Raw genomic sequence first — 115343 nt, 5'->3', positions numbered from 1 at the left:
CGGACAGCTTCATCTCCCGGTACGTCTTCCCCGACGGGGAGCTGCTGGGGCTGGGCGAGACGGTCGGGCTGCTGGAGTCCGCCGACCTCGAGGTGCTCGACGTGGAGGCGCTGCGCCAGCACTACGCGCTCACCCTGCGCGCCTGGGTGCAGCTGCTGGAGCAGAACTGGCACGCCGCCGTCGCGGCCTCCAGCGAGGGCCGGGCACGGGTGTGGCGGCTGTACATGGCCGCCTGCGCGCTCGCCTTCGAGGCCGGCGACATGGGCGTCAACCAGGTGCTGCTGCAGAAGGCCGGTGGCGAGCAGCCCCCGCTCCGCCGCACCGCCTGGACCTGACCGGGGCGGATCGCACGCTCTCCGTGCGCTCTGCACGTGCTGCAACGCGTGCGAAGGACCCGGAGAGCGTGCAACACGGCCCACACCGCCGTCCGGAAGGGGACGTCGTCCTGCGGCGTTACCGTGGACAGTCCGGCGCGCCCGTCTGCGCCGGAGCCCCGAACAGAGGATGCGTACGCGTGAGTGACGGCCCCCTGATCGTCCAGTCGGACAAGACCCTGCTGCTCGAGGTCGACCACCCGTCGTCCAAGGAGTGCCGGGCGGCGATCGCCCCGTTCGCCGAGCTGGAGCGTTCACCCGAGCACGTGCACACCTACCGGGTCACCCCGCTCGCCCTGTGGAACGCCCGCGCCGCCGGCCACGACGCCGAGCAGGTCGTCGACGCGCTCGTCCGGTACTCGCGCTACCCGGTGCCGCACGCCCTGCTCGTCGACATCGCCGACACGATGGACCGCTACGGCCGACTCACCCTGGCCAACCACCCGGTGCACGGGCTGACCCTCACCAGCACCGACCGGGCCGTGCTGGAGGAGGTCGTCCGCAGCAAGCGGGTGGCCCCGATGCTCGGTGCCCGCATCGACGCCGACTCGGTCGTCGTGCACCCCTCCGAGCGCGGCCGGCTCAAGCAGGCGCTGCTGAAGATCGGCTGGCCGGCCGAGGACCTCGCCGGCTACGTCGACGGCCAGGCCCACCCGATCGAGCTCGACCAGTCCGACTGGCACCTGCGCGACTACCAGCAGCAGGCCGTGGACGGCTTCTGGGCCGGCGGCTCGGGCGTCGTCGTGCTGCCCTGTGGTGCCGGGAAGACGCTGGTCGGCGCCGCGGCGATGGCCGAGGCGAAGGCGACCACGCTGATCCTGGTCACCAACACCGTCTCCGGGCGGCAGTGGAAGCGCGAGCTGATCGCCCGCACCACGCTGACCGAGGAGGAGATCGGCGAGTACTCCGGGGAGCGCAAGGAGATCCGGCCGGTCACCATCGCGACCTACCAGGTGATCACCACCCGCCGGAAGGGCGAGTACCGGCACCTGGACCTCTTCGACGCCCAGGACTGGGGCCTGATCGTCTACGACGAGGTCCACCTGCTCCCGGCGCCGATCTTCCGGCTCACCGCCGACCTGCAGTCCCGCCGCCGGCTGGGGCTCACCGCGACGCTGGTGCGCGAGGACGGGCGGGAGGACGACGTCTTCTCCCTGATCGGGCCGAAGCGCTACGACGCCCCGTGGCGGGACATCGAGGCGCAGGGGCACATCGCGCCGGCCGAGTGCGTCGAGGTGCGGGTCAGCCTGGACGACGAGGAGCGGATGACCTACGCCGTCGCCGAGCCGGAGGAGCGCTACCGGATCGCGGCGACCGCGCAGTCGAAGCTGCCGGTGATCCGCCGGGTGCTGGAGCGGCACCCCAACGAGCCGTCCCTGGTGATCGGCGCCTACCTGGACCAGCTCGAGGAGCTGGGCGCCGCCCTCGACGCCCCGGTGATCCAGGGGTCGACGACGAACAAGGAGCGGGAGCGGCTGTTCCAGGCGTTCCGCACCGGCGAGATCCGCACCCTCGTCGTCTCCAAGGTCGCGAACTTCTCCATCGACCTGCCCGAGGCCGCCGTCGCGGTGCAGGTGTCGGGCACGTTCGGCTCCCGGCAGGAGGAGGCCCAGCGGCTCGGCCGGGTGCTGCGCCCCAAGGCCGACGGCCGCCAGGCGCACTTCTACACCGTGGTCAGCCGGGACACCCTGGACAGCGAGTACGCCGCCCACCGGCAGCGCTTCCTGGCCGAGCAGGGCTACGCGTACACGATCGTGGACGCCGCCGACCTGGCCGGCCCCGGCGAGGTCAACGGCCCCGACTGGGTCGACGAGCCCGCCGACTGAGGAAGGCCCCCCTCGCCCCCCGGCGAGGGGGCGCATAGAGGAACGCCCCGTTGCCGGGACCCCGTCCGGGACCCCAGGCGACGGGGCGTTCCTCGTTCGCCGTGAGGCTTCAGCAACCGCGCAGGACGCCGCCGAGCCGGGTCATGCCCTCGGCGATCCGCTCGGGAGCGTGCGTGGTGAACGACAGCCGCAGCGTGGCCCGGTCGGGGACCCCCGCGTAGAACGCCGCTCCCGGCACGAACGCGACGTCGGCGGCGAGAGCCCGCGGCAGCAGCGCGGCGGTGTCCACGCCGCGGGGCAGCCGGACCCAGACGAACATGCCGCCGTCCGGCTCGGTCCAGCTGCTGCCCGCCGGCAGGGCCGCCGGCAGCGCGTCGACCATCGCGTCCCGGCGCCGCCGGTAGGCCGTCCGCAGCCGGGCGAGGTGGGTCTCGACGTCGGCCGTGCCGAACCACGCCGCCGCGGCCGCCTGGCCGATCGTCGAGGTGTGCAGGTCGGCCGCCTGCTTGGCGACGGTCAGCGCCGGCAGCAGCCGGGACGGTGCACGCAGCCAGCCCAGCCGCAGCCCGGGAGCGGCGATCTTGGAGAAGCTGCCGACGTGGACGACGTGCCCGTCCGCGCCCGGTTGGGCCGCCAGCGGTGCGACGTCGGCACCCCGGTAGCGCAGCTCCCCGTAGGGATCGTCCTCGACCAGCCAGACCCCGTGCCGCTCGGTGAGCGCGACGACCTCGGCGCGGCGGTCGGCGGGCATGGTCCGGCCGGTCGGGTTGGCGAACGTCGGGACCAGGTAGACCAGCGCCGGCCGCTCCCGCCGGATCGCCTCCTCCAGCGCGTCCGGGTCCATGCCGTCCCCGTCGGTGGCCACCGGGACGACGCGGGCGCCGGCCAGCTGGAAGCACTGCAGCGCGGCCAGGTACGTCGGGTCCTCGACCAGCACGACCGCGCCCGGGTCGACCAGCGCGGTCGCCAGCAGCGTGAGGGCCTGCTGCGAGCCCGAGGTGACCAGCAGGTCGTCGACGGAGCTGAACATCCCGCGTGCGGTCAGCCGGCCGGCGACCCGGGCCCGGAGCTGGCGGTCGCCCTCGGTCGGTGCGTACTGCAGGGCGCGGCGGGCGTGCGGGCTCCAGAGCACGGCGTCGTAGGCGGCGCGGACGCCGTCCAGGTCGAACAGCTCGGGGGCAGGCAGCCCACCGGCGAAGGAGATGACCTGCGGCCGGTCGAGCAGGGCCAGCAGCTCGCGGACCGGGGAACTGGCGACCCCGGCCAACCGCTGGGCGAGCGCAGGGACGGGCGGGGCGAGGACGGCAGCAGACACGAGGGCTCCAGGAGGCACGGCGCAGTGAGGGGAAGGCGGCGCTGGGGGGCGGGGGGTGTCCCGCCCGGATCCGCGCCGAGGGGCCTCCTGGTCAAGGGGCCGCCTCCACCTTACGACTCGCCGCGGACTGTCGTCACTGCCGGAGCTCCGGAGCCCCTCCGGGGCGGCTGGGAGGGACGGGGCCGGCGGGGCGTGACGGGCCGGTCCGACCCGAGCATGACGAGGCCCACAGTGAGCGCGACCGGACGGCGAACGTGCAGCTCAGCGGCGTGACGATCCGGCCCCATACGCCCTGCCGGAAGGGGCGCGCCGGAGGCACCCGGTTGGGCGTGTTGCTCCCCCGCCGACCAGAATGGGCCCCGACATGGCGACTGCGACAGAGGCGGCGGCCCGGGCCCCGCAGACGAACAGCCGACCGCTCCGGGCCTGGCAGCAGGCGGCCCTCGGCAAGTACGAGGAGGAGTCCCCGAAGGACTTCCTGGTCACCGCGACCCCGGGCGCCGGGAAGACCACGTTCGCGCTGACCCTGGCTGCCCGGCTGCTGTCCCGGCGCGAGATCGCCCGGGTGATCGTGGTCTGCCCGACCGACCACCTGCGCATGCAGTGGGCCGACGCCGCCGATGCGATGGGCATCGTGCTGGACCCGAACCTGACCAACGCCGTCGGCCCGGTGCGCGCCGGCACGCAGGGCTACGTGACCACCTACGCCCAGGTGGCCGGCAAGCCGATGCTGCACGCAGCGCGGGCCACCACGGTCAAGACGCTGGTGATCCTGGACGAGGTGCACCACGCCGGTGACGGCCTGTCCTGGGGCGAGGCGGTCGAGGAGGCCTACGGCCGGGCGGCGCGACGGCTGTGCCTGACCGGGACGCCGTTCCGCACCAAGGCCGATGAGCGCATCCCGTTCGTGAAGTACGTGGAGGACGGGTTCGAGGGCCAGGGCGGCCTGATGTCGACGGCCGACTTCACCTACGGCTACAAGGAGGCGCTGGCCGACAGCGTCGTCCGCCCCGTCGTCTTCGCGGCCTACACGGGCACGTCCCGCTGGCGGAACTCCGCCGGCGAGGTCGTCGCCGCCTCGCTGAGCGAGGCCGGCACCCGCTCGGTGGAGATGCAGGCGTGGCGCACCGCGCTGGACCCCAAGGGCCAGTGGGTGCCGCACGTGATCGCTGCGATGGACGACCGGATCACCCACCTCCGCGAGGAGGGCGGCATGCCCGACGCCGCCGGGCTGGTACTGGCCAGTGACCAGGACGACGCCCGCGAGTACGCGAAGATCGTCCGCCGGGTGACCGGCAAGGCACCGGAGCTGATCCTCTCCGACGACCCCAAGGCGTCGAAGAAGATCGAGAAGTTCAACAAGGGCGGCGCCCGGATCGCGGTCTGCGTGCGGATGGTCTCCGAGGGCGTGGACGTCCCGCGCGCCGCCGTCCTGGCCTGGATGACCTCCTACCGGACGCCACTGTTCTTCGCCCAGGCCGTCGGCCGCGTCGTGCGCGCCCGCGCGCCGCACGAGTCGGCGACCGTCTTCCTCCCCGCCGTGCGCCCGCTGCTGTCGCTGGCCGCGTCGATGGAGGAGCAGCGCAACCACGTCATGCCGCCGCCGAAGAGCCAGCCCGACGAGGAGCTGGAGGCGCTCGACCTACCGCCGCGGGAACCGCGCGAGGGCGAGATGAAGCAGTGGGAGGCGCTGGAGGCCGACGCCCGGTTCGCGCACGTGCTGTCCAGCGGGACGGCGCACACCGGCGAGGGCTCCCCCGTGGTGGTGCCGCTGGAGGCCGACGCGGAGGACTTCCTGGGCATCCCCGGGCTGCTCACCCCGGCGCAGACCGCCGAGCTGCTGGCCAAGCGGGACGACGAGCTCCGGATCCGGATCGCCGCCTCGCACGCCCGGGGGGACGACGACTTCATGGTCGTCGAGGACCACCCTGAGGAGGAGGAGGCCGGCCGCTCCTGGCGCGACGCCACGGAGCTCCGCCGGGAGATCAACCGGCTGGTGAACCGGGTCGCCGCGAAGACGTCGCAGCCGCAGGCCGTGGTGCACACCCAACTGCGCCAGTCGGTGCCCGGCCCGCCGTCGGCCTCGGCGTCGGTCGACGTCCTCCGCGCCCGCCGCGAGCGCCTCCGCACCATGCTCTGACAGCGCACCGCTGCCCCACCGAGTGGCAGCTGAGCGGGGATCCCGGAGCCGGGAAGCCCGTTGAGCTGTCACTCGGCGCTCGTCGGTGGGGTGGGCGTCGGCACGGCCGGCCCCGGGACCCTGAGCTGCAGGACCAGGGACGGATCCGGGGGTTCCCCGATACCGCGGGGACGCCGTCGGGCGCAGGCTCGTGTCATGACCGAGACGACCCCGATCGACAGCGTCCAGACCGAGACCCCGCGCACCGAGAGCCCGCACACGGAAGCCGCCCACCCACCGTTGGAGCGCAGTCGCACCCACCTGATGGTCGGCGGGGTCGCCGCCGGGCTGGCCCGGCACACCGGGATCGACGTGCTGCTCTGGCGGCTCGGGTTCGTCGCGCTCACGTTCGCCGGTGGCGCCGGGTTCTTCCTCTACCTGGCGCTGTGGCTGCTGATGCCGGCCGCGCCCGCCGGTCCCACCGACCGCACGAACGTGCTCGACGAGTGGGTCGAGCGGCTCCGCGCCCGGTTCACCCGGCAGAACGCGTACGTCGCGCGTTGATCATCGGCGAACGGCTGGGTGACACGCCGCCGGGCGCAGCCGTTCGCCGATGATCAACTGTGGGAGGGGAGCAGGCCGCGGGCGGCGGCGAGGGCGACCGCCTCGGTGCGGCCGGAGGCGCCGAGCTTGGCCAGGATGTTGCTGACGTGCACGCTGGCCGTCTTCTCGCTGATGAACAGCTCCGCGCCGATCTGCCGGTTGGTGCGGCCCTGCGCCACCAGCGCCAGCACCTCCGTCTCACGCGGGGTGAAGACGGTGGTCGCCGCCGTCGGCACCCCGGGGAGCTCCAGCCGCCCCCGGCGGGCCAGTGCCTCGATCGCCGTCCGCAACGGCGCCGCACCCAGCTGCACGGCCACCTCGTGCGCGGCCGCCAGCTCGGCGGCGGCGCCGGGGCGGTCGTCGGCGGCGAGCAGCGCCTCGGCCAGCCGGAACCGGGAGCGGGCCTGGTCGTACACGTGCCCGTAGCCGAACTCCGCGACCGCCTGCCGCCAGAGCTCCACCCCGGTCTCGCCGCGCACCCGGGCCAGTTCGGCCGCCAGCCTCGTGCCCCAGGCGCGCGCCTCGATCCCGGCCGGGTACGGCACCTCGGCCGCCGACCGGCCGATCGCGGCCAGCTCCGCGGCCTCCACCTCCCAGCGGGCCACGGCCGTCTCGTCCCCGGCCCGGCGGGCCGAGGTGGCCGCGTCGGCGACCGCCGCCAGCGCGGTGGCCACCAGCCGCACCGAGGCGAGCCGCTCCTCCCCCCACAGCTCACGCAGCCGGCGATCGGCCCAGCGGGCTCGCTCCCCCGCCGTCGCCGCATCCCCGGCGTGGCCGGCCAGCTCGATCTCCGCCGCCACCGTGGCCAGCATCAGCAGCACGTGGTTGTCCCAGCGGGCGGCCGGACCCTGCGCCCAGCCCAGCCGTTCCGCGGCCCGCGGGTCACCCCGCCCGACCAGCACCAGCAGCCCGTCGGCGCGCACGTGGGCGGCCATGTCGGGCACGCGGACCAGCGCGTCGGCCGCGGCCAGGCTGCCGTCCCAGTCGCCGAGGACGTACCGGGCCAGCACCTCCAGGTGCCGCAGCTCGGCGCCGTAGAACGACCACTCGACGCCCAGCGCCCGGGCCCGGGCCAGCCCGGCGGTGGCGAGCTGCAGCGCCTCCCCGACCTCCCCGGCGTCGTGCGCGGTGATCGCCTGGCTGAACCACACCCGCATCTCGACGTCGGCGTCGCCGGACCGCTGCGCCCGCGCCCGCGCCTCGGCGAACCGGACCCGTACCGCGGCCCGGTCACCGGTGCCCGACCCCCGGGCCAGGGAGACGGCGGTGTCGGCCCAGGCGCTGTCCAGGCCGAGGGCGTCGGCCGCGGCCAGCGCCTCCTCCGCGGCCGCGTCCGCCTCGGCCACCAGCCCCAGGCTGTAGCTGGTGCGGGCATGGGTCGCCGCCGCCCAGGTGCGCACCACCGAGGGGGGTTGGGCCGGCACCAGCTGCATCGCCGCACTGCTCTCCCGGTGGGCGTCCGTCGCCTCCTCGATCCGGCCGAGCACCTGGGCCAGGGTGTAGTGCACCCGGGCCCGCGCCTCGGGGTCGCCGTCGGTGCCCAGCAGCTCCTGGGCCGAGCGCAGCAGCGCCACGGCCCGATGGAGGTCCCCGACCGCGCGGGCCGCCGCCGCCGTGTCCAGCAGCACCGCCCACTGCGGGCGCCCGGCGCGCTCGGCCGCCTCGGGCACCGCCGTCCACAGCGCGAGCACCGACTCCAGGTGCTGCAGCTGCTCGGCCGGTGCGCCCACCCGGCGGGCGGCGTCCGCCGCCTCCAGGGACGCGCCGAGCGCACCGGGCAGGTCGTTGCTCTCGCGCAGGTGGTGGGCCCGTTCGGCGGCCGTCCCCGCCTCCGGCTGGGTGGCCAGGTGCGCGGCGACGGCGGCGTGCAGCCGCACCCGCTCCCCGGGCAGCAGGTCGGCCAGCACCGCCTCCCGCAGCAGGGCGTGCCGGAACCGGTAACGGCCGTCGTCGGAGACCACCAGCAGGTGGTGGTGCACCGCCTCGGTCAGCGCCTGCTCCGTCTCCTCCGGGCTCTTCCAGGAGACCGCGGCGACCAGCTCGTGCCGCACCTGGCGACCGGCGACGGCGGCCACCCGCAGCACCTGCTGAGCGGCCGGGCTCACCTGCTCGACCCGGGCCAGCAGGACGTCGGACAGCCCACCCGGGAGGACCTCCCCGGTCCGCCCCGCGGCGACCAGCTCCTCGGCGTAGAAGGCGTTGCCCTCGGCCCGGGCGACGACGTCCTCGACGCTCGCCGCGGACGTCCCCCCGGAGTCGGCGGCCAGCCGGCGGACCAGCTGCTCCACGTCGGGATCCGGCAGCGGGTCGAGCTGCAGCCGCTCGACGCCGGGGAGCCGGACCAGCTCGGCGAGCAGCGGACGCAGCGGGTGCCGGCGGTGCAGGTCGTCGGCGCGGTAGGAGGCGACGACGGTGACCGGTTCGCCGACCTGCCGGTCGACCAGCCGGGCCAGCAGGTAGCGCAACAGGTCCCGGCTGGACCGGTCGGCCCAGTGCAGGTCCTCCAGCACCACGAGCAGTGGTCGCTGGGTGGCCAGCTCACCCAGCACGGCGGCCACCGACTCGAACAGCTGGAGGCGGCCGTCGTCGTCCGGCGGGCGGAGCACCGACGGCGGCAGGGACCGACCCAGCTCCGCAGCCGCGCTGTCGGGCACCGGCGCACCCGGCCCACCGGTGAGCGGGCCGGCCAGCGCCGGGTGCCGGGCCAGCACCGGTGCCAGCTCCGGGTCGGCGACGACGGGACGGAGCAGGTCGACGAAGGGCAGGTACGGCAGGCCGACGTCGCCGAGGTCGACGCAGTGCCCGATGAGCACGCGTGCGCCGCGCCCGGTGGCCCGGCGGCTCAGCTCGTCCAGCAGCCGGGTCTTGCCGACCCCGGCGTCACCGGCGACCAGGACGGCGGACGGACGCCCCTCGGCCGCCTGGTCGACGTGCGCCATCAGCCGGGCCAGTTCCGCGGCCCGGCCGATGAGCGGGGGGTCCTCCCAGCGCGGCACGGCGCCGATGGTGGCAGAGCCCACCGACAGCGGCGCCGGGCCGGTCAGCGGGGCCGCCGCCGGCTGCCGAACCAGGAGCCACGGCGGCTGCCGTCCCGCCGGGAGGCCGCCCGGACCAGCTCCTGCCGGTAGGCGAGCTCTGCTTCCAGTGCCGGGTTCGGGTAGTGCAGCGCCATGACCGTCTCCTCGTGTCGTCCGGTGTCGAACGAGGAGAACGGTCGTCCTGAGGGGGTGCCCGGCACATCGGTCGGTCACGCAGTCCTGGAGCGGATGTGGCCGGCCGGCGTCTGAGGGGCCCTCAGGTGGACGGTCAGCCCACCGTGTACTCGGCGTCCTCCTCCACCACGTCGTCGACGTCCTCGGCGTCGTCGTCGGTGGCGTCCACCGGTGCGGGCACCGGCTCGTCGACAGCGGGGTCGAACTCCCCGTCGGCGTCGGTGTCCGCGTAGAGGGTGGCGGTCAGCTCGGTGTCCTCGGTCAGCGCCGGGTCCAGCTCCACCGCGACGTCCGGGGTCGTGCCGACCTGCAGCCGCGTGGCGCCGAGCACCTCGTCCTCGGCGCTGATGACGAGGAACCCGCCGCCGGGCGCGTTGACCGTGCTGACGACCACGTTGTTCCCCGGGCCGGTCTGGTCCAGGAACTCCAGGTCGGCCATGGTGCCGCTGCCGGACTCCCCGCCCGGCGCGATCGTCGTCGCCCCCGAGGTGGCCGGCGACGACGGCGGCGCGTCACCGGCGGGTGCACCCTCGCCACCCGCACAGGCGGACAGGACGAGGACGGCGGCGGGGAGGGCCCACAGGGACCGGCGGGACGTGGTCATGCCGGCCTCCTGCCCCACAGCGCGCCGGACGACACGCGCCGTGCGCCGGCTCACTGCACGGAGTCCTCCTCGGAGACACCACCCGGCTCGGCTTCCTCCTCGCCGCGGCCGGTCAGCACGAGGTGGCCGCAGCAGCGGAACAAAGCAGCGCTGCGCGTGGTCTCATGCAGGACACACCCCACGGCGCAGGTGCACGTACACGCACCGTGGGCACATGACCAGGACACCGTGCACCGGCGCACGGGCCGACGAGGACCGGGCCACCCGCGGCCCGGCCCGTGCCCGAGAGGAGCCCCCGTGCCCGACGACGGGACGACGAACGACCTGACCCCGACCGTGTTCGTGCTCTACGGCGCGACCGGCGACCTGGCCCGCCGGATGGTGCTGCCGGCCTTCTTCGAGCTCGCCCAGCACGGGCTGCTGCCCGACGACTGGCGGCTGATCGGCAGCGGCCGCGGCGAGCGCTCCGACGAGGAGTTCGTCGAGCACGTCCGCGGCGCCCTGGAGGAGTTCGGGCCGGACCCGGACCAGGGGCCGTGGGAGGAGTTCTGCGGCCGGCTGCGGTTCGCCGGCGGCGGCTTCACCCCCGACGACCCCGGGCAGCTGGTCGACGCGGTGACCGACGCCCGCAAGGAGCTCGGCGAGGACGCCCAGCTGGTGCACTACCTCTCCCTGCCGCCCAAGGCCTTCACCGACTACACCCACGCCCTGGGCGCGCACGGGTTGGCCGAGGGCTCCCGCGTCGTCTACGAGAAGCCCTTCGGTGACTCCCCCGAGGGCTTCCGCGAGCTGGACGCCGTCGTCCACTCGGTGTTCGACGAGGAGCAGGTCTTCCGGATCGACCACTTCCTGGGCAAGGAGGGCACCCAGGACCTGCACGTGGCGCGGTTCGCCAACGGGCTGTTCGAGCACATCTGGAGCCGCGAGCACGTGGCCCAGGTGCAGATCGACGTCCCCGAGGACCTCGACGTGGCTGACCGCGCCGACTTCTACGACGCCACCGGCGCGACCCTGGACATGCTGGTCACCCACCTGTTCCAGGTCGCCGCCGAGGTCGCCATGGAGCCGCCGGTCAGCTTCTCCGCCGACGACATCCTCTCCGCGCGCGAATCGGTGCTGAAGCACTTCCGCCCGCTCGCGCCGGAGGACGTGGTCCTGGGGCAGTTCGAGGGCTACCGCGAGCTGGACGGCGTGCCCGACGACAGCCAGACCGACACGTTCGTGGCGGCCCGGCTGTTCATCGACTCCGGCCGGTGGCGCGGCGTGCCGTTCCTGCTGCGCACCGGCAAGCGACTGGCCGACAAGCAGCAGCGGGTCAGCCTGGTGCTGCACCGCCCGAAGGGGCCGGTGCACGACGTGCCCCCGAACGGCAACGTCATCTCGCTGTCCCTGGCCGGCGCCGGTTCCCTCGACGTGGACATCATGGCCAAGCGCCCCGGCCCGGACCTGGCGATGGCCCCGGCGCGGGTGTCGCTGGACCTGTCGAAGGTGCCCGGGGGTCGGCCGCTGGCGCCCTACGTCTCCCTGATCCACGACGTGCTGGTCGGCGACCGGTCGCTGTTCACCACCAGCGAGGGCCTGGCCCAGACCTGGCGGGCGCTGCAGCCGGTGCTGGACCACCGACCCGAGGTGCACCCCTATGCCCCGGGTACCTGGGGTCCGGTGGCGGCCAGCGCGCTGGCCGGCGAGCACGGCTGGTTGCTGGGCGAGACCGAGGAGTGAGCACGACGAAGCCCCCGCTCTCACCGAGAGCGGGGGCTTCGTCGTGCGTGGGTCCGGACCGGACGCTGGTCGCCTCGCGGCGGTTTGCACATCCGCGGCTCCAGCCCCCGACCGAGGTCGGGGCGGTAGTCCACGGCGGCAGTTATCTAGTGGAGCCCGGGGACACAGGTCGCCCGGCCCGGACGTCGTCCACCGTACCCGTGCGGTCCGGCCCGACACACGTGGCGAGGACCTCAGTCCGAACTCCCGGCCGGACCGGCCGCACCGCGTGCCAGACTCCGGCGCATGAGCGGCGTGGACTTCGACGCGTGGACGGCGCTGGTCGACGACTCCCCCACCTCACGCACCGAGTGGGCCGCCGTCGTCGGCGCCTGGTCCGAACCGCACCGCAGCTACCACGACCTCGCGCACCTGGCGGCGGTGCTGGGCATCGTGGACGAGCTCGCCGGGCACGCTGCCGACCCGGTCGCCGTCCGGCTGGCCGCCTGGTACCACGACGTCGCCTACGACCCGCAGCGCAGCGACAACGAGCACGTCAGCGCCGCGCGGGCGCGGATCGGCCTGCTCGGGCTGGTGGACGACGCCACGGTCACCGAGGTCGAGCGGCTGGTGACGCTGACCGCCGGGCACGACCCCGAGCCGGACGACGCCAACGGCGCGGTGCTCTGCGACGCCGACCTCGCGGTGCTGGCCAGCCCCCCGGCGGCCTACGCCGGCTACGCGTCGGCGGTGCGCGCCGAGTACGGCCACCTCTCCGACGCCGACTTCACCGCCGGCCGGATCGCCGTGCTGGAGCAGCTGCTGGCCCTGCCGGAGCTCTTCCGGGTGCCCATGGCGGCCGAGCGGTGGACCGAGCCGGCCCGGGCCAACCTGACCGCCGAGCTCACCCTGCTGCGCGCGCGCTCCGCATGACCCGATCGGGTGACGAGGGGCTCGCGCGTACCCGTCCGGTGACCCAGAGTTGCCCGGCGACCCGCCATCGTCCCGGTGGCTCCCCCAGGGGACCGGTCGCCAGACAGAGGAGCTCCTCGTGCGTCTCGGAACCAGCATCGTCCTGCTCGCCGTCGGCGCCGTCCTCACCTTCGCGGTGAGCGCGCAGGTCAGCGGCGTCGACCTCGACGTCGTCGGCTGGATCCTGATGGCCGTCGGTGCCTTGGGCATCGTCGTCGAGCTGGCCGTGTGGGCACCGCGCCGCCGGCGCGTGGTGCGCACCGACGGCTACGAGGGCGGGCCGGTCCGCCGGTCCACCACGGAGGAGACCTACTAGGACGAGGCGACTCTCGTCTTCCTGATCCGCAGACCGGCGGCGAGCAGCCGCTGCAGCAGCTCGCGGGAGCCGACCGGTTCGGCGCCCGCGGCGACCGCCTCGGCGTACAGCTCCTCGGGGACGTCGTAGTGGTCGCCCTGGAACGCCCGGCGTGGGATGCCCAGGTGCTCGGCCACGAAGGCGTGCAGCTCGTCGTAGCCGGTGTCGCTGACCAGGTGCGACCACCTCCGCCCCCGCCACGGCCAGACGGGGGTGTCGATCAGCAGTGCCACTCCGACAGTGTGCCCCGGCTACGGTCAGGGCGTGACTGAGGAGATCCGCTGGGGAGTCGTCGGGCCGGGCCGCATCGCCGAGCAGGTGGTGAAGGACTTCGCCCACGTGGAGGGCGCGCGGGCGGTCGCCGTCGCCTCCCGCTCGCTGGACCGCGCGCAGGCCTTCGCCGACCGGCACGGCATCGACCGGGCGCACGGGTCCTACGCCGACGTCCTGGCCGACCCGGACGTCGACGTCCTCTACATCGCCACCCCGCACCCGCAGCACCACGCCGTCTCCCTCGGCGCCATCACGGCCGGCAAGGCACTGCTGGTGGAGAAGTCGTTCACCGCCACCGTCGCCGGGGCCACCGAGGTGGTCGACGCAGCACGCGCGTCCGGCGTCTTCGCGATGGAGGCGATGTGGACGCGGTTCCAGCCGGCGGTCGTCCGGGTGCGCGAGCTGATCGCGGAGGGGGCGATCGGCGAGGTCCGCTCCGTGCAGGCCGACCTGGGAGTCTCCCGCGCCTTCGACCCCACCGACCGGCTGTTCGCCAAGGAGCTCGGGGGCGGCGCACTGCTGGACCTCGGCGTCTACGTCGTCTCCTTCGCCCAGATGCTGCTCGGTGACCCGGACACCGTGACCGCCACCGGCTCGCTGTTCGAGACCGGCGTGGACGCGGAGGCCTCGCTGCTGCTCGGCTACGCCGACGGCCGCTCGGCGACGCTGATGACCTCGCTGCGCAACGCCCTGCCCGGCCAGGCCCGGGTCTTCGGGACGGCGGGCTGGATCGACGTGCTCCCCCGCTTCCACCACCCGCAGACGATCGTCCTGCACCGGGCCGGGGCGGACGCGGAGGAGATCACCCTTCCGCAGCTCGGCGGCGGGTACTCCCACGAGCTCATCGAGGTCACCGAGTGCCTGCGGGCCGGGCGGACCGAGAGCACGGTGATGCCGCTGGCGGACACCCTGGCCGTGCAGTCGGTGCTCGAGCAGGCCGCCGGTCAGCTGGGCGTGACGTTCACCGAGGACCCCGCCGCCCTCTGACGGGGCGCCTTGGGCGGTGGCGTGGGCGGCCACGCCGCGCCGCTGGCCTGGGCCGCCGTGGGCACCCGGGTGTGCGTGCCGCCGGCGGCGCGGACGGCGTCGGCGAAGGTGACCGCGTCGCGGGTGGCGGCGCCGCCGGGGTCGTTGTTGAAGTACGTCAGGACGTCGTCGTCGCCGTAGGTGCCCTGGATCCGCTCCGCCCACAGCTGCAGCGTCTCCGGCCGGTAGTCCCAGCCGTCGGCGCCGGTGTGCAGCCGCAGGTAGCCCCACTCGGCGGTCCGCCACAGCGGGGCGATCGGCTGCTCGGCGCGGTCGGCCCAGCACAGCGCGGCCTGGTACCGCTCGAGCAGACCGCGCACCTCGTCGGTCCACCAGCTCTCGTGCCGCGGCTCCACCGCGACCCGGGTGCCTGACGGGAACTGGCCGAGGCACTCGTTGAGCAGGTCGACGTCGGCCTGCAGCGTGGGCGGCAGCTGCAGCAGGACGACGTCCAGCCGGTCACCGAGCCCGGCCACCCGGTCCATCAGCCGGGCCACCGGCTCGGCCGGCTCCCGCAGCCGCTTCAGGTGGGTGAGGAACCGGGAGGCCTTCACCGACCACCGGTGGTCCGGCGGGGTGCGCTCCCGCCACCGCTCGAAGGTGGCCCGCTCGGGCAGCCGGTAGAAGGCGTTGTTGCTCTCCACGGTGGCGAAGTGCTCGGCGTGGTGCTCCAGCCACAGCCGCTGCGGCAGCGCCGGCGGGTAGAAGCGGCCCCGCCAGTCGCGGTACTGCCAGCCCGACGTCCCGATCACCACCGTCACCCCGACCGCCTACCCCACCCGACCAGCGCCGACTCCCCGTGCGCCGCCGCGACGGATGATCACGGAGCCGGCGGGGCGACATGCCGAGCAGCATCGACGGGTCGCCACCGCCGCCCCATGATCGTCGGGAGCGCTCGGGTTGGGAAAGCCGACAGGGGCGGCCCGCCGAAGCGGACCGCCCCTGCCGGGCAGTGCTGGTGGTGCAGTGCTCAGCTGGACGCTGAGCGGTGTGGACTCAGAAGTCCATGCCGCCCATGCCACCGTCGCCGCCGCCGGCCATGGCCGGGGCGTTCTTCTCCGGCTTGTCGGCGATGACGGCCTCGGTGGTGAGGAAGAGCGCCGCGATGGAGGCGGCGTTCTGCAGTGCCGAGCGGGTGACCTTGGCCGGGTCGATGATGCCGGCCGCGATCAGGTCCACGTACTCGCCGGTGGCGGCGTTGAGGCCCCAGCCGGTCTCGGAGTTGCGGACCTTCTCCGCCACGACGCCGCCCTCGAGGCCGGCGTTGATGGCGATCTGCTTCAGCGGGGCCTCCAGCGCGACGCGCACGATGTTGGCACCGGTCGCCTCGTCGCCCTCGAGGTCGAGCTTGTCGAACGCGACGGCCGTGGCCTGCGCGAGAGCGACGCCACCACCGGCGACGATGCCCTCCTCGACGGCGGCCTTGGCGTTGCGCACCGCGTCCTCGATGCGGTGCTTGCGCTCCTTGAGCTCGACCTCGGTCGCGGCACCGGCCTTGATGACGGCGACGCCACCGGCCAGCTTGGCCAGGCGCTCCTGCAGCTTCTCGCGGTCGTAGTCGGAGTCCGACTTCTCGATCTCGGCGCGGATCTGGTTGACGCGACCCTGGATCTGGTCGGCGTCACCAGCGCCCTCGATGATGGTCGTCTCGTCCTTGGTGGTGACGAACTTGCGCGCCCGGCCCAGCAGGGACAGGTCGGCGGTGTCCAGCTTGAGGCCGACCTCCTCGCTGATGACCTGACCACCGGTGAGGATCGCGATGTCGCCCAGCATGGCCTTGCGACGGTCACCGAAGCCGGGGGCCTTGACGGCGACCGACTTGAAGGTGCCGCGGATCTTGTTGACCACCAGGGTCGCGAGGGCCTCGCCCTCGACGTCCTCGGCGATGATCGCCAGCGGCTTGCCGGACTGCATGACCTTCTCCAGCAGCGGGAGCAGGTCCTTGACCGTGGAGATCTTGCTGTTGAGGACCAGGATGTACGGGTCCTCGAGCACGGTCTCCATGCGGTCGGTGTCGGTCACGAAGTAGGCCGACAGGTGACCCTTGTCGAAGCGCATGCCCTCGGTGAGCTCGAGCTCGAGGCCGAAGGTGTTGCTCTCCTCGACGGTGATGACACCTTCCTTGCCGACCTTGTCCATCGCCTCGGCGATGAGCTCGCCGATGGCGGGGTCAGCGGCAGAGATCGAGGCGGTGGCCGCGATCTGCTCCTTGGTCTCGACGTCCTTGGCGGTCGAGAGGAGGTACTCCGAGACCGAGGCGACGGCCTTCTCGATGCCCTTCTTCAGGGCCATCGGGTTGGCGCCGGCGGCGACGTTGCGCAGCCCCTCGCGGACGAGGGCCTGGGCGAGCACGGTGGCGGTGGTGGTGCCGTCACCCGCGACGTCGTCGGTCTTCTTGGCGACCTCCTTGACGAGCTCGGCCCCGATCTTCTCGTACGGGTCCTCGAGCTCGATCTCCTTGGCGATGCTCACACCGTCGTTGGTGATGGTGGGAGCGCCCCACTTCTTCTCCAGGACGACGTTGCGGCCCTTGGGGCCAAGCGTCACCTTGACGGCGTCGGCGAGGATGTTCATGCCCCGCTCGAGACCGCGGCGAGCCTCTTCATCGAACGCGATCATCTTGGCCATGTGGTGATGTCCTCCATGCGTGGATCGCTGGCTGGTCAGGTCCGGCGCCCGCGACGGACGACACCGTGGCGTGAACGCTCCTGCGGTCCACGTGCCGGTGCCTCACCGTTCCGACCTGGTTGGCACTCGGGTAGCCCGAGTGCCAGCTCAAAGTCTGGCACTCGACCCAGGCGAGTGCAAGAAGGGGGGTCCCCGACCACCGGTCGGGGACACAGCGAGGCCCGGCCCCCGACCGGGGACCGGGCCTCGTGGTGCTGACCGGATCAGGCGTTCTGCACGGCGTCGGCCTGCGGGCCCTTCTCGCCCTGGACGACCTCGAAGCTGACCCGCTGGCCCTCTTCGAGGCTCTTGTAGCCGTCCATCTGGATGGCCGAGTAGTGGACGAAGACGTCCTGGCCGCCGTCGACGGCGATGAAGCCGAAGCCCTTCTCGGCGTTGAACCACTTCACGGTGCCCTGTGCCACGTGTGCTCCCACGTTCAGTGCGTGCGGACGGCCCCTTGAGACCCGAGGGGCCGGGTCTCGCTCTTCCGCCCGCCGAACACGAACGTGGAACTCGAACCGCGCGGAACGGTACAGGAACGGGTGTCCCAGGTCACGGACACACCCGTGCGCATCCCCCGTCCGTGTGGTAGTGGCAGCAGGACCTGTCAGGCGATGAGGCCGGCTTCGCGCAGCGACTTCAACGACGGCTGCACGTGGTGCGAGGGGCCGACCACCGGCAGCAGCGGATCGAGGGTCTTCAGCCCCTCCCCGGTGTTGAGGACGACGACCTCCTGCGTCGGGTCGATCAGCCCCTTCTCCACCAGCTGCCGCAGCACCGCGGTCGTCACGCCACCGGCGGTCTCGGCGAACACGCCCGTGGTGCGGGCGAGGTCCCGGATGCCCTGCACGATCTCGTCGTCCCCGACCCGGCCGACCGAGCCGCCGGTCCGCCGGATGGCGTCCAGCGCGTACGGGCCGTCGGCGGGGTTGCCGATGTTCAGCGACTTGGCGATGCCCGTGGGCTTGACCGGCTTGACGACGTCCCAGCCGTTGTCGAAGGCGGTGGCGATCGGGTCGCAGCCGGCCGACTGGGCGCCGAAGACCTTCCAGTCGGTGTCGGCGACGATGCCGGCCGCGACCAGCTCCCGCCAGGCCTTGTCGACCTTGGTGAGCAGCGAGCCGGACGCCATCGGGATGACCACCTGCGCCGGGATCCGCCAGCCCAGCTGCTCGGCGATCTCGTAGCCCATCGTCTTGGAGCCCTCGGCGTAGTAGGGCCGGACGTTCTGGTTGACGAAGGCGGTGTCCTCGAACTCGTCGGTCTCGGCGAGCTCGCTGGTCAGCCGGTTGACGTCGTCGTAGGACCCCTCGACGGCCACCAGGGCCTGGCCGTAGACCGCCGACTGGGTGATCTTGCCCGGCTCGAGGTCGCTGGGCACGAAGACGAAGGACGGCAACCCCATCCGGGCGGCGTGCGCGGCGACGGAGTTGGCCAGGTTGCCGGTCGAGGCGCAGGCGATCTTGGTGTAACCGAAGCTCTTCGCTGCGGTGGCGGCCAGGCTCACCACCCGGTCCTTGAACGAGTGGGTCGGGTTGGCCGAGTCGTCCTTCACCCAGAGCCCACCGGTGAGGCCCAGCTCGGCGGCCAGCCGGTCGGCGCGCACGAGCGGGGTCATGCCCGGGTCGAGGCTGACCCGGGAGGCCGGGTCGTGCCCGACCGGCAGGAGGGCCACGTAGCGCCAGATGTTCTGCGGCCCGGCCTCGATCTGTTCGCGGGTCACCCCGCGCATGAGCTCGGGGTCGTAGTCGACCTCCAGCGGGCCGAAGCACTCCGCACAGGCGTGCTCGGCGATGAGCCCGAAGGTGGCGCCGCAGTTGCGACAGACCAGGCCACGGGCCGGGTTGGGGGCGATCTGGCCACCGGCAGTGGAGTCTGCCTGGGCGGAACCGGGAGCGGTCAGGGTCATTCGACGACTACCTCCTCATCTTCCCCGCGCCGGGCCGTCGAGCCGCGCGGGACGGAATTGGCACCTCACGCTGCGCGTACGCGCAGGTCGCGGTTGCCGGGGCTTCAGCGGGCCGTGTCCCTCTGCCCCTCTGGATGAGTGGAACGGGCGTGACTCTACCCGGGGTCCCTCCGCTGGTGCGGCACCGCCAGGATGGAGCGGTGGCCACACGCATCGTCTACACCGACCTGGACGGCACGATGGTGGGCCCGCGCGGCTCCTTCTGGCACACCGCCGACCGGGAGCTGACCGCCTCCCCCGCCGCCGCACTGCTCGAGCTGCACCGGGCCGGCGTGGCGCTGGTGCTGGTCAGCGGCCGCACCCACGCCCAGCTGCAGGAGTCGGGGAGGGTCTTCGCCGCCGACGGCACGATCGCCGAGCTGGGCTCACTGGTCAGCTGGCGCGGCGGCCGGGAGACGCACCTGCTCACCGGCGACCTGCCCGCGCAGTACGCCGGCCGGACGCCGATGGACGTGCTGGCCGAGCTCGGCATCGTGGACGCGCTGATGGCCGCCCACCGCGGCCGGCTGGAGTGGCACGACCCCTGGCACGCGACCCACTCCGCCGACGCCCTGCTGCGCGGCCGGGTCGACGCCGCGGCGGTCGACTCCTGGCTGGCCGAGCGCGGCTGGGGCTGGCTGACGCTGAACGACAACGGCGCGGTGCCGGCCAGCACCCGGATGACGCTGGACCCCGTGGCCCTGCCGCCGCACGTCTACCACCTGATGCCGCGGGGGATCTCCAAGGGCGCCGCGATCACCTGGGACCTCGCCCGCCGCGGGCTGACCGCCGACGACGCCGTGGCCGTCGGCGACAGCGTGAGCGACCTGGAGATGGCCCCCGCGGTCGGACGGCTGTGGGTCACCGCGAACGGGGCGGCGGTCGACGGCATGGCGGCCCGGCTCGACGCCGTCCCCAACGCCCGGGTCACCGACGCCCCGATGGGCGAGGGCTGGGCCCAGGCGGTCCTCGCCAGCCTCTGCTGAAGGACCCCGTCCCCTCATCCCTCGCAGGCTCGGGGCGAGGCTCCGGACGGGGCCGCTAGCTCGTGACGTCCTTACGGGAGAACTGGCGGAAGGCCAGCGCGGTGAAGACCGCTGAGTAGGCGAGCCCCTGGACCACGCCGCGGAACAGGTCCCCGGAGTCGACCGGGGTCTGCAGCAGGTCGGTCCAGGCGTAGTTGAACGCCGTGGGGAACCAGTCGCGGATCCCGCCCAGCTGCTCGACCTGCTCCAGCACCGCGAACACCACCGTGCTGAACACCGCCCCGCCGACCGCGGCCAGCGGCGCGTCGGTGACCGTGGACAGCCAGAACGCCAGCGTGCCCACCACGAGCAGGTGGACGGCGAGGTAGCCGACCATGCCGGCCAGCCGGAGCAGCGCCGTCCCCTGGTCCAGCGCGACGCCGATCGGGGTCTGCACGTCCCCGAAGCCGAAGGCGATCCCACCGGCGACCACCGAGACGACGACCAGCAGCACCATCGCGCCGACCGACAGGACCAGGGCGGCCAGCCACTTCTGCCGCAGCAGCCGGGCCCGTGGCACCGGCGTGGCCAGCGCGTAGCGCAGCGATCCCCAGGACGCCTCGCTGGCCACCGTGTCGCCGAAGAACAGCGCGAAGACCACGACGAGGAAGAACCCGGTGGTGGCGAAGAGGGTGAACAGGGTCAGGTTCAGCCCGCTGGACGAGGCGACGTCCACCAGGTTGATCCGGCTGTTCTCCTCCGCCTCCTCGGTACCGCCCAGCTGCAGGGCGCCGATGAGGATCAGCGGCAGCGCGGCCATCAGCGCCATGACGCCGAGGGTGCGGCGGCGCTTGAACTGACGGCGCAGCTCCACGCCCAGTCGCAGCGTCCGCTCCGGCCGGTAGCCGGCCGCCGCCCCCGTCGCCTGCGGGGCGGGCGCGGTGGTCCCGGCCCCGTTCGTCTCCGTGCTCATGACTCCCCCACCAGTGACAGGAACGCGTCCTCCAGCCGGCGGCGCGGGGTGAGCTGGTCGACCCCGATGCCGGCCTCGACGAGTGCGGTCAGCGCGGTCGCGCGGGTGGTCGGGCCCAGGTCGACGACCAGGCCCTCCGTGCTCCGCTCCACCTCACCGACGCCGGGCAGCCCGGTCAGCACGGCGACCGCCCGGTCGGTGTCGGCGGGGTCGGCCAGCCCGACGAGCACCGCGCCCCCCGTGCCGACGATCTCCTCCACCGTGCCCTGGACGATCTTCTGACCCTTGGCCATGACCACGACGTGGCTGCAGGTCTGCTCGATCTCCGACAGCAGGTGACTGGAGATGATCACCGTGCGGCCGGTCTCGGCGTAGGACCGGAGCACCTCGCGCATCGCGTGGATCTGCGGCGGGTCCAGCCCGTTGGTCGGCTCGTCGAGCACCAGCAGGTCGGGCAGGCCGAGCATCGCCTGGGCGATGGCGACCCGCTGCCGCATCCCCTGGCTGTAGCTGCGCACCCGCTTGTCCAGGGCGACGCCCAGCCCGGCGATCTCGATCGCCTCCTCCAGGTGGGCGTCGGCCAGCGGCCGGCCGGTGGCGGCCCAGTAGAGGGTGAGGTTGTCCCGCCCGGACAGGTGCGGCTGCAGGCCGGTGCCCTCCACGAACGACCCCAGCCGGGACAGCACGGGCGCACCCGGCCCGGCGGCGTGGCCGAACACCTCGATCCGGCCCTCGGTCGGGCGGATCAGCCCCATGAGCATCCGCAGCGACGTCGTCTTCCCCGCCCCGTTCGGGCCGAGCAGGCCGAGCACCTGGCCGCGGCGCACCTCGAAGGAGAGGTCCCGGACGGCGACGAACCCGTCCTTGTAGGCCTTGGTGACCCCCTCGAAGCGCAGCGGCACGTCCTCCCCGTCGGGTGCGGACACCGACACGCGGCGGCGCCGGCGCCGGCCGATCAGGACGGCGGCCAGCCAGCCCAGCACGCCCAGGGCGGCCAGGACGGCGAGCAGCACCCACCAGCGGGCCGAGCCGGCGGTGGCCTGCACCTCACCCGGCACCACCGGCGCGGCCAGCTCCGCGCCCTCGGCCAGACCGACCGTGGCGACCTCGGAGGACGCGGGCAGGGCGAAGGCCTGGTCGGTGGAGGAGACGACCACGCGCAGCGTGTGACCGGCCTCGAACCGGTGGACGATCGGCGGGAGGGTCACCGGCACCTCGGAGGGGGCCGCCGGGTCGGTGGAGATCCCGGTCAGCTCCAGCGGCGCGACCAGCCCGCTGGGCAGGGTGGTCGTGCCGTCGGGGGCGACGTCGTAGAGCTTGGCGAACATCGTCGCCGTCCCGTCCGGCGCCGACACGGCGAGGGTGGTGGTCGGCGCACCGACCACCTCCAGGGCCTCGGTGAGCTCCGGGCTCTCGAAGGCGGCGAACTGCCCCGGGATCTCCAGCGTGGTCCCGGCGAGCGCGGCGCCGACCGCGCCGAGGCCCGGGATGGTGGTGAGCGCGGCCGGGCTGCCGCCGGCCGGCGTGACCACCGGCTGGGTGGGACCGGCCAGCTCGAGCACCCGGCTCTCGACGGGCTCGCCGTCGGCCAGGCCCGGGTACTCGGCGACGGAGACGGTCTGCGAACCGCCCTGGACCCGGCCGACCCCGCTGCCCAGGCCGGTGGGGGCCGGGTAGCGGAAGCCGCCGGTGTCGCCGTCGGCCCCGGTGAGGTGCACCGCGAACCAGTCGGCGACCTCGTCCCGCAGCTCCGCGGTGACCCGGTCGGAGGGCGAGGCGTCGTGGCCGCCGGCGAACCAGACCATGCGGACGTCGGTGCCGTTCGCGGCGATGCCCCGGGCGTTGGCGTCGGCCTCGCCCAGCCCGAACAGCGAGTCCTGGGTGCCCTGCAGCAGCAGCGTCGGCGCGGTGATCCGGTCGAGCACGTTCGCCGGGCTGCTCCGCTCCAGGACGGCGGCGACCTCGGGGCTGAGCTCGCCGGTCGAGGCAGCCGTCTCGTAGGCCGCGCAGATGTCGGCCCGGAAGCGCCCGCAGGTCAGCGCCTGCACAGCCGCCGGGTCGAGACCGCCGGCCAGGGACGCCGCACCGTCGCCACCGGCCCCCGGGCGTCCGTCGCCGGTGGGCAGCGACCCGCTGCCGAAGAACAGCCCGGCCCAGGTCCGCTTGAACACCCCGGCGTCGTCGGTGCGCGGCACGTCGGCGGGGGTGCCGGCGCCGACGACGGCGGCCTGGTCGGGGAAGAAGGCCGTGGTCAGCGAGTTCCAGGTGATCTGCGGGGCGATCGCGTCGATGCGCGGGTCGTAGGCAGCCGCCAGCAGGGAGACCGCACCACCGTAGGAGGCGCCGGCGACGCCCACCCGCGGGTCACCGGCGGCGTCGAGGACGACGTCGTCCCGCGTCGCGAGCAGGTCGATCAGGGTGCTGACGTCGGCCACCTCGTAGCGCGGGTCGTTGAGGCCGATCTGACCGGTGCTGCTGCCGAAGCCCCGTGCGGACCAGGTCAGCACCACGAACCCGCGGCGGGCCAGCTGGCGCGCGTCCGCGGCGACCGACTGCTTGCTGCCACCGAAGCCGTGGGCGAGGAGGACGGCCGGTGCGGGGCCAGCGCTGTCGGGCAGGTACAGCGTGGTGTCCAGCTCGACGGCGTCGGCGCCCTCGCCGGAGGGGACCCGGGCCTCCTCGGCCGTCACGTCCTCGGCGGCCCGGGCACGCCGGTCGGTGCCGGCGAGGACGACGGCGAGGGCGGGGAGGGCGAGCAGGAGGACGATCAGGGCGGCGAGCACCGGCTGGGCGCCGAGGCGCGAGCCGATCCGCGCCGGCTCGGGAGCGGTGCGCACGTGGGCGGCAACGGACGGCGCCGCCTCCGTGTTCCGCGAGCCGGCCGGGTGACGTCCGGTCAGGGTCGCCAGTTGCCGGTGGCGACCACGACGAGACCGGGGTCGGCGACGCCGGGCACCTCGAAGTAGCGCGCGACGGGGCCGGTCACGTCCGGGAACTGCTCGACCAGCTGGGTCGCGGCCTGCTGCTGCACCGTGTCGCCCTCGCTGTAGTAGACGGTGGTGGTCGCCACGTCGCTGACCGGCGAGCCCGCGGTGCCGATCACCTCCCAGCCGGCTGCGGCGAACTGGTCGCCGATGCTGCCGGCCAGCCCGGTGATGCTGGTGCTGTTCAGCACCGTGACCGGCGCGAACACCGGCCCCACCGGCTCCACGGCGACCGCCTCCGGCGGCGGCACGCTCTCCGGCACCGGCGCGACCGCAGGCTCGCTGGCGGTCGGCAGCGCGGTCTGCGCCGAGGTCTCCTCGGTACCGGGCCCGGTGAACGTCCAGACGCCCAGCACCACGAGGGTGAGGACGACGACGGCGAGCAGGCCCTGCACCCCGCGGCGCGGGCCACGGGGCACCTCGTCGGTGTGCAGGTCCCCGGGGCCGGGGCGTGCCGGCGCGGCCTCGGGGCGGGCCAGCGGCGCAGCACGCCGACCCTCCTTCTTCCGGGCGGCCTCGGCGGCCTGCCGCTCCAGCCGGGCGGCGGCCCGGCCGCCCACGGGGACGTCGACGGCCCGCCGCGCCGGACCCGACGGCGGCCCCTGCTCCGGTGCCGGCGCGGCCGGGGGCGTGCGCACGTCCGCGCGCCGGGGCACGGCCGGCGTGGGCGTGGGGGCGCGCCCGGCGGTGCCGCTCCCCCGCCCGGGCAGCTGGGGTGCGCGCAGCGGCGCCACGGGCGCTGCCGGGGTGGCCGGTGCGGCGCCCCACGCCGACTCCTCCGGCACCGCCCCGGAGACCCGCTGGGTCACGTCCGCCGGTGGCGCACTGGGCTCGGCCGCCCAGGCCGGCATCCCCGTCGTCATCGGGGCCACCGTCGAACCGGTGGACTCGACGCGCCACGCCACGGGCTCGGCGCGCTGCCCCGTGGACTCGGACGCCGGACGGGCGGGCGCCGGGAGCGTGCGGCGGGGCTCCACGGCGGGGATGACCGGTGCGGAGCTGGACGGGGTGGGTGCGGCCGGCGTGGCGGCGGTCAACGGGCCCGAGACCGGCGGCACCGGCCGCGGCGCGGGCGTCTGGGGGCCGGCGACCGCGGGGCGGTCCCCGGCGGTCGCCGGGTCCGTCCGCCGTCGTCCGCCGACCGGGGGCGGTGCGCTGGGCCGGCCGGCCGGGCGGCGGAGCAGCGGGTCCTCGCCCGCGGGCAGCAGGCCCTCCCGCCGGCGCTCGGCCCGGCTCTGCCGCGGCAGGGTCATCGCCGTGTCGCTGTCGGGCCCGGGGCCCTGGGGTGCGCGCGGGGTCACCGGACGGGGCGCGGGCTGGCCCGGCTGCGCGTGCTGGCGGCCGGACCCGGTGGGCGGCTGTACCGCGGGGTCGGTGCGCCGGCGACCCGGGCTCGGGGTCGCCTCGGACGTGCTCCCCTCACCGAACGGCGCCGCATGCCTCCCCACAGTGAGACAGGCTAGTCGTGACGGAGGTCCGTGCCCAGGACCCTGCCGGAGCGCTGACGTTGCCGCCCGGCCCGCATCCGGCGCAGCCGACGCACCAGCAGCGGGTCGGCGACGAGCGCCTCCGGACGGTCGATCAGGGCGTTGAGCACCTGGTAGTAGCGGGTGGACGTCATCCCGAAGCGCTCCCGGATGGCTGCTTCCTTGGCACCCGGGAAGCGCCACCACTGACGCTCGAAGGCCAGGATCTCCCGTTCCCGCTCGGGCAGACCCGCAGTCGTGTCGTCCCCGTGCGTCCCGCCCGTCCCAGCAGCCCCGTCGGCTGCGGTCCCCTGCGGCGTGCCGGGGTCGGTCCCGACCGCCGCCGGGGAGTCGTCCGCGGCCGGCCCGACGGGCTGCACGGGGTCCTCGCTCATGGTCCTGCCTCCGTGGGAAGGGCGTCGGCCGGGCCTGCGCCGGGCACCGGCAGGGGGATCCGGACCCCTCGACGGTAGTCGCGTCACCGCGGCTGCGGAGCGGGACACCCGGGCGTGCCGTCCGCCGTGCAGACCGGTCAGATGCCGGCCGGGAGCGGGGCGGCCGCCCGCCGGTTGCTGTGCGCGTTGCGCAGGGTGTCGACGGTGAAGACGGCCAGCGCGAGCCAGACGACGGCGAACCCGACGAGCCGGGCCGGCGGCATGGGCTCGCCGTAGACGAAGACGCCGATGGACAGCTGCATCAGCGGCGTGACGTACTGCAGCAGGCCGATCGTCGACAGCGGCACCCGGCTGGTGGCGGCGGCGAACAGCAGCAGCGGGACGGCGGTGGCCAGCCCCGAGCTCGCCAACAGCAGCGCCTGCCCCACGCCCGCCGTCCCGAAGGCGGCGTCGCCCTGCGCGCCCATCACCGTGATGACGGCCAGCGCCGGCAGGAACACCACCGCCGTCTCCACGAACAGACCGGGCGCGGCGTCGACCCGGACCAGCTTCTTCATCAGGCCGTAGAGGCCGAAGCTGACGGCCAGGGCGAGGGAGATCCACGGCGGGTGTCCGTAGTCGACGGTCAGCACCAGGACCGCCACCACGGCGATCGCGACGGCGACCCACTGCAGCCGGCGCAGCCGCTCCCGGAAGACCAGCACGCCGAACAGGACGCTGACCAACGGGTTGATGAAGTAGCCCAGCGACGCCTCGACGACGTGCCCGGAGTTGACCGCGTAGACGTAGATGAGCCAGTTCACCGCGATCAGCACGGCCGCGACCGCCAGCACGAGCAGCGCCCGCCGGTCGGCGACCACCGCGCGCACCTGGGTCCAGTTCCGTCGGACGGTCAGCAGGAGGCCGACGAACAGCAACGACCAGACCACCCGGTGCGCCACGATCTCCACACCGCCGGCCGGCTCCAACAGGGGGAAGTAGAGCGGGAACACACCCCACAGGGAGTAGGCGCCGAGCCCGGCGAGCACCCCCACGCGCCGTTCGTCCACCGGCGAACCGTACGCCCGCGACCACCGCCCGCCTCCGCCGCCCACGGGCATACCGTGGGCGACGTGCACGCGGGAAGACCCAACCCGGCCCAGTGGCTCTGGTACGCCTACGGCGGCGGCCTGCCGCCCTCGCTGTCGGACTGGGTGCTCGAGGACACGACCCGGCGCACCTGGGTGTGGCGGCACCTGGCCCGCGCCCTGGTGCAGCTGGCCCCGGTGCTGCTGTTGTGCCTGCTGGTCCCGCCCGTCCCCTTCGACATCCGGCTCACCGCGACCCTCGGCGGGGTGGTCATCGGGTTGCTGTTCTCGGTGGCCTACATGACCGAGACGACCGAGCACCGCGCGGTGAAGGCCGGCTGGTCGCCGGGGACGACGGCCGCCCGACGCGCCGAGCGGGCCGAGCGGGAGCGGATCGAGCGCCAGGCCCGGTACCGCTCGGGCGGCGCCGGCAGCTTCGACTGATGAAGGACCCCCGCGCCCCCCACCACTCGCACGCTCGCGGCGGGCCCCTGCACGGGGGCCACACGACCCGCCGGTCGCTGCTCGTCGCCGGTGGTGCCGCACTCGGCGTCGCCGCCTGCGCCCGCGGGCCGCAGTTCCCCGAGGTGACCGGTGCCGGACCGGGCGACCCGGTGGTGGCGCTGGCCGACGTGCCGGTCGGCGGTGGCTACGAGGTGTCGCTCGACGGACGGGCCGTGCTGGTCACCCAGCCGTCGGCGGGCACGGTGGCCGCGTTCGACGCCGAGTGCCCGCACGCCGGCTGCACCGTCCGCGCCACCGACGTCGGGCTGGCCTGCCCCTGCCACGGCTCGGCCTTCGATCCCGCCACCGGCGCGGTGCTGCAGGGCCCGGCCACCGAGCCGCTGACCGCGATCGGGGTGGCGGTGCAGGGCGCCGACGTCGTCCTGACCTGACCTACTGGTCCTCGACGCGGAAGCCGATCTTCATCGTCACCTGGAAGTGGGCGACCTCGCCGTCGACGACGTGGCCGCGGATCTCCTGGGTCTGGAACCACTCGATGTGGCGCACCGTCTCCGAGGCCATCCGCACGGCCGTGCGGATGGCGTCGTCCACACTGGTGGTGGAGCTGCCGACGATCTCGCTCAGCCGGTACACGTGGTCGCTCACGGCGGGACTCCTCGACGCCGGCTGCCCGGGCGGCAGCGCTCGGGCTCGACCTTGGCACGCCCGGACCTGACCCGCGAGCGGGGTGGAGCCCCATGTCCGGATTGAACGGACGACCTTCCGCTTACAAGGCGGGTGCTCTACCACTGAGCTAATGGGGCGACCCGGAGGAGGTTACCGGGGTCGGGCGGACTCGCCGGAGACCCGGCGGTCGGTCAGGTCAAGCGGCGTCGTAGCCGGCCGCGGGGTCACCGGAGACGTACTGCGCCGGGTCGCTGTCGACGGTCGCCCCGGCGGCGAGCCAGCGGGCGAACCCCTCGGGGTCGCGGCGCTCCAGCTCGTCCAGGGCCTCCTGCCGACGGTGCACCAGCTGCTGCCGGGCCACCGGATCACGGGTCTGGGCCAGCGCCGCCGAGGTGCGCACCCACTCCCGACCCAGCGTCGGCACCGACAGGGCGCGCACCCAACCGTCGTCCGCGGGCAGTGGCAGCACGACCGCGGAGGCCTCCCGGCGGTCGGCCCGGACCGACCGAACCGCCCACCGGGCCACCACGGCCAACAGCCCGATCGCCACGAGCAGCACCGTGATCGCGCCGCCCGCCACCACGGCACAGCCGCTGAGCACCAGCAGCACGGCCACCGTGCCCACGGCGCTGCGCCAGGCGGCGTCGACGGCTGCCTGCCCCGGGTCACGAGCTGCTGCGTCCCGGGCGATGCCCGCAGCGAGGCAGGCCGCGACACCCGCGGCCAGCGCCACGGCGATCAGGCCGGGCAACCCGAGCGACACCCCGCCGATCGCCGCCAGCGCGCCGCCGAGGAGGACGAGCAGGCCCAGGAGGGAGCGGGTGAGCAGGGCAGGGAGGGGCACCGGTGGCCTCCAGGGAGCAAGCGGTGGACAGAGCTGGCCCTCCTCTTCCCCGCATCGTGCTTGATCACCCCTGCCGACGTGGCGAGGCGGCGCCCACACGGGCCGGACCACGGCCACCCGCCACCCGACCGGTCTGCGGCACCCAGGGAACTCACAGCTCACCACCAGTCTCGAGCCAGTCCGGGGTAGCACAGTGGTGTCTGCGCGGCGGGGAGGTCCTGCCGTGAGGAGGGACAACCCGTGAGTGAGCAGAACCGTCCGGCCGACGAGACGGGCCACGGCACCGACCGCAGTGCCGGTTCCGGCTGGGCGCCACAGCAGAGCCGCCCGGCGTCCGCCCCCCAGACCCCCGGCTCCGAGCAGCCGATGAGCGCACCGACCGAGCAGTTCCCGACCGCGGCGCAGCCGTCGGCCACCCAGCCGGCGCCCGGCGCGACCACGGCCCACCAGCCGTGGCCGCCGGCCGGCTACGGCACCGCCGGCTACCAGCGCGCCACCGGGGCGGGCGCACCGGCTGGTGCCGTGCCCCCCGCCTTCCAGACCCAGGCCTTCCCGCAGCCGGCCTACGGCCCGCAGCCCTTCCCGTCCGGGACCGCGGCGTTCCAGCCGGCGCGGCGGACCGGGCGCTGGCGGCTGGGCGTGGCCGGACTGGTCGCCGGTGCGCTGATCGGCGGCGGCGCCGGCGCCGGTGTGGTCGCGCTGAGCGACGTGGACACCGTGGTCAGCGCCAGCGGGACGACCACGCAGCCCGTCGTCATCGAGGACGCCGAGCGGGCCACCAGCACGACGGCCGCCGCCGCCGCAGCAGCCCCCAGCGTCGTCACCCTGTACGTGAGCGCCGCCGCGGGCTCGGGGTCCGGCTCCGGCGTCGTCCTGTCCGAGGACGGCTACGTGCTCACCAACAACCACGTGGTGAGCCTGGACAACGGCACCGGTGACGCGACCGTGCAGGTGCGCACCTCCGACGGGACCGTCTACGACGCCACCGTCGTCGGCACCGACCCCAGCAACGACCTCGCCGTGGTCAAGCTGTCGAACGCCGCCGGGCTGACCGCCGCGGTGTTCGCCGACTCCGATGCCGTGCAGGTCGGTGACCTCGCGGTCGCGATCGGTGCACCGCTGGGCCTGACCAACACGGTCACCGACGGGATCATCAGCGCCACCAACCGGGCGGTGCAGGCCGGGTCGACGCAGGACGAGAACACGGTGATCGACGCCCTGCAGACCGACGCGGCCATCAACCCGGGCAACTCCGGCGGTGCGCTGGTCAACGCCGACGGCGAGGTCGTCGGCATCAACACCGCGATCGCCTCGGTCGCCAGCACCGGCCTGCCCGGTCAGGAGACGACCAGCGGGAACATCGGCGTCGGCTTCGCCATCCCGTCGAACACCGCGCAGCGGATCGCCGAGCAGATCATCGACACCGGCTCGGCCACGCACGCCCTGCTCGGGGTGAGCGCCCGCACCGCGGCCGACTCCGGGTCCGCCGTGGGCGAGGGTGCCCTCGTGGCCACGGTCTCCGACGGCTCCGCCGCCGACGACGCCGGCCTCCGGGCCGGCGACGTGATCACCGCGGTGGGCGACCGGCCGATCACGACCTCCACCGAGCTGACCGCCGCGATCCGCAGCGCCGAGCCCGGCGACGAGATCACGCTGACCGTCCGCCGCGACGGGGACAGCTCCGAGGTCGACGTCACCCTGGACGAGACCTCCAACTGAGGAAGGACCCCTCTGCCCCCCACCAGAGGGGCCACCTCTGACCGACGACCCCGGTGCCGAGCCCCCTCGGCCCCGGGGTCGTCGCACGTCCGCAGGAGGGGTGTCCCGACCCGACGCCTAGGCTCGGACGGGTGCCGGGACCCCAGCTGACCACCCCGCTGGTGGAGTCGCTCGACGACCCCCAGCGCGCCCGCGACCTGGCGAAGATGAAGCGGTTGGCCACCGGGCTGTTCGTGCTGGCGGCCCTGGTCTTCCTGGGCTGCGTGCTGCTGGGCGAGGAGACCGGGACCTGGGTCGGGTACGTGCGGGCCACCGCGGAGGCGTCCATGGTGGGGGCGCTGGCCGACTGGTTCGCCGTCACCGCGCTGTTCCGGCACCCGTTGCGGCTGCCGATCCCGCACACCGCGATCATCCCGCGCAAGAAGGACCAGATCGGCACGAGCCTGGGCACCTTCGTGCGGGAGAACTTCCTGACCCGGGCGGTCCTCGACGAGCGGCTGTCCACCGTCGACGTCCCGGGCCGGCTGGGCGCCTTCCTGGCCGCCCCCGGTCGCGCCGAGCGGCTGGCCGGCGACGCGGGCGCCGCCCTCGGTGGACTGACCGACCTGCTCAAGGACGACGAGCTGCAGCCCGCCGTCGCCGCCCTGGTCGACCGGAAGCTCCGCGAGACCCCCGCCGCACCCGCCGTGGCCCGGGGCATCGAGCTCGTCGTCGACGGCGACCGGCACCAGGAGGTGCTCTCCGCCGCGCTCACCGGGCTGGCGAACTTCCTGGCCGACAACCGGCTGGTGTTCCGCACCCGGCTCGGCGACGCCTCGCCCGTCTGGGTGCCCGACTGGGTCGACGACCGGGTGTTCGACCGGGTGTTCGACCTGCTCCAGGGCTTCCTCGCCGAGGTGGGCGAGGACCCCCGGCACGAGCTGCGCCGCAGCTACGACAAGCGGCTGCGGGCCTACGTGCACACGCTGCGCACCGACCCCGAGGCCGCGGCCCGGGTCGAGCGGTTCAAGGAGGAGCTGCTGGACCACCCGGCCGTGCGCACCTGGTCGGGGTCGCTGTGGACCACCGCGAAGAACGCCGTCGTCACCGCCGCGGCCGACCCGGACTCCGAGCTGCGGGCGCGGGTGGTCGGGCTGATCCGGTCCGGCGCGCAGCTGCTGCAGACCGACCCGACCGTCCGCGAACTGGTGCAACGGCAGACCCAGCGGGCCGCCGGGTACGCCGTCGAGCGGTTCTCCGGCGACGTCGCCGACCTGGTGGGCGTCACCGTGGCCCGCTGGGACACCGAGGAGACCAGCCGGCGGATCGAGCTCCAGGTGGGGCGCGACCTGCAGTGGATCCGGGTGAACGGCACGGTCGTGGGCGGCCTGGCCGGCCTGGTCATCTACACCGTCGCCCAGCTGCTCGGCTGAGCCGGCTGCTCAGCCCAGCTGGAACCCGCTCCACCGGAAACCCGGGGACACCACGCAGCTGACCAGCACCTCGGTGCGGGCCGGCAGGGTGCGCTGCCACCGCCCGGCAGGCACCAGCACCTGGACCAGCTCCGGCCCCAGGGTCACCGCCGCGACGCCGACGTCCGGGGTGTCGGCGAGCTGCAGGCCCAGCTCACCCGGCCCGTGCCACAGCCAGAGCTCGTCGGCGTCGACCCGGTGCCAGGCGGAGTGCTCCCCCTCGGCCAGCAGGAAGACGATCGCCGTCGCCGCCGGCCGGTCGCCGGCGACGGCCGAGGACGTCCAGGTGCGCCGGTACCAGCCGCCCTCCGGGTGCGGCTCGAGCCCGAGCCGCACCGCCGTCGCCGGCCGGTCCTGCGCAGCAGGCCCGGCCGGTCCGGTCACCGGCGGGCGGAGGCCGCGGCGTAGAGCGCGATCCCGGCCGCGACGCTGACGTTCAGCGACTCGGTGTCCTTGGTGATCGGGATGGACAGGACGACGTCGCAGCGCTCGCGGACCAGGCGGGACAGCCCCGCGCCCTCGGCACCGACCACCAGCGCGATCGGGTCGGCGAACCCGTCGTAGGAGTGGATGTCCATGTCGCCGTCGGCAGCCAGGCCGACGGTCTGCAGGCCCGCCTCCTGGTAGGAGGCCAGACTGCGGCCCAGGTTGACGGCTCGGGCCACCCGCAGGCGGGCCGCAGCGCCGGCGCTGGTCCGCCAGGCCGAGCCGGTCATGCCCACCGCGCGGCGCTCGGGCACGACGAGACCGTGGGCGTCGAAGGCCGCGGCCGAGCGGATGACCGCGCCCAGGTTGCGCGGGTCGGTGACGCCGTCCAGCGCCACGATCAGCGGCGGGCGGCCGGAGTCGCGGGCGATGTCGAGCAGGTCGTCCGGGTGCGCGTAGTCGTAGGGCGGCACCATCAGGCCGATGCCCTGGTGCAGCGCGTGGTCGCTCATCCGGTCGAACTCGGCCTTGCCCACCTCGAGCAGCGGCAGCCCGCGGTCGGCGGCCAGCTGCACCGACTCGGCGATCCGCTCGTCGGTCCCGCCGCGGCTCGTGTCACCGGTGACGACGTAGAGCGCCGTCGCCGGGATGCTGGCCCGCAGCGCCTCCAGCACCGGGTTGCGGCCCAGCAGCAGCTCGGGGGCCTCGGCGTTGCGCCGCTGCACCCGCTGCCGGTTGTCCTGGCGGGCCGCGGCGGCCTTCGCCGCCTTGTACGCCGGGTGGTGCGGCCGCTCCGTGGCCTTCGGGGTGGCGCCCCGCCCGGCCAGCGACCGGCGGTTCTTGCCCCCGGTCCCGGAGGTCGCGGTCTTCTTGCCTGCGCCGGCCGAGCGGCCGCGGCGTTGACTGTTGCCGGCCATCAGGTCAGCTCCCATCGTGTGCCCTGGGGGGTGTCCTCGACCTGCACGCCCAGGGCGCCGAGCTGGTTCCGGATCGCGTCAGCTGACGCGTAGTCCTTGCGGGCCCTCGCCGCGGCGCGCTGCTCCAGCGCGAGCGCGACCAGGCCGTCGGTGGCCTCGGCCAGGCGGCGGTCGCCGCCGGCCTCGGCCCACTGCGGGTCGAGCGGGTCGAGGCCGAGCACGCCGAGCATCTCCCGGACCGCGCCCAGCGCGGCGGCGAGCGCCTCGTGGTCGTCGGCGGCCAGGGCGCTGTTGCCCTGGGTGACGAGCTCGTGGACCACCGCGACGGCCGCGGGGGTGCTCAGGTCGTCGTCCAGGGCGGCGGTGAACTCGGCGGGCAGCACCGGCTTGCCGGCATCGGCGCCCACCACCTCGGCCGCCCGCCGGACGAAGGAATCCAGCCGCCGGTAGGCGACCCCCGCCTCCTCCAGCGCGGCCTCGGTGAACTCGATCGTGCTGCGGTAGTGCGGAGCCACCAGGTAGTAGCGCAGCTCCACCGGGCGCACGCGCTGGACGACCTCGTCGACCAGGGCGGTGTTGCCCAGCGACTTGCTCATCTTCTCGCCGCCCATGGTGACCCAGCCGTTGTGCAGCCAGTACCGGGCGAACCCGTCCCCGGCGGCCTGCGACTGGGCCCGCTCGTTCTCGTGGTGCGGGAAGCGCAGGTCGAGCCCACCACCGTGGACGTCGAACTCGGCACCGAGGTACTTCTCGGCCATCGCCGAGCACTCCAGGTGCCAGCCCGGGCGCCCGCGGCCCCAGGGGGTGGGCCAGGAGGCGGTGGCGGGGTCGCCGTCCTTGGCCGACTTCCAGAGCGCGAAGTCCCGGGGGTCGCGCTTGCGCTCGTCGGTCTCGGTGTCCGCCGCCGGCTGCAGGTCGCCCAGCTTCTGGCCGGTCAGCTCGCCGTAGCCGGGGAAGGAGCGGACGTCGAAGTAGACGTCACCGTCGACGTCGTAGGCGTGCCCGCCGGCGATGAGCCGCTCGATCAGCTCGACCATCTCCGGCACGTGGCCGGTGGCCCGCGGCTCGTAGGTGGGCGGCAGCGTGCCCAGCACCTCGTAGGCGCGGGTGGCGGCGCGCTCGTTCTCGTACGCCCAGGCCCACCACGGCACGCCGGCGGCCGCGGCCTTGGTGAGGATCTTGTCGTCGACGTCGGTGACGTTGCGGACGTAGGTGACCTCGTCGCCCCGGTGCAGCAGCCAGCGGCGCAGCACGTCGAAGGCGATCGCGAACCGGACGTGGCCGATGTGCGGCGGGCCCTGCACGGTCAGCCCGCAGACGTACATGGAGACCCGTCCTGCACGCAGGGGCGTGAAGTCACGCACGGCGCGGACGGCCGTGTCGTACAGGCGGAGGCTCACCGGGTCGATTCTACGGGCGCGGCGGGCGTGCTCCGGACCACGAGCGCCGTGGCCACCGCCGCCCGGCCCTCGCCGCGCCCGGTGAGGCCCAGCCCGTCGGTCGTGGTGGCGGTGACGCTGACCGGCGCACCGAGGGCCGCGGACAGCACCGCCTCCGCCTCCGCCCGGCGGGGACCGACCTTGGGGGTGGTGCCGATCAACTGCACCGAGACGTTGCCGACCTGCCAGCCGGCCGCGGTGAGCACCTCGCGGACGTGCTCCAGCACGGTGGCACCACGGGCGCCCGCCCAGCGGGGGTCGTCGGTGCCCAGCAGCCCACCGATGTCGCCGAGGCCCGCGGCCGACAGCACGGCGTCGGTCAGGGCGTGCGCGACGACGTCGCCGTCGGAGTGCCCGGCGCAGCCGTCGACGCCCGGCCACTCCAGGCCGGCGAGCCAGCACGGGCGGCCGGCCTCGATCGGGTGCACGTCGGTGCCGATGCCGACGCGGGGCAGCTCCGGGCTCATCGGAGCCGCTCGGTCTGCAGCTCGGCCATCCGCAGGTCGTGCGCGACGGTGATCTTGGCGGCGCGCTCGTCGCCGGCCACGGTGTGCACCGGGATCCCGGCGGCCCGGACCACCGACGCGTCGTCGGTGAACTCGGCCGCGGTGCCGTGCGCGTGGGCGTAGGCGGCCACCAGGGTCGCCCGGTCGAAGCCCTGCGGGGTCTGCACCCGGCGCAGCGGGGCGCGGGGGACGTCGGCGGTCACCACGCCGTCGGCGTCGACGACCACGGTGGTGTCGACGACGGGCAGCACCGGGACGACGGCGCGGGCGCCGCCGGCGAGGGCGGCCAGCACCCGGGCGACGACGTCGGGTGGGGTCAGCGGCCGCGCCGCGTCGTGGACCAGCACCGCGGTGCGCTCCTGGTCCGAGACGTGTTCACGGGCGGCAGCGAGAGCCGCGCGGACCGACGCCGTGCGGGTGTCCCCGCCGACGACGACCTGCACGTCGGCAGGGAGCACGGCGGTGAAGGCCGCCTGCTGCGACGCCGGGACGGCGACGACCACCTGCTCGACCCCGCCGGCACGCAGCGACTCGACCGCCCAGCAGACCAGCGGCCGGCCGCCGAGGGGCACCAGCGCCTTGGGCAGTTCTGCCCCCAGACGCAGACCACTCCCGGCCGCTGCGACGATGCCGACAGCGTGCACGGGAGTGGTCTGGGTGTCTCTGGGGTGGAGCTGGGCGATCAGGAAGCCAGGACCTCGTCGAGGAGGACCTCGGCCTTGTCCTCGTTGGTGCCCTCGGCGAGCGCGAGCTCGCTGACCAGGATCTGCCGCGCCTTCGAGAGCATGCGCTTCTCGCCGGCGGACAGGCCACGGTCCTTGTCGCGACGCCAGAGGTCGCGCACGACCTCGGCGACCTTGTTCACGTCACCGGAGGCCAGCTTCTCGAGGTTGGCCTTGTAGCGCCGCGACCAGTTGGTCGGCTCCTCGGTGTGCGGCGCGCGCAGCACCTCGAAGACCTTGTTCAGGCCGTCCTGGCCGACGACGTCGCGGACGCCCACGATCTCGGCGTTGTCGGCCGGCACGCGGACGGTCAGGTCGCCCTGGGCGACCTTGAGCACGAGGTACGACTTCTCGACGCCCTTGATGGTGCGCTGCTCGATCGCCTCGATGAGCGCTGCGCCGTGGTGCGGGTAGACAACGGTCTCGCCAACAGTGAAGCCCATGTGTATGTGACCCCTTTCGCTCAGCCCAGGTTAGCACGGAAGAATGCCCCCCGGCTCGGCAGAGTCCGCTAAAAGTGCTGGTCAGCGGCGTGATCGAGGTCCGCGCGGGGTTGACAGGGAGGTGGTCGGTGTGCAGTCGGACGGTGTCGGACACCGCTCCGGGCCCTTCGCGACCGCCGCGGCGATGGCCCGCGCGACCCACCTGGAGCCGACCCTGGCGGTCACCACCGTCGCCGTCCTGCTCGCCGTCACCGCCGGCGTCCCGGCCGGGCGGACCGTGCTCGTCGGGATCGCGGTGCTGGCCGGGCAGGCCTCGATCGGGTGGTGCAACGACTGGCTGGACGCCGACCGGGACCGGGCGGTCGGCCGGACCGACAAGCCCGTCGTCCAGGGGGTGGTCACCCCGACGCTGCTGCGCCGGGCGACCGCCGCCGCCGTCGTCGTCGCGGTCGTCACGTCCCTGGCCCTCGGCCTCGTACCGGGTCTGCTGCTCCTCGTGCTGGTCGCCAGCGGGCTGGCCTACGACGCCGGCCTGAAGCGCACGGCCCTGTCCCCGCTGCCCTACCTGACCGGCTTCGGCGCACTGCCCGCCGGGGTGGTCGCCGCAGCGCCGGGCAGCCCCGGCGCACCCTGGTGGCTGATCGCGGCCGGGGCGGCGCTCGGCGGCGCGGCGCACGTGGCCAACGTCGCGCCCGACGTCGACGACGACCTGGCCACCGGGGTCCGCGGGCTCCCCCACCGGGTCGGCGCGGTGCCCTCCGCGGTCACCGGCGCCGTCCTCCTCGGCGCCGCCACCCTGCTGCTGGTGCTGGGACCGCCCGGACCACCCGGCGTGCTCGGCCTGCTGGCCTGTGCGTTCGCCGCCCCGGCCGTGGTCGTCGCCGCGCTCGCCGGCAGTCGGCGCGGCCGCCGGCTCGCCTTCCCGGCGGTGCTGCTGCTGACCGTGCTGGACGTCGCCCTGCTGCTGGCCGGGGGCGCGGCGATCACCTGATGGAGGTCCCTCCCGGCCTCCACCGCTCGCCCGGTCGCGGCGGGCCCCTGCAGGACAGCCGCGGTCAGTGGGGGTCGGTGCCCCGGTCGCGCTCCTGCTCGACGACGGCCTCGAGGTCCTTGAGCCGCCCCAGCCCGGACAACGGCTGGCGCATCCGCCGGTTGTCGGCCAGCCGCTCCCGGTTGCGCTCCAGGAAGGCCCAGTAGCCGGCGGTGAACGGGCAGGCGTCGGGGCCCAGCCGCTTCTTCGGGTCGTACCGGCAGCCACCGCAGTAGTCGCTCATCCGGTCGATGTAGGCGCCACCGGCGGCGTAGGGCTTGGTCGCCAGCACCCCGCCGTCGGCGTGCTGGCTCATCCCGACGACGTTGGCGACCATCACCCAGTCGTAGCCGTCGACGAACATGCGGTGGAACCAGTCGGTCATCGCCAGCGGTTCGATCCCGCGCTGGAGCGCGTAGTTGCCCAGCACCATCAGCCTCGGGATGTGGTGCACCCAGCCGCGCGCCCGCACGTCGGCGAGCACGGAGGACAGGCAGTTCGCGCCCACGGCCTCGGCCTCCAGCTCGCCCATCCAGCCCGGCACCTCCTCGTGGGCGTCGAGGGCGTTGCCGTGCCGGTAGTCGCGCCCCAGCTGCCAGTACAGGTGCCAGATCCAGTCCCGCCAGCCCATCACCTGCCGGACGAACCCCTCGACCGAGTTCAGCGGCAACGGGTCACCGGCCGCCACCGAGTCGCGGTACGCCTGGTCGGCCCGGGTGACGACGTCCGACGGATCGACCAACCCGAGGTTCAGCGGCGCCGACAGCATCGAGTGCGCCAGCCACGGGTCCCCGGCCAGCATCGCGTCCTCGTGCGGGCCGAAGGCGCGCAGCCGGTGGGTGAGGAAGTCCTCGAGCCGCTCCTCGGTCTCGGCGTGCGTGACCGGGAACAGTCGCGGCCCGTCGTCGCCGACGAACGCGACGTCGCCGTCGGCCGCCCAGCGGTCCAGGTCGGCGCGCACCTGCTCGTCGATCTCGTCCTCGACGGGCAGCCACGGCGGCGGGACGCCCACCCGCCCGTCGGCGGGCGCCGGCTCGCGGTTCTCGTGGTCGAGGTTCCAGGTGCCACCGACCGGCTCCGCGCCATCCATCAGGACGCCGTGCACCCGCCGGGCCACGCGGTAGAAGTCGTCCATCAGCAGGCGCTGCCGCGAACGGCCTGCCGCCCAGCGCCGGAAGTCCGCCTGCCGGGTCACGAAGCCGCGGGCCTCGAGCACGGTCACGTCGGGCCGGCGCAGCACCAGGTCCCGCGCCGGCCAGGTGGTCGGCGCGCACACCGACAGGCGCCCGTGGACCCGGTCCAGCGCCTCGGTGTAGGTGTCGGTCTGCAGGAAGGTGGCCTGCTCCCCGAGCTCGGCGGCGCGGTGCCGGAGGGCGGACAGCAGCAGGTGCGCCTTCTGCCGGTGGAACCGGCGGCGGCGGAAGACGCTGCGCGACTCGACCAGCAGCACGGGCTGGTCCGGCGCGTCGAGGAAGTGCGGCCCGAGCTGGTCGGCGAAGCACCATCGGCGACTGCCGGGGTCCTGAGCTGGGAAGTCGGCGAGTGCGGGGTCGCCAGCACCGGGCAGGTCACCCTCAGCACGCGCCGCCACGGCCCTCACCTCCCAGCGCACATCATCGGCCGACGGTTAGGCTCAGTGCGACTCGTGCCACCGGCGTCCTCGGTGGCCGGCACGTCTCTGGAGGTCGACGCTGTGAACCGCGCACCGCGCGCTGCCGTGATGGGTGTCCTGCTGCTCACCCCGATCGGGCTGACCGCCTGCAGCGCCGGGCAGGTCACGCAGACCTCGTCCCAGGAGCCGCTCGCGGGCGTACAGGCCGATCTGGAGGACCTGCAGCTGCGGGCCCTGACCCTGCCGTACCCGACGGGCGGGCAGTACGCCAGCGGGAGCGACGCCCGACTGGTCGGCGCCATCGCCAGCACGGGCATCGAGGGGGACACCCTCGTGTCGATCGAAGGCGAGGCGTTCGACAGCGTCGAGGTCGTCGACCCCGACGCCGCCGAGCTGGCGGCCGACGGCAGCGCGTCGGAGGACCTGGGCCTCACGATCCCGCCCGACGGCATCCTCTACCTGAGCAGCGGCGGCGGCCCCACGGTCGCCCTGGTCGACCTCGCCGAGGAGATCGGCGCCGGGGAGTCCATCGACGTCACCTTCACCTTCGAGGAGGCCGGGGAGGTCACCGTCCCGGTGCCTGTCGGCGTCCCCACCCGTGACCTGCCTCGCGGTGAGGAGTTCGACTTCCACGGCGAGGAGGGCGGCGAAGAGGGCGCCGAGGAGCAGCTCCCCGGCGACGAGGCGCGCGAGGACGAGTCGGCCGACGGCGAGGGCTGAGCCACACCCCGGCCCGGACTGTCGTACCCCGCCGTCACCATGACGGCGTGCCAGCATCCGGTGTGAAGTCCACCCGCCCCGCCCACCGTTGCACCGAGTGCGGCTACACCTCCGCCAAGTGGGTCGGGCGCTGCCCGGAGTGCCAGGCCTGGGGCAGCGTGCAGGAGGTCGGCGCCGTCGGCTCGCCGCTGCGCGCCGTCTCCGCCGGTCCGGTCAGCGCCAAGGCGCTCCCGATCGGTCAGGTGCAGCTCGCCGGCGCCCGGGCCGTGCCCACCGGGATCACCGAGTTCGACCGCGTCCTCGGCGGCGGCCTCGTGCCGGGCGCCGTGCTGCTGGTGGCCGGCGAGCCCGGCGTCGGCAAGTCCACGCTGCTCCTGGAGGTCGCCCACCGGGTGGCCGCGGCCAACGGCCCGACGCTGGTCGTGTCCGGCGAGGAGTCCGCCGCACAGGTCCGGCTGCGGGCCGAGCGGATCGGCGCCCTGCACGACCAGCTCTACCTGGCCGCCGAGACCGAGCTGTCCGCGGTGCTCGCCCACGTGGAGGACGTGGCGCCCACCCTGCTCGTGCTGGACAGCGTGCAGACCGTCCGGTCACCGGCCGTCGACGGCACCGACGGCGGGGCCACCCAGGTGCGCGCCGTGGCCAGTGCCCTCAGCGCGGTGGCCAGGAACCGGAACATGACCACCATCCTGGTCGGCCACGTCACCAAGGACGGCGCGATCGCCGGTCCGCGGGCGCTGGAGCACCTGGTCGACGTGGTGATCTCCTTCGACGGCGAACGCCACTCGACACTGCGCCTGGTGCGGGCCACCAAGAACCGGTTCGGCCCCGCCGACGAGATCGGCTGCTTCGAGATCGGCGACGGCGGTGTCGTCGGCGTCCCCGACCCCTCGCACCTGTTCGTCTCCCGCCGGTCCGCACCGGTGCCAGGCAGCTGCGTGACGGTGACGATGGAGGGCAGCCGGCCGTTGCTGGCCGAGGTGCAGGCCCTCGTGGCGACCGCCGGCGGTGGCGGCTCGCCCCGCCGCGCGGTCAGCGGGCTGGACTCCCAACGGGTCGCCATGATCAACGCCGTGGTCGAACGCCGCGGTGGTGTCCGGCTGGCTGACGCCGACGTCTTCGCCGCCTCCGTCGGCGGCGTCCGGATCGCCGAGCCCGCCGCCGACCTGGCGCTCGCGCTGGCGATCGCCTCGGCCTCGAAGGACCGTCCGCTGCCCGCCGGCCTGGTCGCGATCGGCGAGGTCGGCCTGTCCGGGGAGATCCGGCGGGTGGGGGGCACGGGGCGGCGGCTGGCGGAGGCCGCCCGCCAGGGGTACACGGCCGCTCTCGTGCCCGAGGACTCCGGCCCCGCCCCGAAGGGGATCCGGCTGATCGAGGTGCCCGACCTGGGAGGTGCCTTCGCCCGGATGTGGTGACCCGGCCGTGGTGACGCAGTGCGACCACCACCAGGGTGGACGCCCTGACGGGGGACCCGTGGTGACCGACCCCCTCCCTCCGACCCGTAGAATCGGCCGCCGTACCGCCCGACCGTCAGGAGCTCCCGTGTCCCCCGCTGTGGACCCCGAGGCCGCATTGCGGGAACTGCTCGGTCGCATCGCCCCTGGAACGGCCCTCCGGGACGGGCTGGAGCGGATCCTGGCCGGCCGCACCGGAGCACTGATCGTCCTGGGCTACGACCGCGTCGTCGAGTCCCTCTGCACCGGCGGGTTCGCCCTGGACGTCGCACTGTCGGCGACCCGGCTGCGGGAGCTGGCCAAGATGGACGGCGCGGTGATCGTCTCCTACGACGGCACCCGGATCGTCCGGGCCGGGGTGCACCTGATGCCCGACCCCACGATCCCCACCGAGGAGTCCGGCACCCGGCACCGCACCGCCGAGCGTGTCGCACTGCAGACCGGGTTCCCGGTCATCTCGGTGAGCCAGTCGATGCACATCATCTCGGTGTACGTGGCCGGCCGCCGGTACACCCTCGAACACCCCACGACCATCCTCGCGCGCGCCAACCAGGCCCTCGCCGCCCTGGAGCGCTACAAGCTCCGGCTCGACGAGGTCGCCAGCACCCTGTCCGCGCTGGAGATCGAGGACCTCGTCACGGTCCGTGACGCGATGAGCGTCAGCCAGCGGCTGGAGATGGTCCGCCGGATCGCCGACGAGATCGAGGGCTTCGTCGTCGAACTCGGCACCGACGGCCGGCTGCTCGCCCTGCAGCTGGACGAGATGCTCGCCGGGGTCGAGGAGGACCGCGGACTGCTGGTCCGCGACTACCTCCCCAGCGGTCGCCGGAACCGCTCCGGCGAGGAGGTGCTCGGCGACCTGCGCGCCCTGTCGGCGACCGAGCTGCTCGACCTCTCCGCCGTCTCCCGCTGCTACGGCCTGCCGACCTCCCCGGACGCCCTGGACTCCCCGGTCAGCCCACGCGGCTACCGGCTGCTGGCCCGGGTCCCCCGGCTGCCGGCAGGCATCATCGACCGGCTGGTCGCGCACTTCGGTGGGCTGCAGAAGCTGCTCGCGGCGACCATCGACGACCTCCTGGCCGTCGAGGGGGTCGGCGAGGCCCGGGCCCGCGGCATCCGCGAGGGGCTGTCCCGGCTCGCGGAGACGTCCATCCTCGACCGCTACAGCTGATCGGCCCCGTCCCGAGCTCGCGAGGGATGAGGAGGAGAGCGTGCTCCCTCAGGTCAGGGTGAAGGTGGCGTCGGGGCTGGTCGCCGTGTCCAGCCGGCCGCGCAGCGCGTAGTCCCCCGGCGGCGGTGGCACGCGCTCCGCGGTGCACCCCGGGGTGCTGCTCAACCCACCCCACACCACCGGGAAGACCACGGACTCCCCCGGCTGCAGCGTCCTCGCGTCCGTCGTCTCCTCCGGGAAGCAGTCGTTGCTCCCCCAGACCCGCATGCCGGCCGCGTTGACCATCACGATCTCCTGCAGGCCCTTGTCGAGCGACCGCACACAGGAGACCGGCGAGACGTTCGTGACCACCAGGTCGAACGTGGGCTTGCTGCCGACCGGACTGCTGGCCGGGGTGGGCCGCACCTCCACGCCGATCATGTCGTTGCTGCAGGGACCCCCGTCCAGCTGCGCCGGCTCGGCCGGCGGATCGTCCTGCGGCTGCTCGGCCACCGGTTCCTCGACAGGGCCGGCCGTGGGCGGGGCGGTCGGGAGCTGGACCGCCGCCAGCGACGGCACGATCTGGTCCAGCGCCGGCGCGGGCGCATCACCGGCGGTGCTGAGGACGGTGTCCTCGTCCGGCGACCCGGTGGCCGCCGCGACCCCGAGCCACCCCCCGCCACCGAGGACGCCCACCGCGCAGCCCAGGACCAGCAGGCGCCGTCGCCAGTAGACGACAGCGGGCAACGGGCCGACCGGGTGCAGCACGTCGGCGACGCTAATCGGCCGGCTGGACGCCGACCGCACGCCACGCCCTGACCCGAGGAGGCCCATCGCCTCGGGCTGCTCCCGGACCGCAGTCGACCCGGCGGGTGGTGACGCAGAGTGTCGGCCTGATCTCTCCTCCATACCCGCGACGGAGCGCTCGTGCGCCGAGGCACACTGGACCCTCGTGAGCACTGCCTCGACCGACGCCGCGCCTCAGGACCCCGCACCCGCCGGAGACGCCGTCGGCGACGTCCTCGTCGACTGGTACGCCGAGGCGGCCCGGGACCTGCCCTGGCGCGCGCCCGGCACCGACCCGTGGGCGGTGCTGGTCAGCGAGGTCATGCTGCAGCAGACGCCGGTGCGCCGGGTCGAGCCGGTCTGGCGCGAGTGGCTGGCCCGCTGGCCGGCGGCGGCGGACCTGGCGGCCGCCAGTCCGGCCGAGGTGATCCGGGCCTGGGGCAAGCTCGGCTACCCGCGGCGGGCGCTGCGGCTGCGGGAGGCCGCCGTCGCCATCACCGCCCGCCACGGTGGCGCGGTGCCCGCCGACGTGGCCGAGCTGGAGTCCCTGCCGGGCGTCGGCACCTACACCGCCCGGGCGGTCGCCTGCTTCGGCCACGGCAGCCGCCAGCCGGTCGTCGACACCAACGTGCGGCGGGTCGTCGCACGGCTGGTGCACGGTCGCGCCGAGGCGGCGCCGGCCCGGGCGTCGGACCTGACCGACATCACCACGCTGGCGCCGGTCGACGACGCCCGCGCCGTGCGGTTCTCGGTGGCGATCATGGAGCTGGGTGCACTCGTCTGTGTCGCCGGCACGCCCCGCTGCAGCGCCTGCCCGGTGCGGGACCGGTGCGCCTGGCGGCTGGCCGGGTCCCCGGTGCACGACGGCCCGGCCCGCCGGGTGCAGAAGTTCGCCGGCACCGACCGTCAGGTGCGTGGCCGGCTGCTCGACGTGCTGCGCGCCGCACCGGAGCCGGTTGCGGCCGAGGCCCTGACGCCGGCCTGGGACGACGCCGTCCAGCGCTCGCGGTGCCTGGACTCCCTGCTCGTGGACGGGCTGGTCGAGCAGGCCCCGGACGGCCGCTTCTGCCTGCCCGGCTGAGGCGTCCCCGACGTACCGGCTCGTCGCTGGGAAGCCCGTCCCGGCAGCGCACCGGGTGGGTCCGCCCGCGCCCCCTCACGCGGGCAGTGGACGCCGACCTCGCGGGCTGCCGAGACGACGAAGGGCCGCCCCCCGCGGATGCGGAGGGCGGCCCCTGTCTCGTCAGCGGACGAGGTCGTCGATCACTCGGGCGGCGTGGCCGCCGGACCCTCGCCCTCGCCGTCGGCGCCCGAGAGCGCCACCGGCGGGGTGTCGGGCATGTCGATCGGCTTGGCCTCACCGCGGAAGGTGAAGCGCGAGGCCGTCGGGTCGGCGTCCTCCTCGACGTCCACCACGATGATCTGCCCGGAGGAGATCTCGCCGTAGAGGATCTTCTCCGACAGCGTGTCCTCGATCTCGCGCTGGATGGTGCGGCGCAGCGGCCGGGCACCCAGCACCGGGTCGAAGCCACGGGCGGCGAGCAGCTTCTTCGCCGCCGGGGTGACCTCGAGGGACATGTCCTTGTTCGTCAGCTGCGTCTCCAGCCGGGCGAGCATGAGGTCCACGATGTGGACGATCTCGTCCTCGGTGAGCTGGTGGAACACGACGATGTCGTCGATGCGGTTGAGGAACTCCGGCCGGAAGTGCTGCTTGAGCTCCTCGTTGACCTTGAGCTTCATCCGCTCGTAGTTGCTGGTGCTGTCGTTCCCGGCCTGGAAACCGAGACCGACGGCCTTGGAGATGTCCCGCGTCCCGAGGTTCGTGGTCAGGATCAGGATCGTGTTCTTGAAGTCCACGATCCGGCCCTGACCGTCGGTCAGCCGGCCGTCCTCCAGCACCTGCAGCAGCGTGTTGAAGACATCGGCGTGCGCCTTCTCGATCTCGTCGAAGAGGACCACCGAGAACGGCTTGCGCCGCACCTTCTCGGTCAGCTGGCCACCCTCGTCGTAACCGACGTAGCCGGGAGGGGCACCGACGAGCCGCGACACCGTGAACTTGTCGTGGAACTCGCCCATGTCGATCTGGATGAGGGCGTCGTCCTCGCCGAAGAGGAACTGCGCGAGCGCCTTGGCCAGCTCCGTCTTACCGACACCCGAGGGGCCGGCGAAGATGAACGAGCCACCGGGACGACGAGGGTCCTTGAGGCCCGCCCGCGTGCGGCGGATCGCCTGGCTGACGCTCTTGATGGCCTCTTCCTGGCCGATGATCCGCTTGTGGAGCTCGTCCTCCATGCGGAGCAGCCGGGTGGTCTCCTCCTCGGTCAGCTTGAAGACCGGGATGCCCGTCCAGTTGGCGAGGACCTCGGCGATCTGCTCGTCGTCGACCTCGGCGACGACGTCCATGTCACCGGCCTTCCACTGCTTCTCGCGCTCGGACTTCTCGCCCAGCAGCTGCTTCTCCTTGTCGCGGAGAGACGCGGCCTTCTCGAAGTCCTGCCCGTCGATCGCCGACTCCTTTTCGCGGCGGATGGCCGCGATCCGGTCGTCGAACTCACGCAGGTCCGGCGGGGCGGTCATCCGCTTGATCCGCATCCGGGCACCGGCCTCGTCGATCAGGTCGATCGCCTTGTCCGGGAGGAAACGGTCGGAGATGTACCGGTCGGCCAGCGTCGCGGCGGCGACCAGCGCGCCGTCGGTGATGCTGATCCGGTGGTGGGCCTCGTAGCGGTCCCGCAGGCCCTTGAGGATCTCGATGGTGTGGGCGAGGGTCGGCTCGCTGACCTGGATGGGCTGGAAGCGGCGCTCGAGGGCGGCGTCCTTCTCCAGGTGCTTGCGGTACTCGTCCAGCGTGGTGGCACCGATGGTCTGCAGCTCACCACGGGCCAGCATCGGCTTGAGGATGCTGGCGGCGTCGATCGCGCCCTCAGCGGCACCCGCCCCGACGAGGGTGTGGATCTCGTCGATGAACAGGATGATGTCGCCGCGGGTGCGGATCTCCTTGAGGACCTTCTTCAGCCGCTCCTCGAAGTCACCGCGGTAGCGGGAACCGGCGACGAGGGCGCCGAGGTCGAGGGTGTAGAGCTGCTTGTCCTTCAGCGTCTCGGGCACCTCGCCCTTGACGATCGCCTGGGCGAGGCCCTCGACGGCCGCCGTCTTGCCGACGCCGGGCTCACCGATCAGGACCGGGTTGTTCTTGGTGCGGCGGGACAGCACCTGCATGACCCGCTCGATCTCCTTGGCCCGGCCGATGACCGGGTCGAGCTTGCCGTCGCGGGCGGCCTGGGTCAGGTTGCGGCCGAACTGGTCGAGGACCAGCGAGGTCGACGGGGTGCCCTCGGCGGGCCCGCCGGCGGCAGCCGGCTCCTTGCCCTGGTAGCCGCTCAGCAGCTGGATGACCTGCTGGCGCACGCGGTTGAGGTCGGCGCCCAGCTTCACCAGGACCTGGGCGGCGACGCCCTCGCCCTCGCGGATCAGGCCGAGCAGGATGTGCTCGGTGCCGATGTAGTTGTGGCCGAGCTGCAGCGCCTCGCGCAGCGACAGCTCCAGCACCTTCTTGGCCCGCGGGGTGAAGGGGATGTGACCGGACGGCGCCTGCTGGCCCTGCCCGATGATCTCCTCGACCTGCTGGCGGACGCCCTCCAGCGAGATGCCGAGGGACTCGAGCGCCTTGGCGGCGACACCCTCACCCTCGTGGATCAGACCCAGGAGGATGTGCTCGGTGCCGATGTAGTTGTGGTTGAGCATCCGGGCTTCTTCTTGCGCCAGGACGACCACGCGACGGGCTCGGTCGGTGAACCGTTCGAACATCTGCTGTATCTCCCTCTGACCGGCTGGACCTGCTGTGCTCGTGTCCCCGGCAGGGGACGGTGGACACCCGACGTACGTCGGCGCGCTGGGGCACCGGTCGTTCCACTGTAGTTCGCACCACCCGGTCGGCGTCGAGAACAGGCCGTCGAACCGTCCGGGGGGCTCGATGGAGACAACTGTCCTCCCAGGGACGGTGTTCCCCCACGGTTACGCCATGAGCGGACGCACGACGGCCCGGCACCCCCAGGGGAGGTGCCGGGCCGTCGTGGTGGCCCTCCTGCAGTGCAGCAGGAGACGCCGCCTACGTCAGTGCGCTGCCTCGAAGGCCTCGACCACGCTGGCCGGGATGCGGCCGCGGTCGCTGACCTGGTGGCCGTTGCTGCGGGCCCAGTCGCGGATCGCGCCGGCCTGCTCGCGGTCCATCCGGCCACCGCCCCCGGTGGCCCGCGACCGACCCGCGCCCGAGGCCCGGGTGCCACGGCTGCTCACCTTGCGGGCCGCCGCCACGTACTTGCCGAACACGTCGCGCATCTCTGCAGCGTTCTTGTCCGACAGGTCGATCTCGTACGTCGTCCCGTCGAGGGAGAACGTGACCGTCTCGTCAGCGGAGATGCTGTCGTCGAGGTCGTCGCTCAGGATCACCTGGACCTTACGTGCCATTGTCTGTTCACTCCTGTTGCTGCGGGGCCGTGGACTGTCGTCAGTGCTCCCCCGTGATCGACGAGTCCATTGCACCACGAACTGCGGCATTCAGCCCAATTTCGGGGCTATTTCACGACGAATGCCCCCACACAGGTGAGTCATTGATGGAGAGGGCGCACCAAAGGGAACAGGATCGTCTCCCTGATCCCCAATCCGGTGAGCGTCATCATGAGCCTGTCCATGCCGAACCCGAGACCGCCCGTCGGGGGCATCCCGTACTCCAGCGCCTCGAGGAAGTCCTCGTCCAACGCCATTGCCTCCGGGTCCCCGGCGGCGGCCAGCAGCGCCTGCGCGGTGAACCGTTCGCGCTGGACGACCGGGTCCACCAGCTCCGAGTAGGCGGTGCCCTGCTCGATCCCGCCGATGTAGAGGTCCCACTTCTCGGCCTTGCCCGGCTCCGATCGGTGGGCGCGGGTGAGCGGCGAGGTGTCCACCGGGTAGTCGATGACGAACGTCGGCGACTGCAGCCCGTCCTGCACCAGCGCCTCGAAGAGCTCCTCGACCACCTTTCCGGGCAGCCAGGCCGGGTCGACGCCGACATCGTGCCGTTCGGCGATCGCGCGCAACTGCTGCACCGTCGTCTGCGGGGTGATCTCCTCACCGACGGCGTCGGAGACCGCGGTGTAGAGCGACAGTTGCGGCCAGTCGCCGGACAGGTCGAGTTCGGTGCCGTCGTGGTGCCGGGCGATGTGGTCGCCGAACAGCGCCGTGCTGCACTCCTGGACCAGTTCCTGCGTCATCCGGGCCATTTCCTGGTAATCCCAGTACGCGGCGTAGGCCTCGAGCATCGCGAACTCCGGGGAGTGCGAGGAGTCGGCCCCCTCGTTGCGGAAGTTCCTGTTGATCTCGAAGACCCGGTCCAGCCCACCGACGATGCACCGCTTCAGGAACAACTCGGGGGCGATGCGCAGGTAGAGGTCCAGGTCGAAGGCGTTCATGTGCGTGCGGAACGGTCGGGCAGCGGCGCCGCCGTGCACGGTCTGCAGCATCGGCGTCTCGACCTCGAGGAAACGACGGGCCGTCAGGCCGGAGCGCAGCGTGCCCATCACGGTGGACCTCTGGTGCACCGTGCGACGCGCCTCGTCGCGGACGATCAGGTCCACGTAGCGGCGGCGGACCCGCAGCTCCTCGCTCATCGGTTTGTGCGCCACCGGCAGGGGCCGCAGCGCCTTGGCGGCCAGCTGCCAGGAGTCTGCGAAGACCGACAGCTCCCCACGCCGCGACGTCCCGACCTCACCGGTGACCAGGACGTGGTCGCCCAGGTCCACGTCGGACTTCCACGCGGCGAGCGGCTCCTCGCCGACCCGGTCGCGGGAGAGCATGACCTGCAGCTCCGTGTCGCCCTCGCGCAGCGTCGCGAAGCACAGCTTGCCGGTGTTGCGGGAGAAGATGACCCGCCCGGTGACGCCGACCTGCTCGCCGGTCATCGTGTCCGGCTCCAGGTCGGGGTGCGTCGCACGCACCTCGGCCAGGGTGGTCGTGCGGGCGACGGTGACCGGGTAGGGGTCGACGCCGGCTTCGCGCAACCGGTCCAGCTTGGCTCGCCGCACCCGCAGCTGCTCGGGCAGTTCGTCCTCGGGCGGGCCGGGGGGTTCCTCACTCACGAGCAGAGCCTACGGGCGGCCGGACGACGTCCCGCCACCGCCGGACCCGCCGGAGGACCGGTGCCGTTCGAACGCCAGCCGCAGGCCGTGCACGGTGAGATCGGGCTCACGCTCCCCGATCGACCGGCAGCTGTCGACGAGCAGCGGGTGCAGTCCGCCGGTGGCCACCACGACCGGTGCTGCTCCGAACTGCGCGACCAGTTCGGCGGCGATCCGGGCGACCAGGCCGTCGACCAGACCGGCGAAGCCGAGGACCATCCCGGACTGCAGGGCGGCGACGGTGTTCTTGCCGATCGCCTGGGTGGGGACGGTGAGCTCCACCGAGCGCAGCTGCGCGGCCCGCGCGGCCAGCGCATCCAGGCTCACCTCGACGCCGGGCGCGAGCGCGCCGCCGAGGAACTGCCCGTCCGGGCCCACCGCGTCGACGGTGGTGGAGGTGCCGAAGTCCACCACCACCACCGGCCGCCCGGTGCCATCGGGGCGCCGGCCGTACAGCTCGTGGGCGGCCAGCGCCGTGACCACCCGGTCGGCGCCCACCTCGCGCGGGTTGTCCACGTGCAACGGCACCCCGGTGCGCACCCCGGGCCCGATCAGGGTGACCGGGACGGCGAGCCGGTCCAGCAGCTGCCGCAGCGCCGGCAGCTGAGCCGGCACGGTGGAGCAGGCGGCGACCCCGGTGACCACGGTGTCTCGCAGCAGCCCGCGCCAGAGCATGTGCAGCTCGTCGGCGGTGGCCCGCGGCTGGGTCGTGACCCGCCAGCAGCCGACCCGCCGGGCGCCGTCGAAGGTGGCCAGCACCGTCTGGCTGTTGCCGACGTCCACGGTGAGCAGCACGTCAGCCTGCCCGGAGGTCGAGCGCCCGCAGGTCCAGGGCCAGGTCGAGGATCGGCGAGGAGTGGGTGAGCGCACCGACGGAGAGGAAGTCGATGCCGGTGTCGGCCACCTCCCGGGCGGCGTCGAGGGTGAGCCCGCCGGTGGCCTCCAGGTCGACGTCCAGGTCGCCGACCAGGGCGACGGCCTGCCGGAGCTGGTCGGGGGTCATGTTGTCCAGGAGCAGGAAGTCCGCACCCGCGTCCAGCGCCTCGCCGACCTGCTCGAGGGTGTCGCACTCGACCTGCACGGTGATCCGGGGCGCCCGCTCCCGGACCAGGGCCACGGCGGCGGCGACCGACCCGGCCGCGGCGACGTGGTTGTCCTTGACCATCGCCACGTCGTAGAGGCCCATCCGCTTGTTCGACCCGCCGCCGCAGCGCACCGCGTACTTCTCCAGCGGGCGCAGCCCCGGGGTGGTCTTGCGGGTGTCCAGCACGACCGCACCGGTGCCGGCGACGGCGTCGACCCAGGCCCGGGTGGCGGTGGCGATGCCGCTGGCCCGGCTGGCGATGTTGAGCGCACTGCGTTCGGCGGCCAGCAGTGCCCGCACCGGGCCGCGGACGGTGAGCAGGACGTCGCCGCGGCGCACCCGGTCGCCGTCGGCCGCTCCCGCGGTCAGCGTGGCGCCCGGGGCCAGCCGGGTGAACACCCGGGCCGCCAGCGGCAGCCCGGCGACCACGCCGTCGGCCCGGGCGACGAGGTCCGCCGTCCCGAACTGGCTGCCCGGGACGGTCGCGGCGCTGGTCACGTCGTAGCCGACGGCGACGTCGGGGGCGCTGGGCAGCGGGGCGCCGCCGGTCAGGTCCTCGGTCAGCGTGCGCTCGACGAGCTCGGCGACCCAGGCGGCGCTCAGGCCGGTGCCGCTGAGGTCGGTCGGGTCGGTGGGCAGCGCTCGGCTCGCCGGGGTGGTCACCGGCACATGCTCGCTCACCAGGTCACTGTCACCGACGTGCCCACCGGGCGGCGGGTCAGCCGGACCTGCCCGTCGTCGGCGAGCTGCACGTCCAGGTGCACCTCCCAGCCCTCGACGGCCTCGGGGTGGTCCTCCCGCCAGTGGCAGCCACGGGTCTCCTCTCGCGCGGCGGCCGCGGCGGTGATCGCGGTGGCGACGGTGAGCAGGTCGGTGGTCTCCCAGCCCGGCACCCCGGGGACGGCGGTGGTCCACTCCCCCAGCGCCGCCAGTTGCCCGGCGGCCTCGGCCAGCCCTGGACCGCTGCGCAGCGCGCCGACCCGGGCCGACATCGCCGTGGTCAGCGGCGCGCGGGCCGCGACGTCGACCAGCCCGGCCGGCCGCTGGTCCGCCGGCGCGGCGGGAGCGGGCACCGGGAGCTCCCGGGCCAGCGCCGCACCGATCCGCCCGGCGAACACCAGCCCCTCCAGGAGGGAGTTCGACGCCAGCCGGTTGGCCCCGTGCACGCCGGTGCAGGCGACCTCACCGCAGGCGTAGAGGCCGGGCACGGTGGTGCGCCCGGCCAGGTCGGTGGCCAGGCCACCGGAGGCGTAGTGCGCGGCCGGGGTGACCGGCACGAGCTCGGTGACCGGGTCGATGCCGGCCTCGCGGCAGCGGGCCACGATGGTCGGGAACCGCTCGGCGAGCCCGGGGAGACCGCGGGCGTCGAGCCAGACGTGGTCGACGCCGTCGCGCAGCTGGACCCGGGTGATCGCCTTGGCCACCACGTCGCGGGGGGCCAGCTCGGCGAGCGGGTGCACGCCGGGCATGAACCGCTCGCCGGCGCCGTCGCGCAGCACGGCCCCCTCCCCCCGGAGCGCCTCGGAGACCAGCGGCTGCTGCCCACGGGCGTCCGGGCCCAGGTAGAGGGCGGTGGGGTGGAACTGGACGAACTCCAGGTCGGTCGCGACCGCCCCGGCCCGCAGGCCCAGGGCGACGCCGTCGCCGGTGGAGACCCCCGGGTTGGTGGTCGCGGCGTACACCTGCCCCATCCCGCCGGTGGCCAGCACCACGGCCCGGGCGCGCACCGCACCCACGCCGTCCGCGGAGCCCTCGCCGAGGACGTGCAGGGTGACGCCGGCTGCGCGACCGTCGGCGTCCCGGAGCAGGTCCAGCACCATCGCGTGCTCGACCAGCGTCACCCCGGGGTCCGCGGCCACGGCGTCGCGCAGCGCGCGCTGGACCTCCGCCCCGGTGGCGTCTCCGCCGGCGTGCACGATCCGGTTGGTGGAGTGGCCGCCCTCCCGGGTCAGCAGCAGCCGCCCGGTCGGGCCGCGGTCGAACGCGGCTCCCCAGCTGATCAGCTGGTGCAGCCGCTCGGGGCCCTCGGTGACCAGCGCCTGGACGGCGTCGGTGTCACAGAGCCCCACCCCGGCCACCTCGGTGTCCCGGGCGTGGGCGGCCGGGGTGTCGGCCGGGTCCAGGACCGCGGCGATCCCGCCCTGCGCCCAGCGCGTCGAGCCGTCGTCCACCTCGACCTTGGTCACGACGGCGACCGAGAGCCCCGCCGCGCGGGCGTGCAGGGCGACGCAGAGCCCGGCGACCCCGGAGCCGACCACGCAGACGTCGGCGGTCAGCTCCCAGCCCGGGGCGGGGGCCCGCAGCCGCAGCGGCAGCCCCGTGCCCAGGTCCGCAGAAATGGCCATTTCTGCGGCTCGCGTCACCGGACCGGGACGCCGAGGTCGCTGCGCTGCTGGTCCGGCGCCCCCGGCACCGGGGCGGAGGGGTCGGCGCCCAGCTCGACGACGCGGTTGTCGGCGTCGACGTGCACGACCGCCGGCAGGTAGGACTTGGCCTCGGACTCGTCCATCAGGCCGTAGCTGATCAGGATGACCAGGTCGCCCGGGTGCACCAGGTGCGCCGCGGCACCGTTGATGCCCAGCACGCCCGTGCCCCGCTCGCCGGGGATGACGTAGGTCTCCAGCCGGGCGCCGTTGGTGACGTCGACGATCGCCACCTGCTCGCCGGCCAGCAGGTCGGCGGCGTCCATCAGGTCCTCGTCGACGGTGACCGACCCGACGTAGTGCAGGTCGGCCTGGGTCACCGTGGCCCGGTGGATCTTGCTCTTGAGCATGGTGCGCATCATCAGCGATACCCCAGTTCCACAGCGGTGTTGTCGATCAGGCGGGTGCTGCCGGCGCGGGCGGCGACCAGCAGGCGGGCGGATCCGGCGACGGGCGCCGGTCCGAGATCTGGATCGGTCAGCTCCAGGTAGTCCTGGAGCAGGTCGGGGGCCTCGGCCAGGACGGCGCGGGCCGCGGCCAGGACGGCGTCGGCGCCCTGCGGGCCTGCCTGGACACCGGCACGCAGTGCTGCGGACAACGCAGCAGCGGCCCGGCGCTGTTCCAGCGAGAGGAACCGGTTGCGGGAGGACAGCGCCATGCCGTCGTCCTCGCGGACCGTCGGCACGCCGACCACCCGCACCCCCAGCGCCAGCTCACGGGCCATCGCCCGGATCAGCGTCAGCTGCTGGTAGTCCTTCTCGCCGAAGACGGCGACGTCCGGGCGGACCAGGCCGAAGAGCTTCGCGACCACGGTCAGCACGCCGGCGAAGTGCCCCGGGCGGACGGCGCCCTCCAGCACCTCCCCCAGCGTCCCTGGCTGCACGGTGACCCCCAGCGCACCGGGTGGGTACACCTCGTCGACCGGCGGGTGGAACACCAGGTCGGCGCCCTCCTGGGCCAGCGCCGTCAGGTCGGCGTCCCAGGTGCGGGGGTAGCGGTCGAAGTCCTCGCCGGGGCCGAACTGGGTGGGGTTGACGAACACCGAGACGACGACGCTGCCGCCGTGCTGGCGGGCTGCGCGGACCAGCGTGCGGTGCCCCTCGTGCAGCGCGCCCATGGTGGGCACGAGCACGACCGGCCCGGGCAGGTCGACCCGCAGCCGGCGCAGCTCCGCGGTCGTCTCCGCGACCACCGGTGACCGGACGGACAGGCTCATCGCGCGGCCTCCTCGGCCGAGTCGAGCAGCTCCAGCAGCGGGGCGCCCTCGTGCCGCTTGAGCCGGCCGGCGGCCAGCGCCCGCTCGGTGGTGCGCCGGGCCAGGGCCACGTAGGCGTCGACCGCGGCGGGCGCGCGCTCGCTCAGCGTGTCCAGGTGCGCGGCCACGGTGCCGACGTCGCCGCGGCTGACCGGGCCGGTGAGCCCGCGGTCGCCGCGGCGCAGGCCGTTGTCCAGGGCGGCGGTCAGCAGCGGGGTGAGCACCCGGGCCGGCTCGTCGACGCCGGCGGCGCGGAGCAGGTCGGCGGCCTCGGCGACCAGCGTGACCAGGTGGTTCGCCCCGGTGACCAGCGCCGCGTGGTAGAGCCCGCGGTCGGCCTCGTCGATCCAGAAGGGCTCGCCGCCCATCTCCAGCACCACCGTCTCCGCGACCGGGCGGTGCTCGGGGCGGCTGGTGACCCCGAACGGCGCGGCGGCCAGCCGGGCCGCGTCCTCGGGGGCGCCGGAGAAGGTCATCGCCGGGTGCAGCGCCAGGGCCAGGACGCCGCAGCGTTCGGCCGGCAGCAGCACGGCGAGGCCGTGCGCACCGGAGGTGTGGAAGAGCAGCTGGCCGCGCCGCCAGGCGCCGGTCTCAGCGAGACCGGCGACCAGGCCGGCGAGGGTGTCGTCGGGCACGGCGAGGACCACCAGGTCACTCGCGGCGACGACCTCGTCGGCAGGCAGCAGCGGGACGCCGGGCAGCAGGCGGGCCGCGCGCTCGGCGGAGGCGGCGGACACCCCGGAGGCGGCGACCACCTCGTGGCCGGCGGCGGAGAGCGCGGCGCCGAGCACGGCACCGACCCGGCCGGCGCCGACGATCCCGACCCGCAGACGGGCGGGCGCCTCGGTCGCGGCGGGCAGGCCCGCAGGCAGGACAGGGCGCGCAGGCAGCGCGCGGGGACGGATGGGCATCCCGGTGCACCTCTCGTTCCAGTCCCTCGCGGGTACCGGACTCAGGTCGCGTCGTCCCACGTCGTCGTGGGCCGTGTGGAGCGGTGGCGCGGTCGGTCCCGGCGGGCCACCTGCTGCAACCGCCCCGGAAGGCGTGTCACGCGGGTGTACCGCCGATGGCGAGTCTGTTACCCGCGGACGACGTCGGCAACGCCCGCGGGGTGTGTCCTGACTCACCCGGGCGATCGCCGGCGTCCGATCCGCCCGTGATTGGGTGGGCCCGGCCGGCAGCGGAGCCGGCTCTGGCGAGCAGGAGGAGCACGGTGAGCAGCTTCGAGGGACGCACGGCACTGGTCACGGGCGCGAGCCGGGGCATCGGCCTGGCGATCGCCCAGAGCCTGGTGGAGCGAGGCGCCCGGGTGGTGGTCACCGCGCGCAAGCCCGACGCGCTCGCCGAGGCGGTCGAGGCGCTCGGCGGCCCGGAGAAGGCCGTCGCCGTGGCCGGCAACGCCGGTGACCCCGAGCACCGCGCCGAGGCCGTCCGCACCGCGATCGACACCTTCGGCAGCCTGGACGTGCTGGTGGGCAACGTCGGCATCAACCCGGTCTTCGGCCCGCTCATGGACGCCCCGCTGGACGCCTTCCGCAAGATCCTGGACACCAACGTCGTCTCCAGCCTCGGCCTGGTCCAGGAGGCGTGGAAGGCGTGGATGTCCGAGCACGGCGGCTCGGTGCTGATCGTGGCGTCGGTCGCCGGCCTGAAGTCCAGTGAGGGGATCGCGGCCTACGGCGTCAGCAAGGCCGCGCTGATCAACCTGACCACGCAGCTGGCCGTGGAGCTCGGCCCCAAGGTGCGGGTCAACGCCGTCGCCCCGGCCGTGGTGAAGACCCGGTTCGCCGAGGCCCTGTTCACCGGCCGCGAGGACGAGCTGGGCGGCCAGTACCCGGTCGGCCGGCTCGGCGTGCCCGAGGACATCGGCGAGGCGGCCGCCTACCTGCTGAGCGACCAGGCCGGCTGGGTCACCGGCCAGACGCTCGTCCTCGACGGCGGCGCTCTGTCCCGCGGCCCCATCTGAAGAAGGACCCCTCTGCCCCCCACTCCTCGCAAGCTCGGCGCGGGGCCCTGCAGAGGGGCCGAGCCGCGGAACCGCGGCGGTTCAGCGGCCGAGCACCCGGGCGAGGACGTCGTCGCCGGCGTCCTCGCCCTCCTCGCGGTAGCGGCGGCGCCGGGACCGGCCACCACTGGGCGCGGAGACCCCGCTCTCGGCCAGGATCTGCTTCAGCCGGGCGTGCCCCTGCGCCGGCGCCGTCGCCCGGGGCGCCGGCTCCGCGGCCACCGGGGTGACGGGGGCGGCCGACCACGGGGTCGGCTCCCAGGACGGCGACTCCACCGAGGGCGCTGCACCCGACGGGATCGGCTCGGCGGGCGACGCCCACGACGGGGTCTCCGCTCCCGGCGTGCCTGACCCGGAGCCGGCGGACGCAGCCGCCCAGTCCGACCAGCTGGTGCTCGCCGCGGCCTGCTCCTCCGGTGCGGCATGGCTGTGCCGGCGGCCGTTCGAGGGGGCGCCGCCGCCCGCCTCGTCGGGCTCCGCAGCCCGGCGGTGCCGACGCCGCGGCGGCTCGAGGGGGTCCGACATCGCGGCCACGAGGTCGGACACGCGGAGCGCCGGCTCGGGCACGCGCGGAGCAGGCTCGGGGTCGGGTTCGGGGACGCGCAGGACGGGCTCGGGCACAGGCAGGGCGGGCTCGGGCACAGGCAGGGCGGGCTCGGGCTCGGGCAGGACCGGCTCGGGCACGCGCAGGACAGGCTCGGGCAGTGGCGGCCGGGACGGCAGCGGGACCACCGGCACCTCGGCGGGCGGCCGGCCGGCCGCGTCCAGCAGGGCCTTCTCCCCCAGCCAGGCCAGCGGCGACTTCGGGCTCGGCTCGACCCACGGCTCCAGCACCGCCTCCTCGACCAGCCACTCCAGCGGTGACGGCGGCCGGTGCCGGCTCGACGACTCCTCGGGCAGCGCGAACGCGCGGTCCTCGGCCGCCCACGGGGCCGCCGTGCTGATCGACGGCGCGGGCACGTCGAGACCCTCGGCGACCGCCACCGGGAGCTCCTGGCCGGACCCAGCAGAGGCGCCCGGCCCGGTCGTGGAGGACGTCCACACCGAGGTCTCCCACACCGGCGGCGCACCCTCCACCGTGCGACCGCCGTCGGCGACCTGCGCAGGTCCGCGGACCGACTGCGCGCGCATGACCATGCGCTCGATCAGCAGCTCACCGGACAACTGCTCGCTCAGCTCGCTGCGCATCCGGCCGAGGTCGCTGCGCAGCTCGCCCAGCCCGGCCAGCTCGGTGCGCAGCTGCTCCAGGCCGCTCAGCTCGCCGCGCAGCTCGGTCAGGGCGGCGAGGTCGGTGCGCAGCCGACCGAGCTCGGTGCTGATGGCCTGCTCCGCCTCGCGCCGCAGTCGGCTCTCCAGCTGGGCCGCGTGCTCGTGCCGGGCGGTGACCTCACGCGCCAGCTCCAGGTCGTAGGCGTGCCGGAGCTCGGCCTCCCGGGCGGTCGCGGCCGTCCGGTCGGCGCGCCGGCTGCCGGCGAGGAACGCGGCGATCACGAAGGCCCAGGCGACGGCGAGCAGTGCGACCCGCAGGTACAGCGGGTCCTCGGTGAGGAAGGCCGCGGCCGTGGCCGGCACGGCGAGCAGCAGCGCGACGCCCAGCCACACCCGCTGAGCCGCAGACCCCGCCGGCGGCTCGACGGCCGACGGCGCCACCCGGACGGCGGCCGGGCGGGGCGGCACGGGCGGGAGGGGACTGCGAGCGGGGACTCCGTCGTCGCGGCGACCTCCCATGCCGTGCACCCTACGGGCGGCGGCCGTCGACACCGGTCAACTCCGCTCCGTACGCGTTGGGTGTCTCTCCGCCAGGTGGGAGGGGCACGGGCCCCCGGCCGCGGGGAAGGACCGCCGGCCCAGGACGAGCACGTCGGCGGCAAGACATCGATCGTGCACGACGCGATGTGTTTCGATGGTGCCCCCGTTGCGCGCCCCGCGGGGCATCACCGGTCGAACGTGCCGCCAACCGCCAGTCGATCGAGGAGAGCCGGTGGCCACACCCATCTCCGTGCGGACAGCGGACACCACCAGCAGCGCAGCGCCCATCCACCACCGTCGACTCAGGCCCCGTGCAGTCGAGCCGCAGGGAGGACCCCGATGATCCGTTTCGACGCGGTGTCGAAGGCATACCCCGACGGGACCGTCGCGGTCGACGAGCTGAGCCTGACCGCACCCTCGGGCCAGATCACCGTGCTCGTCGGACCGTCCGGCTGCGGCAAGACCACCAGCCTGCGGATGGTGAACCGGATGGTCGAGCCGACCTCCGGCACGATCACGATCGACGACCGCGACGTCACCTCGGTGTCCGCCACCGACCTGCGTCGGAGCATCGGGTACGTGATCCAGCACGCCGGGCTGTTCCCGCACCGCACCGTCGTGGACAACGTGGCCACCGTCCCGATGCTCACCGGGACCGGCCGCCGGGAGGCGCGCCGCCGGGCGATCGAGCTGATGGAGCTGGTCGGACTGCCGGCCTCGTTCGCCGACCGCTACCCCGCCCAGCTCTCCGGCGGTCAGCAGCAGCGGGTCGGGGTGGCCCGGGCACTGGCGTCCGACCCGCCGGTCATGCTGATGGACGAGCCGTTCAGCGCCGTCGACCCCGTGGTCCGCGACCAGCTGCAGCAGGAGTTCCTGAGGCTGCAGGGTGAGCTGGGCAAGACGATCCTGTTCGTCACCCACGACATCGACGAGGCGATCCGGCTCGGCGACCGGGTCGCCGTCCTCGCCGTGGGCGGGAGACTGGCCCAGGTGGCCGCCCCCGCCGACCTGCTGGCCACCCCCGCGGACCCCTTCGTGGCCGAGTTCGTGGGTCGTGACCGCGGTTACCGGGCGCTGGGCTTCATCTCCGCCGAGGTGGCCGCGACGGCCGAGCCGACCGTGACCCTCGGCTCGCCGATGGCCCGAGCGCACGACGTCGCCGTCGACGACTGGGTGCTCGTGGTGGACGACGGGGGGCTCCCGCAGGGCTGGCTGCACCTCCGGGCCCATCCCGACGGCGGCCCGGGCCCCGCGCCGGGAGACACCGTCACCCCCGGCCTGCTCAACCTGGGCGGCACCCTGTCTCCGGTCGGCGGCACCCTGCGCGAGGCCCTGGATGCCGCGCTCTCCTCGCCCAGCGGTCGTGGTGTGGTGGTCGACGAGAGCGGGCAGCTCGTCGGCTCCGTCCGGGCCGGCACGGTGCTGGCGCACCTGCACGCCGCGACCGCGGACGCCTCGGCCCAGGTCAGGCCGTGAACTCGGACAACGGCTCGGCGCCCTGGGACCTGTTCGGCTACTTCGCCGACCACCGCGCCGACGTGCTGGCCCTGTTGTGGGCGCACACCTGGCTCTCGGTCCTGCCCGTGGTCATCGGCCTGCTGGTGGCCTTCCCGATCGGCTGGCTGGCCCGCCGGTACCGGTGGGCGTACCCGCCGATCGTCTCGGTGTCCGGCCTGCTCTACACCATCCCCTCGCTGGCGTTGTTCGTCGTCATGCCGACCCTGCTGGGCACCCAGATCCTCGACCCGGTCAACGTGGTCGTCGCGCTGACGATCTACACCGTCGCACTGCTGGTGCGGGTGGTCGCCGACGGCCTGGCCGCCGTCCCCGAGGACGCCGTGCAGGCGGCCACCGCGATGGGCTTCACCCGCCTCCAGCGGCTGCGGACCGTGGAGCTCCCGCTGGCGATCCCGGTCATCGCCGCGGGTCTGCGGGTGGCCATGGTGGCCAACGTCAGCCTGGTCGCCATCGCGGCGACCATCGGGATCCCCCAGCTCGGCCAGCTGTTCATCACCGGGTTCCAGCTGTCGGTGACCGGCCCCTACTACCCGCCGATCGTGCTCGGCATCGTGCTGTCCGTCGCGCTGGCGCTGCTGCTCGACCGGTCGATCGTCCTCGGCGCGCGCCTCCTCACCCCGTGGCAGCGGGTGTCGGCAGCCCGATGAACGACATGCTCCTGTGGCTCAACGACCCGCAGAACTGGACCGGCACCCGGGTCACACCCGGGATCGTCGAGCAGGCCTCCGCACACCTGGCGTACACCGCCATCGCCCTGTCGATCGCCGGTGTGATCGCCTTCCCGCTGGGGCTCGTCCTCGGCCACACCGGCCGGGCGTCCTGGCTGGTCTCGGTGGCCAACGGGCTGCGGGCGCTGCCGACGGTCGGCCTGCTGATCCTGCTGTACGTCATGGTGTCGCCGTTGATCAGCGGTCGCGGCAACGCCGTCTACCTGGTGCCCACGGAGATCGCCCTGGTCCTGCTGGCCCTGCCGGCGATCCTGGCCAACACCTACGCCGGGGTGCGCAACGTGTCACCGGACGTCCGCGACGCGGCCCGCGGCATGGGGATGACCGGCCGGCAGGTGCTGTTCCGCGTGGAGCTGCCCAACGCGCTCCCGTTGGTGTTCTCCGGCCTGCGGAGCGCCGCGCTGCAGGTCATCGCCACCGCGACGATCGCGGCCTACGTCGGCCTGGGGGGCCTGGGTCGTTACGTCTACGACGGGCTGGCCAGCCGGGACTTCGGCCAGATGGCCGGCGGCGCGGTCCTGGTCGCCGCACTGGCCCTGCTGGTCGACCTGGCGCTCTCGCTGCTGCAACGCGCCGCCGTCTCACGCGGCGTCTCCGGGCGGTTCTCCCGCCGGACGACCCGCGACAGCCGCGCCGCGGCGGTGACCGTGGTGCGGCCCGAGCCACCGAGGGGCGGGCCCGACGGTGGCCGGCCACCACGGCAGGCGACCACCCCGGCTTCTGCCCTGACCCCTTCCGGTGACCACCCCTCGGGGTGACCCGGTCCCGTTCCGCGGGTGGCACCCGCCACCCGGCACCCAGTGACCCGGCGCGCCGCGCCGCGGCTGACCCCAGGAGAGACCCCATGAACCGCAGGATCGCCACAGCGCTGACCGGCGGGACCGCCCTGCTCACCGCGCTGACCGCGTGCGGAGAGTCCGGCAGCAGCAGTGCGGGAGGGGGCGAGAGCGCCCCCGCCGGGGGCGGCGACACCATCGCCGCCGACCTGGTCCTCGGCGGGCCGCCGGAGTTCCAGACCCGGCCCGACGGCGTCCCCGGCCTGGAGGAGGTCTACGGCGTGACCTTCGGTGAGTTCCGCAGCCTGGACGCCGGCGGCCCCCTCACCATCAACGCGCTGGCCAACGGCCAGATCGACGCAGCCGACGTCTTCACCACCGACCCGAACATCGCGGCCAACGACTGGGTGGTCCTCGAGGACCCGGAGAACCTGTTCGCCGCGCAGAACGTGGTCCCGCTGATCAGCACCGAGGAGGCCACCGACGGCGTCGCCGCCGTGCTGAACGCGGTGTCCGCGGAGCTCACCACCGAGGACCTCATCGCGCTCAACGAGCAGGTGATCATCGACCGGCAGGACCCGGCCGCGGTCGCCGGGCAGTGGCTGGCCGAGCAGGGGCTGGACGCGACGGGCACGCAGGCCGCCGGGACGGACCTCACCATCGGGTCGGCGAACTTCCCGGAGAACATCACCCTGGCCAACATCTACGCGCAGGCCCTGGAGGCCCAGGGGGCGACGGTCGAGACCCAGCTCAACATCGGCAGCCGGGAGGTCTACATGCCCGGCCTGCAGGACGGGTCGATCGACCTGATCCCGGAGTACACCGGTGTGCTGCTGGAGTACTTCGACGAGGAGGCGACCGCGGTGAGCTCCGAGGAGGTCTACGCCGCGCTCCCCGAGGCCCTGCCGGAGAACCTGACCGTGCTCGAGCAGTCGGAGGCCCAGGACAAGGACGCCATCGTCGTGACCCGGGAGACCGCCGAGGAGTACGGCCTCACCTCGATCGCCGACCTGGCCGAGCAGCCCTGACCCACCGGCGGTCCGGCCGGGCGGGCTCCTCCCGCCCGGCCGGACCGCCTCAGGCGCGGGCGGGAGGTGCGGCGTCGTCGTCCTCGTCGGGCGGGATCTTGCAGACCTGCTCCAGCCACAGCGCCGCACCGGTGAGCCCGACGGCGAAGACGACGCCGAGGACGCCGGTGACGGTGTCCTCGGCGGCCGCGGACAGCCGGCCCAGCTGCGGCACCGTGTGCAGCAGCAGCCCCGCCCAGCAGCCGGTGAGCACCGCGCCGACGTAAGCGCTGGCCTGGGCGAGCACCGCCACGCGGGCCACCAGCATCGGCTCGACCGGCCGAGTGGCACCCGGGGTCCGGCCGGGCGACGGGCGGCGGTCGCGCTGCGCGGACAGCCGGGCCGCCAGCGCCCGGGCGCCGAGCAGCTCGGCGACCGCGAGCACGCCCAGCGGCACCGGCAGCCACCACTGCAGCTGCGGCAGCGAGCCGTAGCCGGCCCGGACCAGCAGCCAGCTGGCCAGCGCCAGGCCGACCGCGAGGGCCACCAGGTCCCGGCGGCGGACGGAGGTCACGCCAGTTGCTCCCAGCGGACGACCGCGGCCACCTCGCCGGCCGGGAGCGCCGCCACCAGGTCGGCCACCCGACCGTGCCCGGGCAGGGTCGCCGCGGGGTCCAGCGCCAGCCACGGGACGAGCACGAAGGCCCGCTCCGCGGCCCGGGGGTGCGGCAGGGTCAGCGCCGGGTCGGCCGAGACCACCGGCGTCCCGTCGTCCGCGGTCACGGTGACGACGTCGACGTCCAGCGTGCGGGCGCCCCAGCGGACGTCCCGGGTGCGACCGGCGGCCTGCTCGAGTTCGTGCGCCAGGGCGAGCCAGCCGGCGGCGTCCCGCTCACCCCGGACGACGGCGACCGCGTTGAGGTAGGGGGGCTGCTCGACCGGCCCCCACGGCGGCGTCTCGTAGAGCGTCGAGCGGGCCACCAGGCCGTGCTCACCCAGCGCGACCAGGGCCTGCCGCAGCGTGCCGGCCCGGTCGCCGAGGTTCCCGCCGAGGGAGAGGACGGCCCGGCTCATCAGCGCTCGCGCCGGATCGCGACCGTGACGTCGTGGGCCGGCACCCCCAGGTCGACCTCCGGCTTGTGCACGGTGATCTCCACCGCGTCCACCACCGGGTACGCCAGGCACAGGTCGGCCAGCCGCTGGGCCAGCGTCTCCAGCAGGTCGACCGGCTCGCCGACCAGCACGGCGTGCAGCTGCTGGGCCAGCTCGCCGTAGTGGACGGTCTTGGTCAGGTCGTCGTCCGCGGCCGCCGGGACGGTGTCCAGCTCGAGGACCGCGTCGACCCGGAAGGTCTGGCCGTTCTCGCGCTCGGCCGGGTACACACCGTGGAAGCCGTACCCGGTCAGGCCGTGCACGGTGATGCGGTCCGGCGTCCGGTCAGCCACGGGTTCCTCCTGCGCTGGGGGCCGCCTGCACGGCGGCCAGGGTGGCGATCGCGTCCAGCGACTGCACGGGGTCGTGCACCCGCACACCCCAGGCGCCGGCCTGCGCGGCCAGCACCGAGATCGCCACGGTCGCCGCCTCCCGGCCCTCGACCGGACGGAGCTCGCCTCCGGGCCCGGCCAGCAGCCGGCCCAGGAACGTCTTGCGGGAGGCCCCGACGAGCACCGGCAGCCCCAGGGCGACCAGCCGGTCCAGCCCGGCCAGCAACGCCCAGTTGTGCTCGGCGTTCTTGGCGAACCCCAGCCCCGGGTCGAGCACCAGCTGGGCGGGGTCGACGCCGGCGGCGACGACGTCCTCGACCCGGGCGGTCAGCTCCGCGCCGACCTCGGTGACCACGTCGCCGTAGCGCGCCGCCGCGTACATCTCCCGGCTGTGCCCACGCCAGTGCATCAGCACCCAGGGGATCCCGGTCTCGGCCACCAGCCGGGCCATGCCCTCGTCGGCGAGGCCGCCGCTGACGTCGTTGACCAGCACCGCGCCGGCCTCCAGGGCGGCGGCAGCGACCTCCGCGCGGGTGGTGTCCACGCTGACCCGCACACCGGCAGCGGCCAGCTCCCGGACCACCGGGACGACCCGCCGGCACTCCTCGGCCGCGTCGACCCGGTCGGCGCCCGGTCGGGTCGACTCCCCACCGACGTCGACGTAGTCCGCGCCGGCGGCGTGCATCTCCATGCCGTGGGCGATCGCGGCGCCGGCGTCGGCGTAGCACCCGCCGTCGGAGAAGGAGTCCGGCGTGACGTTCAGGACGCCCATCACCAGGCACCGGCCCGGCCGCGGCAGCAGCACGGCGCTCACTCCGCCGTCACCGCTGCAGGATGAGGCTCATCGCCTCGCTGCGGGTCGCCGGGTTCTCCCGGAAGATGCCGCGCACCGCCGAGGTGATCGTGGACGAGCCGGGCTTGCGGATGCCGCGCATCGCCATGCAGAGGTGCTCGGCCTCCACGACCACGATCACGCCCTGGGGCTTGAGCACCTCGAACAGCGAGTCGGCGATCTGCCGGGTCATCCGTTCCTGCACCTGCGGCCGCCGCGCGTACACCTCGACCAGCCGGGCGAGCTTCGACAGCCCGGTGACCCGCCCGTCGGTGCCGGGGATGTAGCCGACGTGCGCCCGGCCGTGGAAGGGCACCAGGTGGTGCTCGCAGGTCGAGTACATCGGGATGTCCTTGACCAGCACGAGCTCGTCGTGCTCCTCGTCGAACGTCGTCGCCAGGACGTCGTAGGGGTCCTGGGCCAGGCCTGCGAACGTCTCCCCGTAGGCCCGCGCGACCCGTGCCGGGGTGTCCACCAGACCGGACCGGTCCGGGTCCTCCCCGATCGCGATCAGGATCTCCCGGACGGCGGCCTCGATCCGGGCGGTGTCGACCTGCCCGTCGGGCAGGTCGGCCACCGGGTCGCCGGTCCGGGGGTCCAGGCCGACGCCGTCCACCGGTGCGCGCTCGGCGGTGCCGTGCCCGTCGTCCCCAGCGGGCACCGCGCGACCGGCTGCGGTTCCGTCCGGTGCCACGCCGCCGAGGGCCACGCCCCCGACCGCGTCGCTCACCGGCCCTGGACCGGGGCGCCGACGTCGCCGACCGGCAGCTCCGGCTCGCCGTGGGTCGACGCGTGCGAGCCGCCGTTGGCGGCGGCCACCTCGGCCGGGGTCAGCACCGGCGGACGCTCCGAGGGGGTCCGCTTGCCGAAGCCGTTGTACGGCGCCATCGACGGGCGCTTGACCACCCCGGCGCAGATCCGGTCCATGTCCTCCCGGGAGAGGGTCTCCCGCTCCAGGAGCTCCAGCACCAGCCGGTCCAGGACGTCCCGGTACTCGACCAGGATCTCCCAGGCCTCGTCGTGCGCGGCCTCGATCAGCGCGCGCACCTCGCCGTCGATGTCGGCGGCGACGGCATCGGAGTAGTCCGGCCGCGAGCCCATGTCCCGGCCCAGGAAGGGCTCGGAGTCGGTGCTGCCGTACTTCACGGCACCGAGCTTCGCGCTCATCCCGTACTGGGTGACCATCGACTTGGCCAGCGAGGTGGCCTTCTCGATGTCGTTGCCGGCACCGGTGGTCGGCTCGTGGAAGACCAGCTCCTCGGCCGCCCGACCGCCCAGCGCGTAGGCCAGGGTGTCGATCATCTCCGAGCGGGTCTGGGTGTACCGGTCCTCGGTGGGCAGCACGAGCGTGTGCCCCAGCGACCGGCCGCGCGGCAGGATCGTCACCTTGTGCACCGGGTCGGTGTTCGGCAGTGCGTGTGCCACCAGGGCGTGGCCGCCCTCGTGGTACGCGGTGACCTTCTTCTCCTTCTCGCTCATCGCCCGGGTCTTGCGCTCCGGACCGGCCAGCACCCGGTCGATCGCCTCCTCGAGGGTGTCGTCGGTGATGACCGTGCCGTCCTGGCGGGCGGTGAGCAGTGCGGCCTCGTTGAGCACGTTGGCCAGGTCGGCACCGGTGAAGCCGGGGGTGCGTCGGGCCACGGTCTCCAGGTCGACGTCGTCGGCCAGCGGCTTGCCGGTGGCGTGCACCTTGAGCACCGCCGTCCGGCCCAGCAGGTCGGGGCGGTCGACCGGGATCTGCCGGTCGAACCGGCCGGGGCGCAGCAGCGCGGGGTCCAGGACGTCGGGCCGGTTGGTCGCGGCGATCATGATGACGCCGCCCTTGACGTCGAAGCCGTCCATCTCGACGAGCATCTGGTTCAGCGTCTGCTCGCGCTCGTCGTGCCCACCGCCCATGCCGGCGCCGCGCTGCCGGCCGACGGCGTCGATCTCGTCGATGAAGATGATCGCCGGGGCGTTCTCCTTGGCCTGGGTGAACAGGTCGCGGACCCGGCTGGCCCCGACTCCGACGAACATCTCCACGAAGTCCGAACCGGAGATCGAGTAGAACGGCACGCCGGCCTCGCCGGCGACGGCGCGGGCCAACAGGGTCTTGCCGGTGCCGGGAGGGCCGAACAGCAGCACGCCCTTGGGGATCTTCGCGCCGATCGCCTGGTACTTGACCGGGTTCTGCAGGAAGTCCTTGATCTCGTGGAGCTCCTGGATGGCCTCGTCAGCACCGGCGACGTCGCCGAAGGTCGTCTTCGGGGTGTCCTTGCTGACGATCTTGGCCTTGGACTTCCCGAAGGCCATCACGCCCCGGCCGCCACCCTGCATGGAGCTGAACAGCCAGAAGAGCAGCAGCAGGAGGAGCACGAAGGGCAGGAAGCTGACCAGGATGCTGACCAGCAGGTTGTCCTGGGAGACGTTGGTGTCGAAGTCGACGCCCTCACCCTCGCCCAGGCCGCTGACCAGGTCGAAGACGTCCTCCTCAGCGCCGACCGGGTAGAACGCGGTGACCTGGTCACTGCCCTCCACCGGCTCGGTCAGGTCGAGGTCGACCGTCTGCTCGCGGTCGTTGATGGTGGCCGAGTCGACGTTGCCCTCGGCGAACTGCGCGAGCGCCGTGGAGGTCGAGACCTCCTGGTACTCGGGGTCACTGCGGAAGAAGCTGGAGCCGACGAAGGCCAGCAGGACGACGATGGCGATCCAGAACCAGACGCTCCGGAAGATCTTCTTGCGTTCCATACACCGTGTCCGGGCGCCGGGGTGGACCCGGCTTGCCCGTCGACCCTCCTGATCGTCGCTGGACGCCGCCCGCGACCCTGGGGGACGCCCCGCCGCGGGGCGACGTCGGTGAGACGAAGGTACACCGCAGGACCTGTGTCCTCGCTGGTCGCGCGCTGACGGGGAGCTGGGTGCGGCCCTCTCCAGGGCCCGCCGTCAGCTGGAGTAGACCTCGGGCTTCAGCGTGGCGATGTAGGGCAGGTCGCGGTACCGCTCGGCGTAGTCCAGCCCGTAGCCGACGACGAACTCGTTCGGGATGTCGAAGCCGATGTAGCGCACCGGGACGTCGACCTTCACCGCGTCCGGCTTGCGCAGCAGCGTGCACACCTCCAGGGACGCCGGCCGCCGGCTGCCCAGGTTCTTCAGCAGCCAGGACAGCGTGAGCCCGGAGTCGATGATGTCCTCGAGCACCAGCACGTGCTTGTCGGCGATGTCGCGGTCCAGGTCCTTCAGGATCCGCACCACGCCGGAGGAGCTGGTGGCGCTGCCGTAGGAGGAGACCGCCATGAACTCCATCTGGGTGGGCAGCTGCAGCGCCCGGGCGAAGTCGGACATGAACAGCACCGCGCCCTTGAGGACGCCGACCAGCAGCACCTCGCGGCCGGCGTAGTCCTGGGCGATCTGCGCGGCCAGCTCCGCGATCTTGCCCTGGATCTGCTCCTCGGACAGCAGCACGTGGTCGATGTCCGGGCCGTAGCCGTGGTCCGGGCCCAACGGGCCGGCTGCGGGGATGGCGGGCTCGCTCACGACGGTCTGGGCTCCTCTGGGGGGACGACATCTGGTGCAGCCGGGCGCGGACCGGTCCCGCGACCGGGGAGACCGCCGGGCTGCACGGTCAGCCTGCCAGACGCACGGAGCACTCCCGCACCACCGGGGAGGTCCACCCGCCCCTGACCCCTCCACCGGGTGAGGAGCGCGTCGACCGCGGACAGGTGCACGCCCTGCAGGTCGGGCACCGCGGCCCGGCGGAGCCAGCCGCGCAGCACCCGGCGTCGCAGGGCCGGAGGCAGCTCGGCCAGCGGGGCGGCGGGCAGGTCGCCGTCCGGGCTGGCCAGCCCCGCCAGCTCGGCGTCGGCCAGCGCGTCCAGGACGTCCAGGTCCTCCCGCACCATCGCCGCGGTCCGGCCGAGAGCCGCCGCGACGCCCCCGCCGAGGACCTCCTCCAGCAGCGGCAGCACCTCGGTGCGCAGCCGGACGCGGGTGTAGGCAGGGTCGCTGTTCCACGGGTCGTCCCACACCGGCAGCTGCTGCGCCGCGCAGGCGGCCCGGGTGGTCGCCCGCCGGACGTCCAGCAGCGGGCGCCAGAACGGCGGGCGGTGCTCGACCATGCCGGCGACCGAACGTGGCCCGGAGCCGCGGGCCAGCCCGAGCAGGACCGTCTCGGCCTGGTCGTCCAGGGTGTGGCCCAGCGCGATCGCCGCCCCGTGCTCGTCCGCCACCCCGGCCAGCGCCGCCGCGCGGGCCGTCCGGGCCGCACCCTCCGGCCCGCCCTCGGCGCCGACGTCGACCCGGAGCACCAGCACCGGGGCGAGCCCGAGCCCGCGCAGCAGCTCGGCCGTGCGCGCCGCCTGCTCGGCCGATCCCGACTGCAGCCCGTGGTCCACGGTGACCGCGCCGGCCGGGCGGCCGGCGCGGGGCGCCTCGAAGGCCAGCGCGGCGGCCAGCGCCACGGAGTCCGCTCCCCCGCTGCACCCAGCGAGCACCGGGCCCGTGCCCGCCTCCAGCCCCGGGCGCACCGCGCTGCGCAGCGCCGCGACGGCGGGGTCGGGTCCGACCATCTGCGGGTGTCGGGGCGTGCCGGCTCAGGCCGGGAAGGCCGGCCGGGTCTCCAGCACCCGCGCCACCCAGCGGGCGGGCTCGGTCAGCTCCTCCTTCAGCGGCAGGTTCTCCGGCCCGGCCCAGACCTGGTTGAACCCGTCCATGCCGACCAGCTCGACGACCCCGGCCACGAACACCCGGCCATCGGCGTACTGCTGCATCTTCTGCTCCAGGCCGAGCAGGCGGCGGAGCACCCGGTCGATCGGACCGCGGCCCTTGCGGCGCTGGGCGAAGCGCTTGCGCAGGGTGCGCACGGACGGGACGACGTCGGGGCCGACGCCGTCCATCACGTACTCGGCATGCCCCTCGAGCAGGCTCATGACCGCGGTGACCCGGTCCAGCACGGCGCGCTGTTCGGGGTCCCGGATGAGCGCCATCAGCCCCTGCGGGGCGTCGTCGTCGGCACCGGGGCCGCGGACGACGTCGGTGAGGCTGCGCAGCACGTCGGTGAGCCGCTCGCGCAGCACGTCCGGGGTCAGGTCGGTGGCCTCGGCGAAGGACGCGATCTGCGCCTCCAGGTGGCCGCGGAGCCACGGCACGGCGGTGAACTGCAGCTGGTGGGTGACCTCGTGCAGGCAGACCCACAGCCGGAAGTCCGTGGGGTCGACGCCGAGCCGGCGCTCGGCCTCGACGATGTTGGGCGCCACCAGCAGCAGGCGGCCGCCGCTGCCGAAGACCTCGTACTGGCCCAGCACGCGGGTGCAGAGGAAGGCCAGCACCCCGCCGGCCTGCACCCCGGTCGCCCGGGAACCGATCGCGGTGGCCAGCGGCCCCGGCGTCGAGCCCGACGCCGCCTGCAGCCCGTCGGCCAGCGGGTCCAGCAGGGCCGCCATGCCCGTGGTGTTCGAGTCGATCCAGCCCGGCCGGTCGACGACCGCCACGGTGGGCACCGGGCCGCCGGGGACGGGGCGCAGACCGGTCAGCTCCTCGACGTGCGCGACGGCGGTCGCGGCCGCGCTGTGCAGCTCCGCGACGACGGCCGCCGCCTCCTCGCGGGTGGTCTCCGGGCCGGCCCCGACCAGGCGACGGGCGGTGCGGCCGGCGAGGTCCCAGTCGACCAGGGACGAGGAGCGGCTCATCGCCTCACCGTACCCGGCGGCACCCTCCAGCCGGCTGCCGTCAGCGGCAGCCGCAGCCGGCCAGCGCGGCCGCCACGACGTCCAGCGCGGTCTCGGTCGCCTCCAGGCTCCCGGTGGCGCCGTCGGCCAGGACGGCGAAGGCCAGCAGCCGGCCGTCGGCGGTCTGCACCGTGCCCGCCAGGTCGTTGACGCCCAGCAGCGTGCCGGTCTTGGCCCGCACCGCCCCCGGGCTGCCCGGGCCGTCGGCGGCCCGGTCGACCAGGGTGCCGTCGTACCCGGCGACCGGGAGGCCGGAGAGCAGCACGTCGGCGTCGGGGACGCTGCCGTCGGCGGCGACCTGGACGACGTCGACCAGGAGCCGGGCGGGCACCCGGTCGTCGCGGGACAGGCCGCTGGCGTCCGACAGGGTCAGCCCGGTGGTGTCCAGCCCGGCGTCGGCCAGCGCTGCACCGATCGCCTGTGCGGCCCCCTCGAAGGTGGCCGGCAGCCCCCGGGCGATGGCCACGTGCCGGGCCAGCGACTCGGCCAGCAGGTTGTCCGACGCGGTGAGCGACTGCTCGACCAGCCGGGCGACGGGCGCGGACTCGACGCTGCCCAGCGAGCGTGCGCCGGCCGGTGCGGCACCGAGGCTGACGGCCGCCTCCGGGGCGCCCAGCGCCGCGGCCAGGGCCGCACCGGCGTCGGTGCCCGGCGACCCGCTGCGGGGGGTGCGGCCGGGGACCTGCCGGGCGCCGTCGACGGCGGTGGCGGTCACCGGGGCGGCGTAGGTCGAGGGTGCGTCGTCGGCACCCCAGCCCTGGGCGGTGAGCGGGCCGCTGAACAGCGAGTTGTCGACGACGACGCTGGTCACCGGCTGACCAGCGAGCGCCTGCTGGACCTGGGCGGCCAGGTCGGCGACGGTGGCCGCGCCCGGGTAGTCGACCGACGGTGCGGTCGTCGACAGGGTCGGGTCGCCCCCACCCACCAGGACGACCTCTCCCGGGGCGCTGCCGGCCACCACGGCCGTGGTCAGGGTGTCGGCGGGCTCCAGGGTGGTGAGTGCGGCGAGGGCGGTGAGCAGCTTCGCGGTGGAGGCCGGCGTACCGGGGTCGGCCGCGTCCTGGTCGAAGAGGACCTGCCCGGTGGCCACGTCGACGACCTGCGCGGACAGGCCGCTGCCGAACGCCGGGGAGGCGAGGAGCGGGGTCAGCACGGCCGTGAGCGCCGCCGGGTCGGGCACCGGCGCCTCCGCGGAGAGCGGGGTGAGCACCGGGCCGGGCTCGGTGAGGTCGGGCAGGACGGCGTCGGGCACCTGCTCGGCGTCCACGGCCACGGCGGAGTCGCCGCCGGTCAGGTCCAGGGCCAGCGCCACCCCGGCTGCGACCAGGACGAGGGCGAGGACGGCGGCGACCAGGACCTTCGTCCGCCGGCCGCCGCCACCGGCGCCGGAGCCCGCCCGCCGCGAGCCGGAGGTGGCCGCGGTCGCACCAGCCGCGGCAGGGGCAGCGTGTTCTGCGACCGCCTGGCGACTCGCCACCCGCTCGGCCTGCGCCCGTGCCCGGTCGGCGCGCTCGGCTGCCGCAGTCCGTTCGGCCACCGCTCTGCGCTCGGCTTCGGCATCCTCGGCCGCGGCGCGTTCAGCGGCGGCGCGCGCAGTGGCGGCGCGCTCGGCCGTCTCCTGCTCGATGGTTGCGCGCTCGGCGGCCATCGCCGCCGCCGCGGCGGCCCGCTGCCCGTCGGCCGCGTCCGCGGCCGCTCGTTCGGCCGCCAGCCGGTCCGCCTCGACCTGCTCGGCCGCCACGCGGTCGGCCTCCGCCCGCGCGACCGCCGCTCGCTCGGCCTCGACGCGCGCCGCCTCCGCCTGGTCCGCCGCGGCCCGCTCGGCGGCCGCCTGTTCCTCGGCGGCCCGCTCCGCGGCGGCCTGCTGGGCCGCCCACTCCCGGACCGCGGCGAGGTCGGCGGCAGCCTGCTCGGCCCGGGCGCGCTCGACGTCGGCCTCGTCGAGCTCGGCCTGGGCGGCCGCAGCACGCTCGGCCTCCTCGGCTGCTGCACGCTCGGCGGCAGCCCGCTCGGCCGCCCACCGCTTCACCGCGGCCAGGTCGGCGGCTGCCTGCTCCGCGGCGGCCCGGCGGGCCTCGGCGGCGTCACCGGACGCCTCCGGGAGCGGCGCCTCGGTGGCACCCTCCGGCGCCGAGGGCTCGACCGACTGCTCGACCGGTGCCGTGCGTCCCGCAGCCGCACCAGCAGCGTCGGCCGGGGTGCTCTCCACGGTCGCTGCGTCGGGGAGGGCCGACGGATCGGGCGTCGTCCCGGTGCCGCCGTCAGCCGCCGAGGGCGGCACCTCCGGGTTGCCCTCAGGCACTCCCGGCTGCCCTGCGCCCGGACTCGACGAGATCTCCCCCACCCCCTGGAGTGACCTCCGCCGACGGGACGGACGGTCGTACGCCACACTATCGGCGTGCAGTTCGACGTGACGGTAGAGATCCCCAAGGGCCAGCGGAACAAGTACGAGCTGGACCACGCCACCGGACGCATCCGCCTGGACCGGATGCTGTTCACCTCGACCCGGTACCCCGCCGACTACGGGTACATCGAGGAGACGCTCGGAATGGACGGTGACCCGCTCGATGCCCTGGTCCTGCTCGAGGAGCCGACGTTCCCCGGGTGCCTCATCACCTGCCGGGCGATCGGCATGTTCCGGATGACCGACGAGGCGGGTGGGGACGACAAGGTCCTCACCGTCCCGGCGACCGACCCCCGGATGGCCCACCTGCAAGACATCAACGACGTCTCGGAGTTCGACCGGCTGGAGATCCAGCACTTCTTCGAGACCTACAAGGACCTCGAGCCGGGCAAGTCGGTCGAGGGCGCCGAGTGGGTCGGGCGCGCCGAGGCCGAGGCCGAGATCGAGGCCTCCCGGCAGCGCGCCATCGACAACCCCCGGCACCACTGACCCACCGGCGGACCTCGCCGAACACGCACCGACCAGACGGCGGCGCACCCACCCGGGTGCGCCGCCGTTCCACATCCGCCGGAGGGCGGGCAGCGGTGGTGTCCCGCAGCAGCGCACGAGACGTGCGCCGATCGAGGCGGGGAGACGGAGGAGGGAGAGCCGCCTGTCGGAATCGAACCGACGACCTTCTCATTACGAGTGAGATGCTCTACCGACTGAGCTAAGGCGGCGGACTGCGCGAGTGAGCTTACGGCACCGCTGCGCCCGTCCTGCGACGCCCCTGCGGTGTGGCGGCGCGGCTCAGGCCGGGAGCCGCAGGGCGACCGTCAGCGCCTCCACGGCGATCTGCGGCTTCACGTTCTGCTCCAGCGCGGTGCGCGCGGCGAGCACGGCGTCGATCCGGCGCAGCGCCCCCTCGGCGCCGATCCGGCGGGCCAGCTCGACGGCGTCCGCCCGGCGGTCCGGGTGGGCGAGCGGCAGCGTCAGCTCCCCGGCCGCGCCGCTCGTCGAGCTGATCACCAGCGCGTCCCGGTACAGCGCCGCCAGGTCGACCAGCGCTCGGTCCAGGGAGTCCCGGCCGATCCGGGTGGCCCGCCGCTTCTGCCGTGTCTCCAGCTCCTTGAGCTGCCCGGCCCCGCGACTGGCGGCAGCGACCCCCGGCCCGCGCGCGCCCACGCCCAGGCTGGCCTTGACGGCGTCGGTCTCGACCGCGTCGACCTCGGCGACGGTCTTGTCCGATTCGTCCTTGGCCGTCCCGACCAGGTCGTCGGCGGCGTGCAGGCAGGCCGCCAGCGAGACCAGCGACAGCGGGATGTCCAGCACCGCCTTGCGGGCCAGCCGGGCCGACTCGTCCCGGGCGAGGTGCCGGGCCCGGCCGACGTGCCCGCCGGCGGCCGCCGCCGACCAGGCGGCCAGCGCCGGGTCGATGCCGTCCCGGCGGACCAGCACCTCGGTGACCGCCTCGATCCGCGGGGCGCGCAGGGCCACCACCCGGCACCGGGAGCGGATGGTGACCGGCACGTCGTCGGGGTGCAGCGAGGGCGCGCAGAGGAGGAAGACCGTCCGCGGCGGTGGCTCCTCCAGCATCTTGAGCACCGTGTTGGAGGCCTGCTCGGTCATCCGGTCGGCGTCCTCGACGACCACGATCTGCCAACGCCCCTGCGACGGCGCCCGGCCCGCGGTCCGGACGATCTGCCGTACCTCGGCGACCCCGATGGACAGCCCCTCGGGCACCACCCGGTGCACGTCGGCGTGACTGCCGGCCAGCACGGTGCGGCAGGCGTGGCAGGTGCCGTCGCCGCCGGCCGGGCACTGCAGCGCGGCAGCGAAGGCGCGGGCGGCCACCGATCGACCGGAGCCGGGCGGCCCGGTGAACAGCCAGGCGTGCGTCATCGCCGCCGGCTGGGCCACCGCGGCCTGCAGCTCGGCCACCACGGCCGGCTGCCCCACCACATCGGCCCACACCCCACCGACCGTCACGTGGCCCATCCTCCCTCAGCCGGTGCCGGCCCCGTCCAGAGGCTCACCCCGAGCCTGCGAGTGGTGCGGAGGACGGGTCCTTCAGGGGTGCAACTGCGGGGTCGGCCCCGTCTGCAGGTGGTCGCTGCCGCGGCGGCTGTGCGGCACCGGCACGTCGGCCGGGAGCTGCTGCAGCGGCAGGCCCTCGAGCAGCACGCTCACCCGGGTGCGGATGGCGGCGGCGATCTCCTCCGGCGACCGGCGGGCGTCGAGCACCAGGTAGCGGTCGGGCTCGGCCTCGGCCAGGGCGAGGAACGTCCGGCGCACCCGCTGGTGGAAGTCCAGCGACTCCGACTCCAGCCGGTCGGCGGCGGCCCGCCCCCGGGCCCGGGCCAGGCCGACCTCGGGTGGCAGGTCCAGCAGCAGGGTGAGGTCGGGCCGCAGCCCCTGGGTGGCCCAGCGGGAGATCGAGCGGACGTCGTCCATCGGGATCGTGCGGCCGGCGCCCTGGTAGGCCAGCGAGCTGTCCACGAACCGGTCGGTGATCACCACCTCGCCGGCGTCCAGTGCGGGGCGGAGGACGTCGTGCACGTGCTGCGCGCGGTCGGCGGCGTACATGAGCGCCTCGGCCCGCGGCGACAGCCCGGCGCTGGCCGGGTCCAGCAGCAGCGCCCGGACCTTCCCGCCCAGCGCCGTCCCACCCGGTTCACGGGTGGTCCGGGCGACCAGCCCCTCCCCCGTCAGCCACTCCTGGAGGCGGCGCACCTGCGTCGACTTGCCCGCCCCCTCGCCGCCCTCGAAGGCGATGAACACCCCGCCGCGGGCCAGCCGGCGGCGTGCGGTGGTGTCCCGGCGCAGTGCGGTCACCACGTCGGCCAGCAGCGGCACCGGGCGGCCGTCGTCCATCTGCCGGTAGGCGACCACGCCGACGCCCACGGCCAGCAGGCCGGCGACGAACAGCATGACCCGCTCCCCGGTGACCGCCAGCGTCAGGACGCCGACGTCGACCTGGTTCTGACCGATCACGCCCACGCCGATCGGCACCGTCGCGAGGGAGAGGATCAACGAGGCGCGGACGAGGGACTGGACGATCGCGAACGTGCGGCCGCGGATCGCGTCGTCGACCTCCGTGCCGAGGAGGGTGAAGCCGGCCAGGTAGGCGATGCCGGCGAAGAAGCCCATCAACACGACCAGCAGCAGCGCCACCCACAAGGTGGCGATCCACGACATGAACAGCACGGCGATCCCGGCGCCGACGATGGCCAGCCCGAAGATCCGCTCCCGGGCCAGGTCGTGGGCGATGCTGGGGCCCACGGCGATGCCCAGACCGAGGCCGACGAAGACGGCCCCGAACAGCAGCCCGTAGGCCGCCTGCCCCCCACCCAGGGCGTTCACGTAGAACTGCCCGGTCGCGATGATCGCACCGGCAGCGGCGAAGGCCCCGGCGATCCCGAGGATCAGCCCGCGGACCAGGCGGGTGTGCCCGGCGAAGGAGAAGCCCGCCTTCAGCGAGCCGAGGAAGCTCTCCTGCGGCACCTCGGGCCGGGTGGCCCGGCGACCGCTGATCGAGGGGAGGTTCCAGATGACGACGGCCGCGACCAGGAAGGTCAGCGCGTTCAGGTACAGGGCGAGGGCGATCTGGTCCAGCCCGGGGAACAACTGGCTCAGCCGGCCACCCGAGGTGTTCAGCACCGCGTAGACGCCACCGGCGAGCACCGGGGTGATCCCGTAGGTGGTGACCAGCGACAACTGGTTGGCCGGCTCCAACTGGTCCTTGCGGAGCATGTTCGGGACGGCGGCGTCCTTGGCCGGGGTCCAGAAGAGGCTGACCACCTCGATCAGGAACTGCGCGATGAACAGCCAGACCAGGTTGTCGACCACCGGGATCGAGGCGAACAGGCCGAACCGGAACAGGTCGGTGACCACCATCGTCTTGCGCCGGTCGAACCGGTCGGCGAAGACCCCGGCCAGCGGCCCGAGCACGAGTGCCGGCAGCAGCCGGAAGAGCAGGACGCCGCTGAGTGCCAGGTTGCTGGCCATGTAGCCGTCGACCAGCGTGGTGGCGGTCGCGGTGATCGCCAGCAGGCCGAGCCAGTCGCCGAAGCTGGACAGCGACATCGACAGCCACAGCTTGCGGAAGTCGCGGACTCGGAGCACCGCCCGGATGCGGGCCATCAGCCCGACCCCGCCCGCACCGGCGTGCGCCGGCTCGTCGAGGTCCGCGCCGTCCTGGCCTGCGTCCTCGGACGGGGCCTCGGCGCCGGAGGGTTGCGGTCCGTCCGCCGGGAGGCCGTCGGTCAGCCCGGCCAGTGGCGGGGTCGCGGCGTCCCCCGGGGTCGGCACCCCGGCGGGCGGCAGGCCGTCGCCCGGGGCCACGGGCGCGGGACCGGCGACACCGTCGCCGGTGGTGCCGTCGAGGCCGCCGCCGGGTGCGGCCGCCAGCGGGCCGTCGGGAGACGGCCGGTCGGCGGACGGGTCGTCCGCGGGACGGTGACCCGTCGGGTCGGAGCTGATCGGGGACCCCCGGGGTGTGGCGGCACCGGAGCGCCGCGGGACATGGCCGTGTCATGGCCTCGGCGAGGTCACCGTACCGGTCCGGACCGACGAATCCGTCCGGTCGACGACTCGTCCGGGTCACGCGCCCCCGGCTGTCCGACCCGTTCGCGTGCTGGGCTCAGCGCGGGGAGAGCCGGTGGGCGCGGGTGGCGCACGGCAGCTCCAGTTCGGTGCGGCCGCGCGTGTCGGGGTGGCTGGACAGCAGTGCCCGGACCCCGCCCGTCGGTCGCCGTCCATCGTCGCGACGTGGCTGCGGGTGCCGATGCAGCGGGACCGACTCCGCTCCCCCGCTGGCCACCCGCACCCGGGGCAGCCGCTCGCGCAGCTGCGCCAGCAGCTCCCCGGACAGGCCGACGGCCACCACCTCGTGCCCGGCGGCCACCAGCCGGTCGGTGAGCAGGCCGGTCCCGACCCCTCTCCGAACTGCCCGTCCGGCTCCGTCAGCTGCCGGCCGGGACCCGCTCCTCGGCCTCGGAGGCGGCCTGTGCCGGCTCGGCGGCCGTCTTCTTCGCCGTCGTCTTCCTCGCGGTGGCCTTCTTGGCGGTGGCCTTCTTCGCCGGCGCCTTCTTCGCAGCGGTCTTCTTGGCCGCCTTCTTCTTCACCGGCGCCCGCTCGCGGCGGTCGGCGAGCAGCTCGGCCGCGCGCTCCAAGGTGATCGTCTCGACCTCGTCGCCCTTGCGCAGGCTGGCGTTGTGCTCGCCGTCGGTGACGTAGGGGCCGAAGCGGCCCTCGCGCACCGTGACCTGCCCCTGGCTGACCGGGTCGGCACCCAGCTCCTTGAGCGGCGCCTTGGCCGCGGCCCGGCCCCGCTGCTTGGGCTGCGCGAAGATCGCCAGCGCCTCGTCGAGGGTGATCGTGAAGAGCGCGTCCTCGCTCTCCAGCGAGCGCGAGTCGGTGCCCTTCTTGATGTAGGGCCCGTACCGGCCGTTGAGCGCCTGGATCTCCGCCCCTTCGGCGTCCTTGCCGATGGTGCGCGGCAGGGTGAGCAGCTGCAGCGCCTGCTCCAGGGTGACCGTCTCCGGCGTCATCGTCTTGAACAGGCTGGCCGTCCGCGAGGCCTCCTTGCTGCCCTCGGGCACCACGGTGGTGACGTAGGGGCCGTAGCGGCCCGCCTTCACCGCCACCGGGAACCCGGACTCCGGGTCGGTGCCCAGCTCCCGGTCCGAGGAGGGGGCGTTCAGCAGCTCGGTGACCCGCTCGGTCGTCAGCTCGTCGGGCGCGATGTCCTCGGGGATGCTCACCCGCGCGCCGTCCTCACCGCCGGCCTGCAGGTAGGGGCCGTAGCGGCCGACCCGCACGACCACCGGCTCGCCGCCGGGCGCCAGCGCCCGCAGCGGGATGGAGTTGACGCCGCGCGCGTCGATCTCCTCCAGCCGCTGGCCGACGACGGACTTCAGCCCACCGGACGCACCGATGCCACCGGCGTGCTGGCCCTCGCCACCGAAGTAGAACTCGGTGAGCCAGTCGACCCGGCCCAGCTGCCCGGCGGCGATCTCGTCGAGCTCGCGTTCCAGCGACGCGGTGAAGTCGTAGTCGACCAGCTGGGCGAAGTGCTGCTCGAGCAGGTTCACCACGGCGAAGGCGACGAAGGACGGGACCAGCGCCGAGCCCTTCTTCCAGACGTACCCCCGGTCCTGGATCGTCTGCATGATCGACGCGTATGTCGAGGGCCGGCCGATCTCCAGTTCCTGGAGGCGGGCGGTGAGGCTCGGCTCGGTGTAGCGCGCCGGCGGGCTGGTGGTGTGCCCCTTGGGGTCCAGCTCCCTCGTGTCCAGCCGCTGCCCCTGCTCGACGCGCGGCAGCCGGCGCTCGCTGTCGTCGGCCTCGTCGTCGTTGCCGGAGCCCTCGTCCTTGCCCTCGACGTAGGCCCGCAGGAAACCGGGGAAGGTGATGGTCCGCCCGGAGGCGGTGAACTCCACGGCCTCGCCGGTGCTGGAGCTGCCGGCGAGCCGGATGCTCAGCGTCTTGCCCACGGCGTTGGCCATCTGGGAGGCGATGGTGCGCTGCCAGATCAGCTCGTAGAGCCGGAACTCGTCGCGGGCGAGCTGGCCGGCCAGCTGCCCGGGGGTGCGGAAGGAGTCACCCGCCGGGCGGATCGCCTCGTGCGCCTCCTGGGCGCCCTTGGCCTTCTTGTCGTAGCGGCGCGGCTCCGCCGGCACGTAGGCGTCGCCGTACAGCTCGGCGGCCTGCCGGCGGGCGGCGGTGATCGCCTCGTTCGACAGGTTGGTCGAGTCGGTCCGCATGTAGGTGATGTGGCCGTTCTCGTACAGCCGCTGGGCCACCCGCATGACCTGGGCCGACGACCAGCCGAGCTTCCGGCCGGCCTCCATCTGCAGGCTGGAGGTGATGAAGGGGGCGTAGGGCTTGCGGGTGTAGTCCCGCTCGTCGACCCGGCTGACCGAGACCGGCCGGCCCTCCAGGCGTGCCGCCAGACCGCGGGCACCGGCCTCGTCCAGGTGGACGACGTTGCTGGTCACGGTGCCGGTGTCGGCGTCGAAGTCACGGCCGGTGGCGACCCGGCTGTCGTCCACGGTCACCAGCCGGGCCCGCAGGGTCGTCGGCTCGCCCGCGTCGGTCGCTGTGCGCTGCTCGGCGACCTCGAAGACGCCGTCAAGGCTCCAGTAGTCCGCGGCGGTGAACCGCATCCGGGCGCGCTCGCGCTCCACGACGATGCGGGTGGCGACCGACTGCACCCGGCCGGCCGACAGCTTGGGGAGCACCTTCTTCCACAGCACCGGGGAGACCTCGTAGCCGTAGAGCCGGTCGAGGATGCGGCGGGTCTCCTGCGCGTCGACCAGGGCGGTGTCCAGCTCCCGCGGGTTCGCCACGGCGCGGGCGATCGCCTCGCGGGTGATCTCGTGGAACACCATCCGGCGGATGGGCACGGTGGGCTTGAGCGTGTCGATCAGGTGCCAGGCGATGGCCTCGCCCTCGCGGTCCTCGTCGGTGGCGAGGTAGATCTCGCTCGCTTCCTTCACCAGCTGCTTGAGCCGGGTGACCTGCTGCTTGCGGTCGGGGCTGACCACGTACAGCGGGGCGAAGCCGTTGTCGACGTCGACGCCGAGCCGGGCCCAGGACTCGCCCTTGTGCGCGGCGGGCACGTCGGCGGCGTTGCGCGGGAGGTCACGGATGTGGCCGACGCTGGCCTCGACGACGTAGTCACTGCCGAGGTAGCTCGCGATCTTGTTCGCCTTGGTCGGCGACTCCACGATGACCAGGGGCTTGCCTCCGGCCGCGGCGGCACGCTTGCGCGGCGCGCGGTCGCCGGTGCTGGGGGCTGACTTCGTGGTCTTGGTGGGCGGCACGGTGCTCCTGTCGAGGGTGCTGGTGCATGCACCGGGGTGGACCCGGCGGCGCACGGGGCAGAGCGGGCTGTACCCGCTCGGCGACGCCACGGTAGGCCACGACCGGACCAGGAGGCCGAGCGGTGAACCGGGACGCCCCGGCTGGTCCACCTCCAACGGATGACGTCGCTCACTGTTCCCGGCACCGATCCGCAGGTCATCGCGGCGCCCACGGGCCGGCCACGACCGCACCGACGGCGGCCAGGGTCGGTCGGTCCCGGTCGTAGTACTGGGTGTGTCCCTGGGTCGGCTCGGTCGGCAGGGGGACGTCGCCGAACCTCGTGTCGAACGGGCCGGCCCCGTACCAGCCGGACCAGGCGACCGGATCGGCCGTCGACGAGGCGCCGTAGACCTCCGCCGCCTCCAGCCCCTCCGCCGTCCCCGTGCCCGTGCCCGGGCTGCCCAGCAGGACGACGGCGTCCGCCGCCAGCCGGCCCGGTGCTCGCGCCGCCTGCCCGGTGACGACGGTGCCGTAGCTGTGCGCCAGCACGGTCGTCCGCGGCGCCGGCCCGGCGGCCCGACTGGCGGCCAGCCCGTCCAGCGCGATGTCCAGGTCGCGGCCCCCGCGCCGGGAGGCGTGCTCGGAGACCGAGGTGAACCACCGGGGTGTCCGGTAGCCCAGCCAGGCGACCGTCGCCACGGCCAGGCCCGGGGCAGCCACCGCAGCGGCCGCCGCGACGTCCCGGGCGTCACCGACCAGCCCCGCCAGGTCGTCGCCGACCGTGGTCTCGACCCCCGGGACCAGGACCCCGACGGCGGCAGCGGTGTCCAGGTCGCCGACGGACAGCGCCACCAGGCCGGCCGCCGGGTCGAACACCAGGAGCTGGGCCACCGAGCCGCCGCCCACCAGCTCGGCCAAGGTGCGCTGCACGCTGCGGGCGGTGTCGTGGCCGACCGACCCCGGTGGCAGGTGCTGCAGCGCCGCAGCCAGGTCGGCCCGGTTCGCCCGGTCGCGAGCCCAGGCCGGCAGACCGTCCAGGGCGCCGACCGCCCCCGGTTGCCCGTCGATCGCCTGCAGCTGCCCGGCCGCCGTCAGCCCGGCCCACCAGGCCGCGGCGCGCTGAGGGCCGGCGGCGACCGGGACCTGCGGTGGGCGGACCGGCAGCAACCGGTCCACCAGGTCGGCGAAGCGGTCCGGCACCGGGACGGCGACCACACCGAGCCGACGCAGTGGCTGCAGCGCGGCTCGGGCGCACGCCGCCGCCCGAGCCGCCGCGAGGTGGGCCTCCTCGGCCCTGGCCTCGGCGCGCACCGCGGCGCTGCGGGCGGTCTCCACGTCGGCCAGCTGGTCCGGTGCCATGGCCGGGTGGGGTGGGGCGGGGACCCCGACCGCCCGACCGGTGCCGTCCAGGCCGACCCCGCCGGCCGCGGCGACCGCCAGGGCCTCGACGGCCAGCTCCTGCGCCTGGTCCGCCGCGGCGGACAGCCCGGTGAGGTCGACCAGCGACGTGTCCAGCGCCCCACCGACGCCGGAGGTGATCGTGGAGAGCTCGACGAGCGCTGCGGCGGCCGCCGTGCCAGCCGGGCCGGACCAGGACCCCGCGGCCCCGAGCTCACGACCCAGCTCGTCCAGCCGCCCCCGCCAGGGCACCAGTCGATCGGCCAGCACCCCGAGGGTGACCACCGCGCCCCGCAGCTGCGGGACGTCCCAGCCGGCGAGGGCTGCCGTCGTCGTCACCGCGGCACCCGGACCCGGCCACGGCCGTCACCGGCACCACCACCGCCGAGCTGCTCGGCGAGGCCGACGTCGACGACCCGGTAGGACTCCAGCGCGGTCGCCAGGCTGGCGGCGACGGCCAGGGTGCGCGCGGCGAGCGCGGTGACCAGGTCGGTCCACGCCGCACCCGTGGCGGCCACCGCCTCCCCCACCTCCCCCTCCAGCGCGGTGCCCAGCGCCCGCCCCGCCGAGGCGCACAGTCGAGCCTCCTCCCCGAGCTCTGCGCCCAGCGCGGTCAGCTCCCCGAGCAGGGCCCCGAGGGCATCGAGGTGGACGTCGATCAGATCGGACACACGTGCCTCCCGGCGGCGGACCACGGCCCCGGGCGGGACCGGCGGGAGGGACGCTAGGGAGCTCGGCACACGTCCCGGGGCCCGTCGTCCACACCCGGTGCCGCTCTCCACAACCCGGTCAGAACGCCTGCTCGGTGAGCGTCTCGGCCGGGGTGTCGGTCTCGCCGCCCACGACGCTGGACCGCCGCTTGCTGACCACGATGGCCACCACGATCACCAGGACCGCACCGATGGCGATCGACAGCCGCAGCGCGGTGTTGGCGCCCTCGCCGACGGACAGTCCGACGACGGCCGGGGCGATCAGCAGCGCGACCAGGTTCATCACCTTGAGCAACGGGTTGATGGCCGGACCGGCGGTGTCCTTGAACGGGTCGCCCACGGTGTCGCCGATGATGGTCGCCTCGTGTGCCGGGCTGCCCTTCCCGCCGTGCGCGCCGTCCTCGACCATCTTCTTGGCGTTGTCCCAGGCGCCGCCGGAGTTGGCCAGGAACACGGCCATCAGGGTGCCGGTGGCGATCGCACCGACCAGGTAGGCGGCCAGCGGGCCGAACCCGAGCCCGAAGCCGACCGCGACCGGCGCCAGGACGGCGAGCAGGCCAGGGGTGGTCAGTTCCCGCAGCGAGTCCCGGGTGCAGATGTCGACCACACGGCTGTAGTCGGGGCGCTCGCTGTAGTCCATGATCCCGGGGTGCGTGCGGAACTGCTCGCGCACCTCGAACACGACCCGGCCTGCGGCACGCGACACCGCGTTGATCGCCAGCCCGGAGAAGAGGAAGACGACGGCGGCGCCGACGACGGCGCCGACGACGTTGTTCGGCGACACCAGGGTGAGGGCGTTCCCGAGGTCTGACCCGGCTTCGTCCAGCGCGACGATCAGGCTGGCGTTGTAGGAGCCGAACAGGGCGGTGGCCGCGAGCACGGCGGTGGCGATCGCGATGCCCTTGGTGATCGCCTTGGTGGTGTTGCCGACCGCGTCCAGGTCGGTGAGCACCTGCGCGCCCTCGGCGTCGATGTCCCCGGACATCTCCGCGATGCCCTGCGCGTTGTCGCTGACCGGGCCGAAGGTGTCCATCGAGACGATCACCCCGGCGGTGGTGAGCAGCCCGCAGCCGGCCAGCGCGACCGCGTAGAGGGCCGCGGCGCCGCCGATGAGGAAGGCGCCGTAGACGGCGGTGCCGATGAGCAGCGCCGCGTAGACCGCAGACTCCAGGCCCAGGGAGATGCCGGAGAGGATCACGGTGGCCGGGCCGGTGAGCGAGCTGCGGGTCACGTCGCGGACGGGCCGGCGGGAGGTCTCGGTGAAGTAGCCGGTGAGCTGCTGGATCGCGGCGGCCAGCACGATGCCGATGAGCACGGAGAGGAAGCCGAGCACCTGCGGGCTGACCGCGATGTCCAGACCGTCGGAGATCGTCGGCAGGATGGTGAAGGAGGCCGCGGCGACCAGCACCAGGGAGACGGCGGCGGAGAGGAAGAAGCCGCGGTTGATCGGGGCCATCCAGTTCCGGTCGTTGCTGCTGGGGTTGCTGGCCAGGATGCCGACCACGGAGGCGATCACCCCGATCGCGGCCACCACCAGCGGGAAGACCATGCCCACGGGACCGAAGAAGATCTGGCCGAGGATCAGCGCGGCCACCAGCGTCACGGCGTAGGACTCGAACAGGTCGGCGGCCATGCCGGCGCAGTCGCCGACGTTGTCCCCGACGTTGTCCGCGATCGTCGCGGCGTTGCGCGGGTCGTCCTCCGGGATGCCGGCCTCGACCTTGCCGACCAGGTCGGCACCGACGTCGGCGGCCTTGGTGAAGATGCCACCCCCGACGCGCATGAACATCGCCAGCAGCGCCCCGCCGAAGCCGAACCCCTCCAGCACGATCGGGGCGGTCTCCTGGAAGAGCAGCAGGGCCAGCGAGGCCCCGAACAGCCCCAGGCCGACGGTGATCATCCCGCAGACGCCACCGGTGCGGAACGCGATGCGGAAGGCCGGCCGGTGCCCGCCGGCGGCCGCGGCGGCCGCCACCCGGACGTTGCCGCGGGTGGCCAGGGTCATCCCGATGAACCCGACCGCGGCGGAGAACCCGGCACCGACGAGGAAGAAGGCCGCGCGACCCAACCGGGTGCCCAGCCCGCCCTCGGCGACCGGGAGCAGGAGCAGCAACCCGAAGACGATGACGGCGAACACGGCGAGCGTCCGGTACTGCCGTCTCAGATAGGCCCCGGCACCCTCCTGGATCGCCTTCGCGATCTCCTGCATCGACGCCGTGCCCTGATCTGCGGCCAGGACGGCGCGGACCAGCCAGGCGGCGAAGCCGAGGGCGGCGAGGGAGATGAGGAGAGCGATCGCCACCAGGGCGAGGTCCCCTCCGGACAGGTCGGTGTCGGGCATGTGTTCCTCCGAGGCGAGGCGGGGCGCGCACCGGCCAGCCACCCCCGGGCTCTCGCTCGGGAGGGCCCGGCGTGGGACGCACTGTGCCGTAGGACGTGGTCCTGCCGCCAGGCTTTGATGTGATCCCGTTCACACTCGCCGTCATTCGGTCCGCTGTCCCGGGCAGCGGCTTGCACGCCGGTGTGACAGTGGGGTGGTGACGTCCCTGCGCTCCGTCCAGCGATCCGCGGACGTGCCGCCGGAGCCGATGCCCGACCCGGCCGGTGGCGCACTGCCGGGCACCGACCTGCTCGAGGCCCTGCTGTCCGGCACCGATGCCGACGACGACCCCGTGACCCACGTCCACCGGCTGCCGGCCCGCCCCAGCCGGCTGGCGGCATGGCCCGACTGGGTCGGCGCGCCGCTGCGGGACCGGCTGGCCGAGCGCGGGGTGCCGGCGCCGTTCAGCCACCAGGTCGAAGCGGCAGAGCTGGCCCGGGCCGGCAGCCACGTCGTCGTCGCCACCGGGACGGCGTCGGGCAAGTCCCTGGCCTACCAGCTGCCCGCGCTGACCGCGCTCGCCGACGACCCGCGGGCGTGCGTCCTCTACCTCGCCCCCACCAAGGCCCTGGCCCGGGACCAGCTGGCCTCCGTCGCTGCCCTGGCCGACCCCTCGGTGCGGCCGGCGGCCTACGACGGCGACACCCCGATGGAAGAGCGCGAGTGGGTGCGGCGGCACTCGCGCTGGATCGTGACCAACCCCGACATGCTGCACCGGGGTGTGCTCCCGGCCCACCAGAAGTGGTCGAGCACGCTGCGCCGGGTCGCCTACGTGGTCGTGGACGAGTGCCACGCCTACCGAGGGGTGTTCGGCTCGCACGTCGGGCACGTGCTGCGCCGGCTGCGGCGGATCTGCCGCCGGTACGGCGCCGAGCCGGTGTTCGTCCTGGCGTCGGCGACCGTGGCGGACCCCGCGCTGGCCGCCGGCCGGCTGGTCGGTGCCCCGGTGACGGCGGTGACCGAGGACGGCTCGCCGCGTCCGGGCGCGACCTTCGCGCTGTGGGAGCCGCCGCTGACCGAGCGGACCGGCGAGCACGGTGCGCCGCTGCGCCGCTCGGCCGCGGCGGACGCCGCCGGGCTGCTGGCGGACCTGGTCGAGCAGAACGCCCGCACGCTGGCGTTCGTGCGCTCCCGCCGCGGCGCGGAGTCCGTCGCCGAGCAGGCGCGGGCGATCCTGCGGTCCCGCGGCCGGGGCGACCTGGTGTCCCGGGTGGACTCCTACCGGGGTGGCTACCTGCCCGAGGAGCGCCGGGAGCTGGAGCGGGCTCTGTCGACCGGCGACCTGCTGGGCGTGGCGACCACGAACGCCCTCGAGCTGGGGATCGACATCGCCGGGCTCGACGCCGTCGTGCTCGCCGGCTACCCCGGCACCCTGGCCTCGATGTGGCAGCAGGCCGGGCGCGCCGGGCGGGCCCAGCGCGAGTCGCTCGTCGTGTTCGTCGCCCGGGACGACCCGCTGGACCACTACCTGGCCCACCACCCGCGCGCGGTGTTCGGCCGGCCCGTCGAGGCGACCGTCACCGACCCGGCCAACCCCTACGTGCTGGGCCCGCAGCTGTGCTGCGCCGCCGCCGAGCTGCCCCTGACCCACGCCGACCTGGCGGACTTCGGCGGCGAGGTGGCCGAGGCGCAGGTCGGGGAGCTGGTCGCCGAGGGACTGCTGCGCACCCGCCCCACCGGCTGGTACTGGGCCGGACGGGGCCGACCGGACGTGGACATCCGCGGCAGCGGCGCAGCGCCGGTGTCGATCGTCGAGGGCGCGACCGGCCGGCTGCTGGGCACCGTCGACGGCGATGCCTCGCACGCCACCGTGCACACCGGCGCGCTCTACGTGCACCGCGGCGAGACCTACGTGGTCGACGAGCTCGACGTCGAGGACGCCTGCGCCGTGGTGCACCCCGAGAGCCCGGAGTGGACGACGGTGGCCCGCGACACCGTCGACCTGTCGATCGTCTCCACCGACCGCACCCGCCGGCTGGGCGCCGTCACCGCACACACCGGCGTCGTGGACGTCACCAACCAGGTCGTCGCCTACCAGCGACGGCGGCTGGGCACCGGCGAGGTGCTCGCCGAGTTCCCGCTCGACCTGCCACCTCGCCAGCTGCGGACCCGGGCGGTGTGGCTGACGCTGGACGAGCGGGCGATCGACCGCGCCGACGTCGACGACGCCGCCCTGCCCGGCTCGCTGCACGCCGCCGAGCACGCCTCGATCGGGCTGCTGCCGCTGCTGGCCACCTGCGACCGCTGGGACCTCGGCGGGGTCTCCACCGCCCTGCACCCGGACACCGGCGCGGCGACGATCGTGGTCTACGACGGGCACCCGGGCGGCGCCGGTTTCGCCGAGCGCGGGTACGCGGTGCTCCGGGACTGGCTGCAGGCGACCCGGGCGACGGTGGCCAGCTGTGAGTGCGAGTCCGGCTGCCCGTCGTGCGTGCAGTCGCCCAAGTGCGGTAACGGCAACGACCCGCTGGACAAGGCCGGGGCCGTGCGGGTGCTCGACGTCGTGCTCGACGAGCTGGCGCACGCCCCGGAGCTGACGGCCGAGGAGCTGGAGGTGACCCGGAGGCCGGCGCTCCGGCCCGCCCTCCCCGGCGCCAGCACCCCCACCACGACGGAGGCCGACCCCGGCACCGAGGCGGGGACGGCCGGTCCCGACCCCGCCGACCTCGTCTTCTGACGTCCAGGCTCGAACGCCGACGCCCCGGTCATCAGCCGTCCATCAGACACGAACGAGCACAGGGCCGGCGGAGCAAAGAACTCGCCGAACGGCCGAGACGCCTGGCGACTAGCTCCAGTAGCCGCCATGACTCGGACAAATTTGACCCGTGTTGTTGCATTTGCTGCAGTTGTGCCGAGATCCTCCCCCGGTCCCCCCACACCCCGGACAGGTCTGGACACGGGCATTGCACTTCTTGCAGTTCACATGCACTCCTCGATTGACCGGCTGCGCTGTCCAGCGAGTGGGCGAAGGTTGACTAAAACGAGTCAGCCACCCCCCTCTCGATGCACTTCTTGCAGAAGATGGCCCGCACGTCCCAGTCCCCGGGAATGTCCACCGGCCGGAAGCGTTGCCCACAATTCGAGCAGTCTGAGATCGTGTACGCCTCAGGTCGAATGCCGTAGAAGTGATTGACGATCACATAAATGCACAGCACGAGGAGTGCAAGGAACAGGACTGCTGCCACCTAGACTCCCCAGGAGGTTGGCGTACGAGCATCGAAACGACGGATGCGAAGCCTGTCAGTCAGACGGCCCGATGGCAATGCCTCGACATAGGTCCCGACGCACTGCTCACGCATCCTGGTGGCACCGCGCGGACGGACACTGCAAGCACCCAACAGCCCCAGAGGCGGGGGCGGCCGCACCACGGTGCTCCTAGACGACTGCCGCGCCGACGTCAAGGCTGGATTGGACGCCGGGCGGGCCGCACTGAAGGTCGAGAGCAGCGGGCCCAATACACTGGCGACACTGGCAGCAGACCGCCGCGATGGTCTTTGCATACGCACTGAGCTCAGCGCTGCCACTTAGTTGAGCAGAGCAAACAGACGGCCGCGAGCCAACGTGACCTCTACCCGCACCTCGGCCCCGAGATCGTCGAGATCGTCGAGATCGTCGAGATCGTCGAGATACCGGAGCATGGACCGCACAGCCTTCGCCTGATCGTCGGATCCCTTCTTGAAACCGGCGACTATCTGCAGCCGACGGGCAACTTCTCTACCAACCTCCTGTCGAACACTTGCATCTCTGTCCCGAGCCGCCGCCTCGCGCAGCCAGTCACTGTAGGCGCTCTCGAATATGCCCTCTACAGATTCCCAAAAGTCGATCGCATTGAGCTCACCTTGGACTATTTCCCGAGGCAGGCGAAAAAGTTTAGACCACGTTTCCTGAGCCTCACTCAACTGGGACCGGATCTGGCGCAGGGCCTCCTCGAAGCCTGCCTGGGTTTGAACTGGAAATGGTCCAGCTGACTCAATGAGTCCCGATCTAAGGGAGTCATCTCCAGAACGCCAGGCGCCGATATGGGCTATCCACTTTGTGATGGCATCCAGCTCAGCTGGCGGCACCACGGGACTCGCATCCGGCGGTGGGGCCGCCACAGGAGGGCGTGGCTCGTTGAAACCCGCTATCGGCCTCCCAGAGGTGCCCTGCTTCCTTTCGCGCCTGCCGAACAGTCCCATGAACACTCCTCGGCGCAGATGCGATACTCATAGAGCTACGCGGCTGGCCCACCACCAACTCTAGGTCGGTAGGAACCGCGCCGGGCAATGGTGGACAGCATGGTCTTCGAGACGTACGCGCGCAACGCCTTCGGCCTTGCCAATAGGTGCACGCCCAGAAGGTGCATAGGTCACCTGGCCAAGGTTCCCAAGCAGCTTCGGGCAAGGGAACTTGCGCTCTCGCCGCCCGGGACCTGCCACGGGCTTCGGATATGGGTTCTGCACAGCCGAAGGAGACACCTGAGTTGGATGCTCATGCGTTAGCGCTGTGCACCCGGACACCGGGGCGGCGATGATCGTGGTCGGGACGGCAACCCGGGGGCGACGGTTTCGCGCGCCCCGGCCGGGACCGATCCGGTCGCCGACACCGGCGCGGCCGGTGCCGACCCCGACGACCTCGTCTTCTGACCCGGTCCCCGGCGGCGCCGGGCCGGCGCGGGCCCGGGCCGGGGCGTCGAGCACGCCGAGCGGACCCAGCCGCACCGGGACGTGCAGGTGGACCTCCACCACGGCACCCGCATCGACCTGACAGGAGTCGAGCGTCGCGCTGTTCGCCGCGGCGATCTCCTGGGCGACCGTGCAGGCCGCCGGGTCGCCCAGCACGGCCCGACCGGCGGCGGCCAGGGCCGCGAGGTCGGCAGCCGAGGTGGCGCGGTGCCGGGCCACGACGGCGGCACCGACGAGGAGCGTGGCCGCGCCGAGCAGGGCGAGCAGCCCCGCCAGCGCGACCACCCACACGGTGGCGGAACCGCGCTCACCGTGGTCCGCCGGCTCGTGGCCGGTCACGGCGAGCCGCCCGCTGCCGGTTCACGCAGGCCCGTCGCCGTCGCCGAGACCTCGATCCGCCAGAGCAGTGGCCCGAGCGGCTCGACCGTCGCTGCGACGGTCACGCGCACCGTCTCCCCCACGTCCAGATCCGTCGTCGCACCGTCGGGCGCGGCGTGCGCCGCCAGCTCGTGCACTGCGGCCACCGGCTCACCGCGGGCCGCCGCCCGAGCCCCCTCCCGGGCGGCGTCCACACAGCGCAGCTGGGCGCCGACCACGACGACCGCCGACACCGCAGCGGCCAGCACCAGCAGGAGCACGGGCAGCACCACGGCCGTCTCCGCGGTCACCATCCCGGCCTCCCGGGAGGCACCGGCCCGCCGGCCGCGGCCGGGTGTCGACACGTCGACTCAGGCGAGCGTGGCGAGCGCGGTCTGGACGAGCTCGCCGAGCGCCGCGACCACCGATCCACCGGTCACCACCTGGTAGAGCACGGCGGCGAACGCGCAGGCGGCCACCGTCCCGACGGCGTACTCCGCGGTGCTCATCCCTTCTTCGCCCGCCGCCTGGGCCGCCGCCCACCTCCGGGCCCGTGCGGCCCGCCGGCCGGGTCGCTCCTCGACCTGCGACTGCTGGTCCATGTCCCCTCCTCCGCCGGACCGCCTGCCGGTCCGTCGACCCGAGCCTGCTGCCGGCGGTGCCGCTCGCCGGCCACCGCGGCCAGGTTGTGGAGAGCGCCCCCTGTTGTGGACACCGAGCGGCACCGAGCCCCGAGGCCGTTGCTCAGCCGAACACCGCACCGGCGATGCCCAGCACCATCGGGACGACGCCCAGGCAGAGGAACGCCGGCAGGAAGCACAGCCCGAGCGGCGCCAGCACCCAGACCCCAGCCCGCTGCACCGCGGCCTCGGTCCGGCTGCGACCGGCGCTGCGCAGGTCGCCCGCGAGCCGCTGCAGGGCGGGGACGACGGCCGACCCCGACTCCCCGGCCCGCACCACCGTCCGGGCCAGTGCGTCGACCGGCGGCGGCGCCCCGGCCCAGGCCCGAGAAGGGGCGGCGCCCAGCCGGTACAGCGCGCCCACCTCGACCAGCCGGTCGCCGAGCGGACCCGGGACCGACTCCCCGACGGCCGCGACGGCTGCCCCGACCGGGGTGCCGGCCGCCAGGCAGACGGCCAGCAGGTCGCAGGCCACCGGCAGGTCCCGGGCGAGGGAGTCGGCCTCGGACGGTGGCGCACCGGACTGGCGCAGCAGCCGGTCCAGCCCGGCGGCCAGGCCCAGCCCGACGAGCGCGGCCGGCAGCCCCGCCCCGAGCACCAGGAAGGCCGCCAGCCCACCCAGGCCCGCCTCCACCCGCCGTCGCGCCGTCCCCGGCGGGCCGGTCGCCCGACGGGTCGGCCAGGACCGACCGCCCTCCCCGGGAGCGGCGAGCAGCGACCGCAGCCGGTCCCGGCGGCCGACCCCAGGCGGCACCCACAGCAGCACCGCACCGGCCAGGACCAGGACCGACAGGGCCGCGTTCACCGGGCCACCGCCTGCCGGACCAACCGGGCCGACCAGGTCAGCCCGGCCAGTTCCAGCGCCACGCCCAGCACCAGGAGCGCCGTCCCGGCGGCGGTGGTCGTGAGCACCCGCCACGGATCGGCGCCCACCCCGCTGCCCATCAGCAGGCCGAGCAGGGGCAGCCCGGCGAGCACGGTGGCGCTGGCCCGCGGTCCGGCGACCGCCGAGCGCAGCTCCTCCCCGGCCCGCAGCCGGGCCCGCAGGTCGTCCTCGACGGCGGTGACCACGCCGGCCAGTGAGCACCCGGTGCGGGTGCTCAGCCGCACCGCGGCCGCGATCCGCACGAGCGCGCGGCTCGACTCGTCGTCCGCCGGTCCCGCCGGCGGGGCGCCCAGCCGCAGGACCGGCTCGAGCGCCCGGGCGGTGCCGGGGTCCGGGCAGCCGCCGACCGCGGCCTCGGCCGCCTCCCGGAGCGGCCGCCCGGCGCGCACCTCTGCGGCCAGCACTCCGAGGGCCTCCACGAGGGCCCGGGTCCGCCGGTCGGCGGCGGCCGTCCGGCCTCGCGCCCGGAGGGCCCGGCCGGCGACGGCACCGCAGCCGGCCGCGAGCGCGGCCACGACCGGGGTGGACAGCAGCGCCGCGGCTCCCCCGCCCGCCAGCGCGAACGCCCACGGCCCACCCGGTCCCCCGGCCAGAGCACGGAGGTCCGGGCGCACCCCGCCCCGCCCCGGCACCGTGAGCCGTCGCGACCGGGCGGCGGCGCCGGAGGGCCAGGTCAGCAGCGCGGCCCCCAGGAGCAGCAGCACCGGGCTCATCCGGGCACCCGCACGCCGAGCAGGTCGGCCAGCTCCCCGCGCGCCGGGGCGGGCCCGCCGTCGGCCCGCCACCCGGCGGCCACCTCGATCAGCTCCCCCTGCCGCCGGACCACGCCCAGCTCGGCCACGCCCCGCCCCGCCGGGCTGCGCCGCAGGTGCACCACGAGCGCGAGCGCGGCCGCCGCCTGGCTGTGCACCGCAGCCCGGCCCAGGCCGGCCGCACCGCCGAGGGCCTCCAGCCGGGCCGGCAGGTCCGCTGCCCGGTTCACGTGCACCGTGCCGCAGCCACCGTCGTGGCCGGTGTTCAGGGCGGCGAGCAGGTCGACCACCTCGGCCCCGCGGACCTCACCGACGACCAGCCGGTCCGGGCGCATCCGCAGGGCCTGGCGCACCAGGTCCCGCAGCGTGACGGCACCGGCGGCCTCGACGTTGGGCGGCCGGGTGAGCAGCCGGACGACGTGCGGGTGCTGCGGGGTGAGCTCGGGTGCGTCCTCGCAGAGCACCAGGCGTTCCCCGGGGTCGACCAGCCCGAGCAGCGCGGAGAGCACCGTCGTCTTCCCGGTGCCCGTGCCGCCGGTGACCAGGAACGCCAGCCGCTCCCGGACGGCGGCGGCGAGCAGGTCGGCGCTGGCGCCGGGCAGGGCGCCCCGGGCGGAGAGGTCGGCGAAGGAGAGCACCGCCCGGCGCAGCACCCGCAGGGACAGGCAGGTACCCGACCCCGACACCGGCGGCAGGACGGCGTGCAGCCGCGTGCCGTCGGGCAGCCCGGCGTCGACCCACGGCGCGGCGTCGTCGAGCCGGCGGCCGGCAGCGGCGGCCAGCCGGACCGCGAGCCGGCGGACGGCGGCCTCGTCCGGGAACCGCACGTCGACCGGCTCCAGGCCCTCGCCGCGGTCGACCCACACCTCGCCCGGCCCGTTGACCAGCACGTCTGTGACCCCGGGCGTGCGCAGCAACGGCTCCAGGACGCCGGCCCCGGCGAGCTCGTCGGTGGCGGCCCGGACGGCGTCGAGCACCCCGCGGTCGCCCAGCAGGCCGCCGGACTCCTCCCGGACCAGGGCCGCCACGGCCGCCGGGCTGGGGGCGCCGACACCGGTGGCGAGCCGGGCGCGCACCCGCTCCACCAACGGTGGCGCCGACACCGCGGTCACGCCGCCCGCCCGGCCAGCTCGGCGAGGAGCAGTCGGCTGAGCCCACCGAGCGGGGACCGGGCGGCCACGGACGGCGGTTCGCCCCGTTCGCTCCGAGGCGCCGCCGACCGGTCGGCGGCGAGCTCGGCGAAGACCGGACGACCGACCACGTCGGCCACCTGGCCGCGGCTGAGCCCACCGGGGACGGGCCGGCTGACCACGCGCGCCGCCGACCAGGGCCGTGGATCGCCCTCCAGCAGGGCGCGGGCGGCGGCCCCCGCCCGCAGCCGGGCCGGGACGAGCAGGACACCGAGGTCGGCCTCGGCGAGCAGCGCCTCGGCGGCCGGGCTCCGGACGGGCAGGTCGAGCACGACGGCGCACCCGCTGGCCCGGGCACCCGCGCAGACGGCGAGCAGCGCCTCGGCCGGCGGCTCCTGCGGGTCCTCCCGGGAGGCGGACAGCACCGCCACCCCGGCGGCCTCGGGCAGCGCGGCGGCGAGCGCCGGCCCGGCCACCCGTCCGCTCACCCCGACCAGCTCGGGCCAGCGCAGCCCGGGCTCCCGCTCGGCCCCGAGCAGCAGGTCCAGCCCGGCGCCCCAGCCGTCGCCGTCCACCAGCAGCACCCCGCCGTCGGCGGCACCGGCCGCAGCCACCGCGAGCGCCGTCGCCAGGGTGCTCGCCCCGGCACCACCGCAGGCGCCGCCGACCACGGTCAGCCACCCCGGCCGGGCGGGCGCCTGCACCGCCGCAGCCACCCGCTCCACCAGCCACGTCTCGTCCCGGGGCAGCACCACCACCCGTTCGGCGCCGAGCTCGACGGCCGCCGGCCACACCTCGGCGGCGGGTTCACCGGTGGCGACGACCAGCAGACCCGGGCGCCGCGGCAACGCCCGCACCGGCGCACTGCCCAGCACCTCGGCACCGAGGAGGACCAGCGGCGCGTCCCGGTGGGCGCGGCGGAGCGCACCTCCCCCGGTGGCCAGCTCGGCGGTCGCGCCGGCGGCGGCGAGCAGCCGGAGCAGGTCGTCGAGCAGGTCGGGATCGGTGCTCAGGACCAGCGGGTGGGCGGGGGCGGGGGGCGCGGAGCCGAGGGCGCGCGAGGCAGCAGACACCTGCCCAGCCCAGCGGGCCGGCCGGGCCCGGCCCAGCCCCGGCGGGCATCTGTGGACGACCCGTCCGGGTGTGGACGACGGTGCGCCCGCCCGCCCGGACTGCCGATCCCCTTACCGTGTGCGATGTGACCCGCGCTGCGGCGTTCTTCGACCTGGACAAGACGGTCATCGCGAAGTCCAGCACGCTGGCCTTCGGACGACCGTTCTTCCAGGGTGGGCTGATCAACCGGCGAGCCGTCCTCAAGGGCGCCTACGCGCAGTTCGTCTTCTCCCTGGCCGGCGCGGACGCCGACCAGATGGAGCGGATGCGGAGCCAGATCACCGCGATGACCACGGGGTGGGACGTCGCCGTCGTGCACGAGATCGTCCGGGAGACACTGCACGGCATCGTCGACCCACTGGTCTACGCCGAGGCCGCCGACCTGATCGAGGCGCACCAGGCGGCCGGCCGGGAGATCGTGATCGTCTCCAGCAGCGGTGCGGAGATGGTCGAGCCGATCGGCGAGATGCTCGGGGTGGACCGGGTGGTCGCCACCCGGATGGTCACCGTCGACGGAAAGTACACCGGCGAGATCGACTTCTACGCCTACGGCGAGAACAAGGCCGCAGCGATGCGGGAGGTGGCCGCCGAGAAGGGCTGGGACCTGGCCGACTGCTGGGCCTACAGCGACTCGATCACCGACCTGCCGATGCTGGCGGCCGTCGGGCACCCCACCGCCGTCAACCCCGACAAGGGACTACGACGGGCCGCCGTCGAGCGCGGCTGGCCGGTGCTGGAGTTCACCCGCCCGGTCACCCTGCGCTCGCGGTTCTCCGGCTCCCGGACGCCGGTGGTGACCAGCGCTGCGGTCGGCGTCGGGGCCGCCATGGCCGGGCTGGCCTGGTACGCCCGGCGGCGCACACTGCGCGCCCTCCCGGCTGCCGGCAGCGGGCGCGCCGCCTCGGTCGTGGTGCCCCCCGCCGGTCGCCGTCGGCGCCGCGGCGCCTGACCGCCGGCTCGGCCCCCGCCGGGCGCTCAGCCGCCGACGCGGCTGCGCACCTCGGTGACCTTCTCGCGCACCTGGTCCAGCACCGTGCGGCTGGTGGAGACCGGCTGGAAGTCCTGCGCCGCGGTGGTCAGCGCCTGCTGCTCCTCCGGCGTCAGCTCCAGCTCGGCGGCGGCCACGTTGGACTCCAGCTGCTCGACGCTGGACGCCCCCGGGATGACCACCACCTGCGGCAGGCCGAGGAGCCAGGCCAGCGCCACCTGGGCCGGCTTCGCCTGGTGCGCGGCGGCCACGTCCCGGAGCAACTGGAGCAGCGGCTCGGCCCGGCGCAGGTTCTCGGTGCCGAAGAGCGGGTTCATCGACCGGACGCCCCCGGGGCGGTTCTCCGCCGAGTACCTGCCACCCAGCAGGCCCTGGGCGAGCGGGCTGTAGGCGATGACCACCCGGCCCTCGCGCTCGGCGAAGGGCACCAGGTCGGCCAGAGGCCCGGCGTGGGCCAGGGAGAACTGCACCTGGTTGCTCACCACCGGGCTGCCCAGCGCGCGGTCGGCCGCCTGCCAGCGGTCCAGCGAGTAGTTGGAGACCCCGACGGCCCCGATCACGCCCTCGTCGAGGAGGGCGCGCATGCCCGGCATGATCACCGAGTCCGGCACCAGCGGGTTGGCCTGGTGGACCTGGTAGAGCGGGATCCTCTCCAGCTGCAGCCGGCGGGCGCTGGCGGTCGCGCGGTTGCGGACGACCGCAGGGAACGGCGCCACCGGGAAGACCTTGCTGGCGACGACCACCTCGGCCCGGTCGGCACCGAGCGCCTCGGCGAGGATCTTCTCGCTGCGGCCGAAGCCGTACACCTCGGCGGTGTCGAAGAGCGTGACCCCGAGCTCCCGGGCCCGCCGGACGATGTCGCGCGCCGCGCCCACGGCGTACTCGTCGCCGTAGCCCCACTCGCGGGAGCCGAACTGCCAGGTGCCCAGTCCGACCCGGCTGACCTGTCCCAGACCATCGACCTCGAGGAAGCGCATCCGCCCAGTCTGGTCGCGCTGCCGCGGCGGCGCAGGACGGCGCCGCCGCGCTCAGCCGCGGAGCAGGCTCTCGCAGATCGCCAGGCCCTCGGTGGCGCCGTGCTCGGTGGCCCGGCAGCAGTGCACGAGCCAGCCGGCCACCCCCGCCGGTCCGCCGGTGCGGTAGCCCGCCAGCGCGGCGTCGTAGGCGTCCCGGCCCAGCTCGGCGAACCCGACCTCGGGCACCGAGACTGCCTTGCGGTCCAGGCCCCGGCTGATGATGACCAGCCGGCCGGCGGCGCGGGCGACCACGCCGTCCTGCACCCCGAAGGGCGCCAGCGCGGCCAGCTCGCCGTGCACCACCCCGGCCACGACGACCGCCGGCACCGTCGTCGCGCCGGTGATGAGCGAGAACAGCCCGCCCAGCCGCGGACCGGCCGAACCGCTGGGGCGGCCCAGGTCGGCCGGCTCGGCGAGGTCGGTGGCGGCCAGGACGTGCAGCCGGGCGAGCACCTGCCCGGGCGCCCGCTCCCAGGTCTCCACCATCGAGCCGAGGCCCACCGAGACCCGCAGCGCGCCCTGCACGACCGGGTCGGTGACCTCACCGGCGCGCAGGTCCGCCAGCGGCCGGTCCACGCCCTGCAGGGCAGCGGACGCCCGGGCACCGCGCAGCGCCGACTCCGCGCTCACCCCGGCGGACTCGCGGCGCAGCACCTTGTGGCCGAGCAGCCGGTCCACCGCGGCACGCGCGTCCTCGGCCGCCGCGGCGACGCCGGGCAGCTCCAGCAGCGGGGCGAGCGGGTCGGGGCCGGCCGGGCGGGCCGCGGGTGCCGGGGCTCGGCCGGCGCCGGGGCGCAGCGGGATCGTCACGCCTGCGACGGTACGAGCCGCGCCCCGCTGGTCATCGACCGCCCACCCGCGCTCAGAGCTGGTGGCCGGCGGTCCGGTCCACGTGCGCGGGGAGGGTGACGTCGGTGTCCCCGGTGGTCACCGTGCCGGTCGGCTCGAACATCAGGATCGCGCCGCCGGGCGAGGACGGCTTGTGCTCGGTGCCGCGCGGCACCACGAACGTGTCGCCCCGGTGCAACCGCACCGTGGTCTCGGTGCCGTCGGGGTCGCGCAGCGCCACGTCGAACCGGCCGTCCAGGACGAGGAAGAACTCGTCGGTGGCCTCGTGCACGTGCCAGACGTGCTCGCCCGCCGTGTGCGCGATCCGGACGTCGTAGTCGTTGACCCGGGCCACGATGCGTGGGCTGTAGACCTCGTCGAAGGTGGCCAGGGCGTCGGTCAGGTTCACCGGAGCGGGTGTCGTCATCCCGCCACCATCCCTCCTCCGCGGGTCCGCCGGCTTGAACGTTCCTGACCAGGATCGGCCCTCGGAGGGCAGCTGCCGGCCCGCCGCCTAGGCTGGACACGATGGCCGGACCGCTGACGTTGCTGCTCGTCCGCCACGGTCAGAGCGAGTGGAACGCCGCCGGCCTGATGCAGGGGCAGACCCCCCACGTGCCGCTGACCGAGCTCGGCCACCAGCAGGCCGCGCAGGCCGCCGCCGAGCTCGCCGCGCTGACCCGGGACGGCAGAGGTCCCGGCGCCCTCGTCTCCAGCGACCTGCACCGTGCCGTGCAGACCGCCGAGCACTGCGCCGCCGCCACCGGGCTGCCGCTCACCACCACGCCGGCGTTGCGCGAACAGGGCTACGGCGTGCTCGAAGGGCGACCCTCCCGCGAGCTGTGGGACGTCGTCGACTGGACCGACCCCCACTGGTCGGCCGAGGGCGGGGAGAGCCTCGCCCAGCTGCACGCCCGGGTCGCCGGCTACCTCGACCGGCTGCGCGCCGACCCGCCGGCCCCGGTCGTCGCCCTGGTCACCCACGGGGACACCATCCGGGCCCTGCAGGCGGTGGTGGCCGGTCTGGGGCCGGACCAGATGCCGGCGGTCACCCCGCACAACGGCACGGTCACGACGCTGGTGCTGACGTGAGCAGGGTCCTGGTGCTCGGCGGCTCCCGCTCGGGCAAGTCGGCGCACGCCGAGCACCTGCTGGCGGACCGGGCGGAGGTCACCTACCTGGCCACCTCCGTCGTCGACGAGACCGACGCCGAGTGGTCGGCCCGGGTCGCCGCGCACCGCGCCCGCCGCCCGGCCGGGTGGACGACGGTGGAGACCACCGCGCCCTCGGAGCTGCTGCGCTCCGGAGCGGTGCTGGTCGACAGCGTGACCACCTGGGTGGCCGCGCTGATGGACCAGACCGGCATCTGGGACGCCGTCGACGCGACCGGCGCGCACGCCGCCGGCTCGCCCACGGACGCCGCCGCGGCCCGGGACCGGCTCGCCCAGCGCTGCGACGCACTGGTCGACAGCTGGGTGATGACGCCGGCGCACGTGGTCGCGGTCAGCGACGAGGTCGGCCTGGGCGTGGTGCCCGAGACCCGGGCCGGCCGGCTGTTCCGGGACACCCTGGGCACGGTGAACCAGCGACTGGCCGCGACCGCCGACGAGGTGTGGTTCGTGGTCGCCGGGCTGCCCCAGCGGTTGCGATGAGCCCCCCGGACCAGCCGGCGACCCGCCGCCCCTGGACCGGGCCGGCGGAGTCGTTCGCCCTGCTGACCAGCCTGCGGGTGCCGGCAGCGACCTCGGCCCGTGGCGTGCTGCCCTGGGCGCCGCTGGTCGGCCTGGTCCTCGGCGGCGCGGCGGCCGCAGCCGCCTGGGCCGCCGGCCGCGCCGTCAGCCCGCTGGTCGGCGCGGTGCTCGCGATCGCCGTGCTGGCCGCGCTCACCCGAGGGCTGCACCTGGACGGGCTGGCCGACACCGCCGACGGGCTGGGTCCGCTGCGCGGCCGGGAGAAGGCCCTGGCGGTGATGCGCGCCGGGGACGTCGGCCCCTTCGGCGTCGTCACCCTGGTGCTCACCCTGCTGCTGCAGGTCGGCTGCCTGGCGCACCTGCTCACGCTGGACGGCGGCTGGCTGGCCCTGCCGGTGGCGACCGTCGCAGCCCGCGTGGCGATGGCCCGCACCGGCCTGCCGGGGGTGCCGATCGCCCAGGGCTCGTCGCTGGGCCAGGCGGTGGCCGGCACCGTCTCCCGGGGCTGGCTGGCGGGGGCGGCGCTGGTCACCGCCGCGCTCGCCGCCGGGGGCGCGCTGCTCGTCGGCCGGGACGGCCCCGTCGCCGCCCTCGGGCTGATCGCCGCCGTCGCCGCCGGGCTGGGGTCGTCGGAGGCCCTGTTCTCCCGGGCCCGCACCCGGCTGGGCGGGGTGAACGGCGACGTCATGGGCGCCATGGGCGAGGTGACGGCGGCGGTCACCCTGCTCTCCGCCGCCGTCCTGCTCGGCTGAGGTCAGCCGCCGGCGACGGACTGCACGACCATCACCTCGGCCCCCGCAGGTACGGGGGTGACCAGGCCGGCCAGCCGCCGGACCTCCTCCCCGTCGACGTAGACGTTGACGTGCCGGCGCAGCGCGCCGGTCTCGTCCCGCACCCGGCGGTCGAACACCGGGTGCTCGACGGCGAGGACGTCCAGCAGCGCGCGGACGGTGACGTCGGCGGGCAGGTCCAGCGACATCGACGTCCGGCCGCCGGTGCAGTCGGCCAGCAGCCGCGGCAGCAGCACCCGGACGGTCACGGCAGCACCGCCGCCCGCACGCAGAGCACGTCGGGCAGGTGGGAGGCGACGGTGCGGAACGACTCCCCCTCGTCCGCGCTGGCGTACACCTCACCCCCGCGGGTGCCGACGTAGACGCCCACCGGGTCGCCGACGTCCACGCAGGCGGCGTCCCGCAGCACCGCGTTGTACTCGTGGGTGGGCAGCCCGGTGGCCAGCCGCCGCCAGGTCGCACCGGCGTCGTCGCTGCGGTGCACGGCCAGCTCGCCGCCCGGCGGGATCCGCTCCCCGTCGGCGACCAGCGGGACCACCCAGATCCGCCCGCCCCGGCGGGGGTCGGCGAGCATCGCGAACCCGAAGTCCGACGGCAGCCCGTCGGAGATCGACGTCCACGAGTCACCGTCGTCGTCGGACCGGTACACGCCGTGGTGGTTCTGCGCGTACAGCCGCCGCGGGTCGGCGGCGTCCCGGGCGATCTTGTGCACGCACTGCCCGAACTCCGGCGTCGGTCCGGGCATGAAGTACGCCGAGATGCCGGAGTTGCGCGGCTGCCACGAGCCCCCGCCATCCCGCGTCCGGTAGACGCCGCCGGTGCTCATCGCGACGTGCACCGTGCCCTCGGGCCCGGGGACGACGGAGTGCGCCGCCGCCCCGCCGTAGCCGGCGCCCCACTCAGCGCGGTGCGGGTGGTCCCAGAGCCCGCGGCACAGCTCGAAGTGCTCGCCGCCGTCGTCCGAGCGCCACACCGAGATCGGCTCGCAGCCGGCCCAGACCACGCCGGGCCGGTCGGCGGAGTCCGGCTGCAGCTGCCAGATCCGCTCCACGGCGGCACCGGTGTCGGCCGGGAAGCCGATGGCGCCGCCGGCCGGTTCGTCCCACGTCTCGCCCAGGTCGTCGGAGTGCAGGACCGTGGGCCCGAAGTGCTCCGACCGGACGCCGACCATCAGCCGTCGGCGCCCGTCGCGGGTGTCGATGCCGATGCTCGGCACCTCGGTCATCAGGAAGTGCGGTGCGGACAGCGACCAGTCGCGCCGGTCCTCGCTCGTCGCGAGCCAGAGCCCCTTGCGCGTGCCGATCGCCAGCAGAGTCGTCGCCATGCACCAGTAGACCGCCGGACACCGACGGATTCATCGGCCTGATCCCGCGGAGTTCACCTCGACGGAGCTCGTGCTCTGCTCACTGGGGGTGAGCAGAGCACGAGCCTCTCGGCTCCCCACCTGTCGGCCGGCGCTCAGACCGGCTGCTGGGCCGGCGTCTCGCCGCCCTCGAGATCGCCCTCGGTGTCCAGGTAGGCCTGCTGCAGCTCGGCCAGCAGCGCCGGGTCCGGCTCGGCCCACATCTTCCGGTCGACCGCCTCCAGCAGCCGCTCGGCGATGCCGTGCAGCGCCCAGGGGTTCGACTGCTCCATGAACTCCCGGTTCTCCGGGTCCAGCACGTAGCTCTGCGCGAGCTTCTCGTACATCCAGTCGGCGACGACGCCGGTGGTGGCGTCGTAGCCGAACAGGTAGTCCACCGTCGCGGCCATCTCGAAGGCGCCCTTGTAGCCGTGCCGGCGCATCGCGGCCAGCCACTTGGGGTTGACCACCCGGGCGCGGAACACCCGCGAGGTCTCCTCCACCAGCGAGCGGGTGCGCACGTGCTCGGGGCGGGTCGAGTCGCCGATGTAGGCCTTCGGCGACGAGCCGGTCAGCGCGCGCACCGTGGCGACCATGCCGCCGTGGTACTGGAAGTAGTCGTCGGAGTCGGCGATGTCGTGCTCGCGGGTGTCGATGTTCTTGGCCGCCACCGCGATCCGCCGGTAGGAGGTCTCCATGTCCGCCCGGGCCGCGACACCGTCCAGACCGCGGCCGTAGGCGTAGCCGCCCCACACCGCGTAGACCTCGGCCAGGTCGGCGTCGGTGCGCCAGTCCCGGCTGTCGATCAGCGACAGCAGCCCGGCCCCGTAGGCACCGGGCTTGGAGCCGAACACCCGGGTGGTGGCGCGCCGGCGGTCGCCGTGCTCGGCGACGTCGGCGTCCACGTGCGCCTTCACGTAGTTCTGCTCCGGCGTCTCCTCCAGCCCGGCGGCCAGGGTGACGGCGTCGTCGAGCATGGTCACCACGTGCGGGAAGGCGTCCCGGAAGAACCCGGAGATGCGCACCGTGACGTCGATCCGCGGCCGGCCGAGCTCCCCCAGCGGGATCGGCTCCAGCGTCGTCACCCGGCGGGACGCCTCGTCCCAGACCGGCCGGACCCCGAGCAGCGCGAGCACCTGGGCGACGTCGTCGCCGGAGGTGCGCATCGCCGAGGTGCCCCACACCGAGAGCCCGACCGAGCGCGGGTGCTCCCCGGTCTCGGAGACGTACCGCTCGACCAGGGACTCGGCCAGGCCCTGCCCGGTCTCCCAGGCCAGTCGGGAGGGCACCGCGCGCGGGTCGACGGAGTAGAAGTTGCGCCCGGTCGGCAGCACGTTGACCAGCCCGCGCAGCGGCGAGCCCGACGGCCCGGCGGGCACGTACCCGCCGTCCAGGGCGTGCAGGGCCATGTCGATCTCGTCGGTCGTCTTCGCCAGCCGCGGCACGACCTCGGCGACCGCGAAGTCCAGCACCCGGCTGACCTCGGCGTGCGGCCCGCCCAGCACCTCGGCGACGGTCGGCGCGACGGCGTCGGCGGTCCAGCCGGCCGCCTCCATGGCGGTGACCAGGGCCAGCGCCCGGGCCTCGACCTCGTCGGTCTCGTGCAGCCCCGCCGAGCCGTCCTCCACCAGGCCGAGCGCCTCGCGCAGGCCGGGCATCGCGACCGAGCCGCCCCAGATCTGCCGGGCCCGCAGGATCGCCAGCACCAGGCCCACGCGCGCGTCGCCCTCCGGTGGGGAGCCGAAGACGTGCAGGCCGTCACGGATCTGGCTGTCCTTGATGGCGCAGAGCCAGCCGTCGACGTGCAGGATCATCTCGTCGAACTCGGCGTCGTGCGGCCGGTCGTCCAGGCCCAGGTCGTGGTCGAGCTTGGCGGCCTGGATCAGCGTCCAGATCTGCTGCCGGACGGCGGGCAGCTTGGGCGGGTCCATCGCGGCGATGTTGGCGTGCTCGTCGAGCAGCTGCTCCAGCCGGGCGATGTCGCCGTAGGTCTCGGCACGGGCCATCGGCGGCACCATGTGGTCGATCAGCACCGCGTGCGCCCGGCGCTTGGCCTGCGAGCCCTCACCGGGGTCGTTGACCAGGAACGGGTAGACCATCGGCAGGTCGCCCAGCGCGGCGTCCGGGGCGCAGGACGCCGAGAGCCCGACGGTCTTGCCGGGCATCCACTCCAGGTTGCCGTGCTTGCCCACGTGGACGACCGCGTGCGCGCCGAAGGACGAGCGCAGCCAGTGGTAGGCGGCCAGGTAGTGGTGGGACGGCGGCAGGTCCGGGTCGTGGTAGATGGCGATCGGGTTCTCCCCGAACCCGCGCGGCGGCTGGACCATCACCACGACGTTGCCGGCCCGCAGTGCCGCGAACACGATGCAGTCGTCGGTCGGGTCCACGAACAGCTCACCGGGCGGCGGCCCCCAGTGCTCCACCATCCGGTCGGTCAGCTCGGCGGGGAGCGTGTCGAAGAACCGGCGGTACTCCGCGGCCGGGATGCGCACCGGGTTGCCGGACAGCTGCTCGGCGGTCAGCCAGTCCGGGTCCTGGCCGCCGGCCTCGATCAGCGCGTGCACCAGCCGGTCGCCGTCCAGGTCGGCGACGCCGGGCAACGAGCCCTCGCCGTCGAACGGGCCGATGTCGTAGCCCTGCCCGGCCATCGCGGCCAGCAGCCGGACCACCGAGGCGGGGGTGTCCAGGCCGACCGCGTTGCCGATCCGGGCGTGCTTGGTCGGGTACGCCGACAGCATCACCACGATCTTCCGGTCGGCCGGTGCGGTGTGCCGCAGCCGGGCGTGCGCGACGGCGGTGCCGGCCACCCGGGCAGCCCGCTCCGGGTCGGGCACGTAGGAGGTCAGGCCCTCGTCGTCGACCTCCTTGAAGGAGAACGGCACGCTGATGATCCGGCCGTCGAACTCCGGGATCGCGACCTGGTTGCCCACGTCCAGCGGGGAGAGCCCGTCGTCGTTGGCCGCCCACGTCGCCCGCGGGGTGCCGAGCACCAGACCCTGGATCACCGGGACGTCGAGGCGGGCCAGCTCGCCGACGTCCCAGGCGCCGTCGTCCCCACCGGCGGAGGCGGTGGCGGGCTTGGAGCCGCCGGCCGCCAGCACCGTGACGACCATCGCGTCCACGGTGCGCAGCACGTCGAGCATCTCCGGGGCCACCGCGCGCAGCGAGGCGCAGTAGACCGGCACCGGCACGCCGCCGGCGGTCTCGATCGCCTCGCACAGCGTGTGCACGAACGCGGTGTTCCCGGCCAGGTGGTGCGCCCGGTAGTAGAGGACGGCGACCCGCGGGCCGGTCGCGGTGCTGGGGCGGTCGAGCAGCCCCCAGTCCGGCGCGACGGCCGGGGCGTCGAAGCCCTCGCCGTCCAGCAGCACGGTGTCGGCCAGGAACCGGTGCAGCTCCACGATGTTGTCGGGCCCGCCCTGGGCCAGGTAGGCGTGCGCGTCGGTGGCCACGCCCATCGGCACGGTGGACAGCGCCATCAGCTCGGCGTCGGGCAGCTGCTCCCCGCCCAGCACGACGACCGGCAGGCCGCTGTCGAGCAACGGCCGCAGCATGTCCTCGTACTTGCGGGCGGCCCCGAGGATCCGGACGACGACCAGGTCGGTGCCCGCGGCGAACTCGGCGAGCTCACCGGTGCCGACCCGGTAGGGGTTGCCGAGCTTCCAGTCCGACGCGCTGGCCCGGGCCGAGAGCAGGTCGGTGTCGGAGGTGGAGAGCAGGGTGAAGGTGCGTGCGCTCAAGGCAGTGCCTCCCTCGGGGTCCGCGCCCCGGGTCGTCGAGCACGGCAGCCGGAGTGTCTGGCTCGCCTCCGCGTCGTCGACGCCGAGGCTCACAGTGGCGGGACCGCGCCGGGTTCGCACCGGCTTCCTCGCGCACTGCCGTGATGTGCCGGTGACGCTACCGGGCCGCAGGCTCCCGGGACCCGGGCAGCACCGGTTCGATCCCGCCGGGAACGGGCCCGTTCACCGGCAGCACCTCCCCGTCCGGCAGGTCGTCGAGCTCGCGGAGCGGGCGCATCACCAGCACCGACAGCCCGGCCAGGACGACGGCGCCGACGAACACGGCGAAGGCCGTGCGCAGCCCGGTGGTGTCGACCAGCACGCCGGCCGCGACGTGCCCCGCCGGCCCGGCGGCGTAGGCGCCGGAGGCGACGATCCCCAGCACCCGACCGCGCAGGTGCGGCGGCACCCGCCGCTGGAACGCCAGGTTGACCAGCGGGTTGATCGGGCCGAACAGCAGCCCGGCGAGCGCACCGCAGCCGAGCAGCACCGGGTAGGGCGGCAGCGCCACGAACGGCACGAGCGCGACCGACGCCCCCACGGTGGCGACCCGCAGCACGAGGCTGCGGGGCAGCCGGTGGCCCAGCGCCCCCTGCAGCAGGCTCCCGAGCACCCAGCCGCCGCTCATCACCAGGAGCAGCAGGCCGAGCCGGCCGGGGGCGCCCTGCTCCTCGAACAGCACCGGCAGCAGCACCGCCGAGATCGGCAGGTACGTCGCCGAGACGAGGACGGCGACCAGGGCGGCGCACCGCACGAGCCGGTCGTTGCGGAGCACCGCGATCCCCTCGGCGGTGTCGGTGAGGACCCGCCGGACCGCGCTGCCGGAGGACTCCGCCCGGGGGTCCGGGCGCCCTCCGCCGGGGACCCGGACGAGGGCGACGACGACGGCCGACAGCCCGAAGGCGACCGTCGTGGCCCACAGCGCCGGGACCGTGCCGACGAGGCCGATCAGCACGCCACCGATCGCCGGCCCGATGAAGAACGCCGACCCCCACACCGCCTCGTGGACGCCGTTGACCCGGGAGAGCGGGAGCCGGGCGGCCGCAGCGGCCTCCGGGAGCATCGCCTCGCGCGCGGTCACCCCGGCCGGGTCGAGCAGTGCCCCGAGGGCGGCCAGCGCGACGACCGTCCCCAGCCCCAGCCCGCCCGTCGCCAGCTCCAGCAGCGGGATGGCGGCGACCGCCGCCGCGGAGACGACGTCGGAGACCACCGACACCCGGCGCCGGCCGACCCGGTCGACGACGACGCCCGCGAGCACCGCGGTGAGCACCAGCGGCAGCGCCGTCCCGGCGGCGACCAGGCCGGCGCCGGCCGCGCCGCCGCCGCGCTCGAGGACCAGCCACGGCAGGACGACGGCGGTGACCCCGTTGGCCGTGCCGGAGAGCAACGTCGCCGCCTCGACCGCGAGCAGCGGCAGCCGCCGGGGCCGGACGGCAGGCCGCTCGCTGGGGGCGGCGGTCACCGGAGAGGTGCGGCTCGCAGCCACCGCACGCCCAGGGCGACGCCGAGCAGGGTGACCCCGCACCACACGGCCGCCGAGGCGACGTACCCGACGAGCGCCGCCGTGGCGAGCGCGGCGGAGGCGGTGAGGAAGGAGGCGAGCAGCGGGACCGTGGTCAGCGTGGTGAAGTCGGTGCCCGCCGTGGCCGGGCGGGAGAGGTCCATGCTCACCGTGTAGACCACGACGTTGAGCGCGGTGTAGGCGACGAGGAAGCCGCTGAGCGCCACGACCGTGCCGACCAGCGGCGCCGACCCCAGCAGCAGCGGGACCAGTCCGGCCGTCGAGACCGCCAGCGCGGCACCGCCGCCGACGAGCACCGCCGCCCGGCCCCAGCGGCGGACCAGCCACCCCGCGAGCGGGCCGGCCAGCGCCGCGGGCACGCTGATCACGACGCCGGTGACCACGCCGATGCGGGTGAGCGACCACCCGGCGTCCACCAGCGCGGCACTGGGCAGGGCGTACACCCCGGCTGCACCGCCGTAGACGAGCGGCACGACGCCCAGCGCCCACACCGGCACGCCGGGGCGGCGGAACACCCCGATCAACGCGGCCCAGGCGGCGTTGCCCGGTGGCCGCGGGTCGCGGGCCGGCTCACGGAACCGGAGCACCACCGCGAGCGCGACCACGGTGAGGGCCGCGAGCAGCAGCACCGCCGCGGTCCACCCTGCGCGGTCGTACACCAGGACGCAGAGACCGCCGCCGAGCACGGTGCCCAGGTAGCTGGCGCCCACCTGCACGCCGTTGCCGAGCCCGCGGTCCTGCGGGCGCAGCAGCCGCACGGCCAGGGCGTCGGCCGCCACGTCCTGGGTCGCCGACAGCAGCACGTAGACGGCGCAGACGACGACGAGCGGGCCGAGCGAGGCGGCCGGGTCGTCGAACGGCAGGAGCGCGAGGAGTGCGAGCACCATGCCGCTCTGCAGGACCAGCAGCCAGGAGCGGTGGTGCCCGAGCCGCCGGGACCCGTACCGGTCCAGCAGCGGCGCCCAGAGCAGCTTGAGCGGCCAGGCCAGGCCGAGCAGCGAGATGAGCGAGAGGTCGGCGAGGGAGACGCCGTCGGCCCGCAGGATCGCGACCAGCCCGACGGTGAGGAAGCCGATGCCGACGTACTGGGTGACCCACAGGGTCGTGAGCAGCGCCCACGGCGGTCGGCCCGCCGCCACCGGCGAGGTCTCGGCGACGGCGGGTGTGGACGGGGCGGTCACGTCGTGCGCCAGTAGGCGAGTGCGGACACGCGGTCCTTGCCGACGCCCAGGTCGCGGCGCAGGTGCCGGGTCAGCGCCCGGGTGGCGGTTGCCTCGCAGGCCACCCAGAACCAGTCCTGCGCCGGGTCGGCTGCCGCGTCCGCGGCCCAGGCACCCGTCACGGCGGCCTGCAGCGCCTCACCCGGAGCGGCGCCGTCGCGGTCGACCCACACCACCTCGTGCCCGGCCCGGGCGCGCACGGGGAGGTCGCGGTCGGCCGGGTGGCCGGCCTCGAGCCAGACCCGCGCGGGCGTCGTCGGGTGGGCGTCCAACAGCGAGTTCACCGCCGGCAGGGACGCCGGGTCACCGACGAGGTGCACCACCCGGGTCGCCGACGGCGGCTGGGCCTCGCGGGTGCCCTGCACCGTCGCCTCGATGGTGCTGCCGGGCTGCACCGCGACGGACCAGTCCGCGGCCGGGCCGTCGTGGAGGGCGAACTCGAGGTCGAAGGTGCCCGCCACCGGGTCCGGGTCGACGAGCGTGTAGGCCCGCTGGTGGGGTCGCCCGTCATGGGAGAACCACAGCCGGACCCACATCGCGGGGTGCGGCGGGCAGGCGGCGAGCAGCCCGCCGTCGGAGACCCGGACCCGCTGGTACTGCTCGCTGACCCGCTCGTTCCCGCGCACGGTGAGGACGAAGTCCTTACCGCGCATCGCCTTGAGGACCACGCCCTCCCAGCCGTGCTGCATCGCTCGTCCCTCTCGCCGTGACCCCGGCAGGACCCCCGCGCACCGGGTCCGAGCCCCGTGTACCGTCCGCCGTGTTTAGGGGAGGCTAACCTACGAAGGGGCTCGTTCGTGACGGAGCACACGCCGACCGCACACCTGTTCTCGGGGTCGACGGTCGACCACTACGCCGCGGTCGTCACCGCGGCGCTGGGCGCGCTGACCGACCGCGTGCGGGTGGTCCGCCGCCCCCGGTCGGGGGCGCCGCAGCAGGACCTCGAGGAGCTCGTGGCCGGCGTCGACCTGGACGCGCCCCTCGGTGACACGTTCTCCGCCCTCAAGGAGACCTCCCGGCTCTACCTCGAGCACGCGGTGTGGTTCCACGAGCCCGGCTACGTGGCCCACCTCAACTGCCCGGTCGCGATCCCCGCGCTGGCGGCCGACCTGCTCGCCTCCGCGGTCAACACCTCGGTCGACACCTACGACCAGTCGACGACGGCCACCCTCATCGAGCGCCGGCTGATCGCCTGGGCCGCCGACCGCGCGGGCCTGGGCCCCGACGCGGACGGGGTGTTCACCAGCGGCGGCACCCAGTCCAACCTGCACGCGCTGCTGCTGGCCCGCGACGAGGCGCTGGCCGCACTGCCGGGCGGCGTGCTGGCCCCGGGCGCCCGGCTGCGGGTCCTCGCCACCGACCAGGCGCACTTCAGCGTCGGCAAGGCCGCCCGCCTGCTCGGGCTCGGCGCCGACGCGGTGCTGCCGGTCGCCACCGACGCCCGGCACCGGATGGACCCGGCCGCGCTGCGGCAGGTCGCCGCGGGGGTCCGCGCCGCCGGCGACGTCGTCATGGCGGTGTCCGTCACCGCCGGCACCACGGACCTCGGCCGGATCGACCCGCTCTCCGCGGTGGCCGACGTCTGCGCGGAGATCGGCGCGTGGCTGCACGTCGACGCCGCGTACGGCGGCGGGCTGCTGGTGTCCCGCCGCCGGCGGGACCTGCTCGACGGCATCGAGCGCGCCGACTCGGTCACCGTGGACTTCCACAAGACCTTCTTCCAGCCGGTGGCGTCCTCGGCGGTGCTGGTGCGCGACGCCGCCACGCTGCGGCACGTCACCCACCACGCCGCCTACCTCAACCCGCGCGGCGAGCGGGCGCCGAACCAGGTCGACCGCAGCCTGCAGACCACCCGGCGCTTCGACGCGCTCAAGCTGTGGGTGACGCTGCGCGCCATGGGGGCCGACGCGATCGGTGCGGCCTTCGACGCGTGCCTGGACCTGGCCGTCCAGGTGCACGAGGACCTGTGCGCCGACCCGGACATCGAGGTGCACAGCGAACCGACGCTGAGCACCGTCCTGTTCCGGCACCGCCCCCTCGGCCCGGACGGCCCGCTCGACCCGGCCGCCGCCGACCAGCTGGTCGCCGGCATCCGCGAGCGGCTGTTCGAGGAGGGGGAGGCGGTCGTCGCGCGCACCGTCATCGACGGGCGCCCGTGGCTGAAGCTGACCCTGCTGAACCCGGCGACCACCCGGGCCGACGTCCGCGCGGTCGTCGAGCTCGTCCGCGCGGCAGGCGAGGACCTGCTGGCGGGGTCCACGGCGGCCCCGGCGGCGCTGGCCCTCGCCGGCGGGCGGGTCGGGGCATGAGCGGCATCCCCGTGCACGACTTCGTCGCCATCGGGATCGGGCCGTTCAACCTCGGCCTGGCCGCGCTCACCGCCCCGGTGCCCGACCTGTCCGGCGTCTTCCTCGACGAGCACGAGGAGTTCTCCTGGCACCCCGGGATGATGATCGAGGGCACCACGCTCCAGGTCCCGTTCCTCGCCGACCTGGTGACCATGGCCGACCCGACGTCGCCGTACTCCTTCCTGGCGCACCTCAAGGCGACCGGCCGGCTCTACCCCTTCTACATCCGCGAGGACTTCCACCCGCTGCGCGCCGAGTACGACGCCTACTGCCGCTGGGTCGCCGAGCGGGTGCCCGGGCTGCGGTGGGGGCGGCGCGTCGAGCGGATCGAGCACGACGCCGCCGCCGGCGCCTACCGGGTGCACGCCCGCGACGTCCGCACCGGGGAGCCGGAGGTGCACCTGGGCCGGCGGCTGGTGCTCGGCGTCGGGACGGCGCCGTGGGTCCCCGAGCCGGTGCGGGACCTGCCCGGCCCGGCCTGGCACAGCTCGCACTACCTGGCGCACAAGGAGGAGCTGCAGACCCTCGGGCACGTGACCGTCGTCGGCAGCGGGCAGAGCGCCGCGGAGGTGTACCTGGACCTGCTCACCGACGCCGACCGGCTCGGGTACCGGGTCGACTGGCTCACCCGCTCGCCCCGGTTCTTCCCCATGGAGTACACGAAGCTGACCCTGGAGATGACCTCCCCGGAGTACGCCCGTTACCACCACGCCCTGCCGATGGGGCGGCGCGACGCCCTCGCCCGCGAGCAGCGCCACCTCTACAAGGGCATCAGCGGCACCCTGGTGGACACCATCTACGACACCCTCTACCGCACGGGACGGCGCGGTGCGGTGCCCTCGTCGCTGCACACCGGCGTCGAGGTGGTCGGCGCCTCCTGGGACGCCGACCAGCGGCGCTACGAGCTGCGGCTGCACCACGCCGAGCAGGGGCGCACGGTCACCCGCCCGACCCGGGGGCTGGTCCTGGCGACCGGCTACCGGTCCCGGGTGCCCGCGTTCCTCGACCCGGTGCGCGACCGGATCCGCTGGGACGCGCGCGGCCGGTACGACGTGGCGCTGGACTACGCCGTGGACGTCACCGGCGGGGAGGTCTTCGTGCAGAACGCCGAGGAGCACACCCACAGCCTCACCGCGCCCGACCTGGGCATGGGCCCCTACCGGAACTCGGTGATCGTCAACGCGATGTGCGGCCGGGAGGTCTACCCGGTCGAGGAGCACATCGCCTACCAGGAGTTCGGGGTGGAGCTCGAGGACGCCGACGGGCTGCCCGACGAGGCGGGGCTGACGGCGACCGGGGCCCTGCGATGAGCACCGTCCCCGCCGCGCCCCCCTGGTCGGTCCGCACGCCCGTCGGGGTGCTGACCCTGGAACCGCTGGACCTCGACCGCGACCTGGACCTGCTGCACGCCTGGGTCACCCACCCGCGCTCGGTCTACTGGCTGATGCAGGACGCCGAACCGGACGCGGTGCACACCGCCTACGCCGCGATCACCGCCGACCCGCACCACGACGCGTGGCTCGGCCGGGTCGACGGGGCCCCGGCGTTCCTCGCCGAGACCTACGACCCCCGCCACCGGGAGCTCGTCGGCGTCTGGGCGGCCGAACCCGGCGACGTCGGGATGCACGTCCTCGTCGCCCCGCCGGCCGAGGGCGCCCCGCCCGTCCGCGGCCTGACCTCGGCCGTGATGGCGGCGGTCGTGCGCTTCAGCCTGGACCGCCCGGGTGCACGCCGGGTCGTCGTCGAGCCGGACGCGCGCAACGCGGCGATCCGGGCCAAGAACCGGGCCGCGGGGTTCGTCGAGCACGGCCTGGTCGACCTGGGGCACAAGACGGCGGCGCTGAGCACCTGCACGCCGGCGTCCTTCGCGGCGAGCGAGCTGGGCGGGGTGCTGGCATGAGCGCGGCCACGACCGAGCTGACGTCGGCGGACGCCGTCCCGCTCGGCGCCGACCACCTCGAGCCGGTGGCGATGGCCCGGGCGCACCGGCACGTCGTCACCAAGGCGCTGTCGGAGTTCAGCCACGAGCGGCTGATCACCCCCGAGGCGGACGGCGGCCAGGCCGACGACCTGCGGCGGACCTGGTGGTCGCTGCGCACCGCCCCCGGGGTCCGCTACCGGTTCGCCGCGCGGGTGCTGCCGCTCGAGCACTGGGACGTCGACCCGACCTCGGTGACCCGCACCGTCGACGGCGCCGACGCACCCCTGGACGCACTCGCCCTCGTCGACGAGCTGCAGCACGACCTCGGGATCCCCGACCAGCTGCTGGGCACCTACCTGGAGGAGGTCAGCGCCACCCTCGCCGGGGTGGCCTGGAAGCTGCACCACCGCCGCACCGACGCCCGGGAGCTGGCCCGCGCCGACCTGCAGACCGTCGAGCGCTCGATGACCGAGGGGCACCCGGCGTTCGTCGCCAACAACGGGCGGATCGGCTTCGGGCTGGCCGACACCGCCGCCTACGCCCCCGAGTCCGGGGCCCCGGTCCGGCTGGTCTGGCTGGCGGCCCGCCGGGAGCACACCCACCTCGCCTGTGGCGAGGGCGTCGAGGAGCAGCAGCTGTACGAGAGCCAGCTCGGCGAGGAGCTGCTCGCGCGCTTCGCCGACCGGCTGCGGTCGCTGGGCCTGGACCCCGCCGACCACCTCTACCTGCCCGTGCACCCGTGGCAGTGGGAGCACCGGCTGGCGGTCACCTTCGCCGCCGACGTCGGCCGGCACGACCTCGTGCCGGTCGGCCACAGCGAGGACCGCTACCAGGCCCAGCAGTCGATCCGGACGTTCTTCGACCTCGACCGCCCCGACCGGCACTACGTCAAGACGGCGCTGGCGATCCAGAACATGGGGTTCCTGCGCGGGCTCTCGCCGGCCTACATGCGAGCGACCCCGGCGATCAACGACTGGGTCGCCGAGGTCGTCACCGGCGACCCCGAGCTGGTGGCCAGCGGGTTTGGGGTGCTGCGCGAGCTCGCGTCAGTGGGCTACACCGGCGACGCCTACCACCGGATGGCCGCCCGCGGGCTGCGCTCGCCGTACCAGCGGATGGTCGCCGCACTCTGGCGGGAGAGCCCGGTGCCGCGGCTGGCGCCGGGCGAGCGGACGATGACGATGGCGGCGCTGCTGCACCGGGACGCCGAGGGCCGCTCCCTGGTGAGCGGCCTGGTCGCCGACTCGGGCCTGGACCCGCGCAGCTGGCTGCGGCGCTACCTCGACGCCTACCTCCGCCCGGTCGTGCACTGCCTGCTCGCCCAGGACCTCGCCTTCATGCCGCACGGGGAGAACGTCATCCTCGTGCTCGACGGTTCGGTGCCGAGCCGGGTCCTGATGAAGGACGTCGGGGAGGAGGTCGCCGTCTTCGGTGACCGGCCGCTGCCCCCGGGCGTCGAGCGGGTGCGCGTCACCTACGACGACGACGTGCGGCTGCTGTCGGTCTTCACCGACGTCTTCGACGGGTTCCTCCGGTACCTCGCCGGCGTGCTGGACGCCGACGGGCTGCTGGACGCCGAGGAGGTCTGGGGCTGCGTCGCCGACTGCCTGCTGGGGCACCGGGACGCCCATCCGGACCTGCACCGGCGCTTCGACCTCTTCACCCGAGAGTTCCAGCACTCCTGCCTGAACCGGCTGCAGCTGCGCAACACGACCCAGATGGTCGACCTGGCCGATCAGGCGTCCTCGCTGCTGTACGCCGGGACGCTGGCCAACCCGGTCGCCCCGCACGCACCGGCCCCGCACCGGTGACCGCACCGGCCGGGGTGACCCGCGACCCGTGGGGCGTGCCGACCGTGCGGGCCGGCTCGCTGGACGACCTCGCCTGGGCGCAGGGGCGGGTCACCGCCGTCGACCGGGCGTGGCAGCTGGAGGTGGAGCGCTGGCGGAGCGAGGCGACGCTGGCCGCGCACGTCGGCGCCGCCGGGCTGTCCTGGGACACCTTCGCCGCCCGCGCCCGGCTCGACGACACCGCCCGTCGCTGCCACGACGCCCTCGACCCGGACACCCGGTGCTGGGTCGCCGCCTACGTGGCGGGCGTGCGCGACGGCCTGGCCGAGGGCGCCGCGCGGTCGCCCGAGCTGCAGGCGCTCGGCCTGCCCCGGGGCGGGCACGGCGGCTGGCAGCCGTGGACCCCGCTGGGCATCTTCCTGGTCCACCACGTGCTGTTCGGGTCGCTGGGGACGACGGTCTGGCGGGGGCACCTGCTGCGCTCGTTCGGGCCGCGGCTCGGGCCCGACCTCGCCGCCGCGCTCGGCCTGGGGCCGCCGGACGGCAGCAACGCGGTCGCGGTGACCGGCTCCCGGACGGCGTCCGGGCTGCCCCTGGTCGCCGGCGACCCACACCGGGTGCTGGAGCGCCCCGGCGTCTACCAGCAGGTGCACCTGGTGGTCGACGGGCCCGAGGCCCTCGACGTGGTCGGGCTCGCCTTCCCCGGCGTCCCGGGGGTCGCGCACTTCGGGCACACCGGCACGGTGGCCTGGGCGGTGACCAACGCGATGGCCGTGCACCAGGACCTCTACCGGGAGCGGCTGCGCCGCGACGGTGACCGGCTGCTGGCCCTCGGGCCGGACGGCTGGGAGCCGGCCGAGACGGCGACGGTCCGGCTGGCCGTCCGCGACGGCGAGCCGGTGACCGTGGAGACCGTGGAGACCGCCCGCGGACCGGTGGTCGTGCCGTCCTGGTCCGGGGGCGAGGTGCCCGAGGCGCTGAGCCTGCGGGCCCCGAGCCGAGTGGACGCCGGCCTCGGGTTCGAGGCGCTGCCGCGGCTGCTGCGCGCGCGGATCGCCGGGGACGTCGAGGCCGCCCTCGCCTCCTGGGTCGAGCCGGTGAACAGCGTGCTGGTCGCCGACACGACCGGCGACGTGCGCCAGCTGGTCGCCGGCCGGGTCCCCGACCGGGCGGCGGCCAACCGCTGGCACCCGGTCCCGGCGTGGGACCGCGCGCACGCCTGGCGCGGCACCTGCCCTCCCCCGGCGGGGCTGCGCGTCTCCGACGGCGCACCGTGGGACGGCGTCGCGGTGACCGCCAACGACGCGCGCCCGGACGTCGTCCCGTACGGCACGGTCTTCGCCGCACCGCACCGCGCCGCCCGGCTCCGCGCCCTCGTCGGCGACCGCACCGGTCTGCGGGTCGACGACCTCGCCGAGCTGCTGGTCGACACCGCCTCACCCGCCACCGGGCTGCTCGACGCCCTCCGCCGGGCCACCGCGCCCGAGACGGGCACCACCGCCGCCCGGCTGCGCGCGGAGCTGCTGGCCTGGGACGGCCGGATGGACGCCGACAGCCACGGCGCCGGGGCCTTCGCCGCCTGGCGCAGCGCCCTGGTCCGGCGGGTCCTGGAGCTGCCGCTGCTGGCCCCGCTGCACCACCCGACCGGCGCCCCCGAGGTGCTGGCCCCGTGGCTCTCCCCCGTCGAACGGGTCGGGACGGCACTGGAGCGACTGCTCGACGTCCTCCCGCGGCACGGCGTCGACCTCGACGCGCTCCTCCAGGACGCCCTCGCCGACGCGGCGACCACCCCCGCGCCGGCCTGGGGGTCGACGCACCGGCTGCTCACCGTGCACTCCCTCGACGGCACCGGCTGGGAGGAGACCGTCGTCCGGCCCGCCGACGGGCTGCCGCTGTCCGGCGACACCACCTGCGTCCTGGCGACCGCGAGCC

At 74.7% G+C, this 115343-nt stretch carries 102 protein-coding genes, 2 tRNA genes and 2 riboswitches (2 of these 106 running past the window's edge); of the genes, 34 read left to right on the top strand and 70 right to left on the bottom strand.

Going from position 1 to position 115343, the window contains the following annotated elements; genetic code table 11:
* Positions 1-335: the final stretch of an SAM-dependent methyltransferase gene (locus tag O2V61_RS02585; protein ID WP_269181770.1), read on the top strand. The gene continues 949 nt to the left of window position 1, outside the view; 335 of the gene's 1284 nt are visible here — the last part of the coding sequence; its start codon lies off the left edge, out of view; it ends in the stop codon at positions 333-335.
* Positions 336-514: 179 nt separating this feature from the next.
* Complete coding sequence (locus O2V61_RS02580; protein WP_269181769.1) at positions 515-2200, top strand: DNA repair helicase XPB; 1686 nt, start codon at positions 515-517, stop codon at positions 2198-2200.
* A gap of 109 nt (positions 2201-2309) precedes the next feature.
* Here O2V61_RS02580 and O2V61_RS02575 read toward each other — a convergent pair whose 3' ends face one another.
* The gene (locus O2V61_RS02575) at positions 2310-3515 is read right to left on the bottom strand and encodes an aminotransferase-like domain-containing protein (protein ID WP_269181768.1); all 1206 of its coding nucleotides are present in this window, start codon (positions 3513-3515) and stop codon (positions 2310-2312) included.
* A gap of 364 nt (positions 3516-3879) precedes the next feature.
* Here O2V61_RS02575 and O2V61_RS02570 point away from each other — a divergent pair, with 364 nt between their 5' ends.
* Both O2V61_RS02570 and O2V61_RS02565 read left to right on the top strand, forming a co-directional pair.
* Positions 3880-5655 carry a DEAD/DEAH box helicase gene (locus O2V61_RS02570; protein ID WP_269181767.1) on the top strand — a complete coding sequence of 592 codons (1776 nt, stop codon included), beginning with the start codon at positions 3880-3882 and terminating at the stop codon, positions 5653-5655.
* Between the two features lie 195 nt (positions 5656-5850).
* On the top strand, positions 5851-6198 hold the full coding sequence (locus O2V61_RS02565; RefSeq protein WP_269181766.1) for a PspC domain-containing protein: 348 nt from the start codon (positions 5851-5853) through the stop codon (positions 6196-6198).
* 53 nt (positions 6199-6251) lie between these two features.
* On the opposite strand, the gene O2V61_RS02560 is transcribed toward O2V61_RS02565, so the two are convergent.
* The 3 genes from O2V61_RS02560 to O2V61_RS02550 all read right to left on the bottom strand — a co-directional run bounded on the left by O2V61_RS02560 (position 6252) and on the right by O2V61_RS02550 (position 10053).
* Positions 6252-9233 (bottom strand): helix-turn-helix transcriptional regulator, encoded by a 2982-nt coding sequence (locus O2V61_RS02560; protein ID WP_269181765.1) that lies wholly within the window; start codon positions 9231-9233, stop codon positions 6252-6254.
* 44 nt (positions 9234-9277) lie between these two features.
* Positions 9278-9409: a hypothetical protein gene (locus O2V61_RS02555; RefSeq protein WP_269181764.1), complete on the bottom strand. Its 132-nt coding sequence runs from the start codon at positions 9407-9409 to the stop codon at positions 9278-9280.
* A gap of 134 nt (positions 9410-9543) precedes the next feature.
* Positions 9544-10053 carry a DUF7282 domain-containing protein gene (locus tag O2V61_RS02550; RefSeq protein ID WP_269181763.1) on the bottom strand — a complete coding sequence of 170 codons (510 nt, stop codon included), beginning with the start codon at positions 10051-10053 and terminating at the stop codon, positions 9544-9546.
* Between the two features lie 297 nt (positions 10054-10350).
* On the opposite strand from O2V61_RS02550, the gene O2V61_RS02545 reads away from it, so the two are divergent.
* From O2V61_RS02545 to O2V61_RS02535, 3 genes are all read left to right on the top strand, one after another.
* Complete coding sequence (locus O2V61_RS02545; RefSeq protein ID WP_269181762.1) at positions 10351-11775, top strand: glucose-6-phosphate dehydrogenase; 1425 nt, start codon at positions 10351-10353, stop codon at positions 11773-11775.
* Positions 11776-12060: 285 nt separating this feature from the next.
* Complete coding sequence (locus O2V61_RS02540) at positions 12061-12687, top strand: HD domain-containing protein (protein ID WP_269181761.1); 627 nt, start codon at positions 12061-12063, stop codon at positions 12685-12687.
* Positions 12688-12805: 118 nt separating this feature from the next.
* Complete coding sequence (locus O2V61_RS02535; protein ID WP_269181760.1) at positions 12806-13042, top strand: DUF6458 family protein; 237 nt, start codon at positions 12806-12808, stop codon at positions 13040-13042.
* Here O2V61_RS02535 and O2V61_RS02530 read toward each other — a convergent pair.
* Positions 13039-13314 (bottom strand): DUF4031 domain-containing protein, encoded by a 276-nt coding sequence (locus O2V61_RS02530; protein ID WP_269181759.1) that lies wholly within the window; start codon positions 13312-13314, stop codon positions 13039-13041. The genes O2V61_RS02535 and O2V61_RS02530 overlap by 4 nt on opposite strands.
* A gap of 31 nt (positions 13315-13345) precedes the next feature.
* Here O2V61_RS02530 and O2V61_RS02525 point away from each other — a divergent pair, with 31 nt between their 5' ends.
* On the top strand, positions 13346-14341 hold the full coding sequence (locus O2V61_RS02525; protein WP_269181758.1) for a Gfo/Idh/MocA family protein: 996 nt from the start codon (positions 13346-13348) through the stop codon (positions 14339-14341).
* On the opposite strand, the gene O2V61_RS02520 is transcribed toward O2V61_RS02525, so the two are convergent.
* The 4 genes from O2V61_RS02520 to thrC form a co-directional block, all read right to left on the bottom strand.
* Positions 14299-15141, bottom strand: a complete 843-nt coding sequence (locus tag O2V61_RS02520; protein ID WP_269181757.1) for a DUF72 domain-containing protein — start codon at positions 15139-15141, stop codon at positions 14299-14301. The genes O2V61_RS02525 and O2V61_RS02520 overlap by 43 nt on opposite strands.
* Positions 15142-15376: 235 nt before the next feature.
* Complete coding sequence (gene groL / locus O2V61_RS02515; protein ID WP_269159818.1) at positions 15377-17008, bottom strand: chaperonin GroEL; 1632 nt, start codon at positions 17006-17008, stop codon at positions 15377-15379.
* Positions 17009-17271: 263 nt separating this feature from the next.
* Complete coding sequence (locus O2V61_RS02510) at positions 17272-17472, bottom strand: cold-shock protein (protein WP_269172148.1); 201 nt, start codon at positions 17470-17472, stop codon at positions 17272-17274.
* 185 nt (positions 17473-17657) lie between these two features.
* Positions 17658-18959 (bottom strand): threonine synthase, encoded by a 1302-nt coding sequence (thrC, locus tag O2V61_RS02505; RefSeq protein WP_269181756.1) that lies wholly within the window; start codon positions 18957-18959, stop codon positions 17658-17660.
* Between the two features lie 12 nt (positions 18960-18971).
* Positions 18972-19100: riboswitch (SAM riboswitch) on the bottom strand.
* Between the two features lie 59 nt (positions 19101-19159).
* Between thrC and O2V61_RS02500 the strand changes: the two genes are divergently transcribed.
* On the top strand, positions 19160-19984 hold the full coding sequence (locus tag O2V61_RS02500; RefSeq protein ID WP_269181755.1) for an HAD family hydrolase: 825 nt from the start codon (positions 19160-19162) through the stop codon (positions 19982-19984).
* Between the two features lie 55 nt (positions 19985-20039).
* Here O2V61_RS02500 and O2V61_RS02495 read toward each other — a convergent pair whose 3' ends face one another.
* The 5 genes from O2V61_RS02495 to rarD form a co-directional block, all read right to left on the bottom strand.
* A complete protein-coding gene (locus tag O2V61_RS02495; protein ID WP_269181754.1) occupies positions 20040-20936 on the bottom strand; it encodes an ABC transporter permease in 897 nt (298 codons plus the stop codon).
* The gene (locus O2V61_RS02490; protein WP_269181753.1) at positions 20933-23773 is read right to left on the bottom strand and encodes an alpha/beta fold hydrolase; all 2841 of its coding nucleotides are present in this window, start codon (positions 23771-23773) and stop codon (positions 20933-20935) included. The genes O2V61_RS02495 and O2V61_RS02490 overlap by 4 nt, the downstream gene beginning before the upstream one ends.
* A 59-nt stretch (positions 23774-23832) precedes the next feature.
* Positions 23833-25173: a LytR C-terminal domain-containing protein gene (locus tag O2V61_RS02485; RefSeq protein ID WP_269181752.1), complete on the bottom strand. Its 1341-nt coding sequence runs from the start codon at positions 25171-25173 to the stop codon at positions 23833-23835.
* A 206-nt stretch (positions 25174-25379) separates the two neighbouring features.
* A complete protein-coding gene (locus O2V61_RS02480) occupies positions 25380-25781 on the bottom strand; it encodes a DUF3263 domain-containing protein (RefSeq protein WP_269181751.1) in 402 nt (133 codons plus the stop codon).
* A gap of 137 nt (positions 25782-25918) precedes the next feature.
* On the bottom strand, positions 25919-26830 hold the full coding sequence (gene rarD / locus O2V61_RS02475; RefSeq protein ID WP_269181750.1) for an EamA family transporter RarD: 912 nt from the start codon (positions 26828-26830) through the stop codon (positions 25919-25921).
* A gap of 63 nt (positions 26831-26893) precedes the next feature.
* Between rarD and O2V61_RS02470 the strand changes: the two genes are divergently transcribed.
* Together O2V61_RS02470 and O2V61_RS02465 are read left to right on the top strand one after the other, a co-directional pair.
* Positions 26894-27292: a DUF5313 family protein gene (locus O2V61_RS02470; RefSeq protein WP_269181749.1), complete on the top strand. Its 399-nt coding sequence runs from the start codon at positions 26894-26896 to the stop codon at positions 27290-27292.
* Positions 27292-27744, top strand: coding sequence for a Rieske (2Fe-2S) protein (locus O2V61_RS02465; protein WP_269181748.1), 453 nt, complete (start codon positions 27292-27294; stop codon positions 27742-27744). Before O2V61_RS02470 ends, O2V61_RS02465 begins: the two co-directional genes overlap by 1 nt.
* Before the next feature lies 1 nt (position 27745).
* Here O2V61_RS02465 and O2V61_RS02460 read toward each other — a convergent pair whose 3' ends face one another.
* The 3 genes from O2V61_RS02460 to O2V61_RS02450 form a co-directional block, all read right to left on the bottom strand.
* Positions 27746-27958 carry a dodecin gene (locus O2V61_RS02460; RefSeq protein WP_269181747.1) on the bottom strand — a complete coding sequence of 71 codons (213 nt, stop codon included), beginning with the start codon at positions 27956-27958 and terminating at the stop codon, positions 27746-27748.
* An 83-nt stretch (positions 27959-28041) separates the two neighbouring features.
* Positions 28042-28116, bottom strand: a tRNA-Thr gene (locus O2V61_RS02455).
* A 59-nt stretch (positions 28117-28175) separates the two neighbouring features.
* Complete coding sequence (locus O2V61_RS02450; protein WP_269181746.1) at positions 28176-28823, bottom strand: hypothetical protein; 648 nt, start codon at positions 28821-28823, stop codon at positions 28176-28178.
* A 240-nt stretch (positions 28824-29063) separates the two neighbouring features.
* On the opposite strand from O2V61_RS02450, the gene O2V61_RS02445 reads away from it, so the two are divergent.
* Both O2V61_RS02445 and O2V61_RS02440 read left to right on the top strand, forming a co-directional pair.
* On the top strand, positions 29064-30542 hold the full coding sequence (locus O2V61_RS02445) for a S1C family serine protease (RefSeq protein WP_269181745.1): 1479 nt from the start codon (positions 29064-29066) through the stop codon (positions 30540-30542).
* Positions 30543-30673: 131 nt separating this feature from the next.
* A complete protein-coding gene (locus O2V61_RS02440; RefSeq protein WP_269181744.1) occupies positions 30674-31954 on the top strand; it encodes a DUF445 domain-containing protein in 1281 nt (426 codons plus the stop codon).
* A gap of 9 nt (positions 31955-31963) precedes the next feature.
* Here the strand turns inward: O2V61_RS02440 and O2V61_RS02435 are convergent, their stop codons facing one another.
* From O2V61_RS02435 to O2V61_RS02410, 6 genes are read right to left on the bottom strand one after another with little or no spacing between them, the layout of a single operon-like run.
* Positions 31964-32377 (bottom strand): cupin domain-containing protein, encoded by a 414-nt coding sequence (locus O2V61_RS02435; protein ID WP_269181743.1) that lies wholly within the window; start codon positions 32375-32377, stop codon positions 31964-31966.
* Positions 32374-33336, bottom strand: a complete 963-nt coding sequence (rlmB, locus tag O2V61_RS02430; protein WP_269181742.1) for a 23S rRNA (guanosine(2251)-2'-O)-methyltransferase RlmB — start codon at positions 33334-33336, stop codon at positions 32374-32376. The genes O2V61_RS02435 and rlmB overlap by 4 nt, the downstream gene beginning before the upstream one ends.
* A complete protein-coding gene (gene cysS / locus O2V61_RS02425) occupies positions 33336-34736 on the bottom strand; it encodes a cysteine--tRNA ligase (protein ID WP_269181741.1) in 1401 nt (466 codons plus the stop codon). The genes rlmB and cysS overlap by 1 nt, the downstream gene beginning before the upstream one ends.
* Positions 34733-35242, bottom strand: coding sequence for a 2-C-methyl-D-erythritol 2,4-cyclodiphosphate synthase (ispF, locus tag O2V61_RS02420; RefSeq protein ID WP_269181740.1), 510 nt, complete (start codon positions 35240-35242; stop codon positions 34733-34735). Before ispF ends, cysS begins: the two co-directional genes overlap by 4 nt.
* Positions 35239-35925: a 2-C-methyl-D-erythritol 4-phosphate cytidylyltransferase gene (gene ispD, locus O2V61_RS02415; protein ID WP_269181739.1), complete on the bottom strand. Its 687-nt coding sequence runs from the start codon at positions 35923-35925 to the stop codon at positions 35239-35241. The genes ispF and ispD overlap by 4 nt, the downstream gene beginning before the upstream one ends.
* 38 nt (positions 35926-35963) lie before the next feature.
* Positions 35964-36446, bottom strand: a complete 483-nt coding sequence (locus O2V61_RS02410) for a CarD family transcriptional regulator (protein ID WP_166753741.1) — start codon at positions 36444-36446, stop codon at positions 35964-35966.
* A gap of 130 nt (positions 36447-36576) precedes the next feature.
* Between O2V61_RS02410 and O2V61_RS02405 the strand changes: the two genes are divergently transcribed.
* The gene (locus O2V61_RS02405) at positions 36577-37437 is read left to right on the top strand and encodes a UbiA family prenyltransferase (RefSeq protein WP_269181738.1); all 861 of its coding nucleotides are present in this window, start codon (positions 36577-36579) and stop codon (positions 37435-37437) included.
* A 64-nt stretch (positions 37438-37501) separates the two neighbouring features.
* Here the strand turns inward: O2V61_RS02405 and O2V61_RS02400 are convergent, their stop codons facing one another.
* Positions 37502-39067 (bottom strand): cryptochrome/photolyase family protein, encoded by a 1566-nt coding sequence (locus tag O2V61_RS02400; protein WP_269181737.1) that lies wholly within the window; start codon positions 39065-39067, stop codon positions 37502-37504.
* 102 nt (positions 39068-39169) lie between these two features.
* On the opposite strand from O2V61_RS02400, the gene O2V61_RS02395 reads away from it, so the two are divergent.
* From O2V61_RS02395 to disA, 3 genes are all read left to right on the top strand, one after another.
* The gene (locus O2V61_RS02395; protein WP_269181736.1) at positions 39170-39808 is read left to right on the top strand and encodes a copper chaperone PCu(A)C; all 639 of its coding nucleotides are present in this window, start codon (positions 39170-39172) and stop codon (positions 39806-39808) included.
* A 47-nt stretch (positions 39809-39855) separates the two neighbouring features.
* Positions 39856-41223, top strand: coding sequence for a DNA repair protein RadA (radA, locus tag O2V61_RS02390; RefSeq protein ID WP_269181735.1), 1368 nt, complete (start codon positions 39856-39858; stop codon positions 41221-41223).
* A 127-nt stretch (positions 41224-41350) separates the two neighbouring features.
* The gene (disA, locus tag O2V61_RS02385; protein ID WP_269181734.1) at positions 41351-42433 is read left to right on the top strand and encodes a DNA integrity scanning diadenylate cyclase DisA; all 1083 of its coding nucleotides are present in this window, start codon (positions 41351-41353) and stop codon (positions 42431-42433) included.
* A gap of 48 nt (positions 42434-42481) precedes the next feature.
* On the opposite strand, the gene O2V61_RS02380 is transcribed toward disA, so the two are convergent.
* Positions 42482-43180 carry a MucR family transcriptional regulator gene (locus O2V61_RS02380; protein ID WP_269181733.1) on the bottom strand — a complete coding sequence of 233 codons (699 nt, stop codon included), beginning with the start codon at positions 43178-43180 and terminating at the stop codon, positions 42482-42484.
* A gap of 184 nt (positions 43181-43364) precedes the next feature.
* Between O2V61_RS02380 and O2V61_RS02375 the strand changes: the two genes are divergently transcribed.
* On the top strand, positions 43365-44279 hold the full coding sequence (locus O2V61_RS02375; RefSeq protein WP_269181732.1) for an A/G-specific adenine glycosylase: 915 nt from the start codon (positions 43365-43367) through the stop codon (positions 44277-44279).
* A gap of 182 nt (positions 44280-44461) precedes the next feature.
* On the opposite strand, the gene O2V61_RS02370 is transcribed toward O2V61_RS02375, so the two are convergent.
* The 9 genes from O2V61_RS02370 to O2V61_RS02330 form a co-directional block, all read right to left on the bottom strand.
* Positions 44462-47005 (bottom strand): ATP-dependent Clp protease ATP-binding subunit, encoded by a 2544-nt coding sequence (locus tag O2V61_RS02370; protein WP_269181731.1) that lies wholly within the window; start codon positions 47003-47005, stop codon positions 44462-44464.
* 306 nt (positions 47006-47311) lie between these two features.
* Positions 47312-47665, bottom strand: coding sequence for a histone-like nucleoid-structuring protein Lsr2 (locus O2V61_RS02365; RefSeq protein ID WP_269172175.1), 354 nt, complete (start codon positions 47663-47665; stop codon positions 47312-47314).
* A 140-nt stretch (positions 47666-47805) separates the two neighbouring features.
* Positions 47806-49311, bottom strand: coding sequence for a lysine--tRNA ligase (gene lysS / locus O2V61_RS02360; RefSeq protein WP_269181730.1), 1506 nt, complete (start codon positions 49309-49311; stop codon positions 47806-47808).
* A gap of 9 nt (positions 49312-49320) precedes the next feature.
* Positions 49321-50145, bottom strand: coding sequence for a type III pantothenate kinase (locus O2V61_RS02355; RefSeq protein ID WP_269181729.1), 825 nt, complete (start codon positions 50143-50145; stop codon positions 49321-49323).
* A gap of 1 nt (position 50146) precedes the next feature.
* A complete protein-coding gene (gene nadC, locus O2V61_RS02350; protein WP_269181728.1) occupies positions 50147-51115 on the bottom strand; it encodes a carboxylating nicotinate-nucleotide diphosphorylase in 969 nt (322 codons plus the stop codon).
* The gene (locus O2V61_RS02345) at positions 51112-52797 is read right to left on the bottom strand and encodes an L-aspartate oxidase (RefSeq protein ID WP_269181727.1); all 1686 of its coding nucleotides are present in this window, start codon (positions 52795-52797) and stop codon (positions 51112-51114) included. The genes nadC and O2V61_RS02345 overlap by 4 nt, the downstream gene beginning before the upstream one ends.
* Positions 52794-53207, bottom strand: a complete 414-nt coding sequence (panD, locus tag O2V61_RS02340; protein WP_269181726.1) for an aspartate 1-decarboxylase — start codon at positions 53205-53207, stop codon at positions 52794-52796. Before panD ends, O2V61_RS02345 begins: the two co-directional genes overlap by 4 nt.
* Before the next feature lie 11 nt (positions 53208-53218).
* Positions 53219-54073, bottom strand: a complete 855-nt coding sequence (gene panC, locus O2V61_RS02335; RefSeq protein WP_269181725.1) for a pantoate--beta-alanine ligase — start codon at positions 54071-54073, stop codon at positions 53219-53221.
* Positions 54070-55023: a Rossmann-like and DUF2520 domain-containing protein gene (locus O2V61_RS02330; protein ID WP_269181724.1), complete on the bottom strand. Its 954-nt coding sequence runs from the start codon at positions 55021-55023 to the stop codon at positions 54070-54072. The genes panC and O2V61_RS02330 overlap by 4 nt, the downstream gene beginning before the upstream one ends.
* Before the next feature lie 302 nt (positions 55024-55325).
* Between O2V61_RS02330 and O2V61_RS02325 the strand changes: the two genes are divergently transcribed.
* Positions 55326-56078 carry an SDR family oxidoreductase gene (locus O2V61_RS02325; RefSeq protein ID WP_269159779.1) on the top strand — a complete coding sequence of 251 codons (753 nt, stop codon included), beginning with the start codon at positions 55326-55328 and terminating at the stop codon, positions 56076-56078.
* Positions 56079-56159: 81 nt separating this feature from the next.
* Here the strand turns inward: O2V61_RS02325 and O2V61_RS02320 are convergent, their stop codons facing one another.
* Positions 56160-57794, bottom strand: a complete 1635-nt coding sequence (locus tag O2V61_RS02320) for a DUF6779 domain-containing protein (RefSeq protein ID WP_269181723.1) — start codon at positions 57792-57794, stop codon at positions 56160-56162.
* A gap of 411 nt (positions 57795-58205) precedes the next feature.
* On the opposite strand from O2V61_RS02320, the gene O2V61_RS02315 reads away from it, so the two are divergent.
* The 4 genes from O2V61_RS02315 (at position 58206) to O2V61_RS02300 (ending at position 61916) form a co-directional block, all read left to right on the top strand.
* Positions 58206-59342 (top strand): ABC transporter ATP-binding protein, encoded by a 1137-nt coding sequence (locus O2V61_RS02315; RefSeq protein WP_269181722.1) that lies wholly within the window; start codon positions 58206-58208, stop codon positions 59340-59342.
* Positions 59339-60031: an ABC transporter permease gene (locus O2V61_RS02310; protein ID WP_269181721.1), complete on the top strand. Its 693-nt coding sequence runs from the start codon at positions 59339-59341 to the stop codon at positions 60029-60031. Before O2V61_RS02315 ends, O2V61_RS02310 begins: the two co-directional genes overlap by 4 nt.
* Positions 60028-60870 (top strand): ABC transporter permease, encoded by an 843-nt coding sequence (locus tag O2V61_RS02305; protein ID WP_269181720.1) that lies wholly within the window; start codon positions 60028-60030, stop codon positions 60868-60870. The genes O2V61_RS02310 and O2V61_RS02305 overlap by 4 nt, the downstream gene beginning before the upstream one ends.
* Before the next feature lie 86 nt (positions 60871-60956).
* Positions 60957-61916 (top strand): glycine betaine ABC transporter substrate-binding protein, encoded by a 960-nt coding sequence (locus O2V61_RS02300; RefSeq protein WP_269181719.1) that lies wholly within the window; start codon positions 60957-60959, stop codon positions 61914-61916.
* Between the two features lie 49 nt (positions 61917-61965).
* Here O2V61_RS02300 and O2V61_RS02295 read toward each other — a convergent pair whose 3' ends face one another.
* From O2V61_RS02295 to dacB, 10 genes are all read right to left on the bottom strand, one after another.
* Entirely contained in the window at positions 61966-62469 is a 504-nt protein-coding gene (locus tag O2V61_RS02295; RefSeq protein WP_269181718.1) for a DUF3180 domain-containing protein, read from the bottom strand.
* Positions 62466-62969 carry a 2-amino-4-hydroxy-6-hydroxymethyldihydropteridine diphosphokinase gene (gene folK / locus O2V61_RS02290; RefSeq protein ID WP_269181717.1) on the bottom strand — a complete coding sequence of 168 codons (504 nt, stop codon included), beginning with the start codon at positions 62967-62969 and terminating at the stop codon, positions 62466-62468. The genes O2V61_RS02295 and folK overlap by 4 nt, the downstream gene beginning before the upstream one ends.
* A complete protein-coding gene (folB, locus tag O2V61_RS02285) occupies positions 62969-63340 on the bottom strand; it encodes a dihydroneopterin aldolase (protein WP_269181716.1) in 372 nt (123 codons plus the stop codon). The genes folK and folB overlap by 1 nt, the downstream gene beginning before the upstream one ends.
* A complete protein-coding gene (folP, locus tag O2V61_RS02280) occupies positions 63333-64193 on the bottom strand; it encodes a dihydropteroate synthase (protein ID WP_269181715.1) in 861 nt (286 codons plus the stop codon). Before folP ends, folB begins: the two co-directional genes overlap by 8 nt.
* A 7-nt stretch (positions 64194-64200) precedes the next feature.
* Positions 64201-64941, bottom strand: coding sequence for a GTP cyclohydrolase I FolE (gene folE / locus O2V61_RS02275; protein ID WP_269181714.1), 741 nt, complete (start codon positions 64939-64941; stop codon positions 64201-64203).
* Entirely contained in the window at positions 64938-66938 is a 2001-nt protein-coding gene (gene ftsH / locus O2V61_RS02270; RefSeq protein WP_269181713.1) for an ATP-dependent zinc metalloprotease FtsH, read from the bottom strand. Before ftsH ends, folE begins: the two co-directional genes overlap by 4 nt.
* Before the next feature lie 195 nt (positions 66939-67133).
* A complete protein-coding gene (hpt, locus tag O2V61_RS02265) occupies positions 67134-67724 on the bottom strand; it encodes a hypoxanthine phosphoribosyltransferase (protein WP_331254202.1) in 591 nt (196 codons plus the stop codon).
* On the bottom strand, positions 67721-68755 hold the full coding sequence (gene tilS / locus O2V61_RS02260; protein WP_269181712.1) for a tRNA lysidine(34) synthetase TilS: 1035 nt from the start codon (positions 68753-68755) through the stop codon (positions 67721-67723). The genes hpt and tilS overlap by 4 nt, the downstream gene beginning before the upstream one ends.
* 24 nt (positions 68756-68779) lie before the next feature.
* Positions 68780-69874 carry a zinc-dependent metalloprotease gene (locus O2V61_RS02255; RefSeq protein WP_269181711.1) on the bottom strand — a complete coding sequence of 365 codons (1095 nt, stop codon included), beginning with the start codon at positions 69872-69874 and terminating at the stop codon, positions 68780-68782.
* Positions 69875-69914: 40 nt separating this feature from the next.
* Entirely contained in the window at positions 69915-72215 is a 2301-nt protein-coding gene (dacB, locus tag O2V61_RS02250; RefSeq protein WP_269181710.1) for a D-alanyl-D-alanine carboxypeptidase/D-alanyl-D-alanine endopeptidase, read from the bottom strand.
* A gap of 96 nt (positions 72216-72311) precedes the next feature.
* Between dacB and O2V61_RS02245 the strand changes: the two genes are divergently transcribed.
* Positions 72312-72806: an inorganic diphosphatase gene (locus O2V61_RS02245; RefSeq protein ID WP_331254201.1), complete on the top strand. Its 495-nt coding sequence runs from the start codon at positions 72312-72314 to the stop codon at positions 72804-72806.
* Between the two features lie 157 nt (positions 72807-72963).
* On the opposite strand, the gene O2V61_RS02240 is transcribed toward O2V61_RS02245, so the two are convergent.
* The 8 genes from O2V61_RS02240 to O2V61_RS02205 form a co-directional block, all read right to left on the bottom strand.
* Positions 72964-73036 (bottom strand) — tRNA-Thr (locus O2V61_RS02240).
* A 70-nt stretch (positions 73037-73106) separates the two neighbouring features.
* On the bottom strand, positions 73107-74294 hold the full coding sequence (locus O2V61_RS02235; protein WP_269181709.1) for a DNA polymerase III subunit delta': 1188 nt from the start codon (positions 74292-74294) through the stop codon (positions 73107-73109).
* A gap of 72 nt (positions 74295-74366) precedes the next feature.
* Positions 74367-76640: a dTMP kinase gene (tmk, locus tag O2V61_RS02230; protein WP_269181708.1), complete on the bottom strand. Its 2274-nt coding sequence runs from the start codon at positions 76638-76640 to the stop codon at positions 74367-74369.
* 298 nt (positions 76641-76938) lie between these two features.
* Positions 76939-77202: a hypothetical protein gene (locus O2V61_RS02225; protein WP_269181707.1), complete on the bottom strand. Its 264-nt coding sequence runs from the start codon at positions 77200-77202 to the stop codon at positions 76939-76941.
* 58 nt (positions 77203-77260) lie between these two features.
* On the bottom strand, positions 77261-80125 hold the full coding sequence (gene topA / locus O2V61_RS02220; protein ID WP_269181706.1) for a type I DNA topoisomerase: 2865 nt from the start codon (positions 80123-80125) through the stop codon (positions 77261-77263).
* Positions 80126-80321: 196 nt separating this feature from the next.
* Positions 80322-81842 (bottom strand): alpha/beta hydrolase, encoded by a 1521-nt coding sequence (locus O2V61_RS02215; protein ID WP_269181705.1) that lies wholly within the window; start codon positions 81840-81842, stop codon positions 80322-80324.
* Complete coding sequence (locus O2V61_RS02210) at positions 81839-82174, bottom strand: hypothetical protein (protein WP_269181704.1); 336 nt, start codon at positions 82172-82174, stop codon at positions 81839-81841. Before O2V61_RS02210 ends, O2V61_RS02215 begins: the two co-directional genes overlap by 4 nt.
* Positions 82175-82292: 118 nt before the next feature.
* Complete coding sequence (locus O2V61_RS02205) at positions 82293-84554, bottom strand: sodium-translocating pyrophosphatase (protein ID WP_269181703.1); 2262 nt, start codon at positions 84552-84554, stop codon at positions 82293-82295.
* Positions 84555-84750: 196 nt separating this feature from the next.
* On the opposite strand from O2V61_RS02205, the gene O2V61_RS02200 reads away from it, so the two are divergent.
* On the top strand, positions 84751-87270 hold the full coding sequence (locus O2V61_RS02200) for a DEAD/DEAH box helicase (protein ID WP_269181702.1): 2520 nt from the start codon (positions 84751-84753) through the stop codon (positions 87268-87270).
* Positions 87271-88117: 847 nt separating this feature from the next.
* On the opposite strand, the gene O2V61_RS02195 is transcribed toward O2V61_RS02200, so the two are convergent.
* From O2V61_RS02195 to ssd, 8 genes are all read right to left on the bottom strand, one after another.
* Positions 88118-88771, bottom strand: coding sequence for a hypothetical protein (locus O2V61_RS02195; protein ID WP_269181701.1), 654 nt, complete (start codon positions 88769-88771; stop codon positions 88118-88120).
* Between the two features lie 60 nt (positions 88772-88831).
* The gene (locus O2V61_RS02190) at positions 88832-89596 is read right to left on the bottom strand and encodes an Rv3654c family TadE-like protein (RefSeq protein WP_269181700.1); all 765 of its coding nucleotides are present in this window, start codon (positions 89594-89596) and stop codon (positions 88832-88834) included.
* Positions 89593-89979 carry a TadE family type IV pilus minor pilin gene (locus tag O2V61_RS02185; RefSeq protein ID WP_269181699.1) on the bottom strand — a complete coding sequence of 129 codons (387 nt, stop codon included), beginning with the start codon at positions 89977-89979 and terminating at the stop codon, positions 89593-89595. Before O2V61_RS02185 ends, O2V61_RS02190 begins: the two co-directional genes overlap by 4 nt.
* Before the next feature lie 6 nt (positions 89980-89985).
* Positions 89986-90216 (bottom strand): DUF4244 domain-containing protein, encoded by a 231-nt coding sequence (locus O2V61_RS02180; protein WP_269181698.1) that lies wholly within the window; start codon positions 90214-90216, stop codon positions 89986-89988.
* Positions 90217-90358: 142 nt separating this feature from the next.
* Positions 90359-91099, bottom strand: a complete 741-nt coding sequence (locus tag O2V61_RS02175) for a type II secretion system F family protein (protein ID WP_269181697.1) — start codon at positions 91097-91099, stop codon at positions 90359-90361.
* Positions 91096-91893 carry a type II secretion system F family protein gene (locus tag O2V61_RS02170; protein WP_269181696.1) on the bottom strand — a complete coding sequence of 266 codons (798 nt, stop codon included), beginning with the start codon at positions 91891-91893 and terminating at the stop codon, positions 91096-91098. Before O2V61_RS02170 ends, O2V61_RS02175 begins: the two co-directional genes overlap by 4 nt.
* On the bottom strand, positions 91890-93044 hold the full coding sequence (locus O2V61_RS02165) for a TadA family conjugal transfer-associated ATPase (RefSeq protein WP_269181695.1): 1155 nt from the start codon (positions 93042-93044) through the stop codon (positions 91890-91892). Before O2V61_RS02165 ends, O2V61_RS02170 begins: the two co-directional genes overlap by 4 nt.
* Positions 93041-94135, bottom strand: a complete 1095-nt coding sequence (gene ssd, locus O2V61_RS02160; RefSeq protein ID WP_269181694.1) for a septum site-determining protein Ssd — start codon at positions 94133-94135, stop codon at positions 93041-93043. Before ssd ends, O2V61_RS02165 begins: the two co-directional genes overlap by 4 nt.
* A gap of 125 nt (positions 94136-94260) precedes the next feature.
* On the opposite strand from ssd, the gene O2V61_RS02155 reads away from it, so the two are divergent.
* On the top strand, positions 94261-95124 hold the full coding sequence (locus tag O2V61_RS02155) for an HAD family hydrolase (RefSeq protein ID WP_269181693.1): 864 nt from the start codon (positions 94261-94263) through the stop codon (positions 95122-95124).
* Between the two features lie 26 nt (positions 95125-95150).
* Here O2V61_RS02155 and O2V61_RS02150 read toward each other — a convergent pair whose 3' ends face one another.
* From O2V61_RS02150 to O2V61_RS02140, 3 genes are read right to left on the bottom strand one after another with little or no spacing between them, the layout of a single operon-like run.
* Positions 95151-96140, bottom strand: a complete 990-nt coding sequence (locus O2V61_RS02150; RefSeq protein WP_269181692.1) for an aldo/keto reductase — start codon at positions 96138-96140, stop codon at positions 95151-95153.
* A gap of 51 nt (positions 96141-96191) precedes the next feature.
* Entirely contained in the window at positions 96192-96989 is a 798-nt protein-coding gene (locus O2V61_RS02145) for an oxidoreductase (RefSeq protein WP_269181691.1), read from the bottom strand.
* A gap of 52 nt (positions 96990-97041) precedes the next feature.
* Positions 97042-97434, bottom strand: a complete 393-nt coding sequence (locus tag O2V61_RS02140; protein WP_269181690.1) for a cupin domain-containing protein — start codon at positions 97432-97434, stop codon at positions 97042-97044.
* A gap of 101 nt (positions 97435-97535) precedes the next feature.
* Here O2V61_RS02140 and O2V61_RS02135 point away from each other — a divergent pair, with 101 nt between their 5' ends.
* The 3 genes from O2V61_RS02135 to O2V61_RS02125 are packed head-to-tail and all read left to right on the top strand — an operon-like array spanning position 97536 to position 99450.
* Complete coding sequence (locus O2V61_RS02135; protein ID WP_269181689.1) at positions 97536-98099, top strand: histidine phosphatase family protein; 564 nt, start codon at positions 97536-97538, stop codon at positions 98097-98099.
* Entirely contained in the window at positions 98096-98659 is a 564-nt protein-coding gene (gene cobU, locus O2V61_RS02130) for a bifunctional adenosylcobinamide kinase/adenosylcobinamide-phosphate guanylyltransferase (protein ID WP_269181688.1), read from the top strand. The genes O2V61_RS02135 and cobU overlap by 4 nt, the downstream gene beginning before the upstream one ends.
* Positions 98656-99450 carry an adenosylcobinamide-GDP ribazoletransferase gene (locus O2V61_RS02125; RefSeq protein ID WP_269181687.1) on the top strand — a complete coding sequence of 265 codons (795 nt, stop codon included), beginning with the start codon at positions 98656-98658 and terminating at the stop codon, positions 99448-99450. Before cobU ends, O2V61_RS02125 begins: the two co-directional genes overlap by 4 nt.
* A gap of 2 nt (positions 99451-99452) precedes the next feature.
* Here O2V61_RS02125 and O2V61_RS02120 read toward each other — a convergent pair whose 3' ends face one another.
* The 6 genes from O2V61_RS02120 to O2V61_RS02095 all read right to left on the bottom strand — a co-directional run bounded on the left by O2V61_RS02120 (position 99453) and on the right by O2V61_RS02095 (position 108041).
* The gene (locus O2V61_RS02120; protein ID WP_269181686.1) at positions 99453-99737 is read right to left on the bottom strand and encodes a MoaD/ThiS family protein; all 285 of its coding nucleotides are present in this window, start codon (positions 99735-99737) and stop codon (positions 99453-99455) included.
* Complete coding sequence (locus O2V61_RS02115; RefSeq protein WP_269181685.1) at positions 99734-100813, bottom strand: WD40/YVTN/BNR-like repeat-containing protein; 1080 nt, start codon at positions 100811-100813, stop codon at positions 99734-99736. Before O2V61_RS02115 ends, O2V61_RS02120 begins: the two co-directional genes overlap by 4 nt.
* Positions 100814-100947: 134 nt before the next feature.
* Positions 100948-104571 (bottom strand): cobaltochelatase subunit CobN, encoded by a 3624-nt coding sequence (gene cobN / locus O2V61_RS02110; protein WP_269181684.1) that lies wholly within the window; start codon positions 104569-104571, stop codon positions 100948-100950.
* A gap of 51 nt (positions 104572-104622) precedes the next feature.
* Positions 104623-104701: riboswitch (cobalamin riboswitch) on the bottom strand.
* Positions 104702-104728: 27 nt separating this feature from the next.
* Positions 104729-106072 carry an MFS transporter gene (locus O2V61_RS02105; RefSeq protein ID WP_269181683.1) on the bottom strand — a complete coding sequence of 448 codons (1344 nt, stop codon included), beginning with the start codon at positions 106070-106072 and terminating at the stop codon, positions 104729-104731.
* Positions 106069-107313, bottom strand: a complete 1245-nt coding sequence (locus O2V61_RS02100) for an MFS transporter (RefSeq protein ID WP_269181682.1) — start codon at positions 107311-107313, stop codon at positions 106069-106071. The genes O2V61_RS02105 and O2V61_RS02100 overlap by 4 nt, the downstream gene beginning before the upstream one ends.
* Positions 107310-108041 carry a siderophore-interacting protein gene (locus O2V61_RS02095; protein ID WP_269181681.1) on the bottom strand — a complete coding sequence of 244 codons (732 nt, stop codon included), beginning with the start codon at positions 108039-108041 and terminating at the stop codon, positions 107310-107312. Before O2V61_RS02095 ends, O2V61_RS02100 begins: the two co-directional genes overlap by 4 nt.
* A gap of 108 nt (positions 108042-108149) precedes the next feature.
* On the opposite strand from O2V61_RS02095, the gene O2V61_RS02090 reads away from it, so the two are divergent.
* The 5 genes in view from O2V61_RS02090 to O2V61_RS02070 are tightly spaced (each overlapping or abutting the next) and all read left to right on the top strand, a layout consistent with a single transcriptional unit that may run on beyond the window.
* Entirely contained in the window at positions 108150-109661 is a 1512-nt protein-coding gene (locus O2V61_RS02090; protein ID WP_269181680.1) for a pyridoxal phosphate-dependent decarboxylase family protein, read from the top strand.
* Positions 109658-111010 carry a lysine N(6)-hydroxylase/L-ornithine N(5)-oxygenase family protein gene (locus O2V61_RS02085; RefSeq protein WP_269181679.1) on the top strand — a complete coding sequence of 451 codons (1353 nt, stop codon included), beginning with the start codon at positions 109658-109660 and terminating at the stop codon, positions 111008-111010. The genes O2V61_RS02090 and O2V61_RS02085 overlap by 4 nt, the downstream gene beginning before the upstream one ends.
* Positions 111007-111600, top strand: coding sequence for a GNAT family N-acetyltransferase (locus O2V61_RS02080; RefSeq protein WP_269181678.1), 594 nt, complete (start codon positions 111007-111009; stop codon positions 111598-111600). Before O2V61_RS02085 ends, O2V61_RS02080 begins: the two co-directional genes overlap by 4 nt.
* Positions 111597-113432 (top strand): IucA/IucC family protein, encoded by a 1836-nt coding sequence (locus O2V61_RS02075; protein WP_269181677.1) that lies wholly within the window; start codon positions 111597-111599, stop codon positions 113430-113432. The genes O2V61_RS02080 and O2V61_RS02075 overlap by 4 nt, the downstream gene beginning before the upstream one ends.
* Positions 113429-115343 carry the 5' portion of a penicillin acylase family protein gene (locus tag O2V61_RS02070; RefSeq protein WP_269181676.1) on the top strand. 224 nt of this gene lie beyond the right edge of the window, so 1915 of the gene's 2139 nt are visible here — the first part of the coding sequence; it begins with the start codon at positions 113429-113431; the stop codon falls past the right edge of the window. Before O2V61_RS02075 ends, O2V61_RS02070 begins: the two co-directional genes overlap by 4 nt.

Origin of the sequence: Modestobacter sp. VKM Ac-2985, from assembly GCF_026967925.1 — a bacterium.
Taxonomy (GTDB): Bacteria; Actinomycetota; Actinomycetes; order Mycobacteriales; family Geodermatophilaceae; genus Modestobacter.
The sequence above is the reverse complement of the archived record's forward strand: the minus strand, read 5'-3'. Positions and strand labels throughout refer to the sequence as shown.

Coding starts and splice junctions, on each gene's coding strand:
- O2V61_RS02570 (WP_269181767.1), top strand. CDS start 3,880: ATGGCGACTGCGACAGAGGCGGCGGCCCGGGCCCCGCAGACGAACAGC.
- O2V61_RS02565 (WP_269181766.1), top strand. CDS start 5,851: ATGACCGAGACGACCCCGATCGACAGCGTCCAGACCGAGACCCCGCGC.
- O2V61_RS02555 (WP_269181764.1), bottom strand. CDS start 9,409: ATGGCGCTGCACTACCCGAACCCGGCACTGGAAGCAGAGCTCGCCTAC.
- O2V61_RS02550 (WP_269181763.1), bottom strand. CDS start 10,053: ATGACCACGTCCCGCCGGTCCCTGTGGGCCCTCCCCGCCGCCGTCCTC.
- O2V61_RS02540 (WP_269181761.1), top strand. CDS start 12,061: ATGAGCGGCGTGGACTTCGACGCGTGGACGGCGCTGGTCGACGACTCC.
- groL (WP_269159818.1), bottom strand. CDS start 17,008: ATGGCCAAGATGATCGCGTTCGATGAAGAGGCTCGCCGCGGTCTCGAG.
- thrC (WP_269181756.1), bottom strand. CDS start 18,959: ATGACCCTGACCGCTCCCGGTTCCGCCCAGGCAGACTCCACTGCCGGT.
- O2V61_RS02495 (WP_269181754.1), bottom strand. CDS start 20,936: ATGAGCACGGAGACGAACGGGGCCGGGACCACCGCGCCCGCCCCGCAG.
- O2V61_RS02485 (WP_269181752.1), bottom strand. CDS start 25,173: ATGACCCTGCCGCGGCAGAGCCGGGCCGAGCGCCGGCGGGAGGGCCTG.
- O2V61_RS02480 (WP_269181751.1), bottom strand. CDS start 25,781: ATGAGCGAGGACCCCGTGCAGCCCGTCGGGCCGGCCGCGGACGACTCC.
- O2V61_RS02465 (WP_269181748.1), top strand. CDS start 27,292: ATGAAGGACCCCCGCGCCCCCCACCACTCGCACGCTCGCGGCGGGCCC.
- rlmB (WP_269181742.1), bottom strand. CDS start 33,336: ATGGCCGGCAACAGTCAACGCCGCGGCCGCTCGGCCGGCGCAGGCAAG.
- ispF (WP_269181740.1), bottom strand. CDS start 35,242: ATGAGCCCGGAGCTGCCCCGCGTCGGCATCGGCACCGACGTGCACCCG.
- O2V61_RS02410 (WP_166753741.1), bottom strand. CDS start 36,446: ATGGGCTTCACTGTTGGCGAGACCGTTGTCTACCCGCACCACGGCGCA.
- O2V61_RS02370 (WP_269181731.1), bottom strand. CDS start 47,005: ATGTTCGAACGGTTCACCGACCGAGCCCGTCGCGTGGTCGTCCTGGCG.
- O2V61_RS02365 (WP_269172175.1), bottom strand. CDS start 47,665: ATGGCACGTAAGGTCCAGGTGATCCTGAGCGACGACCTCGACGACAGC.
- panD (WP_269181726.1), bottom strand. CDS start 53,207: ATGCTCAAGAGCAAGATCCACCGGGCCACGGTGACCCAGGCCGACCTG.
- panC (WP_269181725.1), bottom strand. CDS start 54,073: ATGAGCCTGTCCGTCCGGTCACCGGTGGTCGCGGAGACGACCGCGGAG.
- O2V61_RS02330 (WP_269181724.1), bottom strand. CDS start 55,023: ATGCCCATCCGTCCCCGCGCGCTGCCTGCGCGCCCTGTCCTGCCTGCG.
- O2V61_RS02315 (WP_269181722.1), top strand. CDS start 58,206: ATGATCCGTTTCGACGCGGTGTCGAAGGCATACCCCGACGGGACCGTC.
- O2V61_RS02305 (WP_269181720.1), top strand. CDS start 60,028: ATGAACGACATGCTCCTGTGGCTCAACGACCCGCAGAACTGGACCGGC.
- O2V61_RS02300 (WP_269181719.1), top strand. CDS start 60,957: ATGAACCGCAGGATCGCCACAGCGCTGACCGGCGGGACCGCCCTGCTC.
- folK (WP_269181717.1), bottom strand. CDS start 62,969: ATGAGCCGGGCCGTCCTCTCCCTCGGCGGGAACCTCGGCGACCGGGCC.
- ftsH (WP_269181713.1), bottom strand. CDS start 66,938: ATGGAACGCAAGAAGATCTTCCGGAGCGTCTGGTTCTGGATCGCCATC.
- tilS (WP_269181712.1), bottom strand. CDS start 68,755: ATGGTCGGACCCGACCCCGCCGTCGCGGCGCTGCGCAGCGCGGTGCGC.
- O2V61_RS02255 (WP_269181711.1), bottom strand. CDS start 69,874: ATGAGCCGCTCCTCGTCCCTGGTCGACTGGGACCTCGCCGGCCGCACC.
- O2V61_RS02235 (WP_269181709.1), bottom strand. CDS start 74,294: ATGGGCCACGTGACGGTCGGTGGGGTGTGGGCCGATGTGGTGGGGCAG.
- O2V61_RS02205 (WP_269181703.1), bottom strand. CDS start 84,554: ATGCCCGACACCGACCTGTCCGGAGGGGACCTCGCCCTGGTGGCGATC.
- O2V61_RS02195 (WP_269181701.1), bottom strand. CDS start 88,771: ATGGGACTGTTCGGCAGGCGCGAAAGGAAGCAGGGCACCTCTGGGAGG.
- O2V61_RS02180 (WP_269181698.1), bottom strand. CDS start 90,216: ATGGACCAGCAGTCGCAGGTCGAGGAGCGACCCGGCCGGCGGGCCGCA.
- O2V61_RS02170 (WP_269181696.1), bottom strand. CDS start 91,893: ATGAGCCCGGTGCTGCTGCTCCTGGGGGCCGCGCTGCTGACCTGGCCC.
- O2V61_RS02150 (WP_269181692.1), bottom strand. CDS start 96,140: ATGCGCTTCCTCGAGGTCGATGGTCTGGGACAGGTCAGCCGGGTCGGA.
- O2V61_RS02140 (WP_269181690.1), bottom strand. CDS start 97,434: ATGACGACACCCGCTCCGGTGAACCTGACCGACGCCCTGGCCACCTTC.
- O2V61_RS02135 (WP_269181689.1), top strand. CDS start 97,536: ATGGCCGGACCGCTGACGTTGCTGCTCGTCCGCCACGGTCAGAGCGAG.
- O2V61_RS02125 (WP_269181687.1), top strand. CDS start 98,656: ATGAGCCCCCCGGACCAGCCGGCGACCCGCCGCCCCTGGACCGGGCCG.
- O2V61_RS02115 (WP_269181685.1), bottom strand. CDS start 100,813: ATGGCGACGACTCTGCTGGCGATCGGCACGCGCAAGGGGCTCTGGCTC.
- O2V61_RS02095 (WP_269181681.1), bottom strand. CDS start 108,041: ATGCAGCACGGCTGGGAGGGCGTGGTCCTCAAGGCGATGCGCGGTAAG.
- O2V61_RS02085 (WP_269181679.1), top strand. CDS start 109,658: ATGAGCGGCATCCCCGTGCACGACTTCGTCGCCATCGGGATCGGGCCG.
- O2V61_RS02080 (WP_269181678.1), top strand. CDS start 111,007: ATGAGCACCGTCCCCGCCGCGCCCCCCTGGTCGGTCCGCACGCCCGTC.
- O2V61_RS02075 (WP_269181677.1), top strand. CDS start 111,597: ATGAGCGCGGCCACGACCGAGCTGACGTCGGCGGACGCCGTCCCGCTC.